The organism is Pseudomonas sp. LBUM1666, from assembly GCF_059695775.1.
In genome coordinates, this window is record NZ_CP166789.1 from 1777501 (window position 1) to 1892843 (window position 115343).

The following is a 115343-nucleotide window of genomic DNA, read 5'->3' on the forward strand; positions in this document are numbered from 1 at the left end:
TGCTGGAGGTATCAGAAGTGCGAATGCTGACATGAGTAACGACAATGGGTGTGAAAAACACCCACGCCGAAAGACCAAGGTTTCCTGCGCAACGTTAATCGACGCAGGGTTAGTCGGTCCCTAAGGCGAGGCTGAAAAGCGTAGTCGATGGAAAACAGGTTAATATTCCTGTACTTCTGGTTATTGCGATGGAGGGACGGAGAAGGCTAGGCCAGCTTGGCGTTGGTTGTCCAAGTTTAAGGTGGTAGGCTGGAATCTTAGGTAAATCCGGGATTCTAAGGCCGAGAGCTGATGACGAGTTACCCTTTGGGTGACGAAGTGGTTGATGCCATGCTTCCAAGAAAAGCTTCTAAGCTTCAGGTAACCAGGAACCGTACCCCAAACCGACACAGGTGGTTGGGTAGAGAATACCAAGGCGCTTGAGAGAACTCGGGTGAAGGAACTAGGCAAAATGGCACCGTAACTTCGGGAGAAGGTGCGCCGGTGAGGGTGAAGCATTTACTGCGTAAGCCCATGCCGGTCGAAGATACCAGGCCGCTGCGACTGTTTATTAAAAACACAGCACTCTGCAAACACGAAAGTGGACGTATAGGGTGTGACGCCTGCCCGGTGCCGGAAGGTTAATTGATGGGGTTAGCTAACGCGAAGCTCTTGATCGAAGCCCCGGTAAACGGCGGCCGTAACTATAACGGTCCTAAGGTAGCGAAATTCCTTGTCGGGTAAGTTCCGACCTGCACGAATGGCGTAACGATGGCGGCGCTGTCTCCACCCGAGACTCAGTGAAATTGAAATCGCTGTGAAGATGCAGTGTATCCGCGGCTAGACGGAAAGACCCCGTGAACCTTTACTATAGCTTTGCACTGGACTTTGAATTTGCTTGTGTAGGATAGGTGGGAGGCTTTGAAGCGTGGACGCCAGTTCGCGTGGAGCCAACCTTGAAATACCACCCTGGCAACTTTGAGGTTCTAACTCAGGTCCGTTATCCGGATCGAGGACAGTGTATGGTGGGTAGTTTGACTGGGGCGGTCTCCTCCTAAAGAGTAACGGAGGAGTACGAAGGTGCGCTCAGACCGGTCGGAAATCGGTCGTAGAGTATAAAGGCAAAAGCGCGCTTGACTGCGAGACAGACACGTCGAGCAGGTACGAAAGTAGGTCTTAGTGATCCGGTGGTTCTGTATGGAAGGGCCATCGCTCAACGGATAAAAGGTACTCCGGGGATAACAGGCTGATACCGCCCAAGAGTTCATATCGACGGCGGTGTTTGGCACCTCGATGTCGGCTCATCACATCCTGGGGCTGAAGCCGGTCCCAAGGGTATGGCTGTTCGCCATTTAAAGTGGTACGCGAGCTGGGTTTAGAACGTCGTGAGACAGTTCGGTCCCTATCTGCCGTGGACGTTTGAGATTTGAGAGGGGCTGCTCCTAGTACGAGAGGACCGGAGTGGACGAACCTCTGGTGTTCCGGTTGTCACGCCAGTGGCATTGCCGGGTAGCTATGTTCGGAATAGATAACCGCTGAAAGCATCTAAGCGGGAAACTAGCCTCAAGATGAGATCTCACTGGGACCTTGAGTCCCCTGAAGGGCCGTCGAAGACTACGACGTTGATAGGTTGGGTGTGTAAGCGCTGTGAGGCGTTGAGCTAACCAATACTAATTGCCCGTGAGGCTTGACCATATAACACCCAAGCAATTTGTGAACTCGAAAGAGGCCAGATTGCGGTGTGTGAAGACGAAACGAACCGAAAGTTCGAGATACTCACAAAACACCGAAAGCTATCACATACCCAATTTGCTGAAGCGAGGCCAGCTGGCCACGACTCAGTACCCGAATTTCTTGACGACCATAGAGCATTGGAACCACCTGATCCCATCCCGAACTCAGCAGTGAAACGATGCATCGCCGATGGTAGTGTGGGGTTTCCCCATGTGAGAGTAGGTCATCGTCAAGATTAAATTCCGAAACCCCTATCTGCGTATGCAGGTAGGGGTTTTGTTTGTCCTCGAAAAAACATACGGAGACTGGTACGGAGTACCCGCTGGGTTTGCGCCAGCTGTTGATTGCTCCTTGCCCGTCTTCCCATCGTAAATCACGGGCCCTTACCCGCGTGGCGAGATTATGGCCGACTGATTCGCCCCTAAATCTGTAGACACCCGATGTCCGATTTTGGCCGATCTCAGCCCGTCGCCACCGTCGGCTTGGGTCGAAAGTAGCCGGTGACAGCTTCATCAGTTGCCCCATACTCCAATCAACCTATTGCAGGTTCCAAGTGGGGGCACTGTCGCTGCTATGCTTGGGCTTTCTCGAAAGGAATCGACACCATGCCAAGCGATTCACTGTCGGATGTACTGGAAAGGCTGTTCGAAAACCAGCAGGCCCTGGAGGCGGCCATTATGGAGTTGACCCTGCTGATCGAGGAGCAAGGGGCACAGGAAGTGGGCGGAAATGTCCGTGGCGCACTGTGGACCATGGGTGAAAACGCCGGTCATATCAAACAAGGCCTGGCTCGATTGAAGAAATTGGACATTGGCTAACCGACTCACACCAAGGGCCCGTCAACAGTCATGTCGAGGTGAATTCGGTTAGCCAGTCCAGTTCACCTCACAGGCGGCTATTGGCCGATCTCTGCACGTCGCGAAGGGCTGAAACCGGCCAATTGCACTCTTTGGGTGTGTCTACGAAACCATGAGCGATCAGTGGGCTACCGCAAGCGTTCGGCTGATACTTTCTCGTTGTCGTCGGTGTTAATCAGTTGGCCGTTGCAAGCGATGATTTCGGTGGTAGGTAACCATAAGGCTGAATCAATTGCATCTGAAGCATCGACCTCCCATATGGACCCGTCCTCTAATTTCACGATTGTCCCATCGCTGGATACAGACTCGACCCAATGACCGTCTTCGCAAGCAGACGTATACCTGGTGCTTTTTACTGAGCCATAGGGAGGTGCTTGGACCGATGGGGTTGACGACTGGAATCGACGTTCGACAGCCTGAACCTGAGATTGCTGCTCGCTCGTCAGAAGTGAGTGATTACAGATCGCTGGTGTTCTTCCAGATATGCATTTTCGTAAATTTTCATCGTGCTCGGCCCGGTTTACCTGCGAACGTTCGATTTCGGTCAAACGAGATTTATTGCATAGGCTAGGAAACTGGCCAGTCATACAGGTCCGAAGGTTCTCCTGACGCTCAGCAGCACTTACTTTCACAAGCTCATTCGACGTGAGCCGTTCGTGATGGCATAAGCTGGGAAATTTCCCTGTCATACATGTTCGGAGGTTAGCTTGCCGCTCTGCGGCATCGACCTTCAAGCGCTCTTCAGATGTGAGCCATTCATGCTTGCAAAGACTTGGAAATTGCCCCCCGAGACAGGTAGCAAGATTCTGAGCTTTCTGTTGATCTGATTGTGCAAGAGCTACCGCTGGTATGTTCAATCCAAACGCAATCGCAACACATAGCTGTACGATTAGGTATCTAGTCAACATGTAGCCTACCTCCTTGGTTGGTGAGAATCCCTTTCGCAGGAATCAAGAACCTGAATAACAGAGAGTATCCCGCCCTGAGCGTGGGCAGATCCCCACGAAACGAATTTCTGGATTCTATCCGCGTTTAGTTTCGGCACTGTTTTTTATAAAGCGGCCGTAGATTTTTAGGCACCACGGCCGGCGGCTTTGGGTCGATTGCAGCCCTCTCTGATAGGCAGCTACCAGCCAAGGGGGCGATCAGTCTTCGATAGGCCGTCTCCCCCTTTCCGATAATAGAGCGCGCGGCCGGCAGCAATCTTGACCTTTGCAGCTATCATCAATGCCACTGTACTTTTTACGAGTAAGTTCACGAATAGGAAGCGTCACAGCAGTTTGCGGTGTCGTCCAGCCTTCTTGGGGGTTGCATCATGAAATGGACTTCGTATCTGGCACTAGCGGCCTTTTGTACGACCATCGTTCAAGCTGCGGACGTGTACAAATGCACCACCCCAGATGGTCGTGTGGTTTTCTCAAACTCCGGGTGCGGAACCGCAAGCGGGAGCGCAGAACTACAAGAACTGAAAATCAACAACATGGGGGAGCCCATCAAACCATCATCATCCGGGCAACGGAAAACCCAAAGCGTGGATCCGGATTCGTCTCATAACTCGCCAACCGTAGTCCAGGATTCCGCCGATGAAGATACAAGGGATGGTCGTATCAAGCGACGATTAAGGGCTCAGGAGGAGTACCTCGACAGCCTGAAACCGAAAATTCCGGGCGTGACGGTGATCAAGAATAAGGGTAGCGAAACCAATTACGAAAAATCGATGCGTCTGAGAGAGGAGGCTCGAGAACTTTACTACCAACACTAATTATTTTGAATGACGAGTTTGAATTGAAAGTCTCCCGAGACCGGACTTTTACGCGCTGCCGGAGCGCCCATCTAACGAACAAGTGATACCTCTATTTCGGTCCATGGGTCGAAGCAGCTCTTCGCCACAGGCAGCAATCGGCCAATTGCAGACGCTCCAACCTTTGCTGAGTGACCTTGTGCAATACCCCGACAGCCGCACCGTCTTGCGTGATTAAGTTTTTAAAACTCAATTATGACTGGATCGACGAATATATAGGCCATGCCCACGGCAACGTGATCCGCCAGCACTATGGGACGTGGATCAATGAGGACGGACCGGATGCGGTTGGGATGTTGCAAATGGCATTGAAGCTGTCACCGGTCATAGCTCCACGGCAAAGCCCTTAATGCCCTGGGCCTCGGCAAACCGCCCGACGGCGGTGAGGCTGGCCCAGGTGCGCAGCGCTTCGCGCCGCGAGCGTATCGGCAGCCAGCGACTGCCGGCACCACCCAGGCGAATGGCCAGCGTCCACTTTTCGCCGTACCGGCTGACCAGCACCTCACGCACCGCGCCGCCCTCGAGCATGACGCGCAGCGCGTCTTCGTGAATACCTTCACGCATCACCAGAACACTCTAAACACTGCTTGGTATGAATAATTTTCGAGTCCAGAGCTTGTAGAAACACAGAGCGGCAACGATAGCTGCGCAACCGATAGCCAAGCCCATCGGGTCAGCACTGAGTAAGCCCCCATCCCTTGGACTTGCACGTTTAAATGATGACGCGATAGAAAACACTCCAAATCCAACAAGGAGAACGATAAAAACAGGGGCATACCGTAGCAATCGGGCCATGACGAGTCCTCAAGGGGATTAGGTGCGCATAAAACCACCCACTACAAGGATGGTAGGCCACTCTCCCACCTACTGGCGTCCAGCAGGCACAAAAAAGCCCACCGGCGTGGGCTTTGCTGTGGGGGCCTGTTGAACATAAACGGCGTTTTCGCAGTGCATGCTTGGCCTTTGGCGGATTTGTCACCGGTGCTGGCTCGCTCTTTTTATGGCCAGTTGCTATGATTTTGCCACCGGGTAATGGCCCCGATTAAATGTCCAAGGATTTTGGCATGTTCAACTTTTTTTACTCTGACAGCGTGCTTTCCGACCTGCAGATCATCAAACCTGGCAATAACCAATTTACCTACGTGGTCAGCGCGAAAATTGACGGGCGAGCTGCGAAGCGCCTGGTGATGGACAAGGAGATGTACAACTACTTCACCGGCATCGGCGCCGGGACTAAAAACCGCCTCTGGTTTCTCGGGTTGAGTTTGTTCGGTTCTAAAAAAGGCTTGCTTTTGCAGGCGATTGAAAATGCCGCCGGTGAACGGTTCAAGACCCGTGTTAAAAACAGTCACGTTTTCCACGACCTCTTCGTTAAGCCACCGGCCCTGGGCTTATTGGTCGGGTTCTTGACCTGGGGTGTCCTGTATATTCCGGTCGGAATGATCATGGGCTTTGATATATATTCCGCTCATTTAACCCAGCAACTGTCGCTGTACGCGGGCTTTGCCGCAGGCGGGTGGATGTTTCTCTCCGGGGTGCGCATGATCAAAAACTACGCGAATCTCGATCCCTGGCCAGCCGGCGATGTGAGTGCCTACACCACTGCCGTTAAGCCGGCGTTTGGCTCTGGCCTGGCCTCATTGAAAAAAGATTAGCCGGCGTAAGCATCGCTGCTGAAAAAGCCCGCTGATAGCGGGCTTTTTTGTGTGTGCGATTTAACAAATGACTCGATAAAAAATGAAGGCTAAAAACTCTGCATGATGGCCATAAGCCATTGATTTCCGATAACCAATCTGTTAATAAGAGCAGCAACAATAATTCGTGGAAGTCCGTCAGTGAAAAAAGCTGTTTTAATCGCTTCAATCTTAGTCTTAGCTGCTTGCGGTGGTGAATCCAAAGTCACCAAGATTGATGGCACCTCTAGTGCTACTGCCGATCGCTCGTTCCAAAAAATGATTTACGGCCTGCCGGATTCCCTCGATTGGGAAATCGATAAGAAGATGCTGACGAGCCGTTACGAAGGCGAAGAGTTTGCCAAGCGTTTCGACGGCAAAACGTTGGAAGATTTGAAGCCAGACATTGCAGAGACCAAGACGTACTTCATCAAAATCAACCGTGACCGGCATGCGGCCACCGAGCAGGAAGAAATTGACAAGCTGCAGGTCAAGCTGGCCAGTTTCGAAGCCGCTGAAGAAACTAACATGAAATACATCGGTATTGCTAAAACCAAAGCGCGCATCGACATGTACACCAAGTCGCGGGATGAAATCCTGGCCCTGAACGATGAGCAAGCCTGGAAAAAGTTCGGCTGCGGTTGCGAAAAAACTGACTACAAACCTTCCGGCAACTTCTCTACCAGCAAGTACTGATCTTTAAGAAACAACAAAACCGGCTTAATGCCGGTTTTTTAATGCTGATGTTTTTTACAAAAATATTAGTAAGTGCCATATCTGCATCATTTAAAGACGGCGGAGGGCGGTTCAAACTCATGGACCTGTCACGGTTCACGGTTTCAAGACTGTCTCCTTTTAGTGAATTGCCGTTTGCGGTGAGGGAAAGCACTCGACGAAAGCGACCAGTAAGTCGAGCCAAGGTAAGCGAATGAGACTGCGATAACCGCGCTTTTTGTTAAATAAAACAAAAATTCCGCCTTTTGGGTGAACGTCGAGACTGGTTACAATTACTGGAGGCAAAAAATCACGCTCGCAACAAACAGATAGCAGCTGTGTATGCAGCATCCGCTGCAGATCTAGAGCTTGCGGCGGATCTCATAAAGGCAGCACTACGCGGGAAATCTGGCTTGATACCCCGTCCACGTCGTTTTCAAACGCTTAATGATGAACATGAGTAGAGGGAAAAACTAGGGATTGAAGCTCTGTTGATATTTTTTTGGGAGTCAGCAGGGATTCAAACACTAATCCTAGCCCAGCGTTGAGCCCAAATAGAAAGTTATAGTCTGTTTTGGTCGAAAGTAGCCCTTCATGACAAGCAGCTATCGGCCAACTGCTGCCACTCGCCGTATAGAGAAAACAGACTTGGGAAAGGCAGCGCAACTCACAAATATTCCAGATACTAGAAGCATCAAGGATGTGAATGTCCACCTTGTTGGTCTACTGCAATTACAAAAGCCTTTCTCGTTTCAAAATTTTCGATATTGGCAAGTGCCGTTAAAATAGAGTCGTAAACGCCGGCAATGCATAGGTTGATAGCATGGATTTCGCTACTCAGGTGAATTGATTTGTATTGGTTCTTTAAACCGTAAGCCTTTCTGATGCTCTCTTGGATTCTGGCTCTTTCGCCCGCATCCTTTGCAATCAAGAAGCTGATGCGGCTGGAAAGACAGGACTCTACTGCTTCTACGCGGTGCTGCAGAAGGATCTCCTCTGCAGCGGATATCGTGTAGTGTAAGCGATCAACCAGGCTAATCATTGTCGAGCCTTTGCTGAACATAATGATGGCTGTTCGGATTGACTTCGCAAAATTGTTGAGCACGCCCGAAATAAGAAGCGTGCCAGCTTTTTCTAGATTACGCTCTCGCAACTCGGATAACTGATTGTTGGATAGCCGCCAATTGCCATAAAACTCTGGCATCAGACCGTCTTGAACAGAGAACCGACTTCCGGATAGTGTTAAGATTTGTTTCCTCGGAAGATACTCTGTACCGCTTAGAGCCGTGGGATATCTTGCGGCGCCCATGAATGCGTTGGGCGCGAAAAACCGTAATAGATCTACAGCGTCACCTGCCAGGGCGAATGCGGTTGTCGAGATAAGCGACTCATGTACTTCCATGGAAACTTTTACCGCAGCCAAACCTAAATATCTTTTTTTCAGGTCGTCCACCAACCGCTTGGACTGTTCTACTGCTTCCTGAGGCTCGGATGGCATCATCTTCTCTATTCCACCGAAGAAATCCAACCCGATCGGAGTTATAGTTACTGGTCCAAACTCGAACGATGATTCCACTTCCAAATGTGCGATCGGAAATATGACATCCAGTTGAGTTATGTCAGTTGCACTTCTGCTTTGAAGATAATCATAGAAGGACAATTTCTCCAGACTCACGAATGACTCCCGAGCCCAAAATATGAATATATCGTTAACAAACTCAAGATCAAATCTGTCTACCACCCAAGCCTCTTGTGCAATTCTTTGATAAGCTTCGTTAAGCATGTCAAACTCGGCTTCGAGCAGTCCAAATGACCCCTGTTTTTCGTGGATAAAGCAAGTAACTAGTTCACCCTGATGATTGTGCGAGGTCACAATGGCCGTATTCATCGCGTTTTGATCGTTTAGCTCAACTGCAGGGCGCATGCTTTTGAACGAACTTTCTTTCTGCACCGATATTTCGTGAATTCGAATTTTTGAGAAGATTTCCAACGCCAAAGAGTCTACAAAAACCTTTGTAGGGTTCTCTGATATCTCAACATTCGTTTCAATCGGTGACGTTGCGTCCAGGCTGATAGGCGTGTTGACTCTCTCGGCACCGTGTTCAGACTTTGCCGCCTGCAGTTCCGCCAACTCAGCTAGGTCTGCAGCGTGATGTTGGGTTAGTGCGATATCCAACCAACTATGCAACGCCTTAATTTCATCAACGTACTGCTTGGTGAAAGTATCTATTTCAACATAATCGCCGGCTTGTTGAATATACTTTAGTGCCGGCGCTGTCCAGCTTTTGAACTCCAATAGGGAGGTAGCTTTGATACGGACCCCCGTTTTAAAATGCATAGCTCCATCGGGCCCAACATTCGTGCCCTGCATATACATTTCAGAGTTTGGTAGCCCCTTGTGCACCATGAAATTTCTAAGATCATGAACAAACTTACAAACTGGTGAAGCACCGACGGTTTCTATAATTCGCTTGTTTGTCTCTTGATGTATTTGCGTCTCAATGTATCTTTCGTTCAGCATTACTCGGGTATGGTCCACCACAGTCTTCGCCGCAGCCACAAAGTTATGTATGTGTCTATTTATTTCTCTATGAGCTTGGTCGCCAGCATCTTTGTTGCTCACAAACATCAGCTCTATACCAATGTCAGGATCGCTTAGCTTTTCCGACTCCTCAACAAGAGTAGTGGCATTCATGTATAAAATATTAAGGGAGAATGATCGCATTTTTTGATCATTCATAAATCGCATACCTTTTGATTCGTAGATTTTTCGCAAGTGTGTTGGCCAGCTAGAAAAATCATTGTCGATGTCGGTCACTTAAAATCCGCCTTAGAGTGTAAGAGCTTCGTTCTGAAAAAACATGCTAACGCAAGCGACCTGACGAACCAATCACCGTATAAAAGAGGACTAATTTATTTATGACCTGGGCGCCAAAAGCGCTGTAAAAATAAACCCGTCCCGAATGGCACTTACTTAACATGTTTAGCGTGCCCATTTTTCCTGACATCAGCCCTTGCTGACCGACGTGATTTGGTCAGCAAGGGGTAGGCTTGAGGTCTTCGTTTTATGGCTCGCGGCTCGATACGACCAGGCCGGTTTCCAACGCGCCTTTGAGCGATCAGCGCCAATAAATTTGAAAGGCCATCCTCTTCTTCAGGGCTGCCATATTGTCGCAGCGCCAGCCATAGCTGAAGGCTGTGTTTGAAGCTCAGTTCGCGAGGTAGGCAGTCAGCTAATAGAGCCGATTGTGCCATCAGCATTCGGATCAGATTGTGTGCCAACAGATAGACCCATAACTCCTTGACTGCCATGCCTGGGGTTTTGCAGCTTAACTTTCCAAGTCCTAGCGTAGCTTTGAGGTTTCGCAAATCTAACTCGACATGCCATCGCCCCTTGTACAGTGATTTAAGGGCTGTTTTTGGTGTCTGCTTCGGGCAATGTGGACTTGCCCCTACAAAACCGGACACCAACTCCCCGTTAAATTGATGCAGCTGCCAAGCGCCTGAACTCCCTCGGCGAGCGATAGTTCAAGGCACTGTGCGGATGCTGCTCGTTGTAATGCTCGAAGGCAATTGCCAGGTTACGCAGCGCCGTTTCCCGATCCGGTTTGGGCATGTGCGCCACGTAGTCACGCTTGATCGTCTTCACGAAGCTCTCGGCCATGCCGTTGCTCTGCGGGCTACGCACCGGTGTGGTCACCGGCTGCAAGCCGATCTGCCGAGCAAACAGACGCGTCTGTTCGGCGGTGTACGCCGAGCCGTTGTCGCTTAGCCATTGCACCGGCGGCGGTCCTGACACGTCGAGCATCCTTGAGAGTGATGGCGCGATGCTATCTCTCAGGCCTGTCCTTCGACAAGGAATTTACTTGGAGCTTTTACCTTCGTCGTATACCCCGGTCAGTGCCGCCATTGCAGCGTGCTCCGCTCGGAGGCGAAGGTTTGCGTTCCTCAGTCGAGCTGAGTTCGAAGCTGCCGCTCGCGAACGGCAGCTATAGCCGATTTCTGCCCGTTAGCAAGGGTTGTAATCGATCAAGAGCAGCTTCTGCAATGGTAGCTTCAGTCAAAGTAAATGTCGTTGAGGGGTAGGGCTCCTGCGGGCCGATTCAGCTTTTAATGACCCTGGTTCAATATCTAATGAATCTCTACGCCCAGAAACTCTAGTTGCTGGCACATGAGCAAGCGATTGGCAGGGTGATCGTCGACCACCAGAATGTTCAAGAGGGTAGTCGTGGTGGAGATGTTGGCTTCAGGGCTCTCTGCTACCCGTTCGAGTGGCAGTGTCGCCAAGTGCAACGACACCTCGACTTGAGTGCCGACACCCGGCTGGCTGCTCAATTGCAGGCTGCCGCCCATCATTTCGCACAGGCTGCGGCTGATCACCAGCCCAAGCCCCGCGCCGCCTCTGGCTGACTGCCCGGAGTGATCGGCCTGGGCGAAAGGTTCGAACAGCCGTCGCTGATCCTGTTCGTTGATCCCTATGCCGCTGTCGTGAACCTGCAACAGCATCCGGACCCGCTCAGGCTCGGCGGTCGGGTGCAGTTCGACGATGATCCTGACTTGGCCTTCCTCCGTGAACTTGATGGCATTGCTGACCAGATTGGACAAGACCTGCTTGAAGCGCATCGGGTCCAACAGGACATCAAACTCCGGCTTGGCAGAGCGGAACTCCACCAGCAGCCGGATATTTTTCTGGCGCGCCAGTCCATCGAAGACCCGCACCACCGAGGCCACGATTTCACTTGGATTGACCCGTTCAGGGCTCAGGCTCAGTCGTCCGGATTCAATCCGTGCAATATCGAGAATGTCCCCGATCAGCTCCAGCAGGTCCTTCGCCGAGTTGTACGCCACATCGATGGCCGGGCGATCCGGGTGCTCATGATCGATGCGTTTCAGCGTGAGTTCGAGCATGCCGATGACCGCATTCATCGGGGTGCGGATCTCATGGCTCATGGTCGCCAGAAATGTGGTTTTGGCTCGGTTGGCTTCATCGGCGCGCTCTTTGGCATAGCGCAGATCATCGAACAGTTGCCGCCGTTCGCTGATGTCGATCCAGCCGCCGATGATGCCTTGTACTTCACCGCTCGAATCACGGTAGGGAAGAATCCAGTGGTAAATCGTCAGCCTGCGGTCGCCAATGTGCAGCGCGCGATCGAGAATCAGCGGTTTGCCCTCGGCCACGACGTGCTGGTAATCGGCCTGATACTCCCGGGCCTCGAACGCATTGCTCATGTTGGCTTGCATGACGCCTTTGCCGATGACGTCTTCACGTCTCGCGCAGAAGGCTTCCAGGTAACTGTCGTTGCAGCTTTGCAGCAGTCCCTGGCGATCGCGCACGTAGATGGGATGAGGCGTCCCGTTGACCAGTGATCGCATGAATTCGAGTTGATCGTTCAATGCACGCTCGGCTGCCTGACGCTGCTTTATCTGGCGACGCATGTAAGCGTTCCAGGCAACGGAAATCAGCAGCAGCACCCCGGCACCGATGACGATTTGGTAGAACAGACGGTGATAGTTGCGCCAGGCACTCTGCGAGGACGCCGAATAGCCGCGCCAGCGGCTGTTGATGATGCCCAGTTCTTCCGGCGCAATACTCAGCAGTGCCTTGTTGAGGATGGCGTTCAGTTCTTTGGCTTCCCGGCCTGTGGCCAGGGAGAACGCGGCCTGTTGGGTACCGATGGTGGTACTGATTTGAAGTGTTTGCTCGAAGAGTCGCGATGAGATGAAGTAGTTGGCAATCACCAGTGAGTTCACCGCACCTTCTGCCTTGCCCTCGGCCAGCAACTCCACGGCGCTGAACGTGTCCGGGGTTTCAATCAGCCTGATCCGCGGGAACTCGCTGCGCAAGTAATCCACCAGGGGATTGCCTTGGGCAATTGCCAGGCGTTTGTCCTGCAACTGCGCAAGGTTTGCAGGGCTGTCGGCGGCTTTGCGAGTCAGCAGGACAAAGGAGTTTTGCAGATAGGGGCGGGTGAAGTTCAACGTCGTTTCACGTTGGGCACTGGGGAGCAGGGCGGCGATCAAGTCGGCGTTGTTGTCCCTGATCTGCTCGATCATCTCGTCATCACTGCGGCTGCGACGGACGTCGAAGCGCAAGCCGGTGCGCAATCTGATCAGCTCGAGCAAGTCGGCGGTAACCCCACGAAAGTTGCCATCACTGTCGAAAAACGTCAGCGGCGCAAAAGCCTCATTGACCACCACACGCACTACCGGGTGTTGTGCCAGCCAGCGCTCCTCGTTGTGGGTGAGCTGCAGTTTTTGATCAGTGAGCAGCATGTCACTGCCGGCACTCCAGCGTTTGGCGATGTTGTCTCGTTCGCTGGTGGGGATGGCCATGAGCATTGCGTTGATGATCCCGAGCAGCTGCGGGTTGTCCTTATGCACGGCGAAGCTGAAGCCGTGTGCTTCGTGTTTGCCGAAGTTGGCCATGCGAATGTTGTTCAGATAGCCCTTGTTGATCATGTAATGGGTGGAGATGGTGTCACCCAGAAACACGTCAGCCTGGTCGAAGGCAACGGCATTGATCGCATTCTGGTAGGACGGAAAGGACGTGATGATCGCCCCCGGATACATTGCCTTGACCTCCTCCAGCGGCAAATAGTGATACACCATGCTCAGCCGTAGACCGGCCAGGCCATCGGTCAAGGATCTGGTTTCACCTTCGCGTGTAACCAGAACCGGCTGATCTACGGCGTAGGGGGTGGAAAGTACGATGTCAGCGTTGTGAGCTTCGAATCCATTGGCGGTACCCAGCAAATCGATCTCGCCGCTTTCGAGTGCTTCGATCGCGGCCTCCCGGGACGCAAAGCGCATAACCTTGATTGGCAAACCGGTTGTTTTGCCAAGGATACCTGCGTAATCGGCGGTAAAACCTTCGTAGTCGTGACCACTGATGGTCAGGTCGAAAGGGGGGTAGTCCGGGGCTGACGTGCCAAGGATCAGTTCCCGTTTATTCTCAATCCATTGTCGTTGTGATTTATCCAGTTGGACTTTCTGGTGTCCGGCCATCGAGCGACTCATCAGGGTGTAGTTCTTGCTGACGGTCTGCGCAGCGGCCACTGAGGCGGTCAGGCATAAACCTGCGGCCATGAGTGTCAGATAATCCTTTATACGACTGGGCATCCTGTTTCTCACACTAACGCGTTACGTTTTGCCATATCGATGAGTTCAACCAGGGATTTGGCTTTGAGTTTCTGCATGAGGCGTTTTTTATAAGTGCTGACAGTCTTGTTGCTCAGAAACATACCTTTGGCAATTTCCTTGTTGGTGCGGCCTTGGGCAAAGAGTTGCAATACCATCAATTCCCGGTCATTGACTGATTTGAACAGTTCCAGGTCGGCGAAACGCGCGTCATCACAGCGAACAGGATTCAAGGCCTGGCTTGGGAAATAGTTGTAACCTGACAATACGGCCTTTATAGCGCTGACCAGTTCACTCAGATCTTCCTGTTTACACACATATCCCGATGCGCCGGATTGCATGCAGCGAATACCAAAAAGTGTTGGGCTCTGTGCTGTTAATACCAATGTTTTCAGGCGGGTACTCATTGCGTTGAAACGGGCGAGAACTTCCAGTCCATCCAGCTTGGGAATGCTGATGTCGAGAATGACCAGATCAGGCATGCATTCGCGAACCATCTGCATGGCGTCGACCCCATTATCAGTTTCGCCGACGACTTTGTAACCTTCATGTTCAAGCAACATTCTGACGGCAAGGCGGATGACCGGGTGATCGTCGACAATAAAAACGGAGTTCATAATCAAATCCCATACGAGCTCTAATAAAGCGCGCACCTTAGCTCAGATAGTTGAGGCGACGCATGAGCTGACGGACCTGCAGCGGCAATATAGGAACAATCCTACAGCTGAAGAAGAATAGGACTACGTATCAACTAGGTTTTTTATGAAGAAGGGTAAAGGTTGTTGATAGTTAGTCGAGGGGTTGGAAGTATTTACTTGTAAGTTTTGAGTTGTGTTTGGGTTGAATTTTTAATGCGTTTGTTATGTGATTTTTTACAGTGAGGCCAAGGTCAACAAGTTTCTAAATTCGGATTGTTTCAGCGGTTTGATCAAGTACCCCAACAATGGCAGTCCGTGTTCGCTGGCCTTTTTTTCAAGTTCATCCAGTTCAGCGGATGTCAGGCTGCTTAACAGTATTGCCTGTCTAATCATCCCCCGGCGGCTGGCGAATTCGACCAGATCAAGCCCGCAGAGGTCGGGCAGACATTGATCGCACAAAAGAATATCAAACGGTTGCACAGCCTTGAGCATTTGTTGCAAGGCGCCATCGGCACTGTCGGTGGTGGTCAGTTGGGTGAAACCGTAACTCTCAAGCAGGTATTGAGTCGCCCGGAGTTGGAAGGGATGATCTTCCACCAGCAAGATGCGCAGATCGTCTTTGAACATAGGAGTATTCACGCTTCTTCTGTTGAACTGAAGGAAGCGAGATTATTTCGCGAGGTTACCGAATAATCGATCAGTTAGCTCAGCGCATGTTGTAGGGGGATTCGGCGAACGTTGAGTGCACTTGGGGGTTTGAGAGGTCAATCAACCATTGCGGGCGACGTAATGGCTGATCACCCGGGTCTCATCAGTGGCTCGAACGACCGGTCATCTCCAGCGCCATTTCGCTGGCATAGCTGTCGGTCATGCCGGCGATGAAATCAATCATCCGTAGAAACGAGGCGTGCAATGGGCCGTGAGGATCGGGCGCATTGTTGCCCAACAGGTCGAGGACTCGGCGACTCTTGAAGGACGGCGTTCGACCGTTATGCTGTTCCAGTGCCGCGCCGCAGAAGGCGTTGAGCAGGATTTCCAGCGTGGTGTAGGCGCCGATTTCATGCAGGGTCTTGCGCTTGTCCTGGAAGATTTTTTTCCGCGCCATGTCCTTCGCATTCAGGACGCAACGCTTGGCAGGGCCATGCATGTGCTCCACCAGATCACCGGGTAGCGTGCCGGCCAGCAACGCATCCTGTTGCTCGACAAAGGCCCGGGCTGCGGCGTTGGTCAGGTGTTCAATGGCTTTGCCTCGCAGGATCGCCAGTTTGCGCCGGCGAGAATCCTGTGGACCGAGCTGGCGATAGGTTTCCGGCAGATCGTCACCCACAAGGTCCAGCAACAGAGACTCGACTTCGGCGTACTCCAGCAACTCCATTTCCAGACCGTCTTCCAGATCGATCAGCGCGTAACAGATGTCATCGGCAGCTTCCATCAGATACACGAGCGGATGGCGCGCCCAACGCTGTTCCTCGAGTTGCGGCAGGCCGAGTTTATTGGCGATTTGTTCCAGAAGCGGTAATTCGCTCTGATAGCAGCCGAACTTGTGCTTCTTGTAGCCCAGTGAATCCGCGTGTTTTGCCGTCCATGGATACTTCAGATAAGTACCCAGCGTGGCATAGGTCAGCCGGGTGCCGCCGTCGAACTGGTGATATTCCAGCTGGGTGAGTACCCGGAAGCCTTGGGCATTGCCTTCGAAATTGAGGAAGTCATTGCGTTCGACTTCGCTCATTGCATCCAGCCAGCCACGGCCGGCGGCTTGCTGGAACCAGTGGCGAATTGCGTCTTCGCCGGAATGGCCGAAGGGCGGATTGCCGATGTCATGGGCCAGGCAAGCCGATTGCACCACCATGCCCAGGTCGCTGGGCTCGCACCAGTCGGGCAGGGCGCTGCGGATGGTTTCTCCGACGCGCATGCCCAGCGAACGGCCGACGCAGCTGACTTCCAGCGAGTGGGTCAGGCGCGTGTGGATATGATCGTTGCTGGTGACCGGATGGACCTGGGTCTTACGCCCGAGGCGGCGAAACGCGCCCGAGAAAATGATCCGGTCGTGGTCTTTGTGGAAAGGACTGCGGCCGAGTTCTTCCGGGCTGTGCAGAGGCTTTCCGAGGCGTTCGCGAGTAAGCAGGGTTTGCCAATCCAAGGCGGGTTCTCTCCGTCAGGTGTTTGATTGCTTAAGCTTCCGGGTTCGCGTCCGGACCTGCAAGCGGAACTACAGCCCGGCGGCGTCGATATCGATGAGCAGCAGTCGCTCGCCGTGGTCGAAAAATTGCCCGGCGGTGAGGCAGTACTGGTTGCTGGTGGCATCGCGGTAAGTACTGGAGAGCGTCAACCTGCGCTCATCCCAACCCTCTGCCAGCAGGTGATAGAAGTAGGGGCGCCATGACCAGTTGTGGCCCAGGTAGCGATTGTCGGCCTCCCAGCCATTGTTGCGCCATTCAAGGTTGGGCGTCAGCTGCGTGCCGTGGCGGTCGCATTGGTAGAAGCGCAGCAACCAGGGAAACGCATCCAGTTGTGGCAAGGCGCAGAGCGGCGCGCGGGCCTGAGCCCATGCTTGCAGGATGGTCATCAGCTCGCCGAGTTGCTGGCGCATGATCATCAGACGACCGCGCTCATCCAGCTTCTGCTGAACATAGCGCTGACGCAGTTGCGCGAAGCGCTCGACAAAGGCGTCCGTGGCAAAGAAACCGGCTTGTGCCCGGGCGAACAGAAAACCCTGAACGTAGCGTGAACCGCACTCCAGGGCAAAACTCAGTTGAGCCTCGGTTTCCACCCCTTCGGCGATGATCCAGCAACCGGTTTTTTCCGCCATTTGCGCCAGAGCCTTGACCACGTCGCTGCTCGGTCCACCCAACGCAGCGGCCTGGAACAGGCGCATGTCGAGTTTGAGAATGTCCGGTTGCAGCGCGAGTACGCGATCAAGTTGAGAGTATCCGGCACCGAAATCATCGATGGCGATCCTCGCGCCGGCCTGTCGGTAGCGTGCGACGACGTCGGCCAGGCGCTGAATATCGCCCCCCAGTTCGGTGATCTCAAAGACAATGCGTTGCGGGTCGACGTTGTGCTTGCTCAATTGCTTGAGGCTCGGTAGAGCCTGGCCCGGGCGCAAGCGGTTGATCCAGCGTGGCGATATGTTCAGGCTCAGAAACCAGTCCGAGGGCGCTTCATGTAGACGGCTCAGCGCGTTATCGCGGATCTGGCGATCCAGGCGACGCAGCGCGATGGCGGGCGTTCGCGGGTCGGCGAACAGCGGCCCCACCGAGGTCAATTGACCGTCGGCCTGGAACAATCTTCCCAGTGCCTCGACACCAGCGATACGGCCGGTGGCGGTATCGATGAACGGCTGAAAACAGGCGAGCGGTTGCCCGTCGATCACGAGGCCTCCTTGGTCAGGTCTTGTTATTGGATAAAACCTGTTCACCGGGCAGGCACGCAGGATTGAACCCCTCGATAAAGAGGTTCAATCCAGATGTTGCAAGAATGCAGCCAGATAACGGCCTTAGTGGTTACGCGAAGAGCCTTGCATGACCAGCTTGATCAATGGCCCCAACGTGGTGCCCAGACGAACCAGTCGAGTGAGGCTGCTGACGCCACCGCTCTTGGCGCCCTTACCTGTCAGAAAGCCCAGCAAGGTGACGGCTGCCACGCCCCAGAGTGGAGCGTGCTTGATGCCGAAGCCATCTTGCAGGTTTTGCGTCATCCCGCGTACGCGCTGCAAGGGTTGCAGCAGTTGCGCGGATTCGTGGCGGATTTCCTGGCGATGCATTTCCATGCGCAGGCGGATCAGCGCCTTGCGCATTTCGGTGCGCGAGCTGTTGTGAGGCAGTTCAGGCAGGCTCATGGCAGCAGACGCTCCCGATCGTTGGCCAACTCTTCCAGGGTGCCATGGAAGGGCGAGGATTCATCGAAAATCGCCGCTCTCAAGCGCATCGCACAGAAAATAGCCGCAAGTGTGTAGAAAACACAGAGCCCGATGATGGCCGCCAGGCGATAGGTGTCCCAAAACAGGATCATCACCAGCGTCGACAACCCCACTAGCAACAGCAAGGCAAAAACCAGCGCCAGGCCTGCGAATAGCAACAGGCTTACCGTGCGGGCTTTTTGTTCCTGCAATTCGATGCCGAACAGTTCGACATGGCTGTGCAGCAGTCCAAGAAAAGCAGCACCCAGGCGCCGCGTTGAGGAGCTTGGGCCCGTCGCGGACGAGCCGGATTCGCCGATCGCCATATCAGCGCCGAGTGGCCAGCAAGCCAATCAGGAAACCCACACCCGCCGCGATCCCGACTGATTGCCAAGGGTTGGCCTGGACATAGTCTTCGGTGGCGGTAACGGCGGCCTTGCTGCGTTCGCGCAGGGAGTCTTCAGTCAATTTCAAGGTTTCGCGCGCACGCAGCAGACTGTCGTGGATTTGCTCGCGCAACTCATCAGCCTGATCGCCGGCCAATGTTGCGGTGTGTTCCAGCAACCGTTCGGTGTCGTTGACCAGAGTCTGAAAATCGTTCATCAGGATTTCTTGAGCAGTCTTTGCCTTGATGCTGGCCATGGGTGGATCTCCGTAAGTGGCTTCTGAAACGTTCGAGTATGAGCCTTGCGCGAAGGTTCAGTACAAATGACTGGTACAACTTTTGCTACGTCGTGGTGCGTCTGCCTGCGCCGTTGCGCTGTTGCTGGGCAGGATTCGAGCAAAACCTTATCTCAAATAATGAAAACTCGCGCAAAGGTTCCAACCTTGTGCGCCAAAGCGGCTCATCGGGATCAATCTGCTGATCCTGACAAGGTGCAACTTGGTGCATGAATTGTCTGCGCGAACTGCTTTGGTGCTTTTTTAGCCTTCAGGTCTGCCAACCCCATGGAAAATCTGCAAAGCGCTGTGGACAGTCTGGTCCATAGCTCCAATACGTTGTTCATTCTGATCGGCGCGGTCATGGTGCTGGCGATGCACGCCGGTTTTGCCTTTCTTGAAGTCGGCACGGTTCGACAAAAGAACCAGGTCAATGCCTTGTCGAAGATCCTCAGCGACTTCGCCATTTCGACCCTGGCCTACTTCTTTATAGGCTATTGGATTTCCTATGGGGTGACCTTCATGCAACCGGCGGCTGTGATCAGTGCTGATCATGGCTATGGGCTGGTGAAGTTTTTCTTCCTGCTGACCTTTGCTGCGGCGATACCCGCGATCATTTCCGGCGGCATTGCCGAGCGTGCCCGGTTTGTCCCGCAGTTGTGCGCGACGGCACTGATCGTGGCGTTCATCTATCCGTTCTTCGAGGGCATGATCTGGAACGGCAACTTTGGTCTGCAAGCCTGGTTGCTGGAGCACTTTGGCGCCAGCTTCCATGATTTCGCCGGCTCGGTGGTGGTCCATGCCATGGGTGGTTGGCTGGCTCTGGCGGCGGTGTTGTTGCTCGGGCCGCGCAATGGTCGTTATCGCGAAGGGCGACTGGTGGCGTTCGCGCCCTCGAGCATTCCCTTTTTGGCGCTGGGGTCGTGGATCCTTATCGTTGGCTGGTTCGGTTTCAACGTGATGAGCGCGCAAACCCTGCAAGGTGTCAGCGGACTGGTGGCGGTGAACTCGCTGATGGCCATGGTCGGCGGTACCGTGGCGGCGCTGATCGTCGGGCGCAATGACCCTGGCTTTCTGCATAACGGCCCGTTGGCCGGGCTGGTGGCGATCTGCGCCGGTTCCGATCTGATGCACCCGGTGGGTGCGCTGATCACTGGTGTCATCGCCGGCGCATTGTTTGTCTGGTGCTTCACTGCGGCTCAAGTCAAATGGCGCATCGACGATGTGCTGGGGGTTTGGCCGTTGCATGGCTTGTGTGGCGTCTGGGGCGGAATCGCCTGCGGCATCTTCGGTCAAAGTGCTTTGGGCGGTTTGGGCGGCGTGAGTCTGATCAGCCAGTTGATCGGCACCGCGCTGGGGGTGGTCGTGGCGCTGGCCGGCGGCTTTACCGTGTATGGCGTGATCAAGGCGTTCCATGGTCTGCGCCTGAGTCAGGAAGAAGAGTATTACGGTGCGGACTTGTCGGTGCACAAGATCGGCGCTGTCAGCCAGGACTAGGTCTCTTCGTCGTCAGCGCCAGGATAGAAACCGTGCAGCAGACGATAGCGGTCGTGCCGTATCTGGTCGGCCCGCTCCTGCACTTGATGCGCAGGTAATCCCAGCATGATCAGCGCATGGGAGGCGAGCATCAGGCTCGACTCCAGCAGTTCGGGCACGACTTCGCTGGCGCCGGCTGCCTTCAACTCGGCCAGCTGGCTGTCGTCGCGCGTGCGCACCAGAATCGGCACGGTCGCGTTGAGTCGCCGCGCCTCCTTGAGGATCAGCAACGCGATGTCGGCCTGATCCACGGCGATCACCAACAGCCTGGCGCGCTCCAGCCCTATCGCGACCAGCAGTTCACCGCGGCGTGAGTCGCCATAGTGCACACAGGTTTCACCAACGGCGGCTTCGTGGACACGCACCGGATCAGTATCCAGTGCGATGTAGGGTTGCTGCGCGTTGCGTAGTGCGCGTCCGATTGACTGACCTACACGACCGTAGCCGCATATAACGACATGGTTGTGTAACCCGGCATTGAGCGCGCTGATTTCTTCGAGTTTTGCTTCTTCGTTGGGTTTGCGGTGCAGGCGTGTGGCGATGTGGGGTGCGGCGCGCAGCAACAACGGCGTGACGAGCATCGAGCAAAAGGTCGCCGCCAGCAACAGGCCGCCAAAATCCGCGGGCATCAATTTGTTCTGCTGCATCTGTGCCATCAGCGCAAAGCAGAACTCACCGCCCTGGGCCAATGCCAGGCCGCTGCGCCAGGCGGTTTCGCCATCGCTGCCACGCCATTTGACCAGCAGCGCAACGACGCTGCCCTTGAGCAGCAACAACCCCAGGGTCAGGCCGAGAATCAGCAGGCCGTGGCTGGCGAACAACTGCAAGTCGATCAGCATGCCGATACTGACGAAGAACAGCCCGAGCAGGATGTCGCGGAACGGTCGGATGTCCGCCTCGATCTGATGGCGGTAGTGGCTTTCGCCCAGCAGCATGCCGGCGAGAAACGCACCCAGGGCCGGGGAGAGACCGAGCAGGTGCGTCAGCCATGCCGTCAGCAGAACAATCACCAGCGCCAGTAGCACGAACAGTTCCGGGGAACGGGCAGCCGCCACTTCATGGAACAGCCGTGGCAGCAACCAGCGACTGGCCAGCAGCAGGCCGACGAACAATACGACGGTTTTACCCAGCGTCAGCGGCAGCGCCCAATACCAGGCCTGGTCGCTGCTGCCAGCGAACACGGGCACCAGGGTCAGCAGCAATACAGCCACGACGTCCTGGAACAGCAACACGGCGATGGCATTCTGGCCGTGGCTGCTGAAAATCTCTCCGAGACTGCTCAGCTCTTTACTGACAATGGCCGTGGAAGACAGCGACAGGCCGGCGCCGAGTAACAGCGCAGGCGTGATCGACATGCCGAGCAGCATCAGCAAACCCCCTAGCAGCATCCCGGAACACAGCACCTGCAGACTGCCAAGCCCGAACACCACTCGGCGCAACACGAGCATTTTCGACAGGGAAAACTCCAGACCAAGGGAGAACAGCAGAAACACCACGCCCAACTCGGCGAGGTCCGGCAGCTCTTCGCTTTCATTCACCCAGTTGAAAGCGGTTGGCCCAATCATCAGCCCCACGCACAGGTAGCCCAGCACCGGTGGCAATCGCAGGCGCTGGAACAGTGCGATCACCACCAGGGAGGAGGCGAGGATGATCAACAGGTTGGCGAACACAAAAAACTCCGGTGGTGGACGCTGGCAACTCAAGCGTAGAGGCAAAAAAAACCGTGAGCATGTTGCAAAGGGTATTGAAGGCGACTGATGTGCATCAGCGTATTGCCGCGATCCGTTGCCGTTCATGGCTCAAGGGTAGAGTATTCAATGGCTCGACGGCTTTTCGGGGCAGGCCTAGAATGGAAACTTAATTTTTTCGGTTGAGCGCTCATGCTTCCTGAATGTCAGCTGTTCGGCACCCTTGGGTGTCATCTCTGTGAAGTCGCCGAAGCCATGCTGATGGAATTTGTCGAGCGCGGTCTGCTGGTGGAACTGGTGGATATCGCGGACGACGAAACATGGTTCGAAGCTTACAGTCTGCGTATTCCGGTATTACGGCGGGTCGATACTGGCGCTGAGCTGGGCTGGCCGTTCAGTGCCGATCAGGTAGTGGCGTTCCTGCGTTAAGCGGTGGTTGCGGTGGTGGTGTTCCCGCCTGTCGAACTTTGCGATGGATCCTCTTGGCTTTACCGGTGCTGATCGGATACTGTATGCGTATACAGTAATTCGTGATGCCTGCCTTGCACCCTTGGTTTTCGGGTTTGGGCAAGCGGTCCGGGCGTGAGAGGGATGAATCGTGGTCAATGTCGAACAATTGAAGAACAGCGTGAACCGGATGTCGGCGGACGTGGTGCGCGAGGCTGTCCTCGAGTTACGTCTGGATGGCCTGGTGACAGAAGGAAAAACCCCCTTCAATAAACTGCACTTCAATACCTGTTTCGCCGAAATCGAAGCCTTGTTCCAGCGCGCGGGTTATCACCGGCAGCTGGATGTCGTGGGCTATCAGGGATTGTTGTATGCGCTTTATGATCCTGGTCGCTGGGAGGCAGTCGATGTGCTTCGCTGGCTCAAGGAGTTCACCGAAGCGGCCGCGCGCACGCAGATACCGGCTTGAGGATTCTCTTCTAGGTTCGTTCCGGCCGCTGTTGGATAATGCCGCCCTGTATTGAGGGTAAGAACTTTCGTATGTCCACTTCATCTTTTTCTGCTGCACACAACCAGGCCAGCACGCTCTACTTGCCGCCTGGCCCGTGGCAGACCGTACTCGATTGTCTGTGCGAACACTTCAGCGCCATCGGTCGTGAACAATGGCTGGACAGAATCGCTCGCGGACGTGTCCTCGACGGTCACGGCATGCCGATCGCCCTTGATCTGCCTTACAAGGAAGGCTTGCGGATTCATTATTTCCGTGAGGTGCCGGACGAAAAGCCGATCCCGGTGGTTGAGTCGATTCTGTACGCGGATGAGCATCTGGTCGTGGCGGACAAGCCGCATTTTCTGCCAGTGACCCCGGCGGGTGAATACGTGGAGCAGACCCTGTTGCGACGGCTGATCCGTCGACTCGATAACCCGCATCTGGTGCCTTTACATCGCATTGACCGGCACACAGCGGGGTTGGTGCTGTTTTCCGCCAACCCTCAGAGCCGTTCTGCCTATCAGTCGTTGTTTCCTACGCGGCAGATCGAAAAGCGCTACGAGGCAATTGCCCGAGGGTTGCCTGAACTCTCTTTTCCATTGGTCCACAAGAGTCGGCTCATCGATGGCGAGCCTTTCTTCCGCATGCAAGAAGGTCCCGGCGTCAGCAATACCGAGACGGCAGTCGACGTCAGGGAGAAGAACGGTGACCTCTGGCGTTATGCGCTTTACCCGGTGACGGGAAAGAAGCATCAGTTGCGGGTGCACATGACAGCCTTGGGCGCCAGCATCTGCAACGACCCGTTTTATCCGCAGGTACTCAAGGATGTTGAGGATGACTATGCCAATCCTTTGAAACTACTCGCTCAGGGATTACGGTTTGTGGACCCGGTCACCGGCCAGGAAAGAACATTCGAAAGCTCCATCACCCTGGAGTGGTGATCACGAGGTTCAGCGAATCTGCTGATCTTTAGCCACGAAAAAGCCCGCATAAAGCGGGCTTTTCCATATCCGGTTGTCACCGCAAAAATTACAGCTCTTTAACGGTACGAACCTGATCCTTGTTGATGCGGGTCTGCTTGCCATCCAGTTGTTCGAATTCGTAGAAACCCGAATCCTTATCGAACTTTGGCGCGTCGACAGCCTGGATTTCTCGACCGTCATTCAAGGTGATCACTGTAGGCGATGCGCAACCGGCGAGGGTAGCGAGGCCCAGTGCGAGCATGAAAGTGGCGAGGGTCCGTTGAGTCATGAGTGTGTCTCCGAATATGAATTCTTTTGGTTACTGAGCTTGAGACGTGTACAGCGCGTGCAAGTTCCTTCTCCTGTCAGTCTGACACAGAGTTGTGGGCACTTAACAGTTCTGGTGTGTTGAGGTTGGCCAGGCGAGGATCATTGTCGGGACATTGCAGGGCCGTAGCGCCCAGTTTGCGCATGAGGCGACCCGGGCTGCGTTCGCCGTCGTTCCAGGCACTGTCGAAATCGGCCGAGAGTGCCACGGGGATGATGCACAGCAGAGGTTCCCAGTGTTCGCCATGGCGAAGCATCAGCGGTTGGTCCGGGTGCTGGCTGGCGGAGTCGCGCATGCTATTGAGCAGCGCGGCGTCTATGCGTGGTACGTCACAAGGCAGCACCAGCAAATGCGCATGGCGGGCGGCCTTCAGGCCTGCGCGAATACCGGCCAGGGGGCCAGGAAAGTCGCCTTCATCGTCATGAACCAGCTGGTCGGCGTAGGGCGCGTACTTTTCCAGGTTTCTGTTGCAGGAGATGATCAGGTCATCGCTCAGTGAACGGGTCTTGCGGTGCAAGTGGGCAATCAATGGCTCGCCGTGCCATTCCAGCAGCCCTTTGTCCTGACCGCCCATGCGTTGGCCACGACCACCTGCCAGGAGCAGAATGGAGCAGGGCGGCAAATGTGTATTCGAGGTCATGGCAGGTCTCCATGGGGGCGGCGAAAAAATGAGGCGCTGTGATATAACACCGGGCTGTTTCTCCTACAACTGGATGAGCCTATGAAAGCCAAGGCTGATGTACCTTTCGCACCGCTCAACATCGCGGTGCTGACGGTCAGCGATACCCGTACCCTGGAAACCGATACCTCAGGCCAGGTCTTCGTCGACGGTTTGAGCGCTGCCGGCCATAACCTGGCGGCCCGGGTTCTGCTCAAAGATGATCTCTACAAAATTCGCGCGCAAGTCGCCAACTGGATTGCCGACGATGTCGTGCAGGTGGTGCTGATCACTGGCGGTACCGGTTTCACAGGACGCGACAGCACTCCGGAAGCGGTGAGTTGCCTGCTGGATAAACAGGTCGACGGTTTTGGTGAGCTGTTCAGGCAGATATCGGTGGCGGATATTGGCACCTCTACTGTTCAGTCCCGTGCCTTGGCTGGCCTGGCTAATGGCACGCTGGTCTGCTGCTTGCCAGGTTCGACGAATGCCGTGCGCACCGGTTGGGATGGCATTCTCGCCGAGCAGCTGGATTCGCGGCACCGCCCGTGCAACTTCGTCGCTCATCTCAAACAGGCGGCACCCTGTGAATCCCGCGGGTAAGCCAGGCAAGACTGGCAGTCTGATGGCTGTCGAGGTGGCGCTGGCACGCTTGCTGGCAATGGCCGAAGCCTCACCGATTCGTGAGCGTGAACGCTTGCCATTGGCGCAGGTTCAGGGCCGGGTGCTGGCCGATGACCTGGTCTCGACGCTTGATCTGCCACCTTGGCCCAACAGTGCCATGGACGGTTATGCCTTGCGCGTGTCCGACTGGACCGGAGAGCCACTGGTGGTCAGCCAGAAGATTTTTGCCGGTCAGACTCCGGAGCCCTTGAAGCCTGGCACCTGTGCACGAATCTTCACCGGTGCGCCAGTGCCCGCTGGTGCAGATTGCGTCGAGATGCAGGAAAACACCGAGGTTCAGGCGGATGAGCGAGTACGTTTCACCGAAACCATGGCCCGAGGACAAAACATTCGTCCTCAAGGCCAGGAAGCTACTGTTGGTGAATTGATTCTGCTAGCCGGCACGCGCCTCGGGCCGATCGAACAGGGGTTGGCTGCATCGCTGGGATGCGCAGAGCTGGACGTGATTCGCAAGGTTCGCGTTGCTGTTCTGTCCACCGGGGATGAACTGATTGAACCGGGTCAGGCTCTGGGGCCGGGACAGATCTACAACAGCAATCGAGTGTTGCTGTGCAGTTGGTTGCAGCGCCTGGGCTGTGAGGTGATCGATGCCGGAATTCTTCCAGATGATTTAGCGACCACCCGCACTCAACTGGGTGAATTGAAGGATGTCGATCTGATCCTTTCCACCGGTGGTGTCTCGGTGGGAGAGGCTGACTTTCTGGGCATTGCCTTGCGTGAAGAGGGCGAGTTGACGTTGTGGAAACTCGCCATCAAACCCGGCAAACCGCTGACATTCGGGCATTTTCGCGGCGTACCTGTGATTGGTTTGCCTGGCAATCCGGCTTCAACGCTGGTGACCTTTGCTTTGTTGGCAAGGCCCTATCTCTTGCGCCGACAGGGTGTAAAAGAGATTGAGCCCCTGAAGTTTCAGGTGCCTGCAGGGTTTGCATGGCCAAAAGCAGGCAATCGGCGCGAGTACTTGCGCGGACGTCTGGAGAATGGCCGGGCAATTATCTACAGGAATCAGAGTTCGGGTGTACTGCGTAGCGCTGCCTGGGCTGATGGTCTGGTTGAGGTGCTGGAGGATCGCACGCTGATCGAAGGTGACTACGTGAGCTTCATCCCGCTGAGCGAAGTCCTGAGCTGACTCCTGCCGCTGGCTTACTGCGCAAACCCGGTTGATCGAACCGGGTTTTGCGTTCATGGCTTACCCTTGGTGAGCCAGGAGTGTCACGACCTGGTCGAAACGGCTATTGGCGATCCAGGCCAGAACCCCGATGACGACGGCTGTTCCGATAGCCGAATAGGCAAGCCTGTGTTTTATGGATTTGACGTCACTACGGACTTCATCCATGTCTCGTCGGATGTATTTGAGGTGTGTCTCCAATTCAACGACGCGAGATTCCATAGCAGCCTCTCCAATGGGCTTTGCGCTGTTTTTGAATTCAGCTTGATGATTGGCGCGTTTTTCTGCGAACGGTGCAACCGGAATGGCCGGTGACCTGATCTCTTGGCTTTGCATGGCACGTCCTTGTGTAGTTCCTGCTGATGTTTGATAACTGCAGGTGCCAAGGTGTACCAATCGCATTCGTCGGTCAATTGAGCCGATTCCTCACATCTTGTAAGAAAAAGTCCCGCCTTGTAGGACGCCATACGGCTCGACTTCAAATAATTCAAATTCTTGCGACTTTTATGTGGCGAGATGAGGTCAACATCTCCCATACGGAATTCAATCATGGGAGTGACAACTAATGAGCGAACGCAAGGCGCTGTTGATTCTGCATGGCAAGCAAGCGCTCAACGAGGCGGTTCGTTCTGCCGTTGCGGACAAGCGCAAACAGGGTTGGGAGCTGGCCGTTCGAGTGACCTGGGAAGCGGGCGACGCACAGCGTCTGGTAGATGAAGCACTGGCGGCAGGCTACATGCAGATCATCGCCGGTGGCGGTGACGGTACCTTGCGTGATATTGCCGAAGCCTTGGCGGCGCATTCGACGCAGGCCAGTCTGGTACTGATGCCCTTGGGGACCGCCAATGATTTTGCGCGTGCCGCCGGCGTACCTCTGGAGCCCGCGCAGGCGCTGGAGCTTCTCGACATTGCACCGAGCGCCATTGATCTGGGGGAGGTCGGCGGGCAGGTGTTCCTGAATATGGCCACGGGCGGTTTTGGCAGTCAGGTCACGGCAAGCACCTCGGAGGACTTGAAAAAAATCCTCGGGGGTGCGGCTTACCTGTTCACCGGTTTATCGCGCTTCAGTGAATTGCACGCAGCCTATGGCGAGTTGCAGGGGCCTGATTTCCAGTGGAGTGGCGAGCTGTTGGCATTGGGCATCGGCAATGGCCGGCAGGCCGGCGGTGGACATGTGTTGTGTCCAGAAGCGCTGGCTGACGACGGTCTGCTGGACATCAGTATTCTGCCTGCGCCGCAGGAAGTCGTAGGCACCTTGAAAACCCTGCTCGCCGATGGCTTCGGCATCGACAACATGTTTGTGCGAGTCCGGTTGCCATGGGTCGAAATCAAAGTCTCGGAAGGCCTCTACATCAACCTCGATGGCGAACCTCTGGAAGGTGACAACTTGCGTTTCTCGACACGTCCAGCGGCACTGCGCGTGCATTTACCTGAAAACTCGCCGCTGCTGGGCTCATCGCAATTGATCAATCATCCAGGCTGATGATCTGCTCGCGCACGGCGAACAGCACCAGGCCCGCCACATCGTAGATCTGCAAGCGCTTCATGATCTGCGAGCGGTGGGTTTCAACGGTCTTGATGCTGAGGCCCAGGCCATTGGCGATTTCCCGGGTGGATTTTCCGCGAACGATCAGCCGAAGGATTTCCAGCTGACGCGCCGTCAGGTTGTGCGAGTCGGCAGTTTCCGGCTGGTTTTTCTGAGTTCGGGTCAGCGCCTGGTTGATGACGGTGTGGGCGATGGCCGGGCTGAGGTAGCGTTCGTTGTTACGCAAGGCATCCAGGGCATGTTCGAGCTCGGTAGCCGTGGTGTCCTTGAGCAGGTAGCCATGTGCACCGGATTCCAGTGCCTGCATGATGAGTGCAGGATCGGTGTGCATCGACAGGATCAGCACCTTGCTCTGCGGGCGTACTCGCTTGAGTCGCTGCAATGCGTCAAGGCCACTGGTTTCCTTCATGGAAATATCCAGCAGGATGATGTCGGGGGATAGTTGCTCGACCATCTCGAGCAACTGCGAGCCGTCATTGGCCTCACCGATTACCGCATAGCCGGGAATATCCAGCACCAGAGCGCGCACGCCGGCCCTGATAAGCGAGTGGTCATCCACCAGAAGTAAGTTACAAGTCAACGCATAACCTTATTCGTACTGGCCCGTTCGAGCGCACGGGGCGCCCAGGGGAAGAGGGCTTCGATTTGAGTGCCTTTGCCCGGCTCGCTGGTCACGCTCAGTGTGCCTCCCAACTGATTGATCCGTTCCGACATCCCTGCCATTCCACGTTGCCCCTCACGACCTGGATCGGTCGCTGGCGCGAATCCCAGGCCATCGTCACTGATCAACAGTGTCAGGCCCTGAGGCAGGCGTTGCAGGCGGACCAACAGGTTTTTCGCTTCGGCATGACGCAATATATTGGTCACCGCTTCCTGAGTGATTCGAAAGGCGGCCAGGGTCATTTCCTCCGGTATACCGGCCAAACGCTGATGGCATTCCAGGCTCCAGTGCACCGGCGTGTTGGCCAGCGTCTTGAGTAAATGCGCACGCAGACTGGCTTCCAGCCCGAGACTGGTCAGTTGCCTCGGATTGAGAATGGCCGATACGTCTCGCACTTTGGCCAGGGTTTCTTCCAGCGTGTCGCAGAGCACCGAACACTGGCCCTGAAGTTCTTCGGGCATTCGGCGTTTGAGCCAGTCGCTTTGAAGTTTTGCCGCGGTCAGCAATTGGCCGATGTCGTCATGCAGTTCCCGACTGAGCCGGTGACGTTCGTTTTCCTGAACCTCCAACAGTCGGTCAGCCAACTCCTGGGGTTGAAACTTTATCGACTTGCGCGAAAGACAATACTGCAACCAGACGCAGGCCAATGCGGCGATATTGAGTACCAGCAGACTCAGCGGCAGGGGAGTGGACAGGCTATAAACCAGCAGGCAGCCAAGCGCCGAGCAGGTACACAACACAAGCGTGACCAGACGCGCGTTTTTTGGGAAGGGTGGCCTTAGGGTGATTGACTTGAGGCTGGCGTACATAGCGGATGGAGCCAATGGATGTTCGCTGCGGGAAGACCGGGCATCGAGGATGACGGGTCTCTGTCTTGAGTCACTCTGCCATTAATTGACGTCAACTAATGGGCGGCATAATACCACTTAAGATACCGTTGGTCGCGTTTGGTATATATGTCTGCAGAGTCAGGAAATAAGCATTTATGGACAGCAGTTCCATAATGGAAAAAGTTGGCTGGCAAGAATGGTTTATTTGTTTCGAGTTGTCGTAAACAGGTATGGGATATTCAATTGCGACATGAGCCCGCTAAAGTTAGAGAGGCAATCATCGCAATAGAAATTCGCAGCACACCATAGGGGCCCGATAATTCAGGCTTGCCGACCTGCAAAGGAAACGAGTGTGAACGGTTTGGAATTAGCGGGGGACTGAAACTGACTGTGTCCGACCTGAAAGGCGAAGGCTTCGATCAGGGATGTCTGTTCGCTGTCATCAAGGCTGAGTTGGCCGGTCTTCTGATCGATAAGCTCGAGTTGCCAGGCGATCAACGTCAGGCAGTCTTTCAGTGCACCCAAGGCCTGGTCGTGTAAATCCATGTGGTTCTGGGCGTGGCTCAGCAAACCATGAATGTGCAACGAAAACTCCGAAACGGCTGCCAGCGCCAGCGCATCAGCCTTGTTGGCCAGTTTGAGCAGGGTGCTAAGCATGCAGTCGATGGCATCCTTGTCATTGCTGATCAGTTGCAAATGACTCAGGCATTCCTCGGTTTTAACCAGGAGTGTCTCAGCTTCAACGAGAAACTCCGGGAGCCGCTGAGCCCACTCTTTACGATCGTTCGGCATGCTTATCTCCACAACGTCATGTCAAATGCGGGAATGTCGTGTGTGTCGACGGGGACGATCAGAGTCCCCGCATTGTCATGCCGTCGTGAGATCGCGCGCCGGCCTGTCTGGCTGCAGGCTGGGGAACTCGATAGGGTGGATGGCCACTTACCTGCGATCGCACACAAAAGCCTGACTCCGTTCATGCAATGAGAATGGCGTCACATTAATGGCTATTGGATATTGCGAATATCAGGTCGGGCCTGATTGCTACTAGGGGAATCCCTTACACGGGGGAACCAACCGAACGAAACGAGGTCTCGCGGCAGGCAATAAGGCAGATGAAATCACCTGGCCAGTAAAGCATGATGTTAATGTGACATCAATGTTTGGTCGTGGCATTTTACACGGGGGTCAAGGTCCGGCAAAAACAGCCGATAACCCCCTTTAGTGAATTCATCAGAACAAGCCCAGGAGTCATTGATGGCCGGCATTCTCGACACGGTAGACCAACGCACGCAACTGGTGGGTGAGAATCGCCTGGAAATTCTCATGTTCCGGCTGGCCGGACGGCAATTGTTCGCGATCAACGTGTTCAAAGTGCAGGAAGTGCTGCAACTGCCGAAGCTGACCCTGATGCCCCAGCGTCATCCGTTTGTCTGCGGTGTGGTTAACTTGCGTGGCCAGACCCTGCCGGTGATCGACCTGTCCCAGGCCATCGGCATGCGTCCGCTGGTGCCAAGCCCGACCAGTACGATCATCGTTACCGAGTACAACCGTTCGGTGCAGGCGTTCCTGGTCGGTGGTGTGGACCGTATCGTCAACATGAACTGGGAAGCCATTCTGCCGCCGCCGGCCAGCGCCGGTCGTCAGCATTACCTGACGGCCATCAGCAAGGTCGACGACCAGTTGGTGGAAATCATCGACGTCGAAAAAGTCCTCGCGGAAATCGTCCCGTACAACGCCAAGGTCTCGCGCGACAAACTCGACGATCCGGTTCTGGAACGTGCCCGTGGCCGTGAAGTGCTGCTGGTGGACGACTCGAACGTGGCCCTGTCGCAATTGCGCGACACCCTGGGTCAGTTGGGCGTGAAGATGCACATCGCCAGCGATGGCTTGAAGGCACTGAACATGCTCAAGGCCTGGGCCGATACCGGTGTGAACATGACCGACAAACTGCTGATGATCTTCACCGACGCGGAAATGCCGGAGATGGACGGCTATCGCCTGACCACGGAAATCCGCAACGACCCGCGTCTGCGTGGCCTTTATGTGGTTCTGCATACCTCGTTGTCCGGCAGCTTCAACGACTCGATGGTGAAGAAGGTCGGCTGCGACAACTTCCTCTCCAAATTCCAGCCGGACAAACTCGTCGATGTGGTGCGCCAGCGTCTGATGCTTGATGAAGTGCCTGCCTGATAACGATCTTGAAGTGTGCGGTGGCAGTGTTTGGGGCCGCTGCGCAGCCCAACGGGGGCAAGCCCCCTCGCCACAGGCCTTTGATTCGGCGATCAAGCTCGTATAGGGTGGCGTTTTTTGCCCACCAGGGAGCTGGCCATGTTGCGTCTGAGCGCGCTTTATCGTTATCCGTTGAAATCCGGCAAGGGTGAGATCCTGCAGCAGGTCAGCCTCGACAAGCTGGGCCTGGACGGTGATCGACGCTGGATGCTGGTGGACGAGGCCAGCGGGCGCTTTCTGACCCAGCGTGCGGTGGCACAGATGAGTCAGCTGTCGGCGTTGTGGAATGCCGATGGTGGCTTGACCCTCAGTGCGCCGGGCCGCTCACCGATCGATATCGCCTTGCCTGCCAGCGACGCGGAACTGCGTGGCGTGACCATTTGGCGCGATACGTTGCGTGTGCCGGATGCCGGTGACGAGGCGGGTGCCTGGGTCAGTGAATTCATTGGCAAACCGACTCGCCTGGTACAAGTACCTCTTGATCGCGCACGGACCACCCAGGCCGGCTACGGCAAGGACGATGATCAGGTGGCCTTCGCCGATGGCTTTCCGCTGTTGCTGATCGGACAGGCCTCACTGGAGGACTTGTCGCAAAAAGTCGGCCGCCCGCTGGAAATGCTGCGCTTTCGGCCCAACCTGGTGATCGAGGGCAGCGAGGCGTATGCCGAAGATGGCTGGAAGCGCATCCGCATCGGCGAGGTCGAGTTCCGCGTGGTCAAGTCGTGTTCACGCTGCATTCTGACCACCATCGACCCGCAAACCGGTGAGCGCAGCGAAGATCGTGAACCTCTGGCGACGTTGCAAAAATACCGTGCCGAAGCCGACGGCGCGATGTTCGGACAGAACCTGGTCAACGACAGCGATGGCCGGCTTGAAGTCGGTATGCCGGTGACGGTACTGGAATAAGACAATTTGAATGACTGCCCTTGAACAAAAAATGCCCGTGTCCAAGGACGCGGGCATTTTCTTGTCGCTGTGAAAACCCAGGGGTTTAGCCGCGGTATTCGCACAGGTAAGCGGTGTCGACGGCCACTTTCAGCTGGAACTTGCTGTTGGCGGGCACGTTGAACTGGCTGCCGGCGGCGAAGGTTTCCCAGTCGCTGCTATCCGGCAGTTTGACGGTCAGAGCGCCGGACACCACGTGCATGATTTCACGCTGGCTGGTGCCGAATTCGTATTCGCCCGGTGCCATGACGCCGATGGTCGCAGGACCTTCAGCGGTGCCAAAGGCGATCGACTTGACGGTGCCGTCGAAGTACTCGTTGACTTTAAACATGGGCGATTCCTCGAAAAGGGCTGAAAAGGGCCGGCCAGTATGCACAAGGCCCATGCCGGCGTCACCTCTCTAAGACGGAAGAACCAGTGGCAATAATCGTGCGGTATTGCGCGCATCTTCCAGCGCCCGGTGTTGTTGGCCATTGAACTGCATGCCCGCCAGTTGCAGCGCGCCGTTAAGCCCCAGCGGGCGCTCCAGTCGGCGAGCCTTGGCAAAGCGCTGTTTGAGGTTCATGTGCGGCACTCGGCTCAGGGCGCTATCGAGTTGCAGGCGATCCCACTCCTGAACCAACTGTTTGCGATCGTAATCGCCCCAACTGGCCCAGCCTTCGAGGCGCGAGCGATGCAGACCGAGCCAGTGCTCGAACGAGGCCCAGACCTCGCCAAGAGGCTGCGCGGCATCGATGTTGGCCTGGGTGATGTGGGTCAGTTGCCGGCAAAACGGCGTCAGCAAGGGCCGATGCAGCGGCCGGACGAAACGCTGGAACGCATCCAGCTCGCGACCCTTGCGGTCCACCAGGGTGGCGCCGATTTCGATGATTTCCATTTCCGTTACTGGCCAACCACCCTCATCGGTGGTGGCTTCTAGATCAATGACCAGCCAGTGAGGCATCGCAGGGTTCCTGGTATCCGCGTCCTGATAGGGCTTGAGCGTAGCCAAACCCGGCGGATCCGCCTAGCGGCTTATTCGACCTCCAACAAAATCTGCCGATTTTTCACCTGGTCACCGACCCTGACCTGCAAGCGTTTGAGCACGCCGTCGATGCCCGACTTGAGCGGATGCTCCATTTTCATGGCCTCCAGCACGACCAACAACTGGCCTTTGCTGACCGGGCTGCCCTCAGTCACCAGCACGTCGACGATCGCCCCGTCCATCGGAGCCTTGAGGGTGCCGGTGCTGACGCTGGCCTGGCTGCTGACCAAGGCCTGCGTCCGGTCCACCAGCCGCAGGCTGCCGGGACGGGTGAACAGCCAGAGTTGCCCGGCTTCAAGACGATAAGCATGGCGTCGCCGGATACCGTTGATTTCCAGGCTGGCCCAGCGTCCATCGCACTGGATGATCTTCAATTCAAAGGGCGTTGTGGCAACTTGAATCCGATACGGTTCACCCGGCACAGCGTTCAATTCCACCGGCCAATCCTGATCCTCGAGGCCGATTCGATAGTGCAACGGCACGCTGGCGTTGTTGCGCCAACCGGCCAGTGGCGCGGGATGAACCTGCGCCGAGGCCTGATAGAACAGCGCAGCAGCGATGGCCAATTCTTCGGTACTCGGCACATGCGCATGCAGGCAGGGATGCTCGGCAAAGTGAGTCTGGATGAACCCGGTGCTGAACTCGCCACTGATGAACTGCGGGTGTTCCAGCAGGCTGGCGAGCAAGCGCTGATTGCTTTGCACGCCGAGCAGCACACAGTCCTGCACCGCCCGCAGCAACTGGCGCCGGGCTTCTTCGCGGGTGGCGCCGTGGGCGATGATCTTGCCCAGCATCGGGTCATAAAACGGGCTGACTGTCTGGCCTTCGATCAGGCCATGATCGATCCGCACGCCGCGCTGCAACGCAGGCTCCCAGGCGGTGATGCGACCGGTTTGTGGCAGAAAACCCTGTGCCGGATCTTCGGCGTACAAACGGACTTCCATGGCATGGCCGTTGAGCTGCACTTGCTCCTGGCGCAACGGCAGAGGCAGTCCTTCGGCGACGTGCAACTGCCAGGCCACCAGATCGAGGCCGGTGATCAATTCGGTCACCGGGTGTTCCACCTGAAGTCGGGTGTTCATCTCCAGAAAGTAAAACTCCCCGCGCACATCCAACAGAAACTCGACGGTGCCAGCGCCGACATAATTTACTGCGCGACCCGCCTTGAGCGCCGCTTCGCCCATGGACTGACGCAGTTCGGCGGTCATCACCGGGCAGGGTGCTTCTTCGATGACTTTTTGATGGCGACGCTGGATCGAACAGTCGCGCTCGCCAAGGTAGATCAGGTTGCCGTGCTGGTCGCCGAACAGTTGAATTTCGACGTGACGCGGGTCAATCAGCGCTTGCTCGAGAATCAGTTCGTCGCTGCCAAACCCATGCAGCGCTTCGGAGCGGGCGGTGCGCAGTTGCTCGAGCAAATCATTGGCCTCGTGCACCAGGCGCATGCCCCGCCCGCCACCGCCGGCACTGGCCTTGATCATCAATGGATAGCCGATGCGCGCGGCTTCGCGGCTCAGGGTCGTGTCGTCCTGTTCTGCGCCCTGATAACCCTTGATGCACGGTACACCTGCATCGAGCATGGCGAGTTTCGACAGGCGTTTGCTACCCATCAGTTCGATGGCTTCGGGACTGGGGCCGATGAAGGTGATGCCGGCATCCTGGCAAGCGCGGGCGAACCCGGCGTTTTCCGAGAGGAAGCCATAGCCCGGATGGATCGCGTCGGCCCCGGTCCGCCGGGCGGCATCGAGAATGGCCGGGATATTCAGATAGGACTGCTGCACCGGGGCCGGGCCGACGTTCACGGCTTCGTCGGCCATTTGCACATGCAGCGCATCGGCGTCGGCATCACTGAACACCGCGACCGTGCGATAGCCCAGGGCCTGGGCTGTGCGCTGGATGCGGCAGGCGATTTCACCGCGGTTGGCGATCAGGATTTTTCTGAGTCCGGGCATGTTTTATTCCCATGGTATTGCGGTGAATGTCAGGGCCTCATCGCGAGCAGGCTCGCTCCCACATTTGAAATGCATTCCCCTGTGGGAGCGAGCCTGCTCGCGATGCTTTTAAAGGGCCCAACCCGGTTTGCGTTTCTGCACGAAGGCCATGGTCCCCTCAATACCTTCAGCCCCGGTCACCGCCTCGCTGAACCAATCGGCCGCTTCATCCAGCAATGCATTCGATGGCTGTCCGGCACTCGCCAGCAACAGCTTTTTGGTCGTCGCATTGGCCTCCGGCGCGCAGCACAACACATGGGCCAGAATTTCATCGAGACGCTCGGCCAACGCTTGCGCGTCATGCTCGACAAAATGCACCAACCCCATGCGCCGCGCCTGCGTGCCATCGAAGCGTGCCGCGGTCAGCGCCAGTCGGCGAGTCTGAGTCAGGCCGATGCGCTGCACCACGAACGGCGCGATTTGCGCCGGCAGCAGACCGAGGCTGGTTTCCGGCAGACCGAATTGCGCCTGATGATCGGCCAAGGCGACATCGCTGACGCAGGCCAGACCAAAACCACCGCCGAGCACCGCGCCTTGCAGCACCGTGATCACCACTTGTGGTGCGTGTTGCACCTCTTGCAGCAGCGCACCGAACGCGCGATTCAAGTCGCGATAGGCGCTCGGGCCTTGAGCACGTGCGTTGGCCATGTCCTTGATGTCGCCACCGGCGCAAAAATGCCCGCCGGCACCACCGATCACCAAGGCACGAATCTCACGGTCATCGCGCACGGCCAACAGCACGGCACGCAGTTCCGCGACCATCAACAGGCTCATGGCATTGCGGCTTTCCGGGCGGTTGAGGGTGATGTGCAGGACGCCGTTATGCGATTCCAGCAGCAAGGTCTGGCAAGCGGGCAAGGTGCTCATTTCTTTTTCCCCGGCAGGATGCCCATGAGTTTGCAGATGATCCCCAGCATGATTTCGTCGGCACCGCCGCCGATCGACACCAGCCGCACGTCACGGTAAGCGCGGGCCACCGGGTTGTCCCACATGAAGCCCATGCCGCCCCAGTATTGCAGGCAGCTGTCGCTGACTTCCCGGCCCAGACGCCCGGCCTTGAGTTTGGCCATTGACGCCAGACGGGTGACGTCCTGGCCTTTGATGTACTGCTCGGTGGCCTGATAGACCAACGCCCGCAGGCATTCGATTTCGGTTTGCAGTTCAGCCAGGCGGAAGTGGATGACCTGATTGTCGATCAGCGCATTGCCGAAGGTTTTGCGCTCCTTGCAGTACTCGATGGTGCTGTCGACGCAGTACTCCAGGCCCTTGATCATGTTCGCCGCGCCGAACAGCCGTTCCTCCTGAAACTGCAGCATCTGCATCATGAACCCCGCGCCTTCATGGCCGATGCGGTTGCGTTGCGGCACGCGCACGTTGTCGAAAAACACCTGGGCGGTTTCCGAGCTACGCATGCCGAGCTTGTCCAGGTGCGAGCTGAGGCTGATGCCGGGGGTGTTCATCGGCACCATGATCAGCGACTTGTTGATGTGCGGTTTGTCGTCCGAGGTGTTGGCCAGCAGACAGATGAAATCGGCGCCCGGTGAGTTGGTGATCCACATCTTGCTGCCGTTGATCACGTAGTCGTCGCCGTCCTTGCGGGCGGTGGTTTTCAAACCGGCCACGTCGGAACCGGCGCCGACTTCGGAAACACCGATGCAGCCGACCTGCTCGCCAGTGATGGCTGGACGGAGAAACTCTTCGCGCAGTTCATCGGAGCCGAAACGCGCCAGTGCCGGGGTGCACATGTCGGTCTGCACGCCGATGGACATCGGAATGCCGCCGCAGTGGATGGTGCCGAACTCTTCAGCGGCAACGATCGAATAGCTGTAATCCAGCCCCATGCCGCCAAACTTTTCCGGTTTGGAGATCCCCAGCAGGCCGAGGTCGCCGGCCTTGCGGAAGATCTCGTGGATCGGAAAGCGTCCGGCTTTTTCCCATTCCTCGACGTGAGGATTGATCTCGTGCTCGACGAATTGGCGGACGGTGCGGCGCAGTGCTTCGTGTTCCTGGGTGAAGATCATTTTTATTGTTCTCCTGAGCGCCCTTAGAAGCGGGCTACGCCAAAACTGTTGGATTGCAGCGGCCGCACTTCAGCCTCATGGCAGATATCCAGCAAGTACCCGAGCAAGGTCCGGGTCTCCCGCGGATCGATCAACCCGTCGTCCCACAAACTGGCGCTGCCATAGAGTGCGGTGGACTGGCTGTCGAGTTTCTGCGCGGTGACCTGTTCCAGCATGTCGAGCATTTTCGGGTCGGGCACCAGACCGTCCTTGGCCTGTTTGGCCTCGGTGACGATCCGCAGTACTTTGCCGGCCTGGGCGCCACCCATCACCGCCGTGCGGCTGTTGGGCCAGGCGAAAATGAAGCGCGGGTCGAGGCCGCGGCCACACATCGCGTAGTTGCCGGCACCATAGGAACCGCCGACGACGATGGTCAGTTTAGGCACCCGGGCGTTGGCCACCGCTTGAATCATTTTCGCGCCGTGTTTGATCACGCCTTGCTGCTCCGACTCGGTGCCGACCATGAACCCGGTGGTGTTGTGGAAAAACAGCAGCGGCGTCTGGCTCTGGTCACAGAGCTGAATGAACTGCGCCGCCTTGCTCGCACCCTTGGGCGTGATCGGTCCGTTGTTGCCGATGAACCCACAGGCGCGGCCTTGAATCTGCAAATGGCCGCAGACGGTTTGCTGATCGAACTCACCCTTGAATTCGAGAAAGTTCGAGCCGTCGGCAATCCGCGCGATGATTTCGCGCACGTCGTAAGGTTTTTTCGCGTCGTCCGGAATCAGCCCGAGCAACTCGTCGATGGGGTAGAGCGGTTCTTCCCACCGACGTTCGGGTACCCAGGGCAACTGATCATTCCACGGCAACAGGCTGATAATTTCGCGCACCTGGCGCACGCCATCGGCATCGTTCTCGGCCAGGTACTCCGCGGTACCGGCGATTTGCGCGTGCATCTCGGCGCCGCCCAGCGCTTCATCGGTGGCGACTTCGCCGGTGGCAGCCTTGAGCAGCGGCGGGCCTGCCAGAAATAGCTTGGCCTTGCCACGCACCACCACCACGTAATCCGACAACCCTGGCTGATAGGCGCCGCCCGCCGTGGCCGAGCCATGGACCACGGTGATTTGCGGCAGGCCCATGGCCGACATCCGCGCCTGATTGGCAAAGCTGCGGGCGCCTTCGACGAAAATCTCCGCCGCGTAATTGAGGTTGGCTCCACCGCTTTCAGCCAGGGTAATGACCGGCAGTTTGTTCTCCATGGCGATCTGTTGCAGGCGCAGGGATTTTTTCAAACCGCTGGGGGAAATGGTCCCGCCCTTGATCGCACTGTTGTTCGCCACCACCAGCACGCGCACACCGGACACGTAGCCGATCCCGGCGATCAACCCACCGCCTGCCGAGCTGCCATCCTTGTCATCGTGCAGCTTGTAGCCCGCCAGGCTGGCCAGTTCGAGGAACGGGGCGCCGGGGTCCAGCAGCAGGTTGAGGCGTTCGCGGGGTAACAGCTGGCCGCGTTTGTCGAACCTGGGTTTGGCTTCGGCCGCCTTGTCCAGCAGGTTCTGTTCGAGCTGGCGGACGTGCTCGATGCCGACCAGCATCGCCTCGCGATTGCGCTCGAACTGTTCGCTGAACGGGTCCACTTGCGACTGAATCACCGGCATGGCTTATTCCTTATCCTTGAGAACGTCCGGCAAGTAGGCGCGATGGAAACCGTTATACGACTCGCTGATCTGCGCCTTGTGTATCGGCCAGGCGCGCCCGCCCAGACTGGCGGCGCCGTCGATGCGCAAGGTGCTGCCACTGATAAATGCCGCTGCCGGGCTGAGCAGGAAAACGATCGCCGCGCTGACTTCCGATTCGGTGCCGATGCGTTTCAGCGGAACGTGCTCGCGCAAGGTCGGGATCACCGCTTTGAACGCGCCTTCGTAGGTGTCCATGCCACTGGACGCGATCCAGCCCGGCGCCACGGCGTTGACCCGCACCCCGGCATAACCCCATTCGAATGCGGCGGTCTTGGTGAGGTTGTCCATGCCTGAACGCGCCGCACCCGAGTGGCCCATGCCGGGCATGCCGCCCCACATGTCGGCGAGCATGTTGACGATGGCGCCACCGTGCGTGCTCATGGACTGGTTGAACACTTCCCGGGCCATCAGGAAGCCGCCCATCAGGTTGGTGCGCAACACCGTATCGAAGCCTTTTTGATTGATCGACGCCAGCGGCGACGGGTACTGCCCGCCGGCATTGTTGACCAGGCCATGAATCGGTCCGTGCTTGCGGATCAACTCGCTGACCACATGCTTGACCGCTTCTTCCTCACGAATATCGCAGGCCATCCAATCCGCCTTGCCGCCATCTTCGGCGATCTCGGCCGCGACGTTTTTCAGCTTGTCGACCTTGCGCCCAAGCAGCAGCACATGGGCGCCGAGGGCTGCCAGTTCGTGAGCGGTGCAACGGCCGATGCCGCTGCCACCACCGGTGACGATGATGTTTTGGCCCGCAAACAAATCGGCTTTGAAAATCGAATCGTATGCCATGGCGACAGTCCTCTAGTTGACCTGGTCGGCGATGCGCTGAGGCACCGGTATCTGGATTTCCAGCAGTTGCTGGGCGAAGGCTTTGCCTTGCGGATCGATCCGCAGGCTGGCCACGCCACCGCCTCCCAGGGCGTTTTCCAGCAGAAAATTAAGGCTGTGGGTGCCCGGCAGGTACCAGCGTTCGACACGTCCGTGGATCGGATCGAGGACATGACTCATCCAGTCGACGATCACTTCCGGCGTCAAGGCTTCGGCAATCCACGGCAGGTACTCCGGCTCGCGGGCCATGACGCCGATGTTGCTGTGATTGCCCTTGTCACCGGAGCGCGCCACGGCGAGTTTGACCAGGGCCACGCTGGCATCGGCCCGGCCTGAGGGTTTCGGTGGGGCGCACGCCACGGGCAGGTCGGCGGTGTCGAGCACATCAACGGCGGGCAGGGCGCAGGGGTGGCGGTGGCCCTTGAGATCAATTTCCAGCGTGCAGGCGGTTTTGTCGATAAGGAACGAGAACAGCCGGATCAGCGGATACACCGTCGGCCGTCCACCGACAATCCCGGTCAGTCCCGGCGCCATGCCGGTGGCGGCCTGAGCGATCTCACGGGAGAACACAATCAACGCCTGTTTACCCGGATGGCGCACCGCGAGTTTGATCACCACTTCGCGGCTGTCATGGCGCTGACCGTGGGGGCCGTAAGTGGCTTCGCTGCCGAGCAGTTCGATGTTCACTTCGCTGTAGGGTGGCCAACCGCGCTGACTGAAGATTTCCGAGGTCTTGTTGATGATGGCTTCGCTGACTCGACGCGCCTTGTCGACCGCATCGATTCCGGCGATCAGGCAACTGGCGGTGCAGCGGAAACCGTCCGGGTACGTCGCGCTGACCTTGTACTGATCGGTCGGCGGCAAGCCTTTTGCGCCGTGCACCCGAACCGCGTTTTTGCCTTGTTGCACGAGTTTGACTTCAGTGAAATCGCAGACCACGTCCGGCAGTAGATACGCCTGCGGGTTACCGATTTCATACAGCATCTGCTCGCCGACCGTCAGGGGTGTGACCAGCCCGCCGGAGCCTTCGGGTTTGCTGACGATGAACTGGCTGTCGGCGCTGACTTCGACGATGGGGAAGCCGATGTGTTCGTAGTCGGGCACCTCGCGCCAATCGGTGAAGTTGCCGCCGGTGCACTGGGCGCCGCATTCGATGATGTGCCCGGCCAATGCGGCCTGGGCGAGTTTGTCGTAGTCGTGCCACGACCAGCCGAACTCATGCACCAGCGCGGCGCTGACCACGGCGCTGTCGACCACGCGCCCGGTGATGACGATGTCGGCGCCCAGACGCAGGGCTTCGACGATGCCCGGTGCGCCGAGGTAGGCGTTGGTCGAGACACACATCGGCGGCAAGGGCGCGCCGCTGAACATTTCATGGATTGCGCTGCCGCTCAGCTGTTTGAGTTGCGGCTGCAGGTCATCGCCCAGTAGCACGGCGATTTTCAGCGTTACCCCGACTTTGTCGCAGGCCGCTTGCAGGGCGGCGGCGCAGGCTTGCGGGTTGACCCCGCCGGCGTTACTGATGACGCGGATTTTCTGTTCGGCGAGTTGACCCAACAGCGGGCTGAGGACTTCGATGAAGTCGCTGGCGTAACCGGCCTGGGGATCTTTCATCCGCGCGCCGGCCATGATCGACATCGTAATTTCGGCCAGATAATCGAAGACCAGATAGTCCAGACGCCCACCTTCTACCAGTTGCGCGGCGGCGGTCGAGGTGTCGCCCCAGAAGGCGCTGGCGCAACCGATGCGGATCGTTTTAGGCACAGTCAACTCCATAGCGACCTCCGACAGAAGTGCATCGAGACTACCAAGCAAGCGCTTGGTTTGTAAACGGCTTAACTATCTTCTGCCCGAGCGCTTGCTTGGTTGCCCCGGCCAGCTTAAATTGCCCGCGCAACCCCGCAGTTTTAGCGGCGAGCGGCGTATTTGATTGATCGACTGTAGGAGAGAACGGGTGGACGAGCAAAAAGCCCTGAGGGTGATGCGCGAATTGGTCGACAGCGGCCAATTGACCGACCCGGACAGTGCCCGCGGCAAACTGCTGCAAGTGGCGGCTCACCTGTTCCGCAACAAAGGTTACGAACGCACCACCGTGCGCGATCTGGCCGGCGCCGTGGGGATTCAGTCAGGCAGTATTTTTCATCACTTCAAAAGCAAGGACGAGATCCTGCGGGCGGTGATGGAAGAAACCATTCGCTACAACACCGCGTTGATGCGTGCAGCCCTGGCGGAAGCCGGCAGTGTGCGCGAGCGGGTACTGGCGCTGATTCGTTGTGAATTGCAGTCGATCATGGGCGGCAGCGGCGAGGCCATGGCGGTGTTGGTGTATGAGTGGCGCTCGCTGTCCGCAGACGGGCAGGCGCAGGTGCTGGCGCTGCGCGACATTTATGAAGAACTCTGGCTTCAGGTGCTGGGCGAGGCCAAGGAGGCCGGTTTTATTCGCGGGGATGTGTTCATCACCCGCCGTTTTCTGACCGGTGCGTTGTCCTGGACCACGACCTGGTATCGCGCCAGCGGCAGCATGAGCCTCGATCAATTGGCCGATGAGGCGTTGATTCTGGTGCTGGAAGAGAAACAATAGCTTTCCAAGTCAGAAGGAAACTGGCTAAGTGGCCGAAACCACCTAGCTTGAATGCATTGAAGCGTATTTTTTTGGGGAGTGGGTTGTTTTGATGTCTTCGCCAATTCGGATGGCTTCGCGGCTTTTGCTGGCGACGCTTGCGGCTTTATGCATGGTTCCGTCCCAGGCAGCACAGCTGGTGCGGGTCGGTGCCGCACATTTTCCTCCTTACACCGTGCGCCCGGAAACCGGGGCTGACACCGGTTTGCTGCCGCAGCTGGTCGAGGCACTCAATGCCTTGCAGAACGACTATCAGTTTGTGTTGGTGCCCACTTCTATTCCCCGGCGTTTCGGTGACTTCAAGCAAGGCCGGGTGGATATGGCAATTTTCGAGAACCCGGACTGGGGCTGGAAGGACATTGCGCACACCACCGTTGACATGGGGCTGGAAGACGCCGAGATTTTTGTCGCGCAACGCCAGCCCGATGGCCAGCCGGTTCGTCAGCAGAATTATTTTGCCGACCTCGCCGGCAAGCGTCTGGCGCTGTTCAGCGGCTATCACTACGAATTCGCCAACTTCAATGCCGATCCAAAATTCCTCGCGCAAAACTACGGCGCAACGCTGACATATTCCCATGACAGTAACCTGCTGATGGTGCTGCGCGGGCGTGCCGACGTTGCCCTGGTGACACGCTCTTACCTGAGCGATTACCTATTACGCAACAAGGAAGTCGCTGATCAATTGCTGGTTTCCCAGCGTATCGATCAGGTCTATCACCACTACGCCATCCTCCGGCCGGCCGCACCGATCAGTGGCGAGGCATTTGGCAAGTTGCTGCAAGGGTTGCGGGACAATGGCCAGATGTTGAAGATCTTCGATCCCTACAAGATCGCCGTGGTGTCGGTGCCGGGTAGCTGAGATTGCGCCGCAGGTCGCGTATTTGCCGACTTCTCTTAAATTTCCCGCACTGGCTCACGTCACCTCGTTGAACTGTCGACGATTAACGTGAGCCCGACCCATGTCCACTCTGAATGACCTGACTGCCCTGGCCTTGCCGACAGGAAGCCGACTTGTAGCTGATGAAACCGAAAGCCGCCTGTGTCTCAGCCTTGAAGGGCAGCCGCTGATCCAGCTGCGCCTGACTCGCGAGCCCGAGTTGCAAGTGCAAGTAGAAGAGCGCTTCGATCGCGTCGACAGTCAGGCCGTCTGGGCGGCCTGTTATTGGCTGTTTGCCCGTGACCCGGCCTGCCAGCGCCTGACTTGGCAACTCGATGAAGCTCCCTCCGAAGCATTGCTCAGCGGGTTGCTGATCCCCACCGAAATCGTCGGCCGGTATCGCTGCGAGCGCACGCTGTTTTGGCAGTTGCCTCTGCCTTGGCTGGGCGTGTCACTGGCATCGAGTTATCCGCAACAAATGGTCATCAGTGGCGGCAAGCGTCATCCGCTGCGCCTGCTAAAACCGCGGGGTGAAGTCTATCGGCGCTTCGATGCGCGACTCGGTGCCTGGATTTCCCTGCGTACGGTGGACATCGACCTGGACCTGGCGCGTTTCAATCGTTGGCAGAACAGCCCGCGCGTGGCGAGTTTCTGGCAGGAGGAAGGCAGTCTTGAACAGCATCACGAGTACCTGAGCAAACTTGAAGCTGATCCCCACACTTTGACGCTGATCGGTTGTTTCGATGATCAGCCGTTCGCCTACTTTGAAGCCTATTGGGCCAAGGAAGATCGCATCGCGCCGTTCTATGACGCCGGCGATTACGACCGCGGTATTCACATGCTGGTGGGTGAGGAAAATCACCGTGGCCCGCACAAGGTGGCGAGCTGGTTATCGGCGTTGACGCATTACCTGTTTCTCGACGATCCACGCACTCAGCGAGTGGTTGCCGAGCCTCGCGCCGACAACGCGAAGATGATCGGGCACATGCAGGGCCAAGGTTTTTACTGCGAGAAAGCGTTCGACTTCCCGCACAAGCGTGCGGCGCTGATGGTGTTGGGGCGTGAGCGGTTTTTTGATCGGTGTGTGTTGGCGTGAAGCTTGAGGACTCAAGGTCTATGTTGATCTTGAGTCCGTCTTCGCGAGCAGGCTCGCTCCCACATTGGTCCTGTGAACACAGATCAAATGTGGGAGCGAGCTTGCTCGCGATGGGGGCGACGCAGATTTCAGATCTTAGCGACGGGCAAAGGTATCCACACGACTGCCCGACACCTTGCGGCAGTGCACCAGCGCATCGCGAATCATGAAGTTCACCAGGGTCGGCGAGACGCCAAGCTCCTTGGCGATGTCCTTTTGCGGCACGCCGTGCAGGCGATACATCTCGAAGGCGTAGCGGGTGCGGCTGGGCAGCTCGGTCAGCGCATCCGCGATGTGTTCCAGCGTCGAAAAGTTGATGTGCGAGGTTTCCGGCGAAGCGCCTTGAATCACCACGTTCAGGCCTTCCTCTTCAGGGCCCGAGTACTTCTGCTCCAGCGCCTGTTTGCGGTAGTGATCGATCGCCAGGTTGCGCACGATCTGGAACAGGTAGCTGAGCTGAGCCTTGAACGAAGACGTGATCTGCGGCGCGGATTGCAGCCGGAAGAACGCATCCTGCACCACGTCTTCAGCACGCGACCGGCAGCCGGTAATGCGGGCTGCAATCTTGACCAGAATCAGTCGATTGTCGACGAATGCCTGAAGTAGCGGTGAATCGCACCTGCTTGTGGACACTTGTTCCGTCATTGGAAATCACCTTGCTGCAAATAGGTTCGTGGGACCGCAAGCGGGGGCTGAGCCGTCCAACACATCGAGCGACAAATTATTCTGAATGATAATGATTGTCAAATGAGAAAGAGAACTAATGCTCTGCAAAGGTGCAGAGTGAGAACTGCGACACGCTGACGCAGCCGGCCCTATTGGGTTTCAAGCCTGCGGACTAATTATTTCAAGACGTCAACCGTTCTCATTGGTGAATGGTTCCGGGTAGCGGCTGCGGCCAAAACAGCATTCCCAAGCCTTGCGCGGTCGGCGAAGACCGCGCCCTGCACGCCCTCGAAGGGGCGTGACGTTAGAAAACCGATTCCACTTGCAAGCCGAATTCAGGCAGGAAACCTCATGACCGACGCGTTCGAACTCCCCAGCACACTGGTCCAAGCCCTTCAGCGCCGAGCGGCCCTGACGCCGGACCGGGTGGCCTTGCGTTTTCTCGCCGAAACCCAGGATCAGGCTGTGGTGCTCAGTTATCGCGAACTGGATCAGCGCGCGCGGACCATTGCTGGCGCGTTGCAGGCCGAGGCTGCGTTTGGCGATCGCGCGGTGCTGCTGTTCCCCAGTGGCCCGGATTACGTCGCGGCGTTCTTTGGCTGCCTGTACGCCGGTGTGATCGCGGTGCCGGCCTATCCACCGGAGTCGGCGCGTCGTCATCATCAGGAACGTTTGTTGTCGATCATTAGCGATGCCGAACCGCGTCTGCTGCTGACCAGCGCCGGCCTGCGCGATGCGTTGCAGCAAATTGAAGGCGCGCCGCCGTTGCTGTGTGTCGATACGCTCGACAGTGCATTGGCCGAACATTGGGTGGCGCCGAACCTTGCAGACGACGATATCGCGTTTCTGCAATACACCTCCGGCTCCACCGCGTTGCCTAAAGGGGTGCAAGTCAGCCACGGCAACCTGGTGGCGAACGAGCTGCTGATTCGCCAAGGCTTCGGCATCGATCTGAATCCTGACGACGTGATCGTCAGCTGGTTGCCGCTGTACCACGACATGGGCCTGATCGGCGGTCTGTTGCAGCCGATTTTCAGTGGCGTGCCGTGCGTGTTGATGTCACCGGCGTATTTCCTCGGCCGACCGTTGCGCTGGCTGGAAGCGATCAGCGAGTACGGCGGCACCATCAGCGGCGGGCCGGATTTTGCCTATCGGTTGTGCAGCGAGCGGGTCAGTGAATCGGCCCTGGAACGCCTCGACCTGAGCGGCTGGCGCGTGGCGTATTCCGGTTCCGAACCGATTCGCCTCGATACGCTGGATCGCTTCGCCGAGAAGTTCGCGGCCTGCGGTTTCACCCAAGACAGTTTCATGGCGTCCTACGGGTTGGCCGAAGCGACGCTGTTCGTGGCCGGCAGCCCTCGCGGTCAGGGCATTGGCAACCTGCGCGTGGACGATCAAGCCCTGGCACAAAACCGTGCGGAGCCAGGTGAGGGCAGCGCGGTCATGAGTTGCGGCATCAGTCAGCCGGATCACGCGGTGCTGATTGTCGATCCGACAGCCCTCAACGAGTTGACTGACAACACGGTCGGCGAAGTCTGGGCCGCCGGGCCGAGCATCGCCCACGGCTATTGGCGCAACCCCGAAGCCAGCGCCACAACCTTCGTTCAGCACGCTGGCCGTACCTGGCTGCGTACCGGCGACCTGGGCTTTATGCGCAACGGTGAACTGTTCATCACCGGTCGCCTGAAAGACATGTTGATCGTCCGTGGCCACAACCTTTATCCACAGGACATCGAGCAAACCATCGAGCGCGAAGTGGAAGTGGTGCGCAAAGGTCGTGTCGCCGCTTTTACCGTGAACATCGAGGGTCAGGAAGGCATCGGCATTGCGGCGGAAATCAGCCGCAGCGTGCAGAAAATCCTCCCGCCCGACGCCCTGATCAAAGCCATCCGCCAAGCCGTGGCGGAGGCGTATCAGGAAGCGCCAAGTGTGGTGGTGCTGCTCAATCCGGGCGCGTTGCCCAAAACCTCCAGCGGCAAACTGCAACGCTCGGCATGCCGCAATCGCCTGGCGGACGGCAGCCTCGACAGCTATGCGCTGTTCCCGTCGGCGGTCACCGACAGCGTAGGGAAAACCGAAACGGCTTCTGAACTGCAAACCTTGATCGGCCAGATCTGGTGCGAGCAACTGCAGGTCAAACAGATCAGCGCCGACGATCACTTCTTCCTGCTCGGTGGTAACTCCATTGCCGCCACTCAGGTAGTCGCGCGTCTGCGCGAAGCACTCGGTCTGGAGCTGAACCTGCGCCTGCTGTTCGAAGCGCCGACCCTTGGCGCGTTTACCGCCGCAGTCGCTCAGCAACAGCAGGACGGCGGACTCGCCCAAGGCGCGATCACCCCGCTGTCGCGCACCGATGCCATGCCGCAATCGCTTGCGCAAAACCGCCTGTGGATTACCTGGCAGCTCGACCCGCAAAGCAGCGCCTACAACATTCCCGGCGCCTTGCGCCTGCGCGGCGAACTGGATGAAGACGCCTTGCGCGCCAGTTTCCAGCAGATGATCGAACGTCACGAATCCCTGCGTACGCGGTTCTTCGAACGTGATGGTGTGGCGCTGCAACAGGTCGATGCAGTGAGCGAATTCAACCTGCAACTCATCGATATCAGTGACCTGCCAGTTGCCGAGCGTGAAGTCCGTGCGCAGCAAATCCGTGAAGACGAAGCCCGTACTCAATTCGACCTGGAGAAAGGCCCACTGCTGTGGGTGACCCTGGTGCGCCTCGATGAAGAGGACCATCAACTGTTGGTGACGCTGCATCACATCATCGCCGACGGCTGGTCGCTGAACGTGCTGATCGACGAGTTCTCGCGCCTGTATGCCGCCGCGTCACAAGGACAAAAGGCGACACTTCCGGTATTGCCGACCCAGTACGCCGATTACGGCAGCTGGCAGCGTCAATGGCTGGCGCAAGGGGAGGGCGAGCGTCAGCTGGCTTACTGGAAAGCGCAATTGGGCTTTGATCATCCGACCCTGAGCCTGGCCACTGATCATCCGCGTTCGGCGCACCACATTCACACGGCTGCCCGCCATTCTGTGAAGCTGGGCGCGACCCTGAGCGATGCCATCCGCCAGACCGCCCAGGCCCATGAATCCACCTCGTTCATGCTGTTGCTCGCCGCGTTCCAGAGCCTGCTGCACCGCTACAGCGGCCAATGCGACATCCGCATCGGCGTGCCGAACGCCAACCGTCCGCGCCTGGAAACCCAAGGACTGATCGGCTTCTTCATCAACACCCAGGTGCTGCGCGCCGAACTGGATTCGCAGCTGCCATTCGTGGAGCTGCTGGCGCAAACCCGTCAGGCCGCGTTGGGCGCACAAGCGCATCAGGATCTGCCGTTCGAACAATTGCTCGAAGCCTTCCCGCAAGCCCGCGAGCAAGGTTTGTTCCAGGTCATGTTCAACCATCAGCAACGGGACTTGAGCGCACTGCGTCGCCTGCCTGGGTTGCTGGCCGAAGAGCTGCCGTGGCACAGCCGCGAAGCCAAGTTCGACCTGCAATTGCACAGCGAGGAAGACCAAAAGGGTCGCCTGAGCCTGTCCTTCGACTACGCCAGCGAACTGTTCGACACCGCGACCATCGAGCGCCTGGCCGAGCATTTCAGCAACCTGCTGCGAGCGATCTGCGAGCAACCGAAAACCACGATCGGCGATTTGCAACTGCTGACCCCGAGCGAACACGATCAGCAAACATCGTGGAGCACCGCGCCGTGCACACCGGCCAGCGTTTGGCTGCCGGAATTGCTCAACGAACAGGCTCGCCTGACCCCGGAGCGCACCGCCCTGATGTGGGACGGTGGCGCCATGGACTTTGCCGAACTGCACACCCAATCCAATCGCCTGGCCCATTACCTGCGCGACAAAGGCGTCGGTCCGGACGTCTGCGTGGCCATTGCCGCCGAGCGTTCGCCACAGTTGCTGATCGGCCTGCTGGCGATCATCAAGGCCGGTGGCGCCTACGTGTCGCTGGACCCGGATTACCCGGCTGAACGCCTGGCCTACATGCTCAGCGACAGCGGCGTCGAATTGCTGCTGACCCAAACCCAATTGCTTGAGCGCTTGCCGGCCACCGATGGCGTCAGCGTGATCGCCATGGACGCCTTGCATCTGGAGAGCTGGCCGAGCCACGCACCGGGCCTGCACTTGCACGGCGACAACCTGGCGTACGTGATTTACACCTCCGGTTCCACCGGCCAGCCGAAGGGCGTCGGCAACACCCACGCAGCCCTCGCCGAACGCCTGCAATGGATGCAGAACACCTATCGTTTGAACGACACCGACGTGCTGATGCAAAAGGCACCGATCAGCTTCGACGTGTCGGTGTGGGAGTGCTTCTGGCCGCTGATTACTGGTGCACGTTTGTTGATTGCCGGTCCCGGCGAACACCGTGATCCGCATCGTATTGCGCAATTGGTTCAACAGTTCGGCGTGACCACGCTGCACTTTGTGCCGCCGCTGCTTTCGTTGTTCATCGACGAACCGCTCACCGCTGAATGCACCCGCCTGCGCCGCGTATTCTCCGGTGGCGAAGCTTTGCCTGCCGAACTGCGCAACCGCGTGCTGGAACAACTGCCAGCCGTGCAATTGCACAACCGCTACGGCCCGACCGAAACCGCGATCAACGTCACTCATTGGCACTGCACCAGCGCCGATGGCGAACGCTCGCCGATTGGTCGTCCGCTGGGCAATGTGCTGTGCCGCGTGCTCGATGAGGCACTCAATCCCGTGCCTGCCGGTGTGCCGGGTGAACTGTGCATCAGCGGTATCGGTCTGGCCCGTGGCTATTTGGGCCGTCCGGGCCTGACTGCAGAACGTTTTGTCGTTGATCCATTGGGCGAGCAGGGCGCGCGTTTATACCGTACCGGCGACCGCGCGCGCTGGACCGCCGACGGCGTGATCGAATACCTCGGTCGTCTCGATCAGCAGGTCAAACTGCGTGGCTTCCGCGTTGAACCGGAAGAAATCGAAGCACGATTGCTGGCTCAGGACGGCGTCGCTCAAGCCGTGGTGCTGGTGCGCGAAACGGCGGCCGGCGGACAGTTGATCGGTTACTACACCGCAACCGATTCCACAGAAGAGGTTGATGCTCAAACCGCACGCCTGAAAACCGCGCTGGCGGCTGAGCTGCCGGAGTACATGGTTCCAGCGCAACTCATGCGCCTGGACGAAATGCCCCTGAGCCCAAGCGGCAAACTCGATCGTCGCGCCTTGCCGGAACCCCAATGGCAAGTCCGCGAGCACGTCGAACCAGTCACTGCCCTCGAGCAACAAATCGCCGGCATCTGGCGCGAAGTGCTGGGCCAAACACAGATCGGTCTTCGCGACGACTTTTTTGCTCTCGGTGGCCATTCCTTGCTGGCCACGCAAATCATCTCCCGCACTCGTCAGTCCTGCGACGTGGAGTTGCCGCTGCGCGCGCTGTTCGAAAACAGTGAGCTGGGCGCGTTTGCCGGGCAGGTTCAACTGATCCAGGCCAGCGGCAAAACCAACCAGCAGCCGCCGATCGAAAAGGTCGACCGCAGCCAACCGGTGCCGTTGTCCTATTCCCAGCAGCGCATGTGGTTCCTCTGGCAGATGGAACCGGACAGCCCGGCCTACAACGTCGGCGGCATGGCGCGGCTGCGCGGGGTACTCGATGTCGGGCGCTTCGAAGCCGCGCTGCAAGCACTGATCATGCGTCATGAAACCCTGCGTACCACGTTCCCGAGCATCAATGGCGTGGCCCGGCAGCAAGTTCACCCGCAAACCGGGATGCGCATGGACTGGAAGGATTTCACCGCGCTGGATGCCGATGGCCGCGAGTGGGCGGTGCAGCAACTGGCCGACGACGAAGCCCATACATCGTTCGATCTGGAAACCGGACCCCTGCTGCGCGCCTGCATGGTCAAGACCGCCGAGCAGGAGCATTACCTGGTACTGACCCTGCACCATATCGTCACCGAAGGCTGGGCGATGGACATCTTCGCCCGGGAACTGAGCGCGCTCTACGAGGCCTTCGTCGATGACCGCGAATCGCCGCTGGAACCGCTGCCGGTGCAATACCTGGATTACAGCGTCTGGCAGCGCCAGTGGCTGGAGTCCGGTGAACGTCAGCGCCAACTCGACTACTGGACCGCGCAACTGGGCCGCGAACATCCGCTGCTGGAATTGCCGGGCGACCGTCCGCGTCCACCGGTGCAAAGCCATCAGGGCGAACTGTTCCGTTTCGACCTGAGCGATGATCTTGCCGCGCGCGTTCGTGCCTTCAACGCACAAAACGGTCTGACCCTGTTCATGACCATGACCGCCGCGCTGGCGGTGCTGCTTTACCGCTACAGCGGCCAGACCGACCTGCGCATCGGCGCGCCGGTGGCCAACCGGATTCGTCCGGAAAGCGAAGGGCTGATCGGTGCGTTCCTCAACACTCAGGTGCTGCGTTGCCAGCTCGACGGGCAGATGTCCGTGGGTGAGTTGTTCGAGCAGGTTCGCCACACCGTGATCGAAGGCCAGTCCCACCAGGACCTGCCGTTCGATCACTTGGTGGAAGCCTTGCAGCCACCGCGCAGCGCGGCGTACAACCCGTTGTTCCAGGTGATGTGCAACGTGCAGCGCTGGGAATTCCAGCAGAGCCGCACACTCGCCGGTATGACCGTCGAATACCTGGCCAACGATGCGCGGGCGACCAAGTTCGACCTCAACCTGGAAGTCACCGACCTCGACCATCGCCTGGGTTGCTGCCTGACCTACAGCACCGATCTGTTCGATGAACCGCGCATTGCACGCATGGCCGGGCATTGGCGCAACCTGCTGGAAGCGCTGCTGGCCGATCCGCAACAGCGCCTCAGTGAACTGCCGCTGCTGGAAGCCACCGAACAGCAAAACCTGCTCGACAGCCTCGGCGCCGAGCCGGGCGAACATCGCCTCGACCAGTGCATTCATCACCTGTTCAGCGAGCAGGCCCTGGCCCGCAAAGACGCGCCGGCCCTGACCTTCGCCGGGCAAACCCTGAGCTATGCCGAACTCGACAGCCGTGCCAATCGCCTGGCCTGGATGCTCCGCGAGCGTGGCGTCGGGCCGCAGGTTCGGGTGGGGCTGGCGCTTGAGCGTTCGCTGGAAATGGTCGTCGGCCTACTGGCGATCCTCAAGGCGGGCGGCGCCTACGTGCCGCTGGACCCGGAATACCCGCTGGATCGTTTGCACTACATGATCGAAGACAGCGGCATCGGTTTGCTGCTCAGCGATGCAGCAATGTTCGACGCGCTCGGCGACCTGCCGGTAACTGTCGCACGTTGGTGCCTGGAGGAGGACGCAGCAGAACTGGCCAACTACCCGGCCACCGAGCTGCCGTTTATCAGCCTGCCGCAGCATCAGGCGTACCTGATTTACACCTCGGGCTCCACCGGAAAACCGAAAGGCGTGGTGGTGTCCCACGGTGAAATCGCCATGCACTGCCGCGCCGTGATCGAGCGTTTCGGCATGCGCCCGGACGACTGCGAGCTGCACTTCTATTCCATCAACTTCGATGCGGCCACCGAGCGTTTGCTGGTGCCGCTGTTGAGTGGTGCTCAAGTTGTGTTGCGCGCTCAAGGCCAGTGGGACGCGGAAGAAATCTGCGGTCTGATTCGCCGTCACAACATCAATATCCTCGGCTTCACCCCGAGCTACGGCAGCCAATTGGCGCAGTGGCTGGCGACTCAGGGCGAAATCCTGCCAGTGCGCATGTGCATCACCGGCGGTGAAGCCTTGACCGGCGAACACCTGACGCGAATTCGCGCGGCGTTCAAGCCGAGTCTGTTTTTCAACGCCTACGGCCCGACTGAAACCGTGGTCATGCCCCTGGCCAGTCTGGCGCCCGAGCAATTGGAAGAAGGCTTGGGCAGTGTGCCGATCGGCAGCGTGATCGGCGCGCGCGCGGCCTACATCCTCGACGCTGATCTGGCGTTGGTGCCGCAAGGGGCAACGGGCGAGTTGTACGTCGGCGGCGCCGGTCTGGCGCAGGGTTATCACCAGCGTCCGGGCATGACAGCGGAACGTTTTGTAGCTGATCCGTTCGCCGCCAATGGCGGGCGTCTGTACCGCACTGGCGACCTGGTGCGCCAGCGCGCCGATGGTCTGGTGGAATACCTCGGACGTATTGACCATCAAGTGAAGATTCGAGGTTTCCGCATCGAACTGGGCGAAATCGAAACCCGTCTGCTGGAACATGAATCGATCCGTGAAGCCGTGGTGCTGGCGCTGGATGCCCCAAGCGGTAAACAACTGGTCGGCTATCTGGTGACTGAAGTCGCCGAGCAAGACGAAGCGCAACAACACACACTGCGTGAGGCGTTGAAGGCGCACCTCAAATCGCAACTGCCGGATTACATGGTGCCAAATCATTTAATCCTGCTGGCCAGCATGCCGCTGACCGCCAACGGCAAACTCGACCGCCGCGCATTGCCGGCACCGGACCCGGAGCTGAACCGTCAGCAGTACGTGGCACCGAGCAATGAGCTTGAACTGACGTTGGCCGGTATCTGGTGCGAAGTGCTGAACGTTCTGCAGGTCGGCCTCAACGACAACTTCTTTGAACTGGGCGGCGACTCGATTCTGTCGATCCAAGTGGTCAGCCGTGCGCGGCAGCAGGGCATTCACTTCAGCCCGCGTGACCTGTTCCAGCACCAGACCGTGCAGACCCTGGCCGCCGTGGCGACCCGCACCGAGCAGATCACCGCCGAACAAGGTTTGCTGACCGGCGAATCACGTTTGACGCCGATCCAGCACTGGTTCTTCGACGCCGACATCCCCCAGCGCCAACACTGGAACCAGGCATTGCTGCTGGAAACCACCGTGGTGCTGGAACCTCATCGCCTGGAGCAAGCACTGCTGGCAGTGATCGAGCAGCACGACGCCTTGCGTTTGCGCTTCTCTGAAATTGCAGGGCAATGGCAGGCCGAGCACCAAACGGTTTCCGACGCGCCGGTGCTGTGGCAAGTGCGCGTTTCATCCATGGACAAATGCGCGGCGTTGTTCGCCGATGCCCAGCGCAGCCTCGACCTTGAGGAAGGGCCGCTGATGCGCGCGCTGCTGGTCGATGGTCCCGAGGGGCAACAGCGGCTGTTCATTGCCATTCACCACTTGGTCGTGGATGGGGTTTCGTGGCGGGTGTTGCTGGACGATTTGCAAACGGTGTATCGCCAACTGGACGCTCAACAGTCCGTGAAACTGCCAGCAAAAACCAGCGCCTTCAAGGACTGGGCGGCACGTTTGCAAGCGTATGCCGGCAGTGAATCCCTGCGCGAAGAATTGAGCTGGTGGCAGTCGCAATTGGCGGGTGAAAACGCCGAATTGCCGTGTGATCGCCCTGAGGGTGGCCGGCAGAATTGTCATGCGCAAACCGTCAGCGTGCGCCTCGACAGCGAGCGCACTCGCCAATTGTTGCAACAGGCACCGAGCGCCTATCGCACTCAGGTCAACGACTTGCTGCTGACTGCATTGGCCCGGGTGCTATGCCGCTGGAGCGGTCACGAATCGGCGCTGATTCAACTCGAAGGTCACGGCCGCGAAACGCTCTTCGACGAGATCGACCTGACCCGCACCGTCGGCTGGTTCACCAGCGCTTATCCGCTGCGGCTGACGCCAGCGGACGGGCAGGGCGCTTCGATCAAGGCGATCAAGGAACAACTGCGCGCGGTGCCTCACAAAGGTCTGGGTTATGGTGTGTTGCGCTATCTCGCCGATGACTCGAGCCGGCAGGCCATGGCAGCCTTGCCGGTGGCACCGATCACCTTCAACTACCTCGGCCAGTTCGACCAGAGCTTCGGCGCGGACGCCTTGTTCCGTCCTCTCGATGAAGCGATCGGCGCGGCCCATGATCCTCGCGCGCCGTTGCCCAATGAGCTGAGCGTCGACAGTCAGGTCTATGGCGGTGAGCTGGTGCTGCGTTGGACCTTCAGCGCCGAACGCCACGATCTGCAGACCATCACTGAGCTGGCAGACGCTTACCTCGGCGAATTGCAAAGCCTGATCGAACATTGCCTGCGCGACGATGCGGGAGGCCTGACGCCGTCGGACTTCCCGTTGGCGAAACTGACTCAGCCGCAACTCGACGCGTTGCCCATCCCGGCCGCCGTCATCGAAGACGTCTACCCGCTGACGCCGATGCAGGAAGGCATGCTGCTGCACACCTTGCTGGAACCGGGCACCGGCCTCTACTACATGCAGGATCGCTACCGCATCAACAGCGAGCTCGACCCGCAACGTTTCGCCCAGGCCTGGCAAGCGGTGATCGCCCGTCACGAAGCCCTGCGCGCGTCGTTCTGCTGGAACGTCGGTGAAGACATGCTGCAAGTTATCCACAAGCCGGGCACCACGCCGATCGAGTATCTGGACTGGACGGCAATCGCCGAAGCCGAGCAGGAGCCGACGTTGCAGGCGCTGCTCAAAAGCGAGCGCGAGGCCGGGTTCGATCTGCTCAATCAGGCACCGTTCCACCTGCGCCTGATCAAGGTCGGCGCGGCGCGCTACTGGTTCATGATGAGCAACCACCACATCCTCATCGATGCCTGGTGCCGTTCGCTGCTGATGAACGATTTCTTCGAAATCTACACCGCGCTGGGCGAAGGCCGGGACGCGCAGCTGGCCTTGCCACCGCGTTATCGCGACTACATCGGCTGGCTGCAACGCCAGAGCCTGGCCGAGGCGCTGCAGTGGTGGAAAACCAATCTGCAAGGCTTCGAGCGGACCACGCCGATTCCGAGCGACCGGCCATTCCTGCGCGAACATGCTGGCGAAAGCGGCGGCATGATCGTCGGCGACCGCTACACAAGGCTCGATGCCCGTGACGGTGCACAACTGCGAGAATTGGCTCAAGCCCATCAACTGACCATCAACACCTTTGCCCAAGCAACGTGGGCGTTGGTGTTGCGCCGTTTGAGCGGTGATCGCGACGTGCTATTCGGCGTCACGGTGGCCGGGCGTCCGGTAGAAATGCCGGAGATGCAGCGCACCGTCGGGCTGTTTATCAACAGCATCGCGCTGCGGGTGAAAATGCCGGAAGACGATCAGCGCTGCAGCGTTCGTCAATGGCTGAGCGGTTTGCTCGACAGCAACATGCAACTGCGCGAGTACGAATACCTGCCGCTGGTGAGCATTCAGGAAAACAGTGAACTGCCCAAGGGCCAGCCGTTGTTCGACAGCCTGTTCGTGTTCGAAAACGCCCCGGTGGAAGTCTCGGTGCTGGACCGTGCGCAGAGCCTCAACGCGACCTCGGATTCGGGCCGCACCCACACCAACTTCCCGCTGACGGCGGTCTGCTATCCGGGCGATGACCTGGGCTTGCACCTGTCTTACGACCAGCGTTATTTCGATGAGTCGACCGTCGAGCGCATGCTCGGCGAGTTCAAGCGGTTGCTGCTGGCACTGGTCGAAGGTTTCCACGGTGATATGGCCGATCTGCCGCTGTTGGGCTTTGATGAGCAAGACTTTCTGCTCCACGGCTGCAACCAGAGCGAACACGATTACCCGCTGGAGCAGAGTTATGTCTCATTGTTTGAAGCGCAGGTCGCCGAGCATCCACAGCGCATTGCCGCCAGTTGCCTGGATCAGCAGCACAGTTACCTTGAGCTGAATGAGCGCAGTAACCGTCTCGGTCATGCCTTGATCGCCGCTGGCGTGAGGCTGGATCAACCGGTGGCGTTGCTGGCTGAACGCAACCTCGATCTGCTGGGCATGATCATCGGCAGCTTCAAGGCTGGCGCCGGTTACTTGCCTCTGGATCCGGGCCTGCCGAGTCAGCGTCTGAGCCGGATCATCGACCTGAGCCGCACGCCGTTGCTGGTGTGTTCTCAGGCCTGCCGCGAGCAAGCGCTGGCGCTGCTGGATGAGTTCGGTTGCGCCAACCGGCCGAAGTTGTTGGTCTGGGACGAGGTGCAAGCCAGCGATATTTCGGTTGCCAACCCGGGCATCTACAGCGCCCCGGACAACCTCGCCTACGTGATCTACACCTCGGGCTCGACCGGCCTGCCGAAAGGCGTGATGGTCGAACAGCGCGGCATGCTCAATAACCAGTTGAGCAAGGTGCCTTACCTGAACTTGAGCGATGCTGATGTGATCGCCCAGACTGCCTCGCAAAGTTTCGATATTTCTGTCTGGCAGTTCCTCGCCGCACCGCTGTTCGGCGCTCGGGTGGACATCGTGCCGAACACCATCGCCCATGATCCGCAAGGGTTGCTGGCACATGTGTCGACCCAGGGCATTACCGTGCTGGAAAGCGTGCCGTCGCTGATTCAGGGCATGTTCGCCCAGGAACGCATGAGCCTTGACGGCCTGCGCTGGATGCTGCCGACCGGTGAAGCGATGCCGCCGGAGCTGGCGCACCAGTGGCTGCTGCGCTACCCGGAGATCGGGCTGGTGAATGCTTACGGTCCGGCGGAATGCTCGGACGACGTAGCATTCTTCCGCGTTGACATGGCGTCGACCCGTGGCAGTTACCTGCCGATTGGTACGCCGACCGACAACAACCGTTTGTACTTGCTTGACGGTGCCTTGGAGTTGGTGCCGTTGGGTACGGTGGGTGAGTTGTGCGTCGCGGGTACCGGTGTCGGCCGTGGCTACGTCAGTGATCCGTTGCGCACGGCTCAAGTGTTTGTGCCCAACCCGTTTGGCGCGCCGGGGGATCGTCTGTATCGCACTGGCGACCTGGCCCGCCGGCGCAGTGACGGCGTGCTGGAATACGTCGGGCGGATCGACCATCAAGTGAAGATTCGCGGCTACCGCATCGAACTAGGTGAAATCGAAGCGCGTTTGCATGAGCAACCGGAAGTGCGTGAAGCCGCAGTCGGCGTGCAGGAAGGCGTCAACGGCAAACATCTGGTCGGCTATTTGGTAGCGGCTGATTCTTTGATCAATCCAACGGAGCGACTGGAACGCATCAAACAACGCCTGCGCGCTGAACTGCCGGAATACATGGTGCCGCTGCACTGGCTATGGCTGGATCGCATGCCGCTCAACGCCAACGGCAAGCTTGATCGCAACGCACTGCCAGTGCTGGAAATCGGCCAGTTGCAGAGTCAGGACTACCAGGCGCCGCGCAATGAACTGGAGCAGACGCTGGCGGATATCTGGGCCGAGGTGCTGAAGATCGAGAAGGTTGGTATTTGCGACAACTTCTTCGAGCTGGGCGGACATTCATTGCTGGCGACGCAGATCGCTTCGCGGGTGCAGAAAGCCCTGCAACGTGATGTGCCGCTGCGGGCGATGTTTGAATGCAGCACGGTGGCGGAGTTGGCCGAGTACATCGACGGATTGGCGGCGAGCGACATAACTGAGGAGAAGGTGGATCGCCTCAATGACCTGATGGCGGAGTTGGAGGGGCTTTGATGCTCTAGCGTCTGTTCTGGCCCCATCGTCGGAACGCCGCCCGGAGCAAGCTCGCTCCCACAGTGGTTCTGTGAACACAGTCCCATTGTGGGAGCGAGCTTGCTCGCGATGAGGCCGGCACAAACTCCACAAGGTTGACTGTAGAGCCACAGCAGCCCAGTCTGCCTGCTCCATTTTTGGTGAGGAGACAGCTGATGCCCTTCGCAACAATAGACGGACAACCCCTTCACTACATTGATCAAGGCACCGGCCCTGCCGTTCTGCTGGCCGGCAGTTATCTGTGGGACCAGGCCATGTGGGCGCCGCAGATCGCCGCCCTGTCGCAGCAATACCGGGTAATTGCTCTGGACCTGTGGGGCCATGGTGATTCCGGGCGGATGCCCGAGTGCACAAGGTCGCTGGATGACGTAGCGCGCCAGGCACTGGCGCTGCTCGATCATCTGGACATCGACCGTGTCACGCTGGTCGGTCTCTCGGTCGGCGGCATGTGGGGCGTGCGTCTGGCGCTGTCGGCGCCGCAGCGGATCAATGGTCTGGTGCTGATGGACACCTACGTCGGCGTCGAGCCGGAACCGACTCGCCAGTACTATTTCTCACTGTTCAAACAGATCGAAGACACCGGCGTGATTGCGCCGCAGCTGCTCGATATCGTCGTGCCGATTTTCTTCCGTCCGGGCATTGATCCACAGTCGGCGCTGTATCAGGACTTCCGCGCCAAACTGGCCGCACTGCCGGCGGAGCGTCTGCGCGAGAGCATCGTGCCGATGGGGCGGATTACGTTTGGGCGCGATGATCTGTTGCCGCGACTGGGCGAATTGAATCCTGACACCACGCTGCTGATGTGTGGCGATCAGGACAAACCGCGGCCGCCGTCAGAGACAAGGGAAATGGCCGAGCTGATCGGTTGCCCATTTGTGCTGGTGCCGGAGGCGGGGCATATCTCCAATCTGGAGAATCCTGAATTTGTGATAGAGGCTTTGTTGGAGTTTTTGGCTGAAAGAAGTTAGTCGTTCATTCGGACGCTATCGCGAGCAGGCTCGCTCCCACAGGGGAATGCATTCCAATGTGGGAGCGAGCCTGCTCGCGAAAGGGCCGGTGGGGTCACTTAGGCCCGAGAATTTGCACCAACTTGTCCGGCGACGGCGCGCCTTGCTGTTGTTGCAGCTCGCCCTTGTCGTCCATGTAGAAAATCGCCGGGGTGGCCTGCAGCTCCAGGTCTTCCATCAACTGCATGTTGGCCGCCAGCTTCGCCTGAATCGCCGGTGGCACGTTTTTCAGGGCTTTTAGCGAGCTTTTCTTACCGGACTTCTCATGGTCTTCCAGGGCTTTCTGCGGATCCTTGGCGGCCAGCAGTGCAGCCGATTTCCCCGGGCTGTCTTCGCGAATGATGCCAACCATGATGTGCCGCAGTTGCACCTTGCCCGCCTTGACCCATGGTCGTGCCTGTTCCCAGAACACGTTGCAATAAGGGCAGTTCGGATCGCTGAACAGGTAGACGACCCGTGGGGCATCTTTCTTCCCGTCGCCGATCCAGTTGCTGGTTTCCATTTTGCCCCAAACTTCCTTGGCCATCGGCGCGTAAACCAGCTTCTGCAACGGTGCGCTGCTCAGGTCGTTGCCGTCGGCATCGTACAGATTGCCGAGCAGCACGTGCTTGCCATCCGGGGTCAGGTACAGCGCTAAGCCACGGTTCTGGTACTGCGCCGCATAACCGCGCAAGCCGTCGGGAGCGTCGAATTGGCCGACGATTTTCGCGCCCTTGGCTTCGATTTTCTTGATCGCTTCGGGCAATTCTTCGGCGGCCTGCACTGACGGTAAATGCAGTAAGGCAGCGCCGAGGCTCAACGTCAGCAGGTGGCGGAGGCGGGGCATGGCAATTTCCTTGAAGAGGTGGCCGGTACGGCAGGATTCGGGGTGTCGAAGTTTTCCAGGGCGCGGGCCAGGCTGGCTTCCGACAGCTCACCCAGATGGCTGCCCAGCAGGCGACCGTCGGGGCTATAGAACAGCGTAGTCGGCAACGCCATGGAGCCGACGGCCTGGCCCAATCGGCCACTGCCGTCGAACAGCACGTTGGACAGGCTCAGGCCCTGGGTTTCCAGAAAAGTACTGACGCTTTGCATGCTTTCAGCCTGATTGACGAACAGGAACGTCAGGTCCGGGCGGTGTTGTTGGGCGTTTTCCAGCACCGGCATTTCCCTTCGGCACGGCGGACACCAGGTGGCCCAGAGATTGATCACCAACGGGCCGCCCTTGTAATCAGCCAGTTGCACAGTTTCACCGGCGGCATTGCGCAGGGTGATTTCCGGCAGGCGCGTGCCTTGTTCGTAAATGGTCAGTGAGAAGGTCGCCAGCAGCCAGAACGCCAGGCCGCTGGCCACGCCAAAGCCCAACGGCCGGCGCAAGCCCGGACGGCGCCAGCCTCGATACAACGCGGCAAGCAGCAGTACGATTACGCCCGGCCAGGCGAGGAAACCGCCGTCGCGCAGGTCGATGATCTGCCAAAGGTCATCGCGATAATGGGCCCAGTAAACGGCCACGAAACCGATCCGGGCGGCCAGCATGCCCAGCAGGAACAGGCTGAACAGCACCGACTCCGGATTCTCGCCGCCGCGCTTGGCCACCCGCCAACCGACGAAGGTCGCCAGCGCCAGGGCACTGATCAGCAGCAGGTGATTAAGCGCGATGGCAAAAGTGCCGAGGGTAAAGGTCAGCATTAACGGGCGTCTCGGGTGGTGGTCCAGCGTTGCAGGAAAGTGTCGGCATCGACTTCGCCGGTGATGCGCTGGCTGCGACGCTCGATGCCGTCGGCGCCGATCCACAGCAGGCTCGGTGGCCCCGGCACTTTATAACGGCCGAGCAGTTCGCGGCTGGCGGCATTGTCGGCGGTGACGTCCAGCCGTAGCAAGCGCACATCACTCAAGGCTTCCAGTACGTGAGCTTTGCCGAACACCTGTTTTTCCATGACCTTGCACGACACGCACCAGTCGGCGTAGTAGTCCAGCAGCACCCACTGGCCCTGAGCCTGTGCCGCGTCGAGCTCCCGCTGCAGAGCTGCCGGGTCCTTGATCGAGGTGAATGCGTCGTGGCCGGCCGGGTTTGCGGCGCTGCTCGAGTTTGAAGCGCTGTAGACCTGCAAAGGCTTCACCAAGTCATCACTGCCGCCGGCGGCACCGATCAGCAGCAGGCTGCCCCACACACCCAGCAATAGTGAACTGGCGCCGAACACATGGGCGACGCGACTGAAACCTTCCGACTGCTTCCAGGCGCTGTACGCGGCAATCAACAGTAACGCACCGCACAAACCAATCCACAGTGATTCATCCAGCACCGGACGCAGCATCAGCAACGCGGTAGCGAGAAACAGGAAGCCGAATACGCCCTTTAGCAGGTTCATCCAGGCGCCGGGTTTGGGCAGGAAGCGATTGCCGACGGTCACCAGCAACAACAGAGGCACACCGATGCCGATGCCCATGGCGAACAGAATCAGCCCGCCATGCAGCGCATTGCCGCTTTGCGCGATGTAGAGCAAGGCGCCCGCCAGCGGAGCGGTCATGCACGGACCCACCAGCAAACCGGACAGGGCTCCCAACACACCTGCACCGAACAGGCTACCGCCGCGCTGATTGCGCGAGACATTTTCCAATCGATCGCGCACGGCCACCGGCAGTTGCAACTCGAAGAAGCCGAACATCGGCAACGCCAGCAACACAAACACAGCAGCGAAACTGCTCAGCAACCAAGGGTTCTGCAACAACGCCTGCAGATTCGCCCCAAGCAGCGCGGCCAGAACGCCCATCGCCGCATACACCAGCGCCATGCTCACGACGTAGCTGGTGGCCAAGGCGAAACCGCGCTTGGGCGTGGCGCCACTGCCGACGATCAAACCGCCCAGAATCGGCAGCATCGGCAGCGAGCAAGGCGTGAAGGCCAGCAACAGCCCCAGACCGAAGAACACCAGCAAGCTCCAACCTAGCGCCCGCTGTTGCAGGTCGCTGGCCAAGGCTTGATCCGGCGCTTCGTTTGTCGCGGCGATAGCGGATTTGCCGCCCAGATCCACGACCTGAGTTTGCGGTGGGTAACACAAACCGGCATCGGCGCAGCCCTGGAATCCGACCTTGATCTGGCCGGTCGCACCTGCCGGAATCTTCAGTTCCAGGCCTTGGCGATAAACTTGCTGTTCGCCAAAAAACTCATCGCTGTGCGCTTCGCCTTCAGGTAATACGGGATGCTGCTCAGCGGGCAAACCATCGAATTTCAGGCGTTTCTGATAAAGGTAATACCCGTCGCTGATCTGCCAGTAGAGCTGTGTTTCGCCCGATTCAAGGCGTTCGGAAGTGAAAACGAATGCCTTTTCCACGGGCAAAAATTCAGGTTTGGTCTCGAACGGATTAGTCCCTGCCTGGGCCACACCCGAGATCAAGAGAACAAAAAATACAAACAGTCGACGCATGGGTAAGCCTTATCCCTGTGCAAGTGAGGTGCACAATGGGAGGCCGCGATTAACCGATGATTAACCACAGTTGCCTTGTGGCAATGGCGCTTGCGGCATAATGTCCGCTTAATCGGCCACCGGCCTAATCACCTTTTTTCAACAGGTCTCACCATGCACGTACTGGTTTGCGAAGACGACGAGTTGATTGCCAGCGGCATTGTCGCTGGCCTCACCGCTCAGGGCCTGACGGTAGAGCATGTCGCCACCGCATCGTCTGCCCGGGCGATGCTCAAGGTCGCCGAGTTCGATGTGATGGTGCTCGACCTCGGTCTGCCCGATGAAGACGGTTTGAAGCTGCTACAGCAGTTGCGACACAGCGGTCTGGAAATCCCGGTGTTAATCCTCACCGCCCGGGACTCAGTCACTGACCGCGTCGACGGCTTGCAAGCCGGCGCCGACGATTACTTGCTCAAGCCTTTCGACCTGCGCGAACTTGCCGCGCGTCTACACACGTTGCTACGACGGGTGGCGGGCCGCAGCGTCAACCTGATCGAGCACGGTCGCCTGACTTACGACCCGAGCAGCCGCGAAACCATGCTCGGCGGCCAGCCGGTGGACCTTTCCCGTCGTGAGCAGTCGCTATTGCAGGCCTTGCTGCATAACCGGGGCCGGGTGCTGTCCACCGAGCAACTGAAAGACAGCGTTTATGGTTTTAACGATGAGCTGGAAAGCAACGCTCTCAATGTGCATATCCATCACCTGCGGCGCAAACTCGGCAATGGCATTGTCGAGACGGTGCGCGGCCTGGGCTATCGCCTGGGGCCGGCCGATGGCGGAGAGGAATTGAAAAAGTGATGAGCCTGCGTTTGCGCCTGAGCCTGACACTCGGCGCCGCTTTTGCCCTGATCTGGGCCTTGGCTGCGGCCTGGATGCTCAGCGACCTGCGCAACCAGATGATGTTTTCCCTCGACCAGCGGCTGGTGGCGTCGGCACGGATGGTCGCCGGCCTGATGGAGCAATTGCCGCCATTGCCGAGCAAGGGCGAGGGCACCCATTTCAGCGCAGAACAACTGAATATCCCCGGTGGCATGGCCTGTCAGGTCAGCTCATTGCGCGGCGAAATCCTTGCCCGCAGTCACACCGATCCGCAACAAACCCTCGAAGCCGAGAAGATGGGCTTTCACGACCAGATGATCGACGGCGCACCGTGGCGCAGTTTCACCCTGGCCCGCGGCGATCTGCGCATCACCACCGCTGATCGGCAGATCGAGCGTGAGGCGCTGAACATGTCGATCCTGCTGGCCGCTTCGGTGCCGGTGGGCGTGGCCTTGCTCGGCTGCCTGTGCCTGCTCTGGCTGGGGATCGGCCAGGGGCTGGCGCCACTCAACCGCATGCGCGATGCCTTGATGCGCCGCAGCGCCGACTCTCTCGAACCCTTGCAAATCCAGCCGTTGCCCAGCGAACTGCAACCGTTGCTCGACACCCAGAATCAGCTGTTCCAACGGATCGGCAAGACCATCGAACGCGAGCGCCGCCTGACCGGTGACGCCGCCCATGAACTGCGCAGCCCGCTGACGGCGATCAAGACCCACCTGCAAGTCGCGCGCATGACCGAAGGTGCGGCTCGGGATCAATCCCTGGCCCGGGCCGAAGAGGGCGCCGATCGCTTGCACCGGACCCTTGAGCAATTGCTGTTGCTGGCGCGGGTCGAGGGCAGTCTGTCGTTCGATGACGGCGTGCAATGCAGCGCCGAGCAGGTGGCGAAACTGGCGATTCAGGACGCCGCCAGCGGTGATCGTCAGCGGATCAAATTTCAGATGCCGCCGAAAATCTCTCACGCCCCGGTGCAAATGCCCGCCGTGCTGTCGATTGCCGCGCTGCGCAACCTGCTGGACAACGCGCTGCGGCATACCCCGGGCGACGGCGCGGTGGAGTTGAGCCTGCAAACCACCGGCAACCGCGTGCAGTTTGTGGTTCGCGACCATGGGCCCGGCATTGCCGAAGACGATCTGCAACATCTGACCCAACGCTTCTGGCGTAACGGCCAGAGCACCGGCTGCGGCCTGGGTCTGGCGATTGTTCAGGCAATCGTCCAGCGCTGCGGTTGTACGTTGCATTTCGACAGTCGGCCGGATGGGTTGCGGGTTGAGTTGACGATGCCGTTGCAATCGGTGTGAATCTTGAGAGCCACCCCTCACCCCAGCCCTCTCCCCATGGGGGAGAGGGGGAAAGGGAGCCGATTTTCATGCTTTTCAAAAACTGAGTTCGACTCGGACTTTCAGGTCGATGTAGCTCTAAGAACAACTCGGTCAGTCCCCTCTCCCTCCGGGAGAGGGTTAGGGTGAGGGGGATTGTGCAAGCACACCAAATGTAACGTCTCTCCATTAGCCATCCACTCGCTACAGCGCTATCGTCCCCGGCAGCTTTTTCTCAATGGATTGAGGTAACAGCGCCATGGATGCACCCCTACACATTTGCAAGGCAACCCCCGCCGACGCCGGCATCATCAGCCGGATCGTCGAGCGCTCCATTCGCGTGGGTTGCGCGCTCGACCATCGCAACGATCCGCTCACCGTCGCCACCTGGACCCACAACAAAACCATCGAACACGTGCAGCCCTGGCTGACCGACCCACGGTTGTACCTGAGCATCGCCCTGTTGCAGGACAAACCGGTCGGCGTCGCGATGGCTGCGATCAGCGGCAAGGTTGCGTTCTGTTATGTGCAACCGGAATGGTTTCGTCGCGGGGCCGGGCAAGCGCTGGTGCGCGACCTCGAAGGCTGGTTGACCGATCAGGGTTTGCGCCTGGCACGACTCAACAGCACCCGCACCAGTGAAGCGTTTTACCGTCATCTGGGTTACCAGCCTTGCGCCGAAACCTTCGCCGTAGCCGGGCTCCACGCCATTCCCATGTACAAAGCGCTGACACCCCCTTCATAGAAAGCTGATCGAGGGTCTAAATCCTCGGCGCCCTGATGCGTTTCCAGAACAGGAAAACCTTATTGAGGGGTCGAGAGATGTCAGTCGCTACCAGCCTTATGGAAGATCAGTCGGCCCGGATCACTCCGGCGCCGACCGAGATGCTTTATCAGTTCAATGAATCGCCGCTGCTGGCCCGTCAAAATCAGCAGGAATCGAATGCCCGCAGCTATCCGCGACGCATTCCCCTGGCCCTCAAGCGTGCCAAGGGCATTTATGTCGAAGACGTCGAAGGCCGCCGTTTCATTGACTGCCTGGCGGGCGCAGGGACGTTGGCCCTTGGGCACAACCATCCGGTGGTGATCGAAGCGATCCAGCAAGTGCTGACCGATGAACTGCCGCTGCACACCCTCGACCTGACCACCCCGGTCAAGGATCAATTTGTCCAGGACCTGTTCGGTCTGCTGCCGCCGGCATTGGCCGCTGAAGCCAGGATCCAGTTCTGCGGCCCGACCGGCACCGATGCGGTGGAAGCCGCGCTGAAACTGGTACGCACTGCCACCGGACGCAGCACCGTGCTGTCGTTTCAGGGTGGTTATCACGGCATGAGTCAGGGTGCGCTGAGCCTGATGGGCAGTCTGGGGCCGAAAAAACCCTTGGCCGCCTTGCTCAGCAACGGTGTGCAGTTCATGCCGTATCCCTACGATTACCGCTGCCCGTTCGGTCTCGGCGGCGCGCAAGGAGTGAAGGTCAATCTCAACTACCTGGAAAATCTGCTGAATGATCCCGAGGCTGGCGTGCAATTGCCGGCCGCAGTGATCGTCGAAGCGGTGCAGGGCGAGGGCGGGGTGATCCCGGCTGATCTCGACTGGCTGCGCGGCCTGCGGCGGATAACCGAAAAGGCCGGTGTTGCGCTGATCGTCGATGAAATTCAGAGCGGTTTTGCCCGCACCGGCAAGATGTTCGCCTTCGAACACGCCGGGATCATTCCGGACGTGGTGGTCATGTCCAAAGCCATCGGCGGCAGTTTGCCGCTGGCCGTGGTGGTCTATCGAGACTGGCTCGACACCTGGCTGCCGGGCGCCCATGCCGGGACCTTCCGCGGCAATCAAATGGCCATGGCCGCAGGTTCTGCGGTGATGCGTTACCTGACCGAACACAAGGTCTGCGAGCACGCTGCCGCCATGGGCGAACGCCTGAGCGAACACTTGCACATCCTGCAGCGGGACTTCCCGCAACTAGGCGATATCCGCGGTCGCGGCTTGATGCTGGGCGTTGAACTGGTCGATCCGACTGGCGAGCTGGATTCGCTGGGTCATCCGCCGATCTTCGGTCGACTGGCGCCGCTGGTGCAGCGTGAATGCCTCAAGCGCGGTTTGATTCTTGAACTGGGCGGCCGTCATGGCGGCGTGGTGCGTTTCCTGCCGCCACTGGTGATTACCGCTTCGGAAATCGATCGGGTGGCCGAGATTTTCGGCAGGGCCATGGCTGCTGCCACCGCCAGCCTCTAAATTTCTCAGCCTCTGACACGTTCCTTCTACATAACGGCTGCGCACGCAGTGCCGCCCACCCTACAGCGATGGAGAAACACCATGACTTCAGTATTCGACCGCGAGGACATCCTCTTTCAGGTCGTGGTCAACCACGAAGAGCAGTACTCGATCTGGCCCGACTACAAAGCCGTGCCTGCAGGCTGGCGCACCGTGGGCAAGAGCGGCCTGAAAAAGGAATGCCTGGCCTACATCGAAGAAGTCTGGACTGACATGCGTCCGCTGAGCTTGCGCCAGAAAATGGAAGAACAGGCGGCTGTGGCTCACTGAGTCACCGCGCAAAAAGAAGCCCGCTGAACCGGTAACGGTCAGCGGGCTTTTTGTTAGGGTTGAACATCAAAAGATCGCAGCCTCGTTTCACTCGACAGCTCCTACAAAGAATCCGTGGAAACCTGTAGATACTCTGTTCACGGTCAAGCTTTCGCGAGATGTTTTTCGCTAAAAAGCTTGGCCGTATTAAATTCTTCTCCGGAACGCATGCATGCCCATAACCCGGTTAGGTATTTGCGCATGACCGCACCGATGGCCTGCATTTTCTTCTTGCCGCGCGCTACCAGAGCCTCGTAGAAGGCCTTCACACTCTCATCACAACGGATTGCCGTCATCGCCGGCATGAACATCGCTGCGCGCAAGTAAGCATTACCGCATTTGGACATTCGCCCTGGCCGGTTCACGCTGGTGCCTGACTGGGTCAACCTGACATCCAGGCCTGCATAGCGGCTTACCTGCGCCGATTTAAGCGTTACCGGAAGGGTTGTCAGCTCAGCCAGTGCGGCGATGGCTGAGGCTTCTCCAACGCCGGGGGCCGCCATCATGCAGCGAAACTGTAAACTCAGATCCGGGCATTTGGCGATGGCATCACGTGCGGCTTTCTTCAAGCGATCAATCCGTGTGTCCAGCCCTGCAATCGCCTCTTTCTCATCCTCGATCAGCAGCTCCACACTCGTTTCTGTCGCTTGTAGCGCGTGTAATTCGTTTTTGGCTCGTGTTCGATGACCAATCAGCCGATTGATATGGCGGCCAATCGCACGCAGCGTCATTTGATCGGTAGTAGGCGGAACCCAAAGCCTGGGAGTCATGCGCTCGCCATATTCAGCCAGCAATTGAGCGTCTATCTGGTCAGTTTTGCTGTTTTGCAGCATCACTTTTGCAAAATTGTGGAAGCTTTTGGGGTTGATCACCGAGACCGGCAGGCCGGCAGCGTGCAACTCCAATGCAAGATCCAGGTAGTAAATGCCAGTGGCCTCCATGACCACACTCAGCGGTTTGAGACCTAACATCTTTGTCACGGCAGCCTTACGTCCTTTGGGCGTGTGCTGAACGTCCCACTGGCCTGATGTTTTACCGCTCTGCCGCCATCCCATGACAGACGTGCGCGCACCAATGTCTATGCCGACATGAGTATTCATGCTTTTCACTTCCCTGACTTTCGGTAAGATTGCCCCTGGTTCCCCCGACCTCGAATTTCATGCCACTGCAACCTTGTAATGCGAAGTCCGACTTGTCGGCTTCTCGATACTCTTCGTGGTGGGCAATGAGGCGGGGGGGCCTCTCTACAGACAAGGTCAGGAGCAAATCCTGCCTTCAGGAGCTATCGGCCTCCCCCAGAAACGCACTTGCTGTTGTATGAATCCTTGAGCGTAACCTCTCTCGTTGGAATCAAGGTCAACATACAAGGAGCTGTCGAGTGAAACGAGGCTGCGATCTTTTGATCTTAGGCCGTTGGCTTACCGCTCAACCCCTTGATCACCAAATCCACATTCCCTTCCAGTTCAGCCACCGGATCCGCCGCATCCACACTCAACACCACCAACCGACTCCCAGCCTCGGCAATCACCGCTTTCACCGCTTCCGACGGTTGTCGATGGTGCAACACCACCGCCACGTCATTGTCCTTGAGCGTCGCACCCAATTGCTTGAGCGCTTCAGGTGTCCACTCGGCATCCGGCCGCGCATCGAGGCCGATCAGCTCCAGGTTGAGACCGCCGATCAGATAGCCAAAGTGATCACTCAGGCTCATCACGCCGAGGTTGTCGGCACTCGCCAGCCGCGCTTCGCTGTCGGCGCTGAACTTGAGCAAGCGCTGTTTGAGCGCTGCCAGATTGGCCTCGATCTTCGGCTTGGCCTCGGGCGCCAGGCGCACCAGGTCCGCCGCCATGACGTCCGCCATCCGCCCCATGTTGTTGCTTGAAAACCACGGCTGACTGTTCAGCCCGTCGACTTTGTTGCCAGGTTGCACGGCGATGCCGGGCAGGGCGCCGTCCACCGGGCGGGCGGCGTCGACTTCGATGATACGGATGTTGCTGCGCCGGGAGATCGGGTACAGCGGGTCATCCGCCCACAGCGAGCGCAGGCCGATCACTGCATCGGCGTCGGTCGCCAGTTTGGCCAGCGCCGGAGCGCCACGACCTGTGAAGTACGCGGTCTGACGGCTGCCGGGCAGGTTCGCCGGCGCGGCACGTTCAAGGTTGACGTCGGTGCCTTTGAGCAAGACTTCGCCCAGACCATAAGTGATCGGCAAGGACGCCAGCACGCGCAGCGGTTTGGCGCTGTCAGCCGCAAAAGTTGTGTTGACCAGCCCGCACAGGGCTACGGCCAGGGTCAGTTGACGCAGAGAGAAAGACATTTATCCGAGATTCCCTTTCAGACTGGGGACAACGCCACGCGCAATGGCGGCGAGAGCGAAGGCGATACCGGCCACCAGAATGATCGCGGCGCCAGACGGGATAGGCAGGTCGAAGACAATCGGCGCGAGAATCCCGCACAGCGTGCTGACCGTAGCGATCAGCACCGAACACCAGAAGAAGCCCTTCAGCGACTGGCTGAGCAATCGCGCTGCCGCCGCTGGAATCACCAGCAGAGCACCGACCAGAATCGCGCCGATGACTTTTACCGCCGCCACGGTGATCAGGGTCACCAGAATCACAAACAGATAATCCAGCGTCTTCACTGCCACGCCACGGACCGCCGCCAGTTGCGGATTGAAGCTGGCCAACATAATGCGGTTGTACAGCGGCAAGGCCAGGGCCATGACCAGCGAACTGACGATGGCCAACACCAGCAGGTCATTGCCGTTGACGGTCAGCACCGAACCGAACAGTACGTTTTCGAGGATGTGTACGTTGATCTTGCCCGCCAGAATCAGCAGCAGACTGGCACCCAGCGCCAACGACACCGACAGAAACACACCGATCAACGTATCCGGCGCCAGACCCGTGCGGTTGCGCAGGTAGTTCAGCAAAATGCCGAACAACAAGCAGTAGCCGAACAGACTGCCGTAAGGCCCGGTGTACGGTTCGCCCAGCAGAATGCCGATGGCCACGCCGGTCAGCGCCGCGTGGCCCACCGCTTCAGAGAAAAACGCGAAACGCTTGACCACCACCAACGTGCCCAAACCGCCCAGCACCGGGCCGATCAGCAAGCCGGCGAGCAGCGCGTTGACCACAAATCCATAGGCCAGCGCCTCGGGCAGATAACCCGACGAGGCCCAACCCTGGACCATCAAACGAAAGGCTTCGTAACTCATCAGGCAGCGCTCCGTGGATGGGTCGAAAACAGGGTCAGCAGGCGTTCCGGAGTCAGTGCCTGTTTCGGCGCGGCATCGAACAGCACCCGGCGATGGAGCCCCGTGACCCGATCCGCCAGCCGTCCGACCGCTTCCAGATCATGCTCGATCCACAGCACGGTGATTCCGCTCTGACGCCATTCGCCGAGCAGCCGTTCGAACACCTGAATTCCGGCCTCATCCAAAGCCGACATCGGTTCATCCAACACCAACAATTGCGGCACCGGAATCAACCCTTGAGCCAGCAACACCCGCTGGCGTTCACCGCCGGACAATGCGCCCATGCGCCGCTTGCGTTTGTCCTGCATGCCGACCCGTTCCAGCGCTTCGCCAATCGCGGCGGCGTAATGCTTGCTCAAGCCGAGGAACGCCGGACGCCGCTGGCACATCGCGGCCATGAAGTCGTCGACGGTCATCGGCAAACCCCGATCGAACTCCAGGGCTTGAGGCACGTAGCCGATGGTCCCTGGTGTGCCGGGCCATTGCAGGCTCAGACGACCCTGATGGGGCATCTGCCCGAGCAGAGTCTTGATCAGCGAACTTTTGCCGCCGCCGTTGGGGCCGACCAGCGCATGCACGCTGCCGGGCTGGACCTGAAACGTGACGTTATCGAGGATCGTCGTGCGACCCAGCGTCAGGCTGACCTCCGCAAAATCCAGCGTTGGACCCGAAACCTGTGGGAGCGAGCCTGCCCGCGAAGAGGGAGTGTCAGTCGACATCAACGTTGATTGACCCACCGCTTTCGCGAGCAGGCTCGCTCCCACAGGGGATTCGGAGTCGATCGGACCGGGGTTTTGTGCGCTGATGGTTTCTTTGGCAGTCATTGGCCGGACTCCTGAATCGCCCGGACCACGGTGTTGAGGTTGCCGGTCATTTCTTTTTCATACTTGTCGGCGGTGTATTCGCCATAGGAAATGTGCGACAGCGGGTACAGCTTCACCCCGGATTCACGCTGGATGGTCTCGACGTAGGTGGACGGGAAATCCATCTCCGAGAAGATCACTTTCACGTCCAGTTCGCGCAGTTGATCGATGGTCTTTTTCAGCTGACTCGGGCTCGGTTCGATGCCGTGCGCTGGTTCGACCACAGCGGTCACTTCCAGGCCGAATTCGCGCAGCAAATAGTCGTAAGCCGCGTGAACCGTGGCCACTCGCAGTTCGGCGTTCGGCGCCTGGGTCAGTTTCGCCAGGGCGTCGGCGCGCATCTGCCGCAGGCGTTTGCCGTAGGCGCGGGCGTTCTGGGTGTAGGTCTTGGCGTTGGCCGGGTCGAGCTTGCCCAGTTCCCGGGCGATGTTGTTGACCTGGGCAATCGAGGCACTGATCGACAGGAAGGTGTGCGGGTTTACGACCTTGCCAGCGCCGCGAGCGGCGACGCCGGTGGCGGCCAGCAACGGTACGTTTTCGTTGGCTTCGATCACCGGGACGTTCGGCGTTTCGCTGGCGGCGATCATGCGGTCGGCAAAGTCGTCATGGCCGACTCCGTTGAGCACGACCACGTCAAGACCGCTGATGCGCTTGATGTCTTCGGCGCGCGGCTCGTAGGCATGCGGGTTGAAACCGGCCGGAATCAGCGGCACCACCTCGGCCTTGTCACCGACGATGTTCGCCACGTAGCTGTAATAAGGGTGCAGGGTGATGCCGATGCGCAGGCGCTTGGCCTCGTCAGCACTGGCCAGCGGGGCCAGCAGACAAGCCAGTAAACCGACCAACATCAGGCGCAAGAAAGAACGTTGAGATGAAATAGGCATGGGAAAGCGGTCTTCTCTCGGGTGAAGGCGAGGGTTCAGTGCCGGTGCTGGCGGGTCACGCCGGCATCGAATTGCGCGACGATCTGCTGCCAGCCGGCGCTTTCCAGCGCAGCGTCGGTGAGGTCGGTCGGGGTAGCGAGGGCGTTGCCGCGGTTGAGCCAGACGTCCGGAGCATCGTCGTCAGCGGTCAAGCGCATCAGAAACGAACCCGCCACGGTGGGCGTCTGGCTCTGGCCGAAGTAAGCCTTGGTGTCGAGCAATTGCCAGGCATGAGCGCCGCGACTGACGGAACTGGCGTCCTGGGCGAACGGCGCAAAACCTTCATCGGCGAGGGCTGCGGGGGCGGGTAGCGCCTGTTGCTCCTGACGCAGCAGATGAATTTCGTCGAGCGTCACCCGCAGGTCGGCGTAGATGCCTTGCTCGGACGCGCTCAAGTCACGGCGGGCATCCAGTTGATGGCTGCCCACGCTGCTGACTTCCTGAGATTCACCGCGCCAGGCGACCACCGAGCCGGCAACCGCGAGGATCATCAGGCACAACAACAGCACATAGAGGGTTTCATGGCCGGCACCGGCCGGGCGGACGATTTGCGTAGTCGGCGTACTCATGGGGCTTCGATGTCCGCTTGGTCAATCTCGACGACGTGGCCGGGACCTGCGTCGAACAGCACGTAGAACTCGGCGCCGGGCTTCTTGAAGGTCAGGGTCGAATCGGCGCCGAGCTTGCCCGGCACCAGGATGGTTTCGTCGTAGCCGATCACGTCCAGGGTCACCCCCGGCGCGCCGCTGCCGTCGGAGAAACCGCCGGTGCATTTGATCTGCTCGGCGTCGATGGCTTTGCATTCGCACATCGGGTTGTGGGCCAGGGCGCTGGCGCTGAAACCGGCGCAGAGCACCAGCAGCGCGGCGCTTAGAGGACGTATAACGTTGATCATGGTTTGCCTCCTTGTTGGTTCAGCCAGGCGAGGGTGGCCGGGGATGCCTGGCTCAGCGGGACGGAGGCCTGATGCATGGCGCCGTCCCAGCCTTCCATGGTGATCCACAGCTCGGCGTCGGCTTTGGTCTTCTCGGGGATCGGCAACATCGCGCCCATGCGGTACGGAGTGCCGAAGAAAATCACCCCGGCAGCACGCAGGCTGCGCGGTTTGCCAATGCGCAGGTACGTCGCCTTGACCTGATCGCGGCAGCTGTCGCACAGCGCCGCGTTGAAGCTCTTCATGTAGCCGGCCGGACCATCGAGGGTCGGGGCGTCGTTGCGCAACTCGGCCAGACGCAGGCTCCAGGGGCCCACCTGAACCTCACCGATTTCCCGCTCACCCAGGCCGGTGTCACCGCGAAACAGCGCGGCGTCGGCGAAGTACTTGGGCATAAAACCCAGCGGCACCAGCAACAGCAGAACGTTGATGTGGAAGCGCCATTTGTGCCAGAAACGGCTCAGTTTCGAAGCCGGTTTATCAGCGATGAACAGACTCATTGGCTGACCTCCGTGGCTTCATGGCTCGCGGCCGGAGCCGTCTGACTGCGTGGGCGTTTATGGCTGCGCTTGAGGGCGTTGGCCGTGGCGAGGGCGGTGCGTTTGGTCCAGATCAACAGGCCGCTGAGGACCATCATGCTCAGGATCAGGCCGAAGAAGAACCAGATCAGCTTGATCCAGATGCCGCCGAAATCGCCGGTGTGCAGCGGACGCATGGATTCGGTCACCAGTTCCAGGCCGGAGCGGTCCGACAACAGGCGGGTGGCCGCGATGTCGCCGGTATACGGGTTGATGTCGGCGGTCTGGAACATCAGCGGATACCAACTGCGCCCGCCCACCGAGAGGTAGCTATAGGCATTGGCGGGCAGGCTGACAAAGCTGTCGTCCAGGCCGGGAATACGTTCCTTGGCTTCGCGGATCGCCGTCTCCAGGCTGATCATCGGCGCCGGCGAACCATCGGCAGTCAGCGGGACACTTTCACGCGGAACCACGGCCGCCACCGGCGCGGTGGAAATCGAAATCTGGTTATCGAACATGAACGCCTGAATCAGGAACCAGGTGCTGGTGATGGAAATCACCGCGATGAACCAGATCGACCAAATGCCGCTGAGGCGGTGAAAGTCGCCCCAGAAAATCCGCGCGCCGTGACGAATGCGCAATGTCGGTCGAAAGAATCCTTTCCAGAAGCGTTTGTAGACCACCAGCCCGGTGACCAACGACGCCAGCAACGGCAAGCTCAGGAATGACACCAGGTACCAGCCCCAGCTGTAACCGTTGGTGAACGGCACCAGCCACCAGCCATGCAGGGCGCGGGTAAACGCCTTGAAGTTGAATTGTGGGGCAGTGCCCTGAATGACGCCGCTGTAGGGGTTGACGTAGACCGTCACGGAGCGACCGTCGGGGTAGCTGACCTCCACGTCGAGGGCGAAGTGCGATTCATCGGGTCGGCTGATGGCCTCAACCAGAGTGTTGGGCTCAGCCGTCTTGATGGCGGCAATGATCTGGTCATAGCTGAGCAGCGGCGCATCGTTCGAAGGTTGGCTGGCGCGCATTTGCGGGTTGGCCAGCCAGACGATTTCCTGGCTGACCACCGCCAGGGTGCCGGTCACGCACACGATCAGTACGAAAAACCAGATCGGCAATGCCAGCCAGCTATGGACCAGAAACCAGAGTTTTGAACGGGATTTCTTCGACATGATTAAAGGTCTTGTTTCGATGAGAGGGCCTCCGCTAAGGGCTTCCCAGCGATGAGGTCCATGAAAGGCCGGCCGTGGCTTTTGCCTACGCGGGCCGACTGCATCTAAATAAGACGGATGAGCATCGAAAATCCCGAAGGGGGATATGAAAGAAAATGTTTCGTGTTCAGGCGCGCAACGGTTGATCCAACACGAAGCATGGTTCACGGGATCACTGTCCGGCCATTGATGGGGAGGGGCGACTGCCTAAGATGGAGCCCAGACGCCTGTCACCCGCGAGCCTGAGCGAGTACTTCCATGACTCCAGCAAGAACCCTCTACGACAAACACATCGACGCCCACACGGTGTGTCGCCTTGATGACCAGGGCCACGTCCTGTTGTACATCGATCGCCAGGTCATCAACGAATACACCAGCCCCCAGGCATTCAGCGGTTTGCGCGAGGCCGGGCGCGGAGTCTGGCGCGCGGAAACCGCTCTGGCGGTGGTCGATCACGTCAACCCCACGGCACCGGTGCGGATCGCCGCCATGCCGGATCCCGGCGGCGCGCGGCAGGTGTCGTATCTGGCGGAAAACTGCCGGGACTTTGGCATTGAGCTGCTCGACATCCTCAACAAACGCCAGGGCATCGAACACGTCATCGCCCCGGAGCAGGGTTTCATCCTGCCGGGCATGGTGATCGCTGCTGGCGACAGCCACACCACCACGTACGGCGCGCTCGGTGCATTCGGTTTCGGCATCGGTACCTCTGAAATCGAACACCTGCTGGCGTCCCAGACGCTGGTTTACAAACGCCTGAAAAGCATGCGCGTGACGGTGGAGGGGGGTTTGGCGCCAGGGCTGACGTCCAAGGACGTGATCATGGCGCTGATCGGCCACATCGGCGCGTCGGGCGCCACCGGGTACGCCATCGAGTTTCGTGGCTCGACCATCGATGCGCTGAGTGTCGAAGCGCGCATGACTATCTGCAACATGGCGGTCGAAGCCGGGGCGCGAGGTGCGTTCATGGCGCCGGACGAGAAGGTGTTTGCCTATCTCAAGGACAAACCCCGCGCGCCGAAAGGCTCGTTGTGGGAGCAAGCCGTGGAAAAGTGGCGCGCCTTGCACAGCGATGCGCACGCGCAATTCGACCGTGAAGTTCATGTGGACGCCAGCGCCCTTGAACCCATGGTCACCTGGGGCACCAGCCCGGATCAGACCTCGCCGATCGGCGCCCGCGTGCCCGACCCGCAAGACGTCAGCGACTTGATCCTGCGTCAGGACATGCGTCGCGCTCTGAATTACATGGGCCTGGAAGCCGGGATGCCGCTCAGCGACATCGTCATCAGCCACGCCTTCATCGGTTCTTGCACCAACGCCCGTATCGAAGACCTGCGCGACGCCGCCAGCGTGGTGAGCGGCAAACACGTGGCCGGGCATGTACGGGCGATGATCGTGCCGGGCTCCACCGAAGTCCGTGACCAGGCCGAAGCCGAAGGCCTGGCGGCGATCTTTATCGCGGCCGGATTCGAGTGGCGGCAGTCCGGCTGTTCGATGTGCCTGGCGATGAACGACGACGTGCTGGCGCCGGGTGACCGCTGCGCTTCCAGCACCAACCGCAATTTCGAAGGTCGTCAGGGCGCCGGCGCGCGCACGCATCTGATGAGCCCGGCGATGGTCGCTGCTGCGGCGATCACCGGCCGCTTGACCGACATCCGTTACTTTGGAGACCGCGCATGAGCCTGCAACCCTTCACCCAGGTCAGCGGCAAGGCCGCGCCGATGCTGGCGGCCAATATCGACACCGACGTGATCATGCCCAAGCAGTTTCTCAAGGGCATCGACCGCGCGGGGCTGGATCGGGGCTTGTTTTTTGATGTGCGGTTTTTGCCGGACGGTTCGCTGAACCCCGAGTTCGTGCTGAACCAACCGGCGTGGCAAGGCGCGAGCTTCTTGGTGGTCGGGCCGAATTTTGGTTGCGGATCGAGCCGTGAGCATGCGGTCTGGGGGTTGAAGCAGATGGGGATTCGGGCGCTGATCGGCAGCAGTTTTGCCGGGATTTTCTATGACAATTGCCAGCGTAATGGCGTGCTGCTGATTACCCTCGACGAGCCGGTGTTACAGCGGCTTGGGCAGGTGGTCAGTCAGCCTGACAGTGCGCAAATCAGCGTTGATCTCGAAACGCAGGAGATTTGTTTGCAGGAGGGTCAAGTCATCCCGTTCGAGATCGATACCTTACGCAAGACCGCGCTGTTGCTGGGCCTCGACGCCATCGGCAGCACCTTGCAGCGCAGCGACCAAATCAAAGCCTTCGAGCGCAATCATCTGGCGGCCAACCCCTGGCTAAGCTAAACGCAGAACCAAAATGTGGGAGCGAGCCTGCTCGCGAAGGCGTCCTGTCAGTCGACATCAACGTTGACGACACACCGCTTTCGCGAGCAAGCCCGCTCCCACATTTGATCTTCATCAGACACAGATTCCAGTAGCAGCTTTCGTTGATCCGGGCTAAACCGACAACCCCTTGAAATGCTCCTGCAAAAACTCCACGCACGCCCGCAACTTCCCGGAATACGCCAGCCGCGTTGGGTATACCGCCCAGACGTTCGCGCTCTGGGTGTACTCGGGCAGCAACTGCACCAATCGTCCCTGTTCCAGCAACGGCTTCACGTCCCACAGTGAACGCAACAGCACCCCGCGCCCATCCAGCGCCCACTGCAAAACAATCTCCCCGCTGTTGGACGACAACGGCCCGCTGACCCGCACGTTGTCCTGAATGCCATCGCGTTCCAGGTTCCACACCCCGAAGGCGTTGTCGCGCTCCTTGAGCACCAGACAGTCGTGCTGCTCCAGATCGCTCAACGATTCAGGCGTACCCCGGCGTTGCAGATAGGCCGGCGACGCGCAGAGCACCCGCCGATTGGTCACCAGTCGTCGGCCGATGTGCTGGCCGGAAATATCGTCACCGACACGGATCTCCAGATCGAAGCCCTCGCTGACGATATCCACCACCCGGTCAAACAGGTCCAGGCGAATCTCCAGGTCCGGATAGCGTTCAGCCAACAACGACAGGGCCGGCGCCACATGGTTGCGTCCGAAACCGAAACTGCTGCACAAATGCAGACGCCCCCGAGGGCTGTCGTGGGCGTCGGAGAGTTCGTCGTGCAGTCGCTGGAAGTCATCGAGAATGCGCAAGGCCCAGCGCTGTACCCGCTCGCCGTCTTCGGTCAGGGCGATGCGGCGACTGGTGCGGTGCAGCAGGCGAGTGCCGAGGGTGGTTTCGAGAATCTGGATGCGCTTGCTGACGTAGGCGGGCGACAGGCCCAGCTCATCGGCAGCCGCGGCGAAACCGCTCTTGCGGATCACGGTGAGGAGTACACGCAGGTCTTCGGGTAGGGGCACGGTGTCTTTCTTGGTGGTCATGACAAAACGAACACTGGCGGCATGAGCCGCCAGCATAGCAGCGGGGCGCAGCGATCAGCGCAGGAAGCCCAGCACTTCAGCGAGCAGCAACTCGGGGGCTTCTTCGGCGATGTAATGGCCGGCGGGCAACGCTTTGCCACGCACGTCAGTGGCGACGTGTTGCCATTCCTTGAGCGGTTCGAAGCAGCGCCCGACCGTACCTTCTGCGCCCCATAGAACCAGCAATGGCAGGTTCAAATGCCGGCCGGCGGCGATATCGGCGCGGTCATGCTCCAGATCCGTGCTGGCGCTGGCGCGGTAGTCCTCGCAGATGCCACGTGCGGTACCCGACAGTTTCAGGCAGCGCAGGTACTCAGCGAATGCTTCAGGCGTGAACGGTTTGAGCCCGGCGCTGCGACTGCCCATCACGCTGCGCAGATAAGACTCTGGATCAGCTTCAATCAATGTTTCCGGCAACGGTGCCGGGCGGATCAGGAAGAACCAGTGCCAGTAGGCGCGGGCAAAGGCTTCATTGGTTTGCGCATACATCGACAGGGTGGGCGCGATATCGAGCAGCACCATGCGTTGCACGGCAGCGGGATGATCGAGGGCCAGGCGATGGGCAACGCGGGCGCCTCGGTCGTGGGCCAGCACCGAGAACTGTTCGAAGCCCAGGGACTTCATCAGCTCGACGCCATCCTTGGCCATTTCGCGTTTGGAATAATTGGTGTGGTGATCGTTGGCCGGCGGTTTGCCGCTGTCGCCGTAACCGCGCAGGTCGGCGGCGATCACGGTGAAGTGCCCGGCCAGTTGTTCGGCGATCTTGTGCCAGATGACGTGGGTCTGCGGGTGACCGTGCAGCAACAACAGGCCCGGCCCGCTGCCGCCGATGCGGTAGGTAATGTCCACTCCGTTGACGTGGCGCTGGTCTTTCAGGAATCCGGCGAACATGGGTGACTCCTTGTAATAGTTGCCAGCATCCTGAGATCGTTGAGTCCTTACGGCAAGGCGCAAAGCGTGGTGCGCTTGTTCATGAAGTGTGTTCGAGGGATGTGTGGTGTTGCTGATGGCCCCATCGCGAGCAGGCTCGCTCCCACATTGAACCGTGTACACAAATCCATTGTGGGAGCGGGCCTGCTCGCGATGAGGCCTTAACATTCACTGCAAAACTCAACCCTGTTTGAACATCTCCTTCGCCCGCTGCTCGATCTGCTCCTGAGTCAGATCTTCCTTGCGCGTGGCCAGAAACCACAGATGCCCATAGGGATCCTTCAAGGTCCCCGAGCGGTCGCCATAAAACTGATCCTTGACCTCGGACACCACCGTGCCGCCAGCCGCAATCGCCTGTTTATAAGACTTGTCCACATCGTTCACATACAGATGCAGCCCCACGGACGGCGATTTGTCCGGATTGCTCAATGGCCCCTGATCGCACGGCGTGCCAAGCATGATCGGGCAATCGCCGATACGCAGTTCGGCGTGGCCGATGCCGCCATCGGGCATGGACAGGCGCATGACTTCGGTGGCGCCAAAGGCTTTCTTGTAGAACTCGATGGCTTCGGCCGCTTTTTGAATGCCCAGATACGGGGTGATGCTGTGATAACCCTCTGGAATGGGTTTGACGCTCATGGCTGTTCTCCCTGTTTTTGTTGTCAGTCGAGAAAGATCCTGTGCCGTTATCCGGCCGGATAACTATAGGTCGGCCTCTTTTCTGCAACCGAGTGTCCGACGAGCAGCAGCACCGCTGTTCAGCCATCAACAGCGAAGCAGCAGATTGCTCGGGTTGCTCATGAAAAAAACCTCTGAGCGGCCGAGAACTCCCCGAAATCATTGGCTCGGACGGTCAGGCACAGAAGCTGCAATGCCCTCTGGTAAACATTGGTGCCGAGAGCCTTGTATGCCTGAATCTGCCGTTTATCCGATCCACCCACCGGCCGCCCATCGGATCGCCAACGAAGCCGAAGCCTTGCGGGTCGCCGAACAGATCGCCGCGATCCTGCTGGAACAAGACGCCGAACGCGACCGCACCCGCCAAGTGCCCGCGGAGATCGTCGATCTGTATTCCAACAGCGGTTTGTGGGGCATCAGCGTGCCGAAGGAGTTCGGCGGCGCGCAGGTGTCCTATGCGGTGCTGGCGCAGGTCATCGCGATCATCTCGGCGGCCGATCCGTCCCTGGGGCAAATCCCGCAAAACCACTATTGCCTGCTGGAAGACATTCGCTTGCAAGGCACGCCTGAACAGCAAACGCACTTCTTCGGTCTGGCGCTGCAAGGTCACCGCTTTGCCAATGCCTTGTCGGAAACCGGCGGCAAGAACGTGCAGGACATTCAGGCGACCATTCGCCGTTACGGCGACGGCCATGTGATCAACGGTCGCAAGGGCTATTGCACCGGTTCGCTCTACGCCCACTGGCTGGCGGTGCTGGCGCTGGATGAAGAGCAGAAGGGCCAGTTGGCCTTCGTCGAGCGCGGCACCACAGGGCTGGTGATCATCGACGATTGGGACAGCATCGGTCAGCGCACCACCTCCAGCGGCACGGTGCTGGCTGAGGACCTGCACGTCTCGGCGTTCAATCTGTTCCCGACGTATCGCTCTTATGAAACACCCACCCTGGCGGGACCGTTCGCGCAGTTGACCACCGCCGCCATCGATGCCGGCATCGCCCGTGCGGCCCTGCGCGACACCATCACCTTTGTTCAGCAATTCGCTCGACCGTGGATCGACGCCGGAGTGGAAAAGGCCACCGAAGATCCGCTGACCATCATTCAAGTCGGCGGCCTGGAGATTCGTCTGGACGCGGCCGAAGCCTTGCTGGAACGCGCCGGTTGGGCACTGGATGCTGCACGATCGGCACCTGACGAAGACAACGTCGCGCTAGCCTCCTTGGCAGTCGCCAAAGCCAAGGTGCTGACCACCGAAATCGCCATCGAAGCCAGCAACAAGCTCTTCGAACTCGGCGGCACCCGCTCGACCCTGAGGAAACATAACTTCGACCGCCACTGGCGCAACGCCCGGGTCCATACCCTGCACGACCCGGTGCGCTGGAAGTATCACGTGGTCGGCAACTGGCTGCTCAATGGCGTCAAACCACCACGTCACGATTGGTCGTGACCATGGCCGAGTGGTTGAAAAACATCTATTGGGCCGACATTGCCCAGGCCTGTCTCGACACCCTGAGCATGCTCGGTGCCGCCCTCGGTTTTACCGTGCTGCTGGGGCTGCCGCTGGGCGTGGTGCTGTTCCTCACCGGCAAACGCCAATTGCATGAAGCGGTCGGTGTTTATCGGGTGTTGTCGGTGATCGTGAACATGTTGCGTTCGCTGCCGTTCATCATTTTGCTGATCGTGCTGATTCCCCTGACCACGTTGCTGGTAGGCACTTCACTTGGCGTGCCGGGGACGATCCCGCCGCTGGTGGTGGGGTGTACGCCGTTCTTCGCGCGCCTGGTGGAAACCGCCTTGCGCGAAGTCGATCGCGGGGTTGTGGAAGCGACTCAGGCCATGGGCGCCAACACGTGGCAGATCATCCGCCACACCTTGTTGCCCGAAGCGCGGGGAGGGTTGCTGGCGGCGGTCACGGTGACCGCCATTGTGCTGGTGGATTACACGGCGATGGCCGGAGTGATCGGTGGCGGCGGTCTTGGCGACCTGGCGATCCGCTACGGCTATCAGCGTTTTCAGACCGACGTGATGGTGGTCACCGTGGTGCTTTTGCTGATCTTGGTCCAGGCCCTGCAAATGACCGGCGACCGACTGGTGGCGCGCTACAGCCGACGATAAAAACTCGATTCAATCATTAAAAATCGGCCCAACGTCCACCCCACGACGGCCACTCAATCTGCCTAGGAGCACACCATGAAAAAGACCCTGGCCATTCTGGCTGCCGTCCTGTCGTTCAACGCTCACGCCAACGAAAAACTCATCGTCGGCGCCACCCCCGTGCCGCACGCGGAAATCCTCGAATTCGTCAAACCGACCCTGGCCAAGGAAGGCGTGGACCTGGACATCAAGGTCTTCACCGACTTCATCCAGCCCAACCAGCAACTGGCGTTGAAGAACCTCGACGCCAACTATTACCAGTACCGGCCATTTCTTGATGACTTCAACAAAACCCGCCATACCGATCTGGTGCCGGTGGTCGGCGTGCACATCGAACCGTTTGGCGCTTACTCGACCAGGATCAAAAACATCGCCGAACTGAAGGATGGCGCCACGGTGTCAATACCCAACGATCCGGTAAACACCGGTCGCGCACTGGTGCTGCTGCACGAAGCCGGCCTGATCAAGCTCAAGGACCCGAGCAACACCCTGGCGACTCAACGGGACATCATCGAAAACCCCAAGCACCTGAAAATCCGTGAACTGGAGGGAGCACTGCTGGCCCGTTCGGTGAGCCAGGTGGACCTGGCGTTTGTCTTTGCCAACTACGCACTGGAAGCGGGGATCGACACCAACAGCGCGCTGATCGTCGAGAAGGGCAAGAGTCTGTACATCGAGTTTCTGGTTGCGCGGCCGGACAACATCAATGATCCAGGCTTGCAGAAACTGGCCAAGGCGCTGAATTCCGATGAGGTTCGGCAGTTCATTTTGACCCGCTACAAGGGACAGATTGCGCCGGGGTTCTAAGCTTCGTTGGCCTTGAGGGCGCCATCGCGGGCAAGCCACGCTCCCACAGGATCTTGTGTCATGTGCAAAAATTGTGAACTACACAAAACCCGTGGGAGCGTGGCTTGCCCGCGATGGCCGCACCGCTATTTCGGATCTGTCCCGGATTCCAGCAACTGCGCCCCGGGCCCTCGCTCCCCCAGCACATCGCCAAAGTTACGCAACGGACACGCCTCCATCGACAGACACCCACAGCCAATGCAGCCATTGAGCTTGTCCCGCAGCAAGGTCAGTTGATTGATCCGCTCATCCAGATCCCGACTCCACTGCGCCGACAACACCTTCCAGTCCGCTGCCGTCGGGGCGCGGTTATCCGGCAGGGACTTGAGCGCCTCGCCAATCTCCGCCAACGGAATACCCAATCGCTGGGCCACTTTGATCAACGCCACCCGTCGCAACACTTCCCGTGGATAACGCCGCTGGTTGCCCTGGTTGCGATTACTTTTGATCAAACCCTTGGATTCGTAAAAGTGCAGTGCCGTGACCGCGACGCCGCTGCGCGCAGCCAATTGGCCGACGGTGAGTTCCTTGTGCAGATTTTCCGAGGTGATCATTTAAAAATGCCCCTTGACCTCTAGTTAACTCGAGGTTTTACCCTGCAGGCCTTCGGATCGCAAGATCCGGCTTACAGGTGAGTGGGGACTATTCATGCAACCTTCAGAGAAAAATCGCAGCTTCACCCAATTGATCGAATTCGAGATCGAACCTCATCAACAGCCTGCATTGGTGTCGGCGCTGTCGAAGCAGACCGAACGCCTGGCTCAGGACTTCACAGGTTTTATGAGCGCCAGCATCCAGGCCAGCGCCGATGGCCGGCGAGTGCTCAACTACCTGCAATGGCAAACACGCGAGGCGGGAGAGGCCGCGTTTCAAAGCTTTGAAAGCGGCGAGCAGGATTTCTGGCAGCTGATCTGCGCCCATCAGGCGAAAACCGTGACCTTCGGCTCGTTCCAGGTGCTGCACAGCCTGGAACGCAGCCACGACAACGCACTGCACTGCAACCTGGTGGGTTAGATCGACAACTGCATCAAGCGCTCACCCTGAACGTTTTCCGTGGGCCGGCGCTTGTTTACCGCCAGTTCGCCAATCTTGATCAGCCGCGTGCGCGTGACGTTGCGGCTCAAGCCCAGCAGGGCAGCGGTGTGCACCTGGTTGTAATGGCTGAAGCGATAAGCCGCTCGCAACAAGGAGTCTTCGACTTTCTCGTGCAGTGCTCCGGCCTGTTCTTCGAAGAGCTTTTGAAAGGCCCGATCGAGCAGGGCTTCCGGTGAGTCGTCGACATTGCTGTGGTAATCGTCCTGACGCTCGATGCGCATGTTCGACAGGCGCAGGTCGTCGCGTTCGATCACGCCGTTACGGCAGATCAGCAGGGTGTGGTGAATGACGTTTTCCAGTTCGCGAATGTTGCCCGGCCAGCTGTAGCCACGCAGTTTCAATTCGGCCTCTTTGCTGATGGTGATGGTGCCGTAGCCGAGGCGCTGGCTGTAGGCTTCGACGAAGTGTCGGGTTAGCGGCAGGATGTCGCCGGGGCGGTCGCGCAGCGGGCTCAATTCCAGGCTGACCACGTCGAGGCGGTAGTACAAATCCTCACGGAAATGCCCGGCGTTGATGGCTTTCTCCAATTGCACGTTGGTCGCCGCCAGCACGCGCACATTGATAGGAATGCTCTTGCGCGAACCCAGTCGCACCACTTCGCGCTCCTGCAACACCCGCAACAACTTGACCTGAATCGCCATCGGCAAATCGCCGATTTCATCGAGGAACAACGTGCCGCCATCGGCCTCCTCGAACCATCCGGCCTTGGCGCTCAGCGCACCGGTAAAGGCGCCTTTTTCATGGCCGAACAACTCGGCCTCCACCAGGGATTCGGAGAACGCGCCGCAGTTCACCGCCACGAATGGTCGGTTACGGCGGGCGCTGAGGTTGTGGATATGCCGCGCCACCAGTTCCTTGCCGGTGCCGGTTTCGCCGATGATCAGCACGCTGGCTTCACTCGGTGCGACTTGTTGAATGTGGGCGAGCAAGGCCTGGGATTTGGGGTCTTCGAACACCTGCGCCGTGGCGCGGATCGAGGTGGCCAGAGCGGGCGAGGGCGGTAAGGTCAGCAGTTGCATGGGTAGGCTCCATGAATAGAAGGCTATGAATAGAAAGTCGGAATCGGCAGGGACTGGTTGAGCGCCCAGTCACCCAATTCATGGAGTTTGTAATCCACCGGGTCGTGCAGGGTTTGCGTGCGCAGGTTGCGCCAATGGCGGTCCAGTCGCAGTGAGGCATGAGTTGAGCGGGCGCCGGTCACTTCGAACAACCGGCTACAGAGTTCCAGACCGTTGCGGGTGGCAGCGACCTTGGCCGTGGCGATGGCGTTAGCCAGGTGTCCACGTTCTTCGGCGCTGAGGTTCGGGCCTTTGGCCCAGGCCTTGTCGAGCAGTCCGGCAGCGCGCTCCACCAGCAGTCGAACACTTTCAAGGGCGACCCAGAATTCGCCGTAGTGGCCGAGTACATAAGGGTCCTGACGTACATCCTGAGCACTGGATTTGTGCCACGGACGGGTTTCGGTGAGGGTGTATTGCCGCGCCTCTTCGAAGGCACCTTCGGCGATGCCGAGAAACATGTGGGTGAATGTCAGCTGGGCAATCAACGGCCGGAGGCAGGCGAATGGCGTACTCAGCGGACCCGGGTCGAGCAGCAACTCCGACTCTTCGACCCGTACCCGTTCGAATGTCGCGCTGCCGCTGTCGGTCTGGCGCTGGCCCATGTTGTTCCAGTCGTTGTGCAGGGTGATGCCGCTGCGACCGCTGGGAATCGCGGCGATCAACAGCTTGCCGCCAGCGCTTTCGTCGACGGCCGAGGCGATCAGCATTTCCGAATCGCTGGCACCCGAGCAGAAACTTTTCTTGCCGGAAAACTCACGCCAGCCGCCGAGGTTTTTCACCACGGTGCGGGTGTCCAGCGGGTTGAGGGCATTGCCCCAGAACCAGTTCTTGCGCGCGGTCTGTTCGAACCATGGCTGCCACTGCTCGGGTCGGGCGAACAGGCGCACGGTGGCGAGCATCAGGTGATGGAAGCCGAAGACGTGGGCAATTGAACTGTCGACCTTGGCGAACTCGCGCACGATGGTCAGGGTGTCACTCCAGCTGGCGCCGAGGCCTCCGTACTGGGTGGGAATGCTCAAGGCGAGCAGACCGCTGTGGCGCAAGGCATCACGTTCGGCTTTGGGCGTACCGCCACGTTCATCGCGCTCGACAGCGGTCAGGGCAAACTCGGCGGCCAATCGGCGGGCGGTCTGCAAGGGGGATATCAGGGCGCTTTGCGGTTTGGCAGTCACGCGGGGGTTCCTTCTTGAAATCGACACCGATCCCCTGTGGGAGCGAGCTTGCTCGCGATGGCGCCATAACAGTCAAAATAAATGTCGACTGTACGGACGCCTTCGTCGGAACGCCGCCCGGAGCCGGCTCGCTCCCACAGGGATTGCATGTCAGGCCGTGGCTTTGGTGGGCAGCACATCATTGGCGATCATTTCGCCAAACGGCCCGGTGAGATTAGTGACGCCGCGCCCGGCCAGGCTGGCGTACGGCTCAGGCAACAGCGGGAACACCAGCTCGGCAAAGCGATAAGCTTCTTCGAGGTGCGGATAGCCGGAGAAGATAAAACTCTCGATTCCCAGGTCCGCGTACTCCTTGATTCGCGCCGCCACTTGCTGCGGATCGCCCACCAACGCCGTCCCGGCACCGCCGCGCACCAGACCGACGCCGGCCCACAGGTTGGGGGCGATTTCCAGGTTGTCACGACGCCCGTCATGCAACGCCGCCATGCGCCGCTGACCTTCTGAATCAAAACGCGAGAACGACTTCTGCGCGGCCGCGATGGTCTCGTCGCTGATGTGTTCGATGAGTTTATCCGCGGCTTTCCAGGCCTCTTCAGCGGTCTCGCGAACGATCACATGCAGGCGAATCCCGAACTTCACTGTGCGACCGTTTCGCGCTGCACGCTCACGCACATCGGCCAGTTTTTCCGCCACCGCGGCCGGTGGTTCGCCCCAGGTCAGATAGACATCAACCTGCTCGGCGGCCAGTTCATGGGCGGCTTCGGAAGAGCCGCCGAAGTACAGCGGCGGATAGGGTTTTTGCACCGGCGGATACAGCGCCTTGGCGTTCTGCACTTGCAGGTGTTTGCCTTCGAAATCCACCGATTCGCCTTGCAGCACCCGGCGCCAGATTTTCAGGAATTCGTCGGTCACTTCGTAGCGTTCGCTGTGATCGAGGAAGATGCCGTCGCCACGGTTTTCATCCGGGTCACCGCCCGTGACCACGTTGATCAGCAAGCGGCCATTGGACAGTCGATCCAGTGTCGCAGCCATGCGCGCCGAGACCGTCGGCGAGATGATCCCCGGCCGGATCGCTACCAGATAACGCAGGCGTTCGGTCAGCGGCACCAGCGCCGAAGCAATCACCCACGAATCTTCGCAGGAGCGCCCGGTAGGAATCAGTACACCGTGGTAGCCGAGGCTGTCGGCTGCCTGAGCCACTTGTTTCAGGTAGTTGAGTGTCACCGGGCGAGCGCCCTGAGTGGTGCCCAGGTAATGGCCGTCGCCGTGAGTCGGCAGAAACCAGAAAACATCCATGAAGAAATCCTTAAGCGATTTTCAGCAGATTTTTGGGGTGCACGCCAAACAACGGCGCGGCGCGTTCTGCAGCAAGGCGTATGCGGGCCTTCAAGGGCTCACTGGTTATTTGATAATTGGAGAAATCGGCTTCGGTGGCATAAACGCCAATCGGCAAGGTCAGGGCCTGGAAAAAACTGAACAGCGGGCGCAACTGGTGATCCAGCACCAGTGCATGGCGTTCGCTGCCACCGGTGGCGGCCAGCAATACCGGCGTGTCGATCAATGCATTGAGGTCGATCAGGTCGAACAGATGCTTGAGCAGTCCAGGGTAGGAACCGCGATAAACCGGCGCGGCGACGATCAGCAGGTCGGCATTCTCGATCGCTTGCAGCTCGGCTTCGATCTCGGCGCTCAACTCCTGACGGGACAGCGCGGCACCCAACGGTCGGGCGATATCGCCCAGTTCGATCAGCTTGCTTTCAATCGGCAATTGCTCGGCCAGTTGCGCCAACAGCGCTTGGGTCAGCACCAACGTGCGGGACGGACGCCAGGTACCGCCGGAGAGGGCAACGACTTTCAATGGACGCGACATGATCAGTTCCTTTTTAAACAGTTGCTCAGGGAGCAGTGAGTAGTCACTGACAGTGAGCAAGAGCTGTACCAATCCCTCGGATCCCCTATTTACGGGGCTTTCAGCGCGTTGGCCGGTAGACGCTGTTCGAATGGCAGAGCTGTTTGTTGAATGACTGTTGCTCGGCAAACAGTTGCTTGGGCAACAGTGCATGAAGCGATGACGGTTGTTTATAAAGGCTCGGTGTTATTCCGTAAAAGACCTTAAATTAATATTTATAGATCATTTAGAGATATAAGGCGGTCTGCCGGAGCGGCATTAGTCAAAGTCGATAGCCACTATCGAGAGCGTTGATTTCTGCTGATCGGATGCCCGGCGTAGCCTGTGTTCATTGCCTCGAACCCAGATGTCAGGACGCTCACAATGAAACCTCTAATCGCTACTTTCTTGCTGCTTGCGGTCTCCGTGCTCGCCGGATGTGCCAGCCATGTTTCCCCGGAATTACGGCCCTACACCGCGGAAGAAACCAGGGAATTGGCGCTTGAGGAGCTGAATCGTCGAGGTTTGTCCTTCGACGAGTACCACGCGAAGAAAGCCGAATTGCTCGGCCAACCGCAAAAATCATTCAGTTTCGACAAACAAGGCGAGATGAACGCCGAACGTGCTGTACAGCTTCACGGTCGTCCTAGCTGATCGAAAACTGTACCGCTTGAAGTTTCACGCAACTGTCCATGGGTTTCCCTGAAGACCTGCGATAGGGTCAACACCTGACTGACCCCAATGGACTGCCACCCATGACGCTCTCGCTCGATTTGCTGCTGGGCTTTGCCCTGTTTGCGCTTGTCACCTCGATTACTCCCGGCCCCAACAACACGATGTTGCTGGCATCGGGCGTGAACTTCGGCTTTAACCGCACCATCCCCCACATGCTTGGCATCACCTGCGGCTTCTTTGTACTCGTCGTCGCGGTAGGTTTTGGCTTGGGCGCAGTGTTTCAAACCTATCCTTTGCTCTATAGCGTTTTGCGTTACGTCGGCGCGGCGTATTTGTTGTATCTGGCGTGGAAAATCGCCCATTCGGGACCGGTTTCCGAGAGTGAAAAAGGCGAGAGTAAGCCGATCAGCTATTTGGGCGCCGCAGCGTTTCAGTGGGTTAATCCCAAGGCCTGGATCATGGCCATCGGTGCCATCAGCACCTACACGCCAATGCAGGGTTATTTCACCAACGTGATCGTGATTGCGGCCGTGTTCGCCTTGATCAACTTGCCGAGCGTCAGTGTCTGGGCGGGCTGTGGCGCGTTGTTGCGCAACGTGCTGAAGGATCGCCGCTGGTTGCGGCTGTTCAACTGGGGCATGGCCTTGCTGCTGGTGGCTTCGCTGTATCCGTTGTTGCTCGAAAGCTTTAGCTGACGCATTGCTTCAACCGGTTGCCCGATGCCTGTTAAGCTCGACTTCAGGAGCGTTCCTACGCACTTTTAAATGAAGTTGTCCTTCTTTAACGGCCTCCGATCAGGTATTTCTAACGCTCTGAATGATCGGCGCAGCTCACGAGGCTGCGCTTTGACGTTTCAGTGACGAGCCTCCTGATCCCGGAACATGCTCTGCGAGTCTTCTATGAATAAACGTCCACTGTATTTCGACTACGCCGCCACCACGCCGGTGGATGAGCGAGTCATCAAGGTCATGGTCGAGTGTCTGGGTTTTACCGGCAACTTCGGCAATCCCGCGTCCAGCTCCCATGCGTTCGGTCAACAGGCCCGGCAAGCGGTCGAGCAGGCGCGGCGGCAGGTCGCCGAACTGGTCGGCGCCCAGGCGGAGCAGATCGTCTGGACCTCCGGCGCCACCGAATCGAACAACCTTGCCCTCAAGGGCGTGGCCCAGGCTCGCGGCGTTTCTGGCGGCCACATCATCACCAGCCAGATCGAACACAAAGCGATTCTCGACACGGCGAAGCAGTTACAGGATGGCGGTGTTGCGGTGACTTATCTGGTGCCTGACGCCGAGGGTCTGATTACCCCGCAAGCGGTCAGCGAAGCGATGCGCGAAGACACCTTTCTGGTGTCGTTGATGCTGGTCAACAACGAGCTGGGCACCGTCAACGACATCTCGGCCATCGGCGAAGTAGTGCGTGCTCGCGATGCGTTGTTCCATGTCGACGCGGCTCAAGGTGCAGGCAAAGTGGTGATCGACCTGTCCCGGTTGCCGGTGGATTTGATGTCATTTTCCGCCCACAAGATTTACGGTCCCAAAGGCATCGGCGCGCTGTACGTCGGGCCGCGCGCGCAGCAGCGTGTGCAGGCGCAGATTCACGGCGGTGGTCATGAGGGCGGTTTGCGTTCCGGCACCCTGGCGACTCACCAGATCGCTGCCATGGGTGTGGCGTTCGCCTTGGCGGCCTCTTCGTTTGATGAAGAGAAAGCCACGATCGTCCGGTTGCGCGAGCGCTTGCTTGAACAGCTGCTGAGTATTCCCGGGGTTCGCCTCAATGGCAGTCCGACTCAGCGCATCCCTCATACCTTGAGCCTGACCTTCAACGAAGGCGAGTTCAATTCCGCGGCGTTGAGCGCCTCGATCGCGTTTTCCGCGACCTCGGCCTGCAACTCCGCCAGCAACGCGCCCTCCCATGTGCTGCTGGCCCTCGGGCATGACGCTCGCTCGGCGAGTCGCACCATTCGCTTGAGTCTCGGCCGGTTCACCACCGAGCAAGACATCGACCAAGCGGTACACCTGATTAAAGCGGCCTGCGCCAGTGCTCCGGCATTTTGGCAATAAGGTCTGAAAGTGTCGGCGTTGATCGGCACTCAACAATAATGATGAAGTGATTAGCAGGAGACATGATGAGTACGCAGCCTTCGATTAATGAATCGGTGCCCCAACGCCTGGCGCAAACCCGCGAACTGATGAGCCGGGAGGGCATTCACGCTCTGCTGGTGCCGTCGGCCGATCCGCATCTTTCGGAATACCTGCCGGGTTACTGGCAAGGGCGGCAGTGGTTGTCGGGCTTCCATGGCTCGGTCGGCACGCTGATCGTTACGCCGGACTTTGCCGGCGTCTGGGCCGACAGCCGTTACTGGGAACAAGCGACCAAGGAACTCAAGGGCAGCGGGATCGAACTGGTCAAGCTGCAACCGGGTCAGCCCGGCCCGCTGGACTGGCTGGCCGAGCAAACCCCTGAAGGCGGCGTCGTCGCGGTAGATGGTGCGGTAATGGCCGTGGCTTCGGCGCGTACGTTGGGTGGCAAGCTCGAAGAACGCGGCGCACGTCTGCGCACCGACATCGATGTGTTGAGCGAAGTCTGGAGCGACCGTCCGACGCTGCCAAATGAACCGATCTATCAACACATGCCGCCTCAGGCGACGGTCAGCCGTGGCGAGAAACTGGCCAAGCTGCGTGAGGTTTTGAAAGATCGCGGTGCCGACTGGCACTTCATCGCCACCCTCGATGACATCGCCTGGCTGTTCAACTTGCGCGGCGGTGACGTGTCGTTCAACCCGGTATTTGTTTCCTTTGCCTTGATCAGCCAGCAGCAAGCAACTTTGTTCGTTGCGTTGAGCAAGGTCGATGCCGAACTGCGCGCGATCCTCGAAAAGGACGGCGTGACCCTGCGCGATTACAGCGAAGTGGCCGCCGCCTTGCGCGCTGTGCCGAGCGGGGCGAGCCTGCACGTCGATCCGGCGCGCGTCACCGCCGGCTTGCTGGATAACCTGGATAGCGGCGTGAAACTGGTCGAAGGCCTGAACCCGACGACGTTGGCCAAGTCGCAGAAAAGCCTGGCCGATGCCGAGCACATTCGTCAGGCCATGGAGCAGGACGGCGCGGCGCTGTGCGAATTCTTCACCTGGCTGGACACTGCGTTGGGTCGTGAGCGCATCACCGAACTGACTATTGACGAACACCTGACGGCCGCGCGTACCCGACGTCCGGGTTATGTATCGCTGAGCTTCAACACCATTGCCGCGTTCAACGCCAATGGCGCGATGCCGCACTACCACGCCACCGAAGAAGAACACGCGGTGATCGAAGGCGACGGTTTGTTGTTGATCGACTCCGGCGGCCAGTACTTGGGCGGCACCACTGACATCACGCGGATGGTGCCGGTCGGTACGCCGACCGATGAGCAGAAGCGCGATTGCACGCGGGTGCTCAAAGGCGTGATTGCGTTGTCCCGTGCGCAATTCCCTCGTGGCATTCTCTCGCCGTTGCTCGATTCGATTGCCCGCGCGCCGATCTGGGCTGAAAGCGTTGATTACGGCCACGGCACCGGTCATGGCGTCGGCTACTTCCTCAACGTGCACGAAGGCCCGCAGGTCATCGCCTATCAGGCCGCCGCGGCACCGCAAACCGCGATGCAGCCGGGCATGATCACGTCCATCGAACCGGGCACTTACCGTCCGGGCCGCTGGGGTGTGCGGATCGAGAACCTGGTGTTGAACCGTGAGGCGGGCAAAAGCGAGTTCGGTGAGTTCCTGAAGTTCGAAACCCTGACCTTGTGCCCGATCGACACTCGATGCCTGGAACCGTCGCTGCTGACCGATGACGAAAAACAGTGGTTCAACGGCTACCACGCCGAGGTGCGCCAGCGCTTGAGCCCGTTGCTCGACGGCGCAGCCCTTGAGTGGTTGAACACCCGGACTGCGGCTATTTGATTGGTTTGAGTTCAGGCGCTTCTTCGAGCGCCTGGCTCATGTAGTCGACAAAGGCTTTGACCCTGGCGGATTGGCGACGATTCGCCGGGGACACGGCATGAATCGGCAGCGACTGCGCGCTGTATTCCAGCAGAATCGCGGTCACGCGTCCCGCCTTCAAGTCCTCGCCGAACAGCCAAACCGGCGACAACGAAATCCCCAATCCCCCCAGTACCATCTCGCGGATTGCTTCAGAGTTGTTGCTTTGTGCGTTTCCCTTGATTCGCACTTCGTGACGTTGGCCATCTCTCTCGTAAACCCATAGGTTCTGACTGTTCAGCAGGTTGAACAGCAGACAGTTGTGCTCGCTCAGTTCTTGCGGTGTTTGTGGGTGGCCGTGTTGCGCAAGGTAGTCGGGCGTTGCGACGGTCACTCGGTGGGTGGCGCCGATGCGGCGGGCAATCAACCCGCTGTTGTTCAACTCGCCGATCCTGAACGTGACGTCCAGTCCTTCACTGACCAGGTCCTGGTTTTGATCGCTTAGTTGCAGATCAATTTGCACCTGGGGATGTTTTTTGAGGAATTCCGGCAGTCGCGGAGCAATCTGCAAGCGCCCGAAACTCACGGAAGATCCGATTTTCAGGTTTCCGGCAACAGCTTCGCGGCCGGAGTGAAAACTGTGTTCTGCGGCGTCTACGGCCGCCAGAATTTGTCGACATTCGCTGTAGTACCGCTGACCTTCATCGGTCAGGGACAGTTGTCGGGTGCTGCGGGAAATCAGCTTTCCACCCAGCTCTGTTTCCAGTGTTCGCAGCACTTTGCTGATGGTCGGCTGACTGGTCTGCAATTCCCGGGCGACGGCAGAAAAGCTGCCACGTTCGACAACGCGGACGAAGATCGCCATTGCATTGAGTTTGTCCACGGGGTTTCTCATTGATGCCAAATGGGCATGGTCACTATAGCTATATAGCGTCTTATCGGCATGAGTGAGGGGGAGGAAGATTAATCCCACAGCCACCTCTGACGGGAAATTGCGAAATGACTGACTCACTTGAAATGCGCGCTCTGATTGTTGATTCGGCCAACGGGCCTTTACGCTTGGCTTCCATAGCACGACCCGTGCCTGGAGCCGGTCAGGTGTTGGTCAGGATCAAGGCCAGTGGGGTGAACCCTTTGGATGGAAAGATTCGGTCGGGTCAGGCTGCTCATGCGCGCCAGCCGTTGCCGGCGGTGTTGGGTATTGATCTCGCGGGAACAGTGGCGGTATTGGGAGAAGGTGTCAGTGGATGGCTGCCGGGTGATGAGGTCTATGCAATGGCCACCGGCATTGGCGGTGCGCAGGGTTCACTGGCTGAATACGCCACCGTCGATGCACGACTGCTGGCGCGCAAGCCAGGCAATCTGAGCATGCGCGAGGCCGCAGGGTTGCCGTTGGTACTGATTACGGCGTGGGAAGGATTGGTGGATCGTGCGCGGGTGCGGGCGGGTCAGAAAGTGCTGATTCACGGTGGTGCGGGTGGTGTCGGGCATGTGGCTTTGCAAATTGCCCGGGCTTTCGGTGCTGACGTGTTTGCTACCGGGTCGGCCGGGCAGCAGGCATTCATTGAAGGGGTCGGTGCGACGTTTATTGATTACCGTAAATCTTCGGTTGAGGAGTATGTGGCTGAGCACACGGCGGGGGAGGGCTTCGACATTGTCTACGACACGGTGGGTGGTGAGACGCTGGACGCTTCATTCAAGGCTGCTCGCGTCTACGAGGGGCATGTGGTGAGTTGTCTTGGATGGGGGCAGCACAGTCTTGCGCCGCTCTCTTTTCGTGGGGCGACTTATTCTGGAGTGTTTACCTTGTTGCCGTTGCTGACCGGCGAAGGGCGTGAGCACCATGGGGAGATACTTCGGGAGGCTGCGCAGTTGATCGAGGCGGGTCAGTTGAAACCGTTGCTCGACCCTCGGCAGTTTACGCTGCAAACCGCCGAGGCCGCCCATGAGCTGCTCGTTTCGGGAGCGGCGCAGGGGCGGTTGGTTGTCGAGATTTAACTCAGGGCTTCAAGGATAAAGTCCAGGCGATCCTGGCCGAAGAACAGCTGATTATCGACAAACATGCTCGGGGCACCGAATACGCCCCGTTGCACTGCTTTCTCTGTGTTGTCCTTGAGAGTGGCTTTGACTTCCTCGTCGGTGGTCAGGGCCAGCACCTCATTTGGATCGAAACCGTTCTGAGACAACACTGAAGTGACGGTCGCCAGGTCATCGAGGCTGCGGCCTTCAACCCAGAGAGCATGAAACAGGCAATCGATGAACGCCTGAAAGCGTTCGGGATGGCGCAACTGCATGCCGGTGACAGCGCGCATCAGCATCAGGGTGTTGATAGGAAAGTGGGGATTGAACTTCAGTGGCACGCCATAGCGCTTGGCGTAGCGGTCCAGGTCTTGAAACATGTAGCGGCCCTTGGCGGGGATGGTCGCGGGGGAGGCGTTACCTGTGGCTTTGAAGACGCCACCCAGCAAGACGGGTATGTAGATCAACTGGCTGTCGGTCTGCTCGCAGATCTTCGGTAGTTGGGTATAGGCCAGGTAGGTGGCGGGGCTGCCGAGGTCGAAATAGAAGTCCACGGTTTTGCTCATGGTCAATGTGCTCTGCTTATTATTTTTAGGGGGGGGTTACCAGCGTTCGTTCCAGGGGCGCAGGTCCAGCTCGAAGGTCCATGCGTCACGGGGCTGGCTGTGCAGGTACCAATAGTTCTCGGCAATGTGCTCTGGATTGAGAATGCCGTCCTGGTCCTTGGTCGCGTACTTTTCGGGGAAACTCTCGCGGATAAAATCGGTATCGATAGCACCGTCGACTACAACATGGGCGACGTGAATGTTCATCGGCCCCAGTTCACGCGCCATGCTTTGCGCCAGGGCACGAATCCCGTGCTTGGCGCCGGCGAACGCCGCAAATCCTGAGGCCCCACGTAGACCGGCGGTAGCGCCGGTGAACAAGATCGTACCCCGTTGACGCTTGGCCATGCGCTTGGCCACTTCACGAGCGTTGAGAAAACCCGAGAAGCAGGCCATTTCCCATATCTTGAAATATTTGCGCGCGGTTTCTTCGAGAATGCTGCAAGGCACATTCGCGCCGATGTTGAAAACGAACGCTTCGATTGGGCCGATCTGGCTTTCGATCTGTTCGACTAACGCAATCACGTCCTCTTCCTTGCGCGCATCGCAGGCAAACCCGTGGGCTTCACCGCCATCGGCCTTTATGGCGTCCACCAACGGCTGGAGTTTGTCCGCGCTGCGGCGGGTGACACAAGCCACAAATCCTTCCTGCGCAAAGCGTTTTGCAATGGCGCCGCCGGTGGCATCCCCAGCACCTACAACCAGTACGACCTTCTTGTTATTCATGGGTAGATCCCTTTGCTAAACGATCGTTAACTAAACGAACGTTATGCTACGATTCGGCAAGCGTCAAGGCGATCAATCCTGAGGGCAAGGCAATGCGTTACTCGGCCAATCACAAACTGGAAACCAAAGAGAAACTACTTGAAAGCAGTGCGGTGTCGGCCAAGAAGTCTGGTTTTTCAACAGTTGGTGTCGACGGGTTGATGAAAGCGATCGGTTTGAGTGGCGGGGCGTTCTACAGTCACTTTTCGTCGAAGGATGAGCTGTTCGCTTCAATCGTCGAGCGTGAGCTGTGTCAAAGCCTGGAGCGTTTAGGGGCGGACCAGAATCCTGAGAGGCTCCATCGCTGCCTGAAACAATACCTGAGCATGGCTCATGTCGAGCACCCTGAATCCGGTTGTGCTTTGCCGGCATTGGGGGCTGAGATTGCACGTTCAGACGTGCTGATTCGCCAGCAGGCGGAGAACTGGATTTGCCGGCTTCAGAAGAGTTGGGCGCAGGTTCTGGAAAGCGACAGCCTGGCCTGGGCGATTCTGTCGCAATGTATCGGTGCGTTGGTTGTGGCACGAATGCTGGCCACACCAGACATCCAGCGCACGGTACTGAAGTCCAGTTACGATGAGATTGGCCGCCAGATCGCAGGTCCACGAACCTGACAAGGCAGCATCAACCTATTTGCAGATGACGATCATGCTGCGGCTGGTATAGCCTGCAGGGTTGAGGCCGAACGGGTAATCGCCTGGTTCTTCCACGGCGTCCCCTGACTTGGCGATGACCTTGTAACCTTTGGGAGCGCACGAGTTGGCAGCGCTGGCGTAGCACTTGTCCCAGGATGACGAGAGCCCGGAACAGTTGATATGCAGCCCTCTCTTGCCGTGTTTAATCTGGGTTTTCGATGTCGCCGCGCAGCCCGCAACCGCAAGTACGGCGATCAGTATCAAAATTCGTTTCATTACTGTCCTTATAGCGTCCCCGGATCTTTGCGCCCGGTTTGGCTGCATTCGCTTTCGCTTGAAGCGTTCTGATATCCCTATCTGAAAAATCCATGTCTGACACTGGGTTACGGGCCTAAACATGGCCTAATTGCGCGGCAAATACCAGACCCTCGTCAAATCCTGTCTCAATCTGCAGCGACAGCAGGCTTGGTTGCACTCCCCATGGTCATGGTCGCGCCTATGGAAGCCAGAATGATGCACATGATGGCCATCCATTGTGACAGTGAAAGGTACTCATGGAGAAACAACAGGCCTGATAGTGCGCCGATCGCAGGTTCAATGCTCATCAATGTGCCGAATGTCCGGGTCGGGATTCGGGTGAGGGCGACCATCTCCAGCGTGTAGGGCACGGCGGTGGACAGAATGGCGACAACGATGGCCACGGGGATCAGTGAGGGAGTGAGCAGCGCGGCGCCAGCATGGACGATGCCGATAGGGGCTACAAAAAGTGCCGCAATCATCACCCCCAGTGCCGCGGTCTGCACGCCATTGTCGGCGCCGGCCTTGTGGCCGAACAGAATGTACAGCGCCCAGCAGACACCTGCGCCCAATGCATAGCCGGCGCCTACCAGATCGATTCCCGCGGTCGTTTCGCCCATAGGTATTAACAGCAGCAAGCCGACGGCTGCCAGGGCGATCCACAAAAAGTCGATCGCGCGACGTGAGGTGTAGATGGCTACCGCCAGTGGGCCGGTGAATTCCAGCGCAACCGCGATACCGAGAGGGACGGTTTGCAAGGACATATAGAAGAGGAAGTTCATGCCGCCCAACGCCATTCCGTAGACGATGACGGTGCGCAGGGATTTTGCGGTGAGCTTCGCTCGCCAGGGGCGCAGTATCAACATCATGATCACGCTGGCGAAGATCAGCCGTAGGGTGGTGGTCCCTTGCGCACCGATAATGGGGAACATGCTTTTAGCAAGGGAGGCTCCTGACTGGATTGATGCCATGGCTATCAATAGCAGACCAACCGAAAACAGGGTCGAGGCAAGGCTGCGAGGTTGGTCATTCATGGCGTGGCATCGTCCGAAGTAGGAAGCGAGAGTGTTATTGGGCAATATACTGCGCATTCATGTCGGGCGCGTCTATATATAAGCAGCTATTTTGAGCATCCTTATAGAAAAGCGTAATTAAGGGTTGACGGCAGATTCTGGAAGTCTATAATTCGCCCCACTTCCGGCGCAGTCGAAACGGAAAACTCCTTTGCAAACAATGAGTTACGCAGTTTTCGACAGCGAGTTGCTTCAGATCATCGAAGCCCAGAAGGAGTTGAAAGAGCGAGGTTGTTTGGCTCTTTTAACGATTCGATCTTCTCGGTCGAAAGCGGTGTAAAAGAGGTGTTGACAGCAGCGAGTAACGCTGTAGAATTCGCCTCCCGCTGACGAGAGATCGGAAGCGCAAGTGGTTGAAGTTACAAAGAAAACTTCGAAAAATAACCGCTTGACAGCAACAGAGGCTGCTGTAGAATGCGCGCCTCGGTTGAGACGAAAGATCTTAACCAACCGCTCTTTAACAACTGAATCAAGCAATTCGTGTGGGTGCTTGTGGAGTCAGACTGATAGTCAACAAGATTATCAGCATCACAAGTTACTCCGCGAGAAATCAAAGATGTAACCAACGATTGCTGAGCCAAGTTTAGGGTTTCTTAAAAACCCAAAGATGTTTGAACTGAAGAGTTTGATCATGGCTCAGATTGAACGCTGGCGGCAGGCCTAACACATGCAAGTCGAGCGGCAGCACGGGTACTTGTACCTGGTGGCGAGCGGCGGACGGGTGAGTAATGCCTAGGAATCTGCCTGGTAGTGGGGGATAACGCTCGGAAACGGACGCTAATACCGCATACGTCCTACGGGAGAAAGCAGGGGACCTTCGGGCCTTGCGCTATCAGATGAGCCTAGGTCGGATTAGCTAGTTGGTGAGGTAATGGCTCACCAAGGCGACGATCCGTAACTGGTCTGAGAGGATGATCAGTCACACTGGAACTGAGACACGGTCCAGACTCCTACGGGAGGCAGCAGTGGGGAATATTGGACAATGGGCGAAAGCCTGATCCAGCCATGCCGCGTGTGTGAAGAAGGTCTTCGGATTGTAAAGCACTTTAAGTTGGGAGGAAGGGCATTTACCTAATACGTAAGTGTTTTGACGTTACCGACAGAATAAGCACCGGCTAACTCTGTGCCAGCAGCCGCGGTAATACAGAGGGTGCAAGCGTTAATCGGAATTACTGGGCGTAAAGCGCGCGTAGGTGGTTTGTTAAGTTGGATGTGAAATCCCCGGGCTCAACCTGGGAACTGCATTCAAAACTGACAAGCTAGAGTATGGTAGAGGGTGGTGGAATTTCCTGTGTAGCGGTGAAATGCGTAGATATAGGAAGGAACACCAGTGGCGAAGGCGACCACCTGGACTGATACTGACACTGAGGTGCGAAAGCGTGGGGAGCAAACAGGATTAGATACCCTGGTAGTCCACGCCGTAAACGATGTCAACTAGCCGTTGGGAGCCTTGAGCTCTTAGTGGCGCAGCTAACGCATTAAGTTGACCGCCTGGGGAGTACGGCCGCAAGGTTAAAACTCAAATGAATTGACGGGGGCCCGCACAAGCGGTGGAGCATGTGGTTTAATTCGAAGCAACGCGAAGAACCTTACCAGGCCTTGACATCCAATGAACTTTCCAGAGATGGATTGGTGCCTTCGGGAACATTGAGACAGGTGCTGCATGGCTGTCGTCAGCTCGTGTCGTGAGATGTTGGGTTAAGTCCCGTAACGAGCGCAACCCTTGTCCTTAGTTACCAGCACGTTAAGGTGGGCACTCTAAGGAGACTGCCGGTGACAAACCGGAGGAAGGTGGGGATGACGTCAAGTCATCATGGCCCTTACGGCCTGGGCTACACACGTGCTACAATGGTCGGTACAGAGGGTTGCCAAGCCGCGAGGTGGAGCTAATCCCAGAAAACCGATCGTAGTCCGGATCGCAGTCTGCAACTCGACTGCGTGAAGTCGGAATCGCTAGTAATCGCGAATCAGAATGTCGCGGTGAATACGTTCCCGGGCCTTGTACACACCGCCCGTCACACCATGGGAGTGGGTTGCACCAGAAGTAGCTAGTCTAACCTTCGGGAGGACGGTTACCACGGTGTGATTCATGACTGGGGTGAAGTCGTAACAAGGTAGCCGTAGGGGAACCTGCGGCTGGATCACCTCCTTAATCGACGACATCAGCTGCTCCATAAGTTCCCACACGAATTGCTTGATTCATTGAAGAAGACGATAAGAAGCAGCCCGAAATTGGGTCTGTAGCTCAGTTGGTTAGAGCGCACCCCTGATAAGGGTGAGGTCGGCAGTTCGAATCTGCCCAGACCCACCAATTTTGTGTGGGAACCTGTAGAAATACGGGGCCATAGCTCAGCTGGGAGAGCGCCTGCCTTGCACGCAGGAGGTCAACGGTTCGATCCCGTTTGGCTCCACCACTACTGCTTCTGTTTGTTGAAAGCTTAGAAATGAGCATTCCATCGCACGATGGTGAATGTTGATTTCTAGTCTTTGGATTAGATCGTTCTTTAAAAATTTGGGTATGTGATAGAAAGATAGACTGGACCACACTTTCACTGGTGTGGGATCAGGCTAAGGTAAAATTTGTGAGTTAAATTGCGAATTTTCGGCGAATGTCGTCTTCACAGTATAACCAGATTGCTTGGGGTTATATGGTCAAGTGAAGAAGCGCATACGGTGGATGCCTTGGCAGTCAGAGGCGATGAAAGACGTGGTAGCCTGCGAAAAGCTTCGGGGAGTCGGCAAACAGACTTTGATCCGGAGATGTCTGAATGGGGGAACCCAGCCATCATAAGATGGTTATCTTAAGCTGAATACATAGGCTTAAGAGGCGAACCAGGGGAACTGAAACATCTAAGTACCCTGAGGAAAAGAAATCAACCGAGATTCCCTTAGTAGTGGCGAGCGAACGGGGACTAGCCCTTAAGTGGCTTTGAGATTAGCGGAACGCTCTGGAAAGTGCGGCCATAGTGGGTGATAGCCCTGTACGCGAAAATCTCTTAGTCATGAAATCGAGTAGGACGGAGCACGAGAAACTTTGTCTGAATATGGGGGGACCATCCTCCAAGGCTAAATACTACTGACTGACCGATAGTGAACTAGTACCGTGAGGGAAAGGCGAAAAGAACCCCGGAGAGGGGAGTGAAATAGATCCTGAAACCGTATGCGTACAAGCAGTGGGAGCCCACTTTGTTGGGTGACTGCGTACCTTTTGTATAATGGGTCAGCGACTTATTTTCAGTGGCGAGCTTAACCGAATAGGGGAGGCGTAGCGAAAGCGAGTCTTAATAGGGCGTCTAGTCGCTGGGAATAGACCCGAAACCGGGCGATCTATCCATGGGCAGGTTGAAGGTTGGGTAACACTAACTGGAGGACCGAACCGACTACCGTTGAAAAGTTAGCGGATGACCTGTGGATCGGAGTGAAAGGCTAATCAAGCTCGGAGATAGCTGGTTCTCCTCGAAAGCTATTTAGGTAGCGCCTCATGTATCACTGTAGGGGGTAGAGCACTGTTTCGGCTAGGGGGTCATCCCGACTTACCAAACCGATGCAAACTCCGAATACCTACAAGTGCCGAGCATGGGAGACACACGGCGGGTGCTAACGTCCGTCGTGAAAAGGGAAACAACCCAGACCGTCAGCTAAGGTCCCAAAGTTATGGTTAAGTGGGAAACGATGTGGGAAGGCTTAGACAGCTAGGAGGTTGGCTTAGAAGCAGCCACCCTTTAAAGAAAGCGTAATAGCTCACTAGTCGAGTCGGCCTGCGCGGAAGATGTAACGGGGCTCAAACCATACACCGAAGCTACGGGTATCACTTAGGTGATGCGGTAGAGGAGCGTTCTGTAAGCCTGTGAAGGTGAGTTGAGAAGCTTGCTGGAGGTATCAGAAGTGCGAATGCTGACATGAGTAACGACAATGGGTGTGAAAAACACCCACGCCGAAAGACCAAGGTTTCCTGCGCAACGTTAATCGACGCAGGGTTAGTCGGTCCCTAAGGCGAGGCTGAAAAGCGTAGTCGATGGAAAACAGGTTAATATTCCTGTACTTCTGGTTATTGCGATGGAGGGACGGAGAAGGCTAGGCCAGCTTGGCGTTGGTTGTCCAAGTTTAAGGTGGTAGGCTGGAATCTTAGGTAAATCCGGGATTCTAAGGCCGAGAGCTGATGACGAGTTACCCTTTGGGTGACGAAGTGGTTGATGCCATGCTTCCAAGAAAAGCTTCTAAGCTTCAGGTAACCAGGAACCGTACCCCAAACCGACACAGGTGGTTGGGTAGAGAATACCAAGGCGCTTGAGAGAACTCGGGTGAAGGAACTAGGCAAAATGGCACCGTAACTTCGGGAGAAGGTGCGCCGGTGAGGGTGAAGCATTTACTGCGTAAGCCCATGCCGGTCGAAGATACCAGGCCGCTGCGACTGTTTATTAAAAACACAGCACTCTGCAAACACGAAAGTGGACGTATAGGGTGTGACGCCTGCCCGGTGCCGGAAGGTTAATTGATGGGGTTAGCTAACGCGAAGCTCTTGATCGAAGCCCCGGTAAACGGCGGCCGTAACTATAACGGTCCTAAGGTAGCGAAATTCCTTGTCGGGTAAGTTCCGACCTGCACGAATGGCGTAACGATGGCGGCGCTGTCTCCACCCGAGACTCAGTGAAATTGAAATCGCTGTGAAGATGCAGTGTATCCGCGGCTAGACGGAAAGACCCCGTGAACCTTTACTATAGCTTTGCACTGGACTTTGAATTTGCTTGTGTAGGATAGGTGGGAGGCTTTGAAGCGTGGACGCCAGTTCGCGTGGAGCCAACCTTGAAATACCACCCTGGCAACTTTGAGGTTCTAACTCAGGTCCGTTATCCGGATCGAGGACAGTGTATGGTGGGTAGTTTGACTGGGGCGGTCTCCTCCTAAAGAGTAACGGAGGAGTACGAAGGTGCGCTCAGACCGGTCGGAAATCGGTCGTAGAGTATAAAGGCAAAAGCGCGCTTGACTGCGAGACAGACACGTCGAGCAGGTACGAAAGTAGGTCTTAGTGATCCGGTGGTTCTGTATGGAAGGGCCATCGCTCAACGGATAAAAGGTACTCCGGGGATAACAGGCTGATACCGCCCAAGAGTTCATATCGACGGCGGTGTTTGGCACCTCGATGTCGGCTCATCACATCCTGGGGCTGAAGCCGGTCCCAAGGGTATGGCTGTTCGCCATTTAAAGTGGTACGCGAGCTGGGTTTAGAACGTCGTGAGACAGTTCGGTCCCTATCTGCCGTGGACGTTTGAGATTTGAGAGGGGCTGCTCCTAGTACGAGAGGACCGGAGTGGACGAACCTCTGGTGTTCCGGTTGTCACGCCAGTGGCATTGCCGGGTAGCTATGTTCGGAATAGATAACCGCTGAAAGCATCTAAGCGGGAAACTAGCCTCAAGATGAGATCTCACTGGGACCTTGAGTCCCCTGAAGGGCCGTCGAAGACTACGACGTTGATAGGTTGGGTGTGTAAGCGCTGTGAGGCGTTGAGCTAACCAATACTAATTGCCCGTGAGGCTTGACCATATAACACCCAAGCAATTTGCTGACCTGAAGAGGCACCAGATTGCGGTGTGTGAAGACGACACGAGTCGAAAATTCGCAACGCAACACACAAATCTATTACATACCCATTCGCTGGAGCGTGAACCTGAAAAGGCCCACGACCTGGCTCCCGAATTTCTTGACGACCATAGAGCATTGGAACCACCTGATCCCATCCCGAACTCAGCAGTGAAACGATGCATCGCCGATGGTAGTGTGGGGTTTCCCCATGTGAGAGTAGGTCATCGTCAAGATTAAATTCCGAAACCCCTATCTGCGTATGCAGGTAGGGGTTTTGTTTTGTCCGCAGAAAAGTGGCGTGGCGAAAAAGGGACAGCCCATCGGCTATCCCTGGTTCCAGCAGCATCGTTAGTGAAACTTCGGAAGAACGTATTCAGCGATTTCTTCCATAACCTCGGCAACCGGGCGCTCGCTACGGCGCAGATGCAAGCCAACGTGCTGCACACCTGCTTCACGCAAAGCTTGAAGCTCATCGATCAATGCCAGCCTCCCGCAGCTGCCGCCAAAACGTACACGTCGCATCGGTGCATGAGGATTAGCCGCCAGATCCAGGTGAACGAAGCTGATGTAGGGTTTATCGCCACCGACCTCCCGCCACAGTCCCACTCGGCGCCGATGCTCATCCGGAGTACCGGGGTAGGCGAGCCAGCCGTCCATGTGTTGGCCGATCCACGCTGGGGATTGCTGACCAAGACCTGCAACCAGCAATGGCACCGGCTGATCTCGCTCCGGTAACAGGCGAGCACCTTCCGGCAAGCGTCCTTCACCTTGGCTGCGCAACAACTCGACCGTATCGCGAAAGATCTCTCCCCGCTGATCATAGTCCACACCAAATAACGGATACTCCATAGGTCGGTCGCCACTGGCCACACCCAGTAGCAGACGTCCATCACTCAGTTCATCAACACTGTTGGCTGCCTTGAGCGTTAGCCAAGGCTGACGTAGCGGCAATACAACCGCCGCCGTACCCAGCATGATGTTGTCGGTGATCCCGGCCAGGTAGCCAAGGTAGGAAAAGGTTTCGAACACCTGTGCCGCATCACCAAAATTGGGATCATAAACCGGCACATCGCGCACCCACAGGGCGCGGAAACCAGCCTTGTCTGCGAGGCGCGCTATAGCGGCGTGCTGCTTCAGGTCCGGAACACCAAACGGCCGCTCCTCGGCAATCCGCAGCCGCTGCCCATCGCTGGACCAATCGTTATCCAGCGGCAGTTCCAACCCAATGGAAAATCCAGTCGAGCCAAGTAAACGTTGAAATCGTGGATGCATGAAAGACTCCAAAAAAACCAAACGGAATGACATGCACCCAGTATCTACAGGCCTTCCTTCAAGAAAAATGCATGAATGGGAATATCAATCTTGAGAAAAACGCACGAGTCATAAAGAAACCGAACGTCGTTTTAGTCTTCAAGGACAACCGTTAGAGGAAATCGCACTAAAGTGACCGTCCGGTTTTTGGTATGGTGCAGCTCGTTTTTTAACGGACTGATTTCAAGCCTACGGATTGGCCCCCCTTTACAGTCAAAGAGCTGCTGCAGAAATGCCCCAACCGATACCGATCAAGGACCACGAAAAAGAGACGCGCCTGGTCAACAAAAGACTGATGGCTTGCGCCCTGTTCGTTGTTGCCATTACCTGCGCGCTGGTCGTGCGCATGTATGTCCTGCAGGTGGTCGAATTTGACTATCACTCGACGATCTCAGAAAACAATCGCGTCCATGTCCTGCCGATCACCCCTACGCGCGGTTTGATCTACGACCGCAACGGCGTGGTTCTGGCGGACAACCGTCCCAGCTTCAACCTGACCATCACCCGCGAACGCGCCTCCGATGTAAAAGAGGAGCTGGATGAAGTGGTCAGCCTCCTGCACTTGCCGACCGAAAACCGCTCGTTGTTTGACAAGGCAATGAAGCAGACCCGGCATCCATTCGTGCCGGTCACCTTGTTCTACGAGCTCAGCGAAGAACAGATCGCCGTGTTGGCGGTCAACGAGTTCCGTCTGCCAGGGATCGACGTAGAGCCACAATTCGTTCGTCACTACCCGATGGGTGCGCACTTTGCGCATTCAATCGGCTACGTCGGCCGCATCAACGAGAAAGAGTCCAAAGCCCTGGACACGGTGGAATACCGTGGCACTCAATCCATCGGCAAGACCGGCATCGAAAAATTCTACGAGTCGCAGTTGCATGGCCAAGTGGGTTACGAAGAAGTCGAAACCAACGCACAGGGCCGGGTCCTGCGAGTGCTCAAGCACACCGATCCGATCCCAGGCAAAAACATCGTATTGAGCCTCGACGTCAAACTTCAGGAAGCCGCCGAGGAAGCCTTGGGCGATCGTCGCGGTTCGGTGGTCGCTCTCGATCCGTCGACAGGCGAAGTACTCGCGATGGTCAGCAAGCCGAGCTTCGACCCGAACCTGTTCGTCACCGGAATCAGCTTCAAGGAATACGCAGCGCTCCACGACTCCATCGACCGGCCGCTGTTCAACCGCGTACTGCGCGGCCTCTACGCACCGGGTTCGACCATCAAACCGGAAGTGGCCATTGCCGGCCTCGACGCCGGCGTCGTTACCCCGCAGACCCGCGTCTTCGACCCCGGTTATTACCAGCTCCCGGACTTCGATCACAAATACCGTAACTGGAACCACAGTGGCGATGGCTGGGTAGACATGGACGCGGCGATCATGCGCTCCAACGACACCTATTTCTACGACCTGGCCCACAAGCTGGGCATCGACCGACTGCATGACTACATGGCCATGTTCGGTCTCGGCGAGAAAGTCTCGCTGGACATGTTCGAAGAGTCTGCCGGTTTGATGCCATCGCAAGCCTGGAAGCGCGCCACGCGCCGTCAGGCATGGTTCCCGGGAGAGACCGTGATCCTCGGCATCGGCCAGGGTTACATGCAGGTCACACCACTGCAGCTCGCCCAGGCCACTGCACTGATCGCCAACAAAGGTGTCTGGAATCGGCCGCACTTGGCCAAAACCGTGGACGGTGTTACGCCAGTGGATGAGCATCCGATGCCAAACATCCTGTTGAAAGACCCGCGTGACTGGGAGCAGGTCAACCACGGCATGCAAATGGTAATGCACGACGCTCGCGGGATTGCCCGGGCGGCAGCGGCGGGTGCCCAGTACCGTATCGCTGGCAAGAGTGGTACCGCGCAAGTGGTGGCGATCAAGCAGGGCGAGCGTTACAACCGGGCGAAAACCCTTGAGCGCAACCGCGACAACGCCTTGTTCGTCGGTTTCGCCCCGGCCGAACATCCGAAGATTGTCATCTCGGTGATGATCGAAAACGGCGAGGCCGGTGGTCGAGTCGCAGGTCCCGTGGTGCGGCAGATCATGGATGCCTGGCTACTCGATCAGGACGGTCACTTGAAGCCGCAATACGCCACACCCAGCAAAGCACCGGGCGCCCCTCACGTCTAAGCGATCAAGGCTTCACAGCACAGGCTCACGAATACTGAGCATGTGCTGGAAGCTTTCGAGGAACACAGTTTCGGCCTGACTCATCTTCTGTTCGCGATTCCACAGCAGCTGGATATCGAAATCCACCACCCCATCTTCCGGCGGCAAACGCCAGAGCAAACCTTGCTCGACATCCCGACGCACCAGGTGCGTCGGCAGGCAGCCAATACCGAACCCTGAACAGATCAAACGATAAATTTCTTCGAAACTCGTCGATGAAGCGACGATCTTGCCGGTAAAGCCTTGCTGGTCGCGGAACAATGTCAGGGGTGAAAGATTGCCCCCGAGTTGGTCACTGGTGAAGCTGACAAAGTTCTCCGCTGCGAGCTGTTCCAGGGTCAGATTCTCTTGCCCGAACAGTCGATGACGCTGCCCACAAAAGTACGCATAAGTCTCACGAAACAGTACTCGCTGCTCCAGCCGCGGCTGCGGTAAACGGCACAGGCCGACGCCAATGGTCGCCGTCTTTTGCAGCAGTGAACTGATGATGTTCGAGCTGCCCATCACTTCGACTTCAAACTCGATTTTCGGATGGGTTTCGTGGAAATCGGCGAGGAACTCGTCGTAATGTCGTGCTTGCACGCCGCTGACGGTAAGGATGCGAATCTTGCCGACCACGTCGTCGTTACGACTTTCTACCACCGTTCCCAATCGCGAAATATCGCCGTAAATATCCGCCGCAATACGCAGGACTTCTTCCCCGGTTTCCGTCAGATCAAACCGTCGCCCGCTACGGGCAATCAACACACATTCCAACTGTTCCTCCAGTCGTTTAAGCGCCTGGCTGACGGCTGACTGCGTGATGTGCAATCGCGCGGCGGCCCGGCTCATGCTGCCTTCCTGGCCGATCACCAAATAGGTGCGTAGCAGGTTCCAGTCGAGGCGGTCATTCAGAAAGCGGCGACCGACCCAAGGGTTAGAGGTGGAGGGCATAAAGCTCCTAGTAGTAGCAAGGCTAATAGTAAAGATAAGAATTTGAAAATTGACTAATCCTGGCACGGAAGCGATAAAGCTAACAAGCGCCACAGAGTGCAATCCGTAAACAGCCTTCAGTACCTGCCCAAAACTATAAATACACAGGGTCCTTGCATGCACACTACCCCTCAACCGCGTCGAGCGGCGGCGGCAGCCTTCATTGGCACGACCATCGAGTTCTACGACTTCTACATCTATGCCACGGCGGCAGCGCTGGTGCTTGGGCAAGTTTTTTTCCCCAGCCACGACCCGGTGATGAGCACCCTGGCAGCGTTCGGCAGTTTCGCCGTCGGCTTCATCGCTCGCCCAATGGCCGGCATGGTTTTCGGTCATCTGGGCGATCGCCTCGGTCGCAAGAAAATGCTGCTGGTGACCATGGCCCTGATGGGTTTGGCGACCGCCGGCATCGGTCTGTTGCCCAGCTACGCCAGCGTCGGCATCTGGGCACCGGTCGGTCTGATTGTGCTGCGTTTGATCCAGGGCATTTCGGTCGGTGGCGAGTGGGGCGGGGCGGTGCTGATGGCCAGCGAGCACGCACCGGCCAAGCGCAAGACTTTCTATGCATCGTTCGCGCAACTCGGTAGCCCGGCCGGTTTGCTGCTGGCGTTGATCGCCTTTCGCCTGGTCACCTCCCTCGAACCAGAGGACTTCCTCGCCTGGGGCTGGCGTCTGCCGTTTCTCGCCAGCGGTGTGTTGATGATGGTCGGCCTGATGATCCGTTCCGGCGTCCACGAGTCGCCGGAGTTCGCCAAGGCCCGGGACAACAACGAGACTTCCAAGTACCCGGTGAAGGACGTGATCCGCACCTGCTGGCGGCAGATCCTGTTTGCCGCCGCCGCCGTGACCATCGGTTCGGCCGGGTTCTTCTTTACCAATACGTTCATGATCACCTACGTCACCCAGTATCAGGGCATCGCGCGCTCGACGATTCTCGATTGCCTGTTCCTGGTAACCGTCATTCAGCTGCTCTCGCAACCGCTCTCCGCGTTGCTGGCCGAGCGTATCGGCGAAGGCCGCTTCCTCAAACTGGTCGCGCTGCTGTGCATGGTCACGCCGTACCCGATGTTCATGCTGGTGGGCACACAGAACATTGTGCTGATGACTGTCGGCATTGCTCTGGCGGTGGTGATTCTCTCGGCGCTGTACGCGGTGATCGCCGGCTACATGACCCAGGCGTTCCCGGTGCACCTGCGCTACTCGGGCATTTCTATCGCCTACCAACTCAGCTGCGCGCTGGCCGGCGGTACTACGCCGCTGATTGGCACGCTGCTGGCGAGCAAGTTTTCCGGACAATGGTTGCCGTTGGCGGTGTTCTTCACCTTGCTATCGGTCGTGTCCTTGATCGGTGTTTGCGGCCTGGCCCGCCTGCGCGCCAACCCGGTCGTCACCCACGCTGCTAAAGAGGTGTATTCGTGAGTAAACCTGAACACATCGGCCCGGTTGAATGGCAAGCCCGTTGCGAACTGGCTGCGCTGTATCGCCTGGTCGCGCACTTTCGCATGACCGACCTGATCGATACCCACATTACCCTGCGTATTCCAGGGCCTGAGCACCACTTCCTGATCAACCGCTACGGGGTGATTTTCGACCGCATGCGCGCTTCGGACCTGGTACGTATCGATCAGGACGGGCGAGTCGTCGACCCGGAATATGAAGGTCATCGGGTCAACGCTGCCGGCTTCGTCATTCACTCGGCGATCCACATGGCCCGCCCGGATCTCAACTGCGTGATTCACACCCACACTGCGGCTGGCATGGCGGTCGCCGCGCAGAAACAAGGTTTGCTGCCGATCAGTCAGCATGCGCTGAAGTTCTACGGCAAATTGGCGTATCACACCTATGAAGGCATCGCGCTGTCGCTGGATGAGCGCGAGCGTTTGATTGCCGATCTGGGGCCGCACCGGGCGATGATCCTGCGCAATCATGGACTGTTGGTCGGCGGTTCTGGCGTGGCGCAGGCGTTCCAGGAAATTCACTTTCTGGAGCGTGCCTGTCAGGCGCAAGTTGCGGCGTTGTCCGGTGGTTCGGCGTTGCATTACCCGTCCCCGGAGGTCTGTGCGCACACCGCCGAGCAGTTTGACCGCGATGAGCAGGACAACATCATCGACCTGGCCTGGGAGGCCGCCCTGACCCTGATCGAATCCCAGCGTGAGTCCTATCTGTCATGAACACTGTGGTTCTGCTGTCCCGCGACACCTTGCTGCTCAAGCAACTGCAGGCCGCGTTTGCCCGCAGTGCGCCGCAACTCAAAGCAGTCCTGGTCGATGATCCGCAGGCTGCCAACGCGCAGATTGCCGCGTGCTGGTTTCCCTTGCCGGGCAGCCTCGCCGCGTTGCCGAACCTGCAAGTCATTCACTCGGTGGCCGCTGGCATCGATCACCTCGATCACGACCCGTCGTGCCCGGATCTGCCAATCTGCCGAGTGGTTGATCCCGGTCACCGCCAGGGCATGACCGAGTACGTGCGCTGGGCGGCGATTCACTATCACCGCGGCTTCGATCAGGTGCTGTTGCAGCAACAGGACCAGCGTTGGGAGCGGCCGCTGCAACGGGCAGCGGGACAGTTCAAGGTCGGGGTGATGGGGCTTGGGTCGTTGGGCAGCGCCATTGCCCAGGACCTGGCCGCCGCCGGTTACGACGTGCGTGGTTGGGCGCGTCGCAGCAAGGACTTGCCAGGCGTGAAGACTTTCGCCGGTGCGGAAAAACTGAACCCGTTTCTCGATGGATTGGAGTTGCTGATCAACCTGTTGCCGCTGACCAGCGAAACCCGCGGCATCCTCGGCAGCGCAACGTTCGAGCGGCTCGCCAATGGCGCCGCGCTGGTCAATTGTGGTCGCGGCGGTCATCTGAATATCGACGACCTCGAACAGGCCCTGGCGCGAGGAAAACTACGCGGCGCGTTGCTGGATGTTTTCGAACAAGAACCGCTGCCGGTCGATCACCGTCTCTGGACAATGCCCGGCGTCACCATCACCCCGCACATGGCGTCCGCGGCCTCCCATGACTGTATCGCCGAACAAGTAGCAGAGAACTTTCGCCGTTTAAATACCGGAAAATCGTTATTGAATTGTGCGGACCGAACACTCGGTTATTAATAAACAAGTGCTTTGAAAAACTCGCTCATTTAGTTGGGCGAGGAATAACAATAATCCCTCACATCGAACGTTTTACTGCCAGTTAAAACAATTAAATACGAGTTCTTGATGAACTCCTGGAGACAGTAATGAGCGATCTATCGCCTGTAGAAAAGTCCGGCGCACCTCCGGAAGTTGCAGTCAGCATGAAAAAAGTTGCCGTGGCCAGCGTGATTGGCACCACGGTGGAATGGTACGACCTGTTTGTTTTCGCCACGGCTTCGGCGCTGGTGTTCAACAAAGTGTTCTTTCCGGATTTCGATCCGTTGATCGGAACATTACTGGCTTTCGGTACGTTTGCTTCGGCCTACCTGGCCCGGATTGTCGGTGCGGCACTGTTCGGTCATTTCGGTGACCGTTTGGGACGCAAGTCGATGTTGTTGGTTTCGCTGTTGACCATGGGTGCCGCTACTTTTGCCATCGGGTTATTACCTAACTACGCGGCCATTGGTATCTGGGCGCCGATCCTGTTGTTGCTGCTGAGGGTGATTCAAGGCCTGGCGTTGGGTGGCGAGTGGGGCGGGGCGGTGTTGATGGCGGTGGAACACGCTCCCGCCAACAAACGCGGCTTGTACGGCTCGTGGGTACAGATCGGCGTCCCGGCCGGGACCATGATTGCCAACCTGGCCTTCCTGCTGATTGCCGCATGGCTGTCCCCTGAAGACCTGTTGGCCTGGGGCTGGCGTATTCCGTTCCTGGCTAGCGTGCTGCTGATCGCCGTGGGCTTGTACATCCGTTTGAACATCTCTGAAACCCCGGCCTTCAACAAGGTCAAGGAAGCCGAGGTGCAAGTGAAAATGCCGCTGGCGGAAGTCTTCCGCAAGTACTGGAAACAAGTGGTGCTGGGCGGGATCGCCACCATGTCGACCGGGGCGTCGTTCAACATCATCGTTGCCTTCGGCCTGACCTACGGCACGCAGAATCTCGGGTTCAGCCGCAGCGTGATGCTCGGCGTGGTGTTGCTGTCCTGCGCCTGGTGCATCGTCATGTTGCCGGTGTTCGGCGCGCTGTCGGACCGCTACGGACGCAAGCCGATCATCGTTGCCGGCATCGTGGCCGAAGCGTTGGTGGCGTTCCCGATGTTCTGGTTGATGGACACTAAAGAGTTGCCCTGTGTGATCTTCGGCTACCTGCTGTTGATGACTGCCTTCGCGGCCAATTACGGGCCGATTGCGACCTTCCTCGCTGAACTGTTCGGCACACGTGTGCGTTATTCGGGACTGTCCATCAGCTACATGTTGTCCGGTCTGCTCGGCAGTGCGGCGACGCCCATCGTCACCACCGCACTACTGGCGGCGACCGGCAAAGGCTCTTCGGTGGCCTGGTACATGATCGGTGCCGCATTGATTTCGTTGGTGGCCTTGTTGTTGCTGACCGAGACCTTCAAGCGGGACATCAGTGAAGTCCCAGTGGCAGTGCCGGCCAACGAGCCAGCCCTCGGCAAACCTGTCAAATCGGCCGCCGCCTGATTAATGGAGTTCAACACCATGCGCAGAATCCAGTCAGCCCCGGGCTTCATCGGCCCGGTCGGCCCTTACTCCCAAGCGGTGGTCAGCGGCCACCTTGTGTTCACCGCCGGGCAGATTCCGGCCCAGAGCGGGCTCGATGACCAGCCCGCTCATTTCACCGAACAAATGCGACAAACTTTGCGCAATCTGCAGGCGATCCTGATTGAAGCCGGGTCCGACTTCAGCCACGTGATCAAGGTTAATGCGTACCTCACCGACCCCGCGCAATTGGAGCCGTTCAACGCGGTGTATCGCGAGTTCCTCGGCCATGCGCCGCCGGCCCGGACCACGGTGTGTGTGGCGCTGTGGGGCGTGTCGCTGGAAATCGATTGTGTTGCCGAGTTGATCGCCAAGGAGCTGCAGCATGGATGAATTGCAGCTGATCGAGCAGCTCAACGCGGTGAGCTTTCCGACCCTGGGGCATTTTCTCGAGGAAGGCTTTGCCGACTCGCAACTGCGAGCCATGGTGCCCAATGTGAAACTGGTCGGCCGCGCGCTGACCCTGAAACTGGTCGGTGCTGACGCGATTGCCGTCAACCAGGCATTGGCGCTGATAAAACCGGGCGATGTGCTGGTGATCGACACCGGCGGTGATTGGCAACACGCCCCGGTTGGTGCGGTGACCAGTTGCGCGGCACGCTGCGCCGGTGCAGTGGGAATCGTAGTGGACGGTGCAGTGACCGACCTGTTGGAACTGCGCGAAGGCGGGCTGCCGGTCTTCGCTCGCGGCACCAGTCTGCTGACCACCAAGCTGCATGGCCGCGGCGACAGCCAGATCAATCAGCCGATTCACTGTGCTGGCGTCACGGTACATCCCGGGGATCTGGTGCTGGCGGACGACAACGGCGTGCTGTTTCTCGATTGGCAAACCGCAGCCGGTGTCATCGACCAGGCGTTGGCTTCCGATCAAGCCGAACCGCAGTTGCTTGCGCGCTTGCGTGCGGGCGAGCCGGTGGCGCAGGTATTGCGCGTTTAGGCCGTCAGGCAGCGTTGCAGGCTTTCGATGAAAATCGTCTCGGCCCGGCTCATGCG

Annotated in this window: 95 protein-coding genes, 2 tRNA genes, 5 rRNA genes and 4 pseudogenes (2 of these 106 only partly in view); 50 read left to right on the forward strand and 56 right to left on the reverse strand. The window is 58.4% G+C overall.

What is annotated here, in order from left to right; translation table 11 throughout:
- The 5 genes and pseudogenes from ACA056_RS08085 to ACA056_RS08105 all read left to right on the forward strand — a co-directional run.
- A 23S ribosomal RNA gene (locus tag ACA056_RS08085) occupies nt 1–1674 on the forward strand; it begins 1218 nt to the left of the window's first position.
- Between the two features lie 158 nt (nt 1675–1832).
- Nucleotides 1833–1948: ribosomal RNA gene (rrf, locus tag ACA056_RS08090) — 5S ribosomal RNA — on the forward strand.
- Between the two features lie 370 nt (nt 1949–2318).
- Nucleotides 2319–2531: a hypothetical protein gene (locus ACA056_RS08095; RefSeq protein ID WP_497271752.1), complete on the forward strand. Its 213-nt coding sequence runs from the start codon at nt 2319–2321 to the stop codon at nt 2529–2531.
- A 1354-nt stretch (nt 2532–3885) separates the two neighbouring features.
- Nucleotides 3886–4332, forward strand: coding sequence for a DUF4124 domain-containing protein (locus ACA056_RS08100; protein ID WP_497271754.1), 447 nt, complete (start codon nt 3886–3888; stop codon nt 4330–4332).
- A 236-nt stretch (nt 4333–4568) separates the two neighbouring features.
- Nucleotides 4569–4721: pseudogene (locus ACA056_RS08105) on the forward strand (site-specific integrase); the annotation flags it as partial.
- Here ACA056_RS08105 and ACA056_RS08110 read toward each other — a convergent pair.
- Complete coding sequence (locus ACA056_RS08110) at nt 4696–4941, reverse strand: hypothetical protein (RefSeq protein WP_497273502.1); 246 nt, start codon at nt 4939–4941, stop codon at nt 4696–4698. The pseudogene ACA056_RS08105 and the gene ACA056_RS08110 sit on opposite strands and share 26 nt — an antisense overlap.
- Before the next feature lie 494 nt (nt 4942–5435).
- Between ACA056_RS08110 and ACA056_RS08115 the strand changes: the two genes are divergently transcribed.
- Both ACA056_RS08115 and ACA056_RS08120 read left to right on the forward strand, forming a co-directional pair.
- Nucleotides 5436–6026: a hypothetical protein gene (locus ACA056_RS08115; protein WP_497271756.1), complete on the forward strand. Its 591-nt coding sequence runs from the start codon at nt 5436–5438 to the stop codon at nt 6024–6026.
- A gap of 180 nt (nt 6027–6206) precedes the next feature.
- On the forward strand, nt 6207–6740 hold the full coding sequence (locus tag ACA056_RS08120; protein ID WP_497271758.1) for a hypothetical protein: 534 nt from the start codon (nt 6207–6209) through the stop codon (nt 6738–6740).
- Between the two features lie 712 nt (nt 6741–7452).
- Here the strand turns inward: ACA056_RS08120 and ACA056_RS08125 are convergent.
- From ACA056_RS08125 to ACA056_RS08175, 11 genes and pseudogenes are all read right to left on the reverse strand, one after another.
- On the reverse strand, nt 7453–9576 hold the full coding sequence (locus tag ACA056_RS08125) for a hypothetical protein (RefSeq protein ID WP_497271760.1): 2124 nt from the start codon (nt 9574–9576) through the stop codon (nt 7453–7455).
- A gap of 152 nt (nt 9577–9728) precedes the next feature.
- Nucleotides 9729–10196: pseudogene (locus ACA056_RS08130) on the reverse strand (transposase); the annotation flags it as partial.
- Between the two features lie 40 nt (nt 10197–10236).
- Nucleotides 10237–10539 (reverse strand): annotated as a pseudogene (locus tag ACA056_RS08135) (integrase core domain-containing protein); the annotation flags it as partial.
- A 365-nt stretch (nt 10540–10904) separates the two neighbouring features.
- A pseudogene (locus tag ACA056_RS08140) lies at nt 10905–13877 on the reverse strand (transporter substrate-binding domain-containing protein); the annotation flags it as partial.
- 8 nt (nt 13878–13885) lie between these two features.
- Nucleotides 13886–14512 (reverse strand): response regulator, encoded by a 627-nt coding sequence (locus ACA056_RS08145; RefSeq protein ID WP_497271762.1) that lies wholly within the window; start codon nt 14510–14512, stop codon nt 13886–13888.
- A gap of 255 nt (nt 14513–14767) precedes the next feature.
- Nucleotides 14768–15160: a response regulator gene (locus tag ACA056_RS08150; RefSeq protein ID WP_497271764.1), complete on the reverse strand. Its 393-nt coding sequence runs from the start codon at nt 15158–15160 to the stop codon at nt 14768–14770.
- Nucleotides 15161–15344: 184 nt separating this feature from the next.
- A complete protein-coding gene (locus tag ACA056_RS08155) occupies nt 15345–16673 on the reverse strand; it encodes a deoxyguanosinetriphosphate triphosphohydrolase (RefSeq protein ID WP_497271766.1) in 1329 nt (442 codons plus the stop codon).
- A 69-nt stretch (nt 16674–16742) separates the two neighbouring features.
- Nucleotides 16743–17906 carry an EAL domain-containing protein gene (locus ACA056_RS08160; RefSeq protein ID WP_497271768.1) on the reverse strand — a complete coding sequence of 388 codons (1164 nt, stop codon included), beginning with the start codon at nt 17904–17906 and terminating at the stop codon, nt 16743–16745.
- Nucleotides 17907–18029: 123 nt separating this feature from the next.
- On the reverse strand, nt 18030–18371 hold the full coding sequence (locus ACA056_RS08165) for a hypothetical protein (protein ID WP_497271770.1): 342 nt from the start codon (nt 18369–18371) through the stop codon (nt 18030–18032).
- On the reverse strand, nt 18368–18757 hold the full coding sequence (locus ACA056_RS08170; protein ID WP_497271772.1) for a phage holin family protein: 390 nt from the start codon (nt 18755–18757) through the stop codon (nt 18368–18370). Before ACA056_RS08170 ends, ACA056_RS08165 begins: the two co-directional genes overlap by 4 nt.
- Nucleotide 18758: 1 nt before the next feature.
- Nucleotides 18759–19073 (reverse strand): ElaB/YgaM/YqjD family protein, encoded by a 315-nt coding sequence (locus ACA056_RS08175; RefSeq protein WP_140683442.1) that lies wholly within the window; start codon nt 19071–19073, stop codon nt 18759–18761.
- A 306-nt stretch (nt 19074–19379) separates the two neighbouring features.
- Between ACA056_RS08175 and ACA056_RS08180 the strand changes: the two genes are divergently transcribed.
- Nucleotides 19380–20588 carry an ammonium transporter gene (locus ACA056_RS08180; protein ID WP_497271774.1) on the forward strand — a complete coding sequence of 403 codons (1209 nt, stop codon included), beginning with the start codon at nt 19380–19382 and terminating at the stop codon, nt 20586–20588.
- Here the strand turns inward: ACA056_RS08180 and ACA056_RS08185 are convergent.
- Complete coding sequence (locus ACA056_RS08185; RefSeq protein WP_497271776.1) at nt 20585–22297, reverse strand: cation:proton antiporter; 1713 nt, start codon at nt 22295–22297, stop codon at nt 20585–20587. The two genes, ACA056_RS08180 and ACA056_RS08185, sit on opposite strands and share 4 nt — an antisense overlap.
- A gap of 210 nt (nt 22298–22507) precedes the next feature.
- Between ACA056_RS08185 and ACA056_RS08190 the strand changes: the two genes are divergently transcribed.
- From ACA056_RS08190 to ACA056_RS08200, 3 genes are all read left to right on the forward strand, one after another.
- Nucleotides 22508–22744 (forward strand): glutaredoxin family protein, encoded by a 237-nt coding sequence (locus ACA056_RS08190; protein ID WP_111452360.1) that lies wholly within the window; start codon nt 22508–22510, stop codon nt 22742–22744.
- A gap of 169 nt (nt 22745–22913) precedes the next feature.
- On the forward strand, nt 22914–23231 hold the full coding sequence (locus ACA056_RS08195) for a hypothetical protein (protein ID WP_008145883.1): 318 nt from the start codon (nt 22914–22916) through the stop codon (nt 23229–23231).
- Between the two features lie 71 nt (nt 23232–23302).
- Nucleotides 23303–24193, forward strand: coding sequence for a pseudouridine synthase (locus ACA056_RS08200; RefSeq protein WP_497271779.1), 891 nt, complete (start codon nt 23303–23305; stop codon nt 24191–24193).
- Nucleotides 24194–24281: 88 nt separating this feature from the next.
- On the opposite strand, the gene ACA056_RS08205 is transcribed toward ACA056_RS08200, so the two are convergent.
- Nucleotides 24282–24503: a YgdI/YgdR family lipoprotein gene (locus tag ACA056_RS08205; RefSeq protein ID WP_033059146.1), complete on the reverse strand. Its 222-nt coding sequence runs from the start codon at nt 24501–24503 to the stop codon at nt 24282–24284.
- A 76-nt stretch (nt 24504–24579) separates the two neighbouring features.
- Nucleotides 24580–25182 (reverse strand): molybdenum cofactor guanylyltransferase MobA, encoded by a 603-nt coding sequence (gene mobA / locus ACA056_RS08210; protein WP_008145886.1) that lies wholly within the window; start codon nt 25180–25182, stop codon nt 24580–24582.
- A gap of 81 nt (nt 25183–25263) precedes the next feature.
- Between mobA and moaB the strand changes: the two genes are divergently transcribed.
- Both moaB and ACA056_RS08220 read left to right on the forward strand, forming a co-directional pair.
- Nucleotides 25264–25803, forward strand: a complete 540-nt coding sequence (gene moaB / locus ACA056_RS08215) for a molybdenum cofactor biosynthesis protein B (RefSeq protein ID WP_046049182.1) — start codon at nt 25264–25266, stop codon at nt 25801–25803.
- Nucleotides 25787–27013 carry a molybdopterin molybdotransferase MoeA gene (locus ACA056_RS08220; protein ID WP_497271782.1) on the forward strand — a complete coding sequence of 409 codons (1227 nt, stop codon included), beginning with the start codon at nt 25787–25789 and terminating at the stop codon, nt 27011–27013. The genes moaB and ACA056_RS08220 overlap by 17 nt, the downstream gene beginning before the upstream one ends.
- 60 nt (nt 27014–27073) lie before the next feature.
- Here the strand turns inward: ACA056_RS08220 and ACA056_RS08225 are convergent, their stop codons facing one another.
- Complete coding sequence (locus ACA056_RS08225; RefSeq protein WP_497271784.1) at nt 27074–27388, reverse strand: hypothetical protein; 315 nt, start codon at nt 27386–27388, stop codon at nt 27074–27076.
- Nucleotides 27389–27617: 229 nt separating this feature from the next.
- On the opposite strand from ACA056_RS08225, the gene yegS reads away from it, so the two are divergent.
- Nucleotides 27618–28535: a lipid kinase YegS gene (yegS, locus tag ACA056_RS08230; RefSeq protein ID WP_497271786.1), complete on the forward strand. Its 918-nt coding sequence runs from the start codon at nt 27618–27620 to the stop codon at nt 28533–28535.
- On the opposite strand, the gene ACA056_RS08235 is transcribed toward yegS, so the two are convergent.
- The 3 genes from ACA056_RS08235 to ACA056_RS08245 form a co-directional block, all read right to left on the reverse strand.
- Nucleotides 28519–29178: a response regulator gene (locus ACA056_RS08235; RefSeq protein WP_497271788.1), complete on the reverse strand. Its 660-nt coding sequence runs from the start codon at nt 29176–29178 to the stop codon at nt 28519–28521. The genes yegS and ACA056_RS08235 overlap by 17 nt on opposite strands.
- Nucleotides 29175–30068 (reverse strand): sensor histidine kinase, encoded by an 894-nt coding sequence (locus tag ACA056_RS08240; RefSeq protein ID WP_497273503.1) that lies wholly within the window; start codon nt 30066–30068, stop codon nt 29175–29177. Before ACA056_RS08240 ends, ACA056_RS08235 begins: the two co-directional genes overlap by 4 nt.
- A gap of 342 nt (nt 30069–30410) precedes the next feature.
- A complete protein-coding gene (locus ACA056_RS08245) occupies nt 30411–30881 on the reverse strand; it encodes a hypothetical protein (protein ID WP_497271790.1) in 471 nt (156 codons plus the stop codon).
- Nucleotides 30882–31343: 462 nt separating this feature from the next.
- On the opposite strand from ACA056_RS08245, the gene ACA056_RS08250 reads away from it, so the two are divergent.
- Nucleotides 31344–32279, forward strand: coding sequence for a chemotaxis protein CheV (locus tag ACA056_RS08250; protein ID WP_046049189.1), 936 nt, complete (start codon nt 31344–31346; stop codon nt 32277–32279).
- Nucleotides 32280–32417: 138 nt separating this feature from the next.
- Nucleotides 32418–33224, forward strand: coding sequence for an MOSC domain-containing protein (locus ACA056_RS08255; RefSeq protein ID WP_497271792.1), 807 nt, complete (start codon nt 32418–32420; stop codon nt 33222–33224).
- An 85-nt stretch (nt 33225–33309) separates the two neighbouring features.
- On the opposite strand, the gene ppnP is transcribed toward ACA056_RS08255, so the two are convergent.
- The 8 genes from ppnP to ACA056_RS08295 form a co-directional block, all read right to left on the reverse strand.
- Complete coding sequence (gene ppnP / locus ACA056_RS08260) at nt 33310–33594, reverse strand: pyrimidine/purine nucleoside phosphorylase (protein ID WP_007940055.1); 285 nt, start codon at nt 33592–33594, stop codon at nt 33310–33312.
- A 69-nt stretch (nt 33595–33663) separates the two neighbouring features.
- The gene (locus ACA056_RS08265; protein ID WP_497271795.1) at nt 33664–34206 is read right to left on the reverse strand and encodes a 3'-5' exonuclease; all 543 of its coding nucleotides are present in this window, start codon (nt 34204–34206) and stop codon (nt 33664–33666) included.
- 71 nt (nt 34207–34277) lie between these two features.
- Nucleotides 34278–36239, reverse strand: coding sequence for an acetyl/propionyl/methylcrotonyl-CoA carboxylase subunit alpha (locus ACA056_RS08270; protein ID WP_497271797.1), 1962 nt, complete (start codon nt 36237–36239; stop codon nt 34278–34280).
- Between the two features lie 108 nt (nt 36240–36347).
- Nucleotides 36348–37145 carry an enoyl-CoA hydratase/isomerase family protein gene (locus ACA056_RS08275; protein ID WP_497271799.1) on the reverse strand — a complete coding sequence of 266 codons (798 nt, stop codon included), beginning with the start codon at nt 37143–37145 and terminating at the stop codon, nt 36348–36350.
- Nucleotides 37142–38299 carry a citronellyl-CoA dehydrogenase gene (atuD, locus tag ACA056_RS08280; RefSeq protein WP_497271801.1) on the reverse strand — a complete coding sequence of 386 codons (1158 nt, stop codon included), beginning with the start codon at nt 38297–38299 and terminating at the stop codon, nt 37142–37144. The genes ACA056_RS08275 and atuD overlap by 4 nt, the downstream gene beginning before the upstream one ends.
- A 23-nt stretch (nt 38300–38322) precedes the next feature.
- Nucleotides 38323–39939, reverse strand: coding sequence for a geranyl-CoA carboxylase subunit beta (gene atuC / locus ACA056_RS08285; RefSeq protein WP_497271803.1), 1617 nt, complete (start codon nt 39937–39939; stop codon nt 38323–38325).
- Between the two features lie 3 nt (nt 39940–39942).
- Nucleotides 39943–40812, reverse strand: a complete 870-nt coding sequence (locus ACA056_RS08290; protein ID WP_497271805.1) for an SDR family oxidoreductase — start codon at nt 40810–40812, stop codon at nt 39943–39945.
- A 12-nt stretch (nt 40813–40824) separates the two neighbouring features.
- Nucleotides 40825–42615, reverse strand: coding sequence for an acyclic terpene utilization AtuA family protein (locus ACA056_RS08295; RefSeq protein WP_497271806.1), 1791 nt, complete (start codon nt 42613–42615; stop codon nt 40825–40827).
- 190 nt (nt 42616–42805) lie between these two features.
- Between ACA056_RS08295 and ACA056_RS08300 the strand changes: the two genes are divergently transcribed.
- From ACA056_RS08300 to ACA056_RS08310, 3 genes are all read left to right on the forward strand, one after another.
- Nucleotides 42806–43432: a TetR/AcrR family transcriptional regulator gene (locus ACA056_RS08300; RefSeq protein ID WP_497271808.1), complete on the forward strand. Its 627-nt coding sequence runs from the start codon at nt 42806–42808 to the stop codon at nt 43430–43432.
- Between the two features lie 91 nt (nt 43433–43523).
- Nucleotides 43524–44330 carry a substrate-binding periplasmic protein gene (locus ACA056_RS08305; protein WP_497271810.1) on the forward strand — a complete coding sequence of 269 codons (807 nt, stop codon included), beginning with the start codon at nt 43524–43526 and terminating at the stop codon, nt 44328–44330.
- Between the two features lie 100 nt (nt 44331–44430).
- The gene (locus ACA056_RS08310; RefSeq protein ID WP_497271812.1) at nt 44431–45444 is read left to right on the forward strand and encodes a GNAT family N-acetyltransferase; all 1014 of its coding nucleotides are present in this window, start codon (nt 44431–44433) and stop codon (nt 45442–45444) included.
- A gap of 135 nt (nt 45445–45579) precedes the next feature.
- On the opposite strand, the gene ACA056_RS08315 is transcribed toward ACA056_RS08310, so the two are convergent.
- Entirely contained in the window at nt 45580–46128 is a 549-nt protein-coding gene (locus ACA056_RS08315; protein ID WP_008145913.1) for an RNA polymerase factor sigma-70, read from the reverse strand.
- A gap of 372 nt (nt 46129–46500) precedes the next feature.
- Between ACA056_RS08315 and ACA056_RS08320 the strand changes: the two genes are divergently transcribed.
- The gene (locus ACA056_RS08320; RefSeq protein WP_497271814.1) at nt 46501–59484 is read left to right on the forward strand and encodes a non-ribosomal peptide synthetase; all 12984 of its coding nucleotides are present in this window, start codon (nt 46501–46503) and stop codon (nt 59482–59484) included.
- A 194-nt stretch (nt 59485–59678) separates the two neighbouring features.
- Nucleotides 59679–60491 carry an alpha/beta fold hydrolase gene (locus tag ACA056_RS08325; protein ID WP_497271816.1) on the forward strand — a complete coding sequence of 271 codons (813 nt, stop codon included), beginning with the start codon at nt 59679–59681 and terminating at the stop codon, nt 60489–60491.
- 94 nt (nt 60492–60585) lie between these two features.
- On the opposite strand, the gene dsbG is transcribed toward ACA056_RS08325, so the two are convergent.
- Genes dsbG through dsbD form a run of 3 tightly spaced genes read right to left on the reverse strand, consistent with a single transcriptional unit; the run spans nt 60586 to nt 63934 of the window.
- Nucleotides 60586–61356: a thiol:disulfide interchange protein DsbG gene (dsbG, locus tag ACA056_RS08330; RefSeq protein ID WP_497271818.1), complete on the reverse strand. Its 771-nt coding sequence runs from the start codon at nt 61354–61356 to the stop codon at nt 60586–60588.
- Nucleotides 61332–62198, reverse strand: coding sequence for a TlpA family protein disulfide reductase (locus ACA056_RS08335; RefSeq protein ID WP_497271820.1), 867 nt, complete (start codon nt 62196–62198; stop codon nt 61332–61334). Before ACA056_RS08335 ends, dsbG begins: the two co-directional genes overlap by 25 nt.
- Nucleotides 62198–63934, reverse strand: coding sequence for a protein-disulfide reductase DsbD (gene dsbD / locus ACA056_RS08340; protein ID WP_497271822.1), 1737 nt, complete (start codon nt 63932–63934; stop codon nt 62198–62200). The genes ACA056_RS08335 and dsbD overlap by 1 nt, the downstream gene beginning before the upstream one ends.
- Nucleotides 63935–64087: 153 nt before the next feature.
- On the opposite strand from dsbD, the gene ACA056_RS08345 reads away from it, so the two are divergent.
- The 5 genes from ACA056_RS08345 (at nt 64088) to ACA056_RS08365 (ending at nt 68655) form a co-directional block, all read left to right on the forward strand.
- Nucleotides 64088–64771 (forward strand): response regulator, encoded by a 684-nt coding sequence (locus tag ACA056_RS08345; protein WP_046049207.1) that lies wholly within the window; start codon nt 64088–64090, stop codon nt 64769–64771.
- The gene (locus ACA056_RS08350; RefSeq protein ID WP_497271824.1) at nt 64768–66093 is read left to right on the forward strand and encodes an ATP-binding protein; all 1326 of its coding nucleotides are present in this window, start codon (nt 64768–64770) and stop codon (nt 66091–66093) included. The genes ACA056_RS08345 and ACA056_RS08350 overlap by 4 nt, the downstream gene beginning before the upstream one ends.
- Nucleotides 66094–66370: 277 nt before the next feature.
- The gene (locus tag ACA056_RS08355) at nt 66371–66856 is read left to right on the forward strand and encodes a GNAT family N-acetyltransferase (RefSeq protein WP_497271826.1); all 486 of its coding nucleotides are present in this window, start codon (nt 66371–66373) and stop codon (nt 66854–66856) included.
- Between the two features lie 77 nt (nt 66857–66933).
- Nucleotides 66934–68346: an aspartate aminotransferase family protein gene (locus tag ACA056_RS08360; protein ID WP_497271828.1), complete on the forward strand. Its 1413-nt coding sequence runs from the start codon at nt 66934–66936 to the stop codon at nt 68344–68346.
- 81 nt (nt 68347–68427) lie between these two features.
- Nucleotides 68428–68655, forward strand: coding sequence for an MbtH family protein (locus tag ACA056_RS08365; protein WP_497271830.1), 228 nt, complete (start codon nt 68428–68430; stop codon nt 68653–68655).
- 143 nt (nt 68656–68798) lie between these two features.
- On the opposite strand, the gene ACA056_RS08370 is transcribed toward ACA056_RS08365, so the two are convergent.
- The 9 genes from ACA056_RS08370 to ACA056_RS08410 form a co-directional block, all read right to left on the reverse strand.
- Nucleotides 68799–69794, reverse strand: a complete 996-nt coding sequence (locus ACA056_RS08370; protein ID WP_497265786.1) for an IS110 family RNA-guided transposase — start codon at nt 69792–69794, stop codon at nt 68799–68801.
- Nucleotides 69795–70099: 305 nt separating this feature from the next.
- Complete coding sequence (locus tag ACA056_RS08375; RefSeq protein ID WP_497271832.1) at nt 70100–71011, reverse strand: metal ABC transporter substrate-binding protein; 912 nt, start codon at nt 71009–71011, stop codon at nt 70100–70102.
- Nucleotides 71012–71911, reverse strand: a complete 900-nt coding sequence (locus tag ACA056_RS08380; RefSeq protein WP_497271834.1) for a metal ABC transporter permease — start codon at nt 71909–71911, stop codon at nt 71012–71014.
- Entirely contained in the window at nt 71911–72669 is a 759-nt protein-coding gene (locus tag ACA056_RS08385; RefSeq protein WP_497273504.1) for a metal ABC transporter ATP-binding protein, read from the reverse strand. The genes ACA056_RS08380 and ACA056_RS08385 overlap by 1 nt, the downstream gene beginning before the upstream one ends.
- A gap of 101 nt (nt 72670–72770) precedes the next feature.
- Nucleotides 72771–73697 (reverse strand): metal ABC transporter substrate-binding protein, encoded by a 927-nt coding sequence (locus ACA056_RS08390; protein WP_497271836.1) that lies wholly within the window; start codon nt 73695–73697, stop codon nt 72771–72773.
- A 35-nt stretch (nt 73698–73732) separates the two neighbouring features.
- Nucleotides 73733–74305, reverse strand: coding sequence for a DUF6162 family protein (locus ACA056_RS08395; protein WP_497271838.1), 573 nt, complete (start codon nt 74303–74305; stop codon nt 73733–73735).
- Nucleotides 74302–74631, reverse strand: a complete 330-nt coding sequence (locus ACA056_RS08400) for a hypothetical protein (RefSeq protein WP_429510747.1) — start codon at nt 74629–74631, stop codon at nt 74302–74304. The genes ACA056_RS08395 and ACA056_RS08400 overlap by 4 nt, the downstream gene beginning before the upstream one ends.
- Nucleotides 74628–75170, reverse strand: a complete 543-nt coding sequence (locus ACA056_RS08405; RefSeq protein ID WP_497271840.1) for a PA2404 family protein — start codon at nt 75168–75170, stop codon at nt 74628–74630. The genes ACA056_RS08400 and ACA056_RS08405 overlap by 4 nt, the downstream gene beginning before the upstream one ends.
- Complete coding sequence (locus ACA056_RS08410) at nt 75167–76366, reverse strand: PepSY-associated TM helix domain-containing protein (RefSeq protein WP_497271842.1); 1200 nt, start codon at nt 76364–76366, stop codon at nt 75167–75169. The genes ACA056_RS08405 and ACA056_RS08410 overlap by 4 nt, the downstream gene beginning before the upstream one ends.
- Nucleotides 76367–76663: 297 nt before the next feature.
- Here ACA056_RS08410 and leuC point away from each other — a divergent pair, with 297 nt between their 5' ends.
- Together leuC and leuD are read left to right on the forward strand one after the other, a co-directional pair.
- Nucleotides 76664–78085, forward strand: coding sequence for a 3-isopropylmalate dehydratase large subunit (gene leuC, locus ACA056_RS08415; protein ID WP_497271844.1), 1422 nt, complete (start codon nt 76664–76666; stop codon nt 78083–78085).
- On the forward strand, nt 78082–78696 hold the full coding sequence (leuD, locus tag ACA056_RS08420; protein ID WP_497271846.1) for a 3-isopropylmalate dehydratase small subunit: 615 nt from the start codon (nt 78082–78084) through the stop codon (nt 78694–78696). Before leuC ends, leuD begins: the two co-directional genes overlap by 4 nt.
- 153 nt (nt 78697–78849) lie before the next feature.
- Here leuD and ACA056_RS08425 read toward each other — a convergent pair whose 3' ends face one another.
- The 3 genes from ACA056_RS08425 to ACA056_RS08435 all read right to left on the reverse strand — a co-directional run bounded on the left by ACA056_RS08425 (nt 78850) and on the right by ACA056_RS08435 (nt 81372).
- On the reverse strand, nt 78850–79800 hold the full coding sequence (locus ACA056_RS08425; RefSeq protein WP_497271848.1) for a LysR substrate-binding domain-containing protein: 951 nt from the start codon (nt 79798–79800) through the stop codon (nt 78850–78852).
- 18 nt (nt 79801–79818) lie between these two features.
- Nucleotides 79819–80694: an alpha/beta fold hydrolase gene (locus tag ACA056_RS08430; protein WP_497271850.1), complete on the reverse strand. Its 876-nt coding sequence runs from the start codon at nt 80692–80694 to the stop codon at nt 79819–79821.
- Between the two features lie 219 nt (nt 80695–80913).
- Nucleotides 80914–81372 (reverse strand): VOC family protein, encoded by a 459-nt coding sequence (locus ACA056_RS08435; protein WP_046054450.1) that lies wholly within the window; start codon nt 81370–81372, stop codon nt 80914–80916.
- Nucleotides 81373–81640: 268 nt separating this feature from the next.
- On the opposite strand from ACA056_RS08435, the gene ACA056_RS08440 reads away from it, so the two are divergent.
- The 3 genes from ACA056_RS08440 to ACA056_RS08450 all read left to right on the forward strand — a co-directional run bounded on the left by ACA056_RS08440 (nt 81641) and on the right by ACA056_RS08450 (nt 84369).
- Nucleotides 81641–82855 carry an SfnB family sulfur acquisition oxidoreductase gene (locus ACA056_RS08440; RefSeq protein ID WP_497271852.1) on the forward strand — a complete coding sequence of 405 codons (1215 nt, stop codon included), beginning with the start codon at nt 81641–81643 and terminating at the stop codon, nt 82853–82855.
- 2 nt (nt 82856–82857) lie between these two features.
- Nucleotides 82858–83523: a methionine ABC transporter permease gene (locus ACA056_RS08445; protein ID WP_033059210.1), complete on the forward strand. Its 666-nt coding sequence runs from the start codon at nt 82858–82860 to the stop codon at nt 83521–83523.
- 75 nt (nt 83524–83598) lie between these two features.
- On the forward strand, nt 83599–84369 hold the full coding sequence (locus ACA056_RS08450) for a MetQ/NlpA family ABC transporter substrate-binding protein (RefSeq protein WP_497271854.1): 771 nt from the start codon (nt 83599–83601) through the stop codon (nt 84367–84369).
- A gap of 125 nt (nt 84370–84494) precedes the next feature.
- On the opposite strand, the gene soxR is transcribed toward ACA056_RS08450, so the two are convergent.
- The gene (gene soxR, locus ACA056_RS08455) at nt 84495–84962 is read right to left on the reverse strand and encodes a redox-sensitive transcriptional activator SoxR (RefSeq protein ID WP_497271856.1); all 468 of its coding nucleotides are present in this window, start codon (nt 84960–84962) and stop codon (nt 84495–84497) included.
- A gap of 94 nt (nt 84963–85056) precedes the next feature.
- On the opposite strand from soxR, the gene ACA056_RS08460 reads away from it, so the two are divergent.
- Nucleotides 85057–85422: an antibiotic biosynthesis monooxygenase gene (locus ACA056_RS08460; protein WP_497271858.1), complete on the forward strand. Its 366-nt coding sequence runs from the start codon at nt 85057–85059 to the stop codon at nt 85420–85422.
- Here ACA056_RS08460 and ACA056_RS08465 read toward each other — a convergent pair.
- The 4 genes from ACA056_RS08465 to msuE form a co-directional block, all read right to left on the reverse strand.
- Nucleotides 85419–86522, reverse strand: coding sequence for a sigma-54 interaction domain-containing protein (locus tag ACA056_RS08465; RefSeq protein WP_497271860.1), 1104 nt, complete (start codon nt 86520–86522; stop codon nt 85419–85421). The two genes, ACA056_RS08460 and ACA056_RS08465, sit on opposite strands and share 4 nt — an antisense overlap.
- Nucleotides 86523–86545: 23 nt before the next feature.
- On the reverse strand, nt 86546–87733 hold the full coding sequence (locus ACA056_RS08470) for an acyl-CoA dehydrogenase family protein (RefSeq protein ID WP_497271862.1): 1188 nt from the start codon (nt 87731–87733) through the stop codon (nt 86546–86548).
- A 150-nt stretch (nt 87734–87883) separates the two neighbouring features.
- The gene (ssuD, locus tag ACA056_RS08475) at nt 87884–89029 is read right to left on the reverse strand and encodes an FMNH2-dependent alkanesulfonate monooxygenase (RefSeq protein WP_497271864.1); all 1146 of its coding nucleotides are present in this window, start codon (nt 89027–89029) and stop codon (nt 87884–87886) included.
- A 10-nt stretch (nt 89030–89039) separates the two neighbouring features.
- Nucleotides 89040–89603: an FMN reductase gene (msuE, locus tag ACA056_RS08480; protein WP_046049228.1), complete on the reverse strand. Its 564-nt coding sequence runs from the start codon at nt 89601–89603 to the stop codon at nt 89040–89042.
- A gap of 402 nt (nt 89604–90005) precedes the next feature.
- Between msuE and ACA056_RS08485 the strand changes: the two genes are divergently transcribed.
- The 4 genes from ACA056_RS08485 to ACA056_RS08500 all read left to right on the forward strand — a co-directional run bounded on the left by ACA056_RS08485 (nt 90006) and on the right by ACA056_RS08500 (nt 94227).
- Nucleotides 90006–90275: a hypothetical protein gene (locus tag ACA056_RS08485; RefSeq protein ID WP_283181094.1), complete on the forward strand. Its 270-nt coding sequence runs from the start codon at nt 90006–90008 to the stop codon at nt 90273–90275.
- Between the two features lie 101 nt (nt 90276–90376).
- Nucleotides 90377–90991 carry a LysE family translocator gene (locus ACA056_RS08490; protein WP_497271867.1) on the forward strand — a complete coding sequence of 205 codons (615 nt, stop codon included), beginning with the start codon at nt 90377–90379 and terminating at the stop codon, nt 90989–90991.
- A gap of 204 nt (nt 90992–91195) precedes the next feature.
- Nucleotides 91196–92353: a cysteine desulfurase family protein gene (locus ACA056_RS08495; protein ID WP_497271869.1), complete on the forward strand. Its 1158-nt coding sequence runs from the start codon at nt 91196–91198 to the stop codon at nt 92351–92353.
- 65 nt (nt 92354–92418) lie between these two features.
- The gene (locus tag ACA056_RS08500) at nt 92419–94227 is read left to right on the forward strand and encodes an aminopeptidase P family protein (RefSeq protein ID WP_497271871.1); all 1809 of its coding nucleotides are present in this window, start codon (nt 92419–92421) and stop codon (nt 94225–94227) included.
- Here the strand turns inward: ACA056_RS08500 and ACA056_RS08505 are convergent.
- A complete protein-coding gene (locus ACA056_RS08505; RefSeq protein ID WP_497271873.1) occupies nt 94220–95140 on the reverse strand; it encodes a LysR family transcriptional regulator in 921 nt (306 codons plus the stop codon). The two genes, ACA056_RS08500 and ACA056_RS08505, sit on opposite strands and share 8 nt — an antisense overlap.
- Before the next feature lie 104 nt (nt 95141–95244).
- On the opposite strand from ACA056_RS08505, the gene ACA056_RS08510 reads away from it, so the two are divergent.
- Nucleotides 95245–96243: a zinc-dependent alcohol dehydrogenase family protein gene (locus tag ACA056_RS08510; RefSeq protein WP_497271875.1), complete on the forward strand. Its 999-nt coding sequence runs from the start codon at nt 95245–95247 to the stop codon at nt 96241–96243.
- Here ACA056_RS08510 and ACA056_RS08515 read toward each other — a convergent pair.
- Nucleotides 96240–96830 (reverse strand): 2-hydroxychromene-2-carboxylate isomerase, encoded by a 591-nt coding sequence (locus tag ACA056_RS08515; RefSeq protein ID WP_497271877.1) that lies wholly within the window; start codon nt 96828–96830, stop codon nt 96240–96242. The genes ACA056_RS08510 and ACA056_RS08515 overlap by 4 nt on opposite strands.
- Before the next feature lie 36 nt (nt 96831–96866).
- Nucleotides 96867–97595, reverse strand: a complete 729-nt coding sequence (locus ACA056_RS08520; protein WP_415757325.1) for an SDR family oxidoreductase — start codon at nt 97593–97595, stop codon at nt 96867–96869.
- Nucleotides 97596–97687: 92 nt separating this feature from the next.
- On the opposite strand from ACA056_RS08520, the gene ACA056_RS08525 reads away from it, so the two are divergent.
- Nucleotides 97688–98248: a TetR/AcrR family transcriptional regulator gene (locus ACA056_RS08525; RefSeq protein WP_497271880.1), complete on the forward strand. Its 561-nt coding sequence runs from the start codon at nt 97688–97690 to the stop codon at nt 98246–98248.
- 15 nt (nt 98249–98263) lie between these two features.
- Here ACA056_RS08525 and ACA056_RS08530 read toward each other — a convergent pair whose 3' ends face one another.
- Together ACA056_RS08530 and rhtA are read right to left on the reverse strand one after the other, a co-directional pair.
- Entirely contained in the window at nt 98264–98545 is a 282-nt protein-coding gene (locus tag ACA056_RS08530) for a hypothetical protein (protein WP_497271882.1), read from the reverse strand.
- A 167-nt stretch (nt 98546–98712) separates the two neighbouring features.
- Nucleotides 98713–99600 carry a threonine/homoserine exporter RhtA gene (rhtA, locus tag ACA056_RS08535; RefSeq protein WP_497271884.1) on the reverse strand — a complete coding sequence of 296 codons (888 nt, stop codon included), beginning with the start codon at nt 99598–99600 and terminating at the stop codon, nt 98713–98715.
- A gap of 652 nt (nt 99601–100252) precedes the next feature.
- Here rhtA and ACA056_RS08540 point away from each other — a divergent pair.
- From ACA056_RS08540 to rrf (ACA056_RS08560), 5 genes are all read left to right on the forward strand, one after another.
- Nucleotides 100253–101791: ribosomal RNA gene (locus ACA056_RS08540) — 16S ribosomal RNA — on the forward strand.
- 82 nt (nt 101792–101873) lie between these two features.
- Nucleotides 101874–101950, forward strand: a tRNA-Ile gene (locus ACA056_RS08545).
- A gap of 27 nt (nt 101951–101977) precedes the next feature.
- A tRNA-Ala gene (locus ACA056_RS08550) sits at nt 101978–102053 on the forward strand.
- Nucleotides 102054–102289: 236 nt separating this feature from the next.
- Nucleotides 102290–105181 (forward strand): 23S ribosomal RNA (locus tag ACA056_RS08555).
- Between the two features lie 156 nt (nt 105182–105337).
- Nucleotides 105338–105453: ribosomal RNA gene (rrf, locus tag ACA056_RS08560) — 5S ribosomal RNA — on the forward strand.
- The 16S, 23S and 5S rRNA genes sit together here with 2 tRNA genes alongside, the layout of an rRNA operon.
- Before the next feature lie 115 nt (nt 105454–105568).
- On the opposite strand, the gene ACA056_RS08565 is transcribed toward rrf (ACA056_RS08560), so the two are convergent.
- Entirely contained in the window at nt 105569–106492 is a 924-nt protein-coding gene (locus tag ACA056_RS08565; protein ID WP_497271886.1) for a TIGR03571 family LLM class oxidoreductase, read from the reverse strand.
- Nucleotides 106493–106763: 271 nt separating this feature from the next.
- Between ACA056_RS08565 and mrdA the strand changes: the two genes are divergently transcribed.
- The gene (gene mrdA, locus ACA056_RS08570) at nt 106764–108656 is read left to right on the forward strand and encodes a penicillin-binding protein 2 (protein WP_497271888.1); all 1893 of its coding nucleotides are present in this window, start codon (nt 106764–106766) and stop codon (nt 108654–108656) included.
- A 12-nt stretch (nt 108657–108668) separates the two neighbouring features.
- Here mrdA and ACA056_RS08575 read toward each other — a convergent pair whose 3' ends face one another.
- Nucleotides 108669–109628 (reverse strand): LysR family transcriptional regulator, encoded by a 960-nt coding sequence (locus tag ACA056_RS08575; RefSeq protein ID WP_095131011.1) that lies wholly within the window; start codon nt 109626–109628, stop codon nt 108669–108671.
- A 156-nt stretch (nt 109629–109784) separates the two neighbouring features.
- On the opposite strand from ACA056_RS08575, the gene ACA056_RS08580 reads away from it, so the two are divergent.
- From ACA056_RS08580 to ACA056_RS08605, 6 genes are all read left to right on the forward strand, one after another.
- Nucleotides 109785–111086, forward strand: coding sequence for an MFS transporter (locus tag ACA056_RS08580; protein WP_497271890.1), 1302 nt, complete (start codon nt 109785–109787; stop codon nt 111084–111086).
- Nucleotides 111083–111838 carry a class II aldolase/adducin family protein gene (locus tag ACA056_RS08585; RefSeq protein WP_008145462.1) on the forward strand — a complete coding sequence of 252 codons (756 nt, stop codon included), beginning with the start codon at nt 111083–111085 and terminating at the stop codon, nt 111836–111838. The genes ACA056_RS08580 and ACA056_RS08585 overlap by 4 nt, the downstream gene beginning before the upstream one ends.
- Entirely contained in the window at nt 111835–112764 is a 930-nt protein-coding gene (locus ACA056_RS08590) for a 2-hydroxyacid dehydrogenase (protein ID WP_497271892.1), read from the forward strand. Before ACA056_RS08585 ends, ACA056_RS08590 begins: the two co-directional genes overlap by 4 nt.
- A gap of 128 nt (nt 112765–112892) precedes the next feature.
- A complete protein-coding gene (locus tag ACA056_RS08595) occupies nt 112893–114272 on the forward strand; it encodes an MFS transporter (protein WP_497271894.1) in 1380 nt (459 codons plus the stop codon).
- Between the two features lie 18 nt (nt 114273–114290).
- The gene (locus tag ACA056_RS08600) at nt 114291–114683 is read left to right on the forward strand and encodes a RidA family protein (RefSeq protein WP_497271896.1); all 393 of its coding nucleotides are present in this window, start codon (nt 114291–114293) and stop codon (nt 114681–114683) included.
- Nucleotides 114676–115287, forward strand: a complete 612-nt coding sequence (locus ACA056_RS08605) for an RraA family protein (RefSeq protein WP_497271898.1) — start codon at nt 114676–114678, stop codon at nt 115285–115287. The genes ACA056_RS08600 and ACA056_RS08605 overlap by 8 nt, the downstream gene beginning before the upstream one ends.
- Here ACA056_RS08605 and ACA056_RS08610 read toward each other — a convergent pair.
- Nucleotides 115284–115343, reverse strand: the final stretch of a protein-coding gene (locus ACA056_RS08610) for a LysR family transcriptional regulator (RefSeq protein ID WP_497271900.1). 873 nt of this gene lie beyond the right edge of the window; the window shows 60 of its 933 coding nt (coding positions 874–933); the start codon falls outside the window, past its right edge; its stop codon occupies nt 115284–115286. The two genes, ACA056_RS08605 and ACA056_RS08610, sit on opposite strands and share 4 nt — an antisense overlap.

What these genes read in the sequence shown, in the direction of transcription:
- ACA056_RS08205 (WP_033059146.1), bottom strand. Translation starts at nt 24,503, where the DNA reads ATGACTCAACGGACCCTCGCCACTTTCATGCTCGCACTGGGCCTCGCT.
- ACA056_RS08445 (WP_033059210.1), top strand. Translation starts at nt 82,858, where the DNA reads ATGGCCGAGTGGTTGAAAAACATCTATTGGGCCGACATTGCCCAGGCC.
- rhtA (WP_497271884.1), bottom strand. Translation starts at nt 99,600, where the DNA reads ATGAATGACCAACCTCGCAGCCTTGCCTCGACCCTGTTTTCGGTTGGT.
- ACA056_RS08405 (WP_497271840.1), bottom strand. Translation starts at nt 75,170, where the DNA reads ATGAGTCTGTTCATCGCTGATAAACCGGCTTCGAAACTGAGCCGTTTC.
- ACA056_RS08565 (WP_497271886.1), bottom strand. Translation starts at nt 106,492, where the DNA reads ATGCATCCACGATTTCAACGTTTACTTGGCTCGACTGGATTTTCCATT.
- ACA056_RS08435 (WP_046054450.1), bottom strand. Translation starts at nt 81,372, where the DNA reads ATGAGCGTCAAACCCATTCCAGAGGGTTATCACAGCATCACCCCGTAT.
- ACA056_RS08440 (WP_497271852.1), top strand. Translation starts at nt 81,641, where the DNA reads ATGCCTGAATCTGCCGTTTATCCGATCCACCCACCGGCCGCCCATCGG.
- ACA056_RS08395 (WP_497271838.1), bottom strand. Translation starts at nt 74,305, where the DNA reads ATGAGTACGCCGACTACGCAAATCGTCCGCCCGGCCGGTGCCGGCCAT.
- yegS (WP_497271786.1), top strand. Translation starts at nt 27,618, where the DNA reads ATGAGCGAACGCAAGGCGCTGTTGATTCTGCATGGCAAGCAAGCGCTC.
- dsbD (WP_497271822.1), bottom strand. Translation starts at nt 63,934, where the DNA reads ATGCGTCGACTGTTTGTATTTTTTGTTCTCTTGATCTCGGGTGTGGCC.
- ACA056_RS08380 (WP_497271834.1), bottom strand. Translation starts at nt 71,911, where the DNA reads ATGAGTTACGAAGCCTTTCGTTTGATGGTCCAGGGTTGGGCCTCGTCG.
- ACA056_RS08495 (WP_497271869.1), top strand. Translation starts at nt 91,196, where the DNA reads ATGAATAAACGTCCACTGTATTTCGACTACGCCGCCACCACGCCGGTG.
- ACA056_RS08315 (WP_008145913.1), bottom strand. Translation starts at nt 46,128, where the DNA reads ATGACGGAACAAGTGTCCACAAGCAGGTGCGATTCACCGCTACTTCAG.
- ACA056_RS08520 (WP_415757325.1), bottom strand. Translation starts at nt 97,595, where the DNA reads ATGAATAACAAGAAGGTCGTACTGGTTGTAGGTGCTGGGGATGCCACC.
- ACA056_RS08370 (WP_497265786.1), bottom strand. Translation starts at nt 69,794, where the DNA reads ATGAATACTCATGTCGGCATAGACATTGGTGCGCGCACGTCTGTCATG.
- mrdA (WP_497271888.1), top strand. Translation starts at nt 106,764, where the DNA reads ATGCCCCAACCGATACCGATCAAGGACCACGAAAAAGAGACGCGCCTG.
- ACA056_RS08335 (WP_497271820.1), bottom strand. Translation starts at nt 62,198, where the DNA reads ATGCTGACCTTTACCCTCGGCACTTTTGCCATCGCGCTTAATCACCTG.
- ACA056_RS08150 (WP_497271764.1), bottom strand. Translation starts at nt 15,160, where the DNA reads ATGTTCAAAGACGATCTGCGCATCTTGCTGGTGGAAGATCATCCCTTC.
- ACA056_RS08145 (WP_497271762.1), bottom strand. Translation starts at nt 14,512, where the DNA reads ATGAACTCCGTTTTTATTGTCGACGATCACCCGGTCATCCGCCTTGCC.
- ACA056_RS08400 (WP_429510747.1), bottom strand. Translation starts at nt 74,631, where the DNA reads ATGATCAACGTTATACGTCCTCTAAGCGCCGCGCTGCTGGTGCTCTGC.
- ACA056_RS08530 (WP_497271882.1), bottom strand. Translation starts at nt 98,545, where the DNA reads ATGAAACGAATTTTGATACTGATCGCCGTACTTGCGGTTGCGGGCTGC.
- ACA056_RS08460 (WP_497271858.1), top strand. Translation starts at nt 85,057, where the DNA reads ATGCAACCTTCAGAGAAAAATCGCAGCTTCACCCAATTGATCGAATTC.
- dsbG (WP_497271818.1), bottom strand. Translation starts at nt 61,356, where the DNA reads ATGCCCCGCCTCCGCCACCTGCTGACGTTGAGCCTCGGCGCTGCCTTA.
- ACA056_RS08275 (WP_497271799.1), bottom strand. Translation starts at nt 37,145, where the DNA reads ATGAGCACCTTGCCCGCTTGCCAGACCTTGCTGCTGGAATCGCATAAC.
- ACA056_RS08240 (WP_497273503.1), bottom strand. Translation starts at nt 30,068, where the DNA reads ATGTACGCCAGCCTCAAGTCAATCACCCTAAGGCCACCCTTCCCAAAA.
- mobA (WP_008145886.1), bottom strand. Translation starts at nt 25,182, where the DNA reads ATGACCTCGAATACACATTTGCCGCCCTGCTCCATTCTGCTCCTGGCA.
- ACA056_RS08575 (WP_095131011.1), bottom strand. Translation starts at nt 109,628, where the DNA reads ATGCCCTCCACCTCTAACCCTTGGGTCGGTCGCCGCTTTCTGAATGAC.
- ACA056_RS08170 (WP_497271772.1), bottom strand. Translation starts at nt 18,757, where the DNA reads ATGGCGATCGGCGAATCCGGCTCGTCCGCGACGGGCCCAAGCTCCTCA.
- ACA056_RS08365 (WP_497271830.1), top strand. Translation starts at nt 68,428, where the DNA reads ATGACTTCAGTATTCGACCGCGAGGACATCCTCTTTCAGGTCGTGGTC.
- ACA056_RS08190 (WP_111452360.1), top strand. Translation starts at nt 22,508, where the DNA reads ATGCTTCCTGAATGTCAGCTGTTCGGCACCCTTGGGTGTCATCTCTGT.
- ACA056_RS08200 (WP_497271779.1), top strand. Translation starts at nt 23,303, where the DNA reads ATGTCCACTTCATCTTTTTCTGCTGCACACAACCAGGCCAGCACGCTC.
- ACA056_RS08095 (WP_497271752.1), top strand. Translation starts at nt 2,319, where the DNA reads ATGCCAAGCGATTCACTGTCGGATGTACTGGAAAGGCTGTTCGAAAAC.
- ACA056_RS08605 (WP_497271898.1), top strand. Translation starts at nt 114,676, where the DNA reads ATGGATGAATTGCAGCTGATCGAGCAGCTCAACGCGGTGAGCTTTCCG.
- ACA056_RS08100 (WP_497271754.1), top strand. Translation starts at nt 3,886, where the DNA reads ATGAAATGGACTTCGTATCTGGCACTAGCGGCCTTTTGTACGACCATC.
- ACA056_RS08450 (WP_497271854.1), top strand. Translation starts at nt 83,599, where the DNA reads ATGAAAAAGACCCTGGCCATTCTGGCTGCCGTCCTGTCGTTCAACGCT.
- ACA056_RS08425 (WP_497271848.1), bottom strand. Translation starts at nt 79,800, where the DNA reads ATGCTGGCGGCTCATGCCGCCAGTGTTCGTTTTGTCATGACCACCAAG.
- ACA056_RS08600 (WP_497271896.1), top strand. Translation starts at nt 114,291, where the DNA reads ATGCGCAGAATCCAGTCAGCCCCGGGCTTCATCGGCCCGGTCGGCCCT.
- ACA056_RS08250 (WP_046049189.1), top strand. Translation starts at nt 31,344, where the DNA reads ATGGCCGGCATTCTCGACACGGTAGACCAACGCACGCAACTGGTGGGT.
- ACA056_RS08270 (WP_497271797.1), bottom strand. Translation starts at nt 36,239, where the DNA reads ATGCCCGGACTCAGAAAAATCCTGATCGCCAACCGCGGTGAAATCGCC.
- ACA056_RS08375 (WP_497271832.1), bottom strand. Translation starts at nt 71,011, where the DNA reads ATGTCTTTCTCTCTGCGTCAACTGACCCTGGCCGTAGCCCTGTGCGGG.
- ACA056_RS08385 (WP_497273504.1), bottom strand. Translation starts at nt 72,669, where the DNA reads ATGTCGACTGACACTCCCTCTTCGCGGGCAGGCTCGCTCCCACAGGTT.
- moaB (WP_046049182.1), top strand. Translation starts at nt 25,264, where the DNA reads ATGAAAGCCAAGGCTGATGTACCTTTCGCACCGCTCAACATCGCGGTG.
- ACA056_RS08430 (WP_497271850.1), bottom strand. Translation starts at nt 80,694, where the DNA reads ATGTTCGCCGGATTCCTGAAAGACCAGCGCCACGTCAACGGAGTGGAC.
- ACA056_RS08485 (WP_283181094.1), top strand. Translation starts at nt 90,006, where the DNA reads ATGAAACCTCTAATCGCTACTTTCTTGCTGCTTGCGGTCTCCGTGCTC.
- ACA056_RS08410 (WP_497271842.1), bottom strand. Translation starts at nt 76,366, where the DNA reads ATGTCGAAGAAATCCCGTTCAAAACTCTGGTTTCTGGTCCATAGCTGG.
- ACA056_RS08320 (WP_497271814.1), top strand. Translation starts at nt 46,501, where the DNA reads ATGACCGACGCGTTCGAACTCCCCAGCACACTGGTCCAAGCCCTTCAG.
- ACA056_RS08265 (WP_497271795.1), bottom strand. Translation starts at nt 34,206, where the DNA reads ATGCCTCACTGGCTGGTCATTGATCTAGAAGCCACCACCGATGAGGGT.
- ACA056_RS08255 (WP_497271792.1), top strand. Translation starts at nt 32,418, where the DNA reads ATGTTGCGTCTGAGCGCGCTTTATCGTTATCCGTTGAAATCCGGCAAG.
- ACA056_RS08310 (WP_497271812.1), top strand. Translation starts at nt 44,431, where the DNA reads ATGTCCACTCTGAATGACCTGACTGCCCTGGCCTTGCCGACAGGAAGC.
- ACA056_RS08225 (WP_497271784.1), bottom strand. Translation starts at nt 27,388, where the DNA reads ATGCAAAGCCAAGAGATCAGGTCACCGGCCATTCCGGTTGCACCGTTC.
- ACA056_RS08245 (WP_497271790.1), bottom strand. Translation starts at nt 30,881, where the DNA reads ATGCCGAACGATCGTAAAGAGTGGGCTCAGCGGCTCCCGGAGTTTCTC.
- ACA056_RS08115 (WP_497271756.1), top strand. Translation starts at nt 5,436, where the DNA reads ATGTTCAACTTTTTTTACTCTGACAGCGTGCTTTCCGACCTGCAGATC.
- ACA056_RS08465 (WP_497271860.1), bottom strand. Translation starts at nt 86,522, where the DNA reads ATGCAACTGCTGACCTTACCGCCCTCGCCCGCTCTGGCCACCTCGATC.
- ACA056_RS08590 (WP_497271892.1), top strand. Translation starts at nt 111,835, where the DNA reads ATGAACACTGTGGTTCTGCTGTCCCGCGACACCTTGCTGCTCAAGCAA.
- ACA056_RS08290 (WP_497271805.1), bottom strand. Translation starts at nt 40,812, where the DNA reads ATGGCATACGATTCGATTTTCAAAGCCGATTTGTTTGCGGGCCAAAAC.
- ACA056_RS08580 (WP_497271890.1), top strand. Translation starts at nt 109,785, where the DNA reads ATGCACACTACCCCTCAACCGCGTCGAGCGGCGGCGGCAGCCTTCATT.
- ACA056_RS08180 (WP_497271774.1), top strand. Translation starts at nt 19,380, where the DNA reads ATGGAAAATCTGCAAAGCGCTGTGGACAGTCTGGTCCATAGCTCCAAT.
- ACA056_RS08175 (WP_140683442.1), bottom strand. Translation starts at nt 19,073, where the DNA reads ATGGCCAGCATCAAGGCAAAGACTGCTCAAGAAATCCTGATGAACGAT.
- ACA056_RS08355 (WP_497271826.1), top strand. Translation starts at nt 66,371, where the DNA reads ATGGATGCACCCCTACACATTTGCAAGGCAACCCCCGCCGACGCCGGC.
- ACA056_RS08390 (WP_497271836.1), bottom strand. Translation starts at nt 73,697, where the DNA reads ATGCCTATTTCATCTCAACGTTCTTTCTTGCGCCTGATGTTGGTCGGT.
- msuE (WP_046049228.1), bottom strand. Translation starts at nt 89,603, where the DNA reads ATGTCGCGTCCATTGAAAGTCGTTGCCCTCTCCGGCGGTACCTGGCGT.
- ACA056_RS08360 (WP_497271828.1), top strand. Translation starts at nt 66,934, where the DNA reads ATGTCAGTCGCTACCAGCCTTATGGAAGATCAGTCGGCCCGGATCACT.
- ACA056_RS08305 (WP_497271810.1), top strand. Translation starts at nt 43,524, where the DNA reads ATGTCTTCGCCAATTCGGATGGCTTCGCGGCTTTTGCTGGCGACGCTT.
- ACA056_RS08595 (WP_497271894.1), top strand. Translation starts at nt 112,893, where the DNA reads ATGAGCGATCTATCGCCTGTAGAAAAGTCCGGCGCACCTCCGGAAGTT.
- ACA056_RS08165 (WP_497271770.1), bottom strand. Translation starts at nt 18,371, where the DNA reads ATGAGCCTGCCTGAACTGCCTCACAACAGCTCGCGCACCGAAATGCGC.
- ssuD (WP_497271864.1), bottom strand. Translation starts at nt 89,029, where the DNA reads ATGGATGTTTTCTGGTTTCTGCCGACTCACGGCGACGGCCATTACCTG.
- ACA056_RS08515 (WP_497271877.1), bottom strand. Translation starts at nt 96,830, where the DNA reads ATGAGCAAAACCGTGGACTTCTATTTCGACCTCGGCAGCCCCGCCACC.
- ACA056_RS08510 (WP_497271875.1), top strand. Translation starts at nt 95,245, where the DNA reads ATGACTGACTCACTTGAAATGCGCGCTCTGATTGTTGATTCGGCCAAC.
- ACA056_RS08490 (WP_497271867.1), top strand. Translation starts at nt 90,377, where the DNA reads ATGACGCTCTCGCTCGATTTGCTGCTGGGCTTTGCCCTGTTTGCGCTT.
- ACA056_RS08525 (WP_497271880.1), top strand. Translation starts at nt 97,688, where the DNA reads ATGCGTTACTCGGCCAATCACAAACTGGAAACCAAAGAGAAACTACTT.
- ACA056_RS08505 (WP_497271873.1), bottom strand. Translation starts at nt 95,140, where the DNA reads ATGAGAAACCCCGTGGACAAACTCAATGCAATGGCGATCTTCGTCCGC.
- soxR (WP_497271856.1), bottom strand. Translation starts at nt 84,962, where the DNA reads ATGATCACCTCGGAAAATCTGCACAAGGAACTCACCGTCGGCCAATTG.
- leuD (WP_497271846.1), top strand. Translation starts at nt 78,082, where the DNA reads ATGAGCCTGCAACCCTTCACCCAGGTCAGCGGCAAGGCCGCGCCGATG.
- ACA056_RS08325 (WP_497271816.1), top strand. Translation starts at nt 59,679, where the DNA reads ATGCCCTTCGCAACAATAGACGGACAACCCCTTCACTACATTGATCAA.
- ACA056_RS08345 (WP_046049207.1), top strand. Translation starts at nt 64,088, where the DNA reads ATGCACGTACTGGTTTGCGAAGACGACGAGTTGATTGCCAGCGGCATT.
- ppnP (WP_007940055.1), bottom strand. Translation starts at nt 33,594, where the DNA reads ATGTTTAAAGTCAACGAGTACTTCGACGGCACCGTCAAGTCGATCGCC.
- atuC (WP_497271803.1), bottom strand. Translation starts at nt 39,939, where the DNA reads ATGCCGGTGATTCAGTCGCAAGTGGACCCGTTCAGCGAACAGTTCGAG.
- ACA056_RS08500 (WP_497271871.1), top strand. Translation starts at nt 92,419, where the DNA reads ATGAGTACGCAGCCTTCGATTAATGAATCGGTGCCCCAACGCCTGGCG.
- atuD (WP_497271801.1), bottom strand. Translation starts at nt 38,299, where the DNA reads ATGATCTTCACCCAGGAACACGAAGCACTGCGCCGCACCGTCCGCCAA.
- leuC (WP_497271844.1), top strand. Translation starts at nt 76,664, where the DNA reads ATGACTCCAGCAAGAACCCTCTACGACAAACACATCGACGCCCACACG.